124 protein-coding genes, 4 tRNA genes and 3 pseudogenes (2 of these 131 cut by a window edge) are annotated in these 108,778 nt (G+C 62.3%); 64 read left to right on the top strand and 67 right to left on the bottom strand.

Annotation, left to right across the window (positions count from 1 at the left end; genetic code table 11):
* Positions 1–148 carry the 3' portion of a hypothetical protein gene (locus tag ACLGL5_RS22510; RefSeq protein ID WP_141700926.1) on the top strand. It extends 818 nt beyond the left edge of the window, so the window shows 148 of its 966 coding nt (coding positions 819–966); the start codon falls outside the window, past its left edge; the stop codon is at positions 146–148.
* A 107-nt stretch (positions 149–255) separates the two neighbouring features.
* Here the strand turns inward: ACLGL5_RS22510 and ACLGL5_RS22505 are convergent.
* The 4 genes and pseudogenes from ACLGL5_RS22505 to ACLGL5_RS22490 form a co-directional block, all read right to left on the bottom strand.
* Positions 256–1,377 (bottom strand): annotated as a pseudogene (locus ACLGL5_RS22505) (MT-A70 family methyltransferase); the annotation flags it as partial.
* 38 nt (positions 1,378–1,415) lie between these two features.
* A complete protein-coding gene (locus tag ACLGL5_RS22500; protein ID WP_083246740.1) occupies positions 1,416–2,258 on the bottom strand; it encodes an HNH endonuclease signature motif containing protein in 843 nt (280 codons plus the stop codon).
* 126 nt (positions 2,259–2,384) lie between these two features.
* On the bottom strand, positions 2,385–2,900 hold the full coding sequence (locus tag ACLGL5_RS22495; RefSeq protein WP_069092066.1) for a hypothetical protein: 516 nt from the start codon (positions 2,898–2,900) through the stop codon (positions 2,385–2,387).
* Positions 2,897–3,091, bottom strand: a complete 195-nt coding sequence (locus ACLGL5_RS22490) for a helix-turn-helix domain-containing protein (protein ID WP_083246738.1) — start codon at positions 3,089–3,091, stop codon at positions 2,897–2,899. The genes ACLGL5_RS22495 and ACLGL5_RS22490 overlap by 4 nt, the downstream gene beginning before the upstream one ends.
* 77 nt (positions 3,092–3,168) lie before the next feature.
* On the opposite strand from ACLGL5_RS22490, the gene ACLGL5_RS22485 reads away from it, so the two are divergent.
* Positions 3,169–3,606 carry a helix-turn-helix transcriptional regulator gene (locus ACLGL5_RS22485; protein WP_494372767.1) on the top strand — a complete coding sequence of 146 codons (438 nt, stop codon included), beginning with the start codon at positions 3,169–3,171 and terminating at the stop codon, positions 3,604–3,606.
* Here the strand turns inward: ACLGL5_RS22485 and ACLGL5_RS22480 are convergent.
* Entirely contained in the window at positions 3,521–3,733 is a 213-nt protein-coding gene (locus ACLGL5_RS22480) for a hypothetical protein (protein WP_494372964.1), read from the bottom strand. The two genes, ACLGL5_RS22485 and ACLGL5_RS22480, sit on opposite strands and share 86 nt — an antisense overlap.
* Before the next feature lie 192 nt (positions 3,734–3,925).
* Here ACLGL5_RS22480 and ACLGL5_RS22475 point away from each other — a divergent pair, with 192 nt between their 5' ends.
* The 7 genes from ACLGL5_RS22475 to ACLGL5_RS22445 are packed head-to-tail and all read left to right on the top strand — an operon-like array spanning position 3,926 to position 6,726.
* On the top strand, positions 3,926–4,159 hold the full coding sequence (locus ACLGL5_RS22475; protein ID WP_069092064.1) for a hypothetical protein: 234 nt from the start codon (positions 3,926–3,928) through the stop codon (positions 4,157–4,159).
* A 5-nt stretch (positions 4,160–4,164) separates the two neighbouring features.
* Complete coding sequence (locus ACLGL5_RS22470; protein WP_069092063.1) at positions 4,165–4,410, top strand: hypothetical protein; 246 nt, start codon at positions 4,165–4,167, stop codon at positions 4,408–4,410.
* The gene (locus ACLGL5_RS22465; RefSeq protein WP_069092062.1) at positions 4,407–4,631 is read left to right on the top strand and encodes a hypothetical protein; all 225 of its coding nucleotides are present in this window, start codon (positions 4,407–4,409) and stop codon (positions 4,629–4,631) included. The genes ACLGL5_RS22470 and ACLGL5_RS22465 overlap by 4 nt, the downstream gene beginning before the upstream one ends.
* Positions 4,631–4,936 carry a hypothetical protein gene (locus ACLGL5_RS22460; protein WP_069092061.1) on the top strand — a complete coding sequence of 102 codons (306 nt, stop codon included), beginning with the start codon at positions 4,631–4,633 and terminating at the stop codon, positions 4,934–4,936. The genes ACLGL5_RS22465 and ACLGL5_RS22460 overlap by 1 nt, the downstream gene beginning before the upstream one ends.
* Positions 4,933–5,271, top strand: a complete 339-nt coding sequence (locus ACLGL5_RS22455; protein ID WP_069092060.1) for a DUF4326 domain-containing protein — start codon at positions 4,933–4,935, stop codon at positions 5,269–5,271. Before ACLGL5_RS22460 ends, ACLGL5_RS22455 begins: the two co-directional genes overlap by 4 nt.
* Before the next feature lie 29 nt (positions 5,272–5,300).
* The gene (locus ACLGL5_RS22450) at positions 5,301–5,519 is read left to right on the top strand and encodes a hypothetical protein (protein WP_069092059.1); all 219 of its coding nucleotides are present in this window, start codon (positions 5,301–5,303) and stop codon (positions 5,517–5,519) included.
* On the top strand, positions 5,512–6,726 hold the full coding sequence (locus ACLGL5_RS22445; RefSeq protein ID WP_141700925.1) for a site-specific integrase: 1,215 nt from the start codon (positions 5,512–5,514) through the stop codon (positions 6,724–6,726). The genes ACLGL5_RS22450 and ACLGL5_RS22445 overlap by 8 nt, the downstream gene beginning before the upstream one ends.
* A gap of 71 nt (positions 6,727–6,797) precedes the next feature.
* On the opposite strand, the gene ACLGL5_RS22440 is transcribed toward ACLGL5_RS22445, so the two are convergent.
* Both ACLGL5_RS22440 and ACLGL5_RS22435 read right to left on the bottom strand, forming a co-directional pair.
* Positions 6,798–6,871: transfer RNA gene (locus ACLGL5_RS22440), tRNA-Gly, on the bottom strand.
* Between the two features lie 89 nt (positions 6,872–6,960).
* Positions 6,961–7,045, bottom strand: a tRNA-Tyr gene (locus ACLGL5_RS22435).
* 203 nt (positions 7,046–7,248) lie between these two features.
* On the opposite strand from ACLGL5_RS22435, the gene ACLGL5_RS22430 reads away from it, so the two are divergent.
* Positions 7,249–8,097, top strand: a complete 849-nt coding sequence (locus ACLGL5_RS22430; protein ID WP_069092057.1) for a TrmH family RNA methyltransferase — start codon at positions 7,249–7,251, stop codon at positions 8,095–8,097.
* A 116-nt stretch (positions 8,098–8,213) separates the two neighbouring features.
* Here the strand turns inward: ACLGL5_RS22430 and ACLGL5_RS22425 are convergent.
* From ACLGL5_RS22425 to gcl, 3 genes and pseudogenes are all read right to left on the bottom strand, one after another.
* Positions 8,214–9,146 (bottom strand): annotated as a pseudogene (locus ACLGL5_RS22425) (2-hydroxy-3-oxopropionate reductase); the annotation flags it as partial.
* Between the two features lie 90 nt (positions 9,147–9,236).
* A complete protein-coding gene (gene otnI, locus ACLGL5_RS22420; protein WP_019857945.1) occupies positions 9,237–10,034 on the bottom strand; it encodes a 2-oxo-tetronate isomerase in 798 nt (265 codons plus the stop codon).
* Positions 10,035–10,044: 10 nt separating this feature from the next.
* Positions 10,045–11,826, bottom strand: a complete 1,782-nt coding sequence (gene gcl, locus ACLGL5_RS22415) for a glyoxylate carboligase (RefSeq protein ID WP_069092055.1) — start codon at positions 11,824–11,826, stop codon at positions 10,045–10,047.
* A gap of 213 nt (positions 11,827–12,039) precedes the next feature.
* Between gcl and bhcR the strand changes: the two genes are divergently transcribed.
* A complete protein-coding gene (gene bhcR / locus ACLGL5_RS22410; protein WP_027046806.1) occupies positions 12,040–12,861 on the top strand; it encodes an HTH-type transcriptional regulator BhcR in 822 nt (273 codons plus the stop codon).
* Between the two features lie 135 nt (positions 12,862–12,996).
* Complete coding sequence (locus ACLGL5_RS22405; protein WP_069092054.1) at positions 12,997–13,413, top strand: hypothetical protein; 417 nt, start codon at positions 12,997–12,999, stop codon at positions 13,411–13,413.
* A gap of 79 nt (positions 13,414–13,492) precedes the next feature.
* On the opposite strand, the gene ACLGL5_RS22400 is transcribed toward ACLGL5_RS22405, so the two are convergent.
* The 3 genes from ACLGL5_RS22400 to ACLGL5_RS22390 form a co-directional block, all read right to left on the bottom strand.
* On the bottom strand, positions 13,493–13,798 hold the full coding sequence (locus ACLGL5_RS22400; RefSeq protein WP_038652621.1) for a BA14K family protein: 306 nt from the start codon (positions 13,796–13,798) through the stop codon (positions 13,493–13,495).
* Positions 13,799–13,982: 184 nt separating this feature from the next.
* Positions 13,983–14,195, bottom strand: coding sequence for a hypothetical protein (locus tag ACLGL5_RS22395; protein WP_081296009.1), 213 nt, complete (start codon positions 14,193–14,195; stop codon positions 13,983–13,985).
* A gap of 216 nt (positions 14,196–14,411) precedes the next feature.
* Positions 14,412–14,579: a hypothetical protein gene (locus tag ACLGL5_RS22390; protein WP_019857938.1), complete on the bottom strand. Its 168-nt coding sequence runs from the start codon at positions 14,577–14,579 to the stop codon at positions 14,412–14,414.
* Positions 14,580–14,734: 155 nt separating this feature from the next.
* Here ACLGL5_RS22390 and ACLGL5_RS22385 point away from each other — a divergent pair.
* Positions 14,735–14,810, top strand: a tRNA-Thr gene (locus ACLGL5_RS22385).
* A gap of 40 nt (positions 14,811–14,850) precedes the next feature.
* Here the strand turns inward: ACLGL5_RS22385 and ACLGL5_RS22380 are convergent.
* Positions 14,851–15,465, bottom strand: coding sequence for a TetR/AcrR family transcriptional regulator (locus ACLGL5_RS22380; RefSeq protein WP_010909235.1), 615 nt, complete (start codon positions 15,463–15,465; stop codon positions 14,851–14,853).
* 91 nt (positions 15,466–15,556) lie between these two features.
* On the opposite strand from ACLGL5_RS22380, the gene ACLGL5_RS22375 reads away from it, so the two are divergent.
* From ACLGL5_RS22375 to ACLGL5_RS22355, 5 genes are read left to right on the top strand one after another with little or no spacing between them, the layout of a single operon-like run.
* Complete coding sequence (locus ACLGL5_RS22375; RefSeq protein WP_069092052.1) at positions 15,557–16,648, top strand: polyamine ABC transporter substrate-binding protein; 1,092 nt, start codon at positions 15,557–15,559, stop codon at positions 16,646–16,648.
* A gap of 13 nt (positions 16,649–16,661) precedes the next feature.
* Complete coding sequence (locus tag ACLGL5_RS22370) at positions 16,662–17,528, top strand: ABC transporter permease (RefSeq protein WP_069092051.1); 867 nt, start codon at positions 16,662–16,664, stop codon at positions 17,526–17,528.
* A 1-nt stretch (position 17,529) separates the two neighbouring features.
* Positions 17,530–18,312, top strand: a complete 783-nt coding sequence (locus tag ACLGL5_RS22365; RefSeq protein WP_069092050.1) for an ABC transporter permease — start codon at positions 17,530–17,532, stop codon at positions 18,310–18,312.
* Entirely contained in the window at positions 18,309–19,373 is a 1,065-nt protein-coding gene (locus ACLGL5_RS22360) for an ABC transporter ATP-binding protein (protein WP_038646588.1), read from the top strand. Before ACLGL5_RS22365 ends, ACLGL5_RS22360 begins: the two co-directional genes overlap by 4 nt.
* Position 19,374: 1 nt before the next feature.
* On the top strand, positions 19,375–20,136 hold the full coding sequence (locus tag ACLGL5_RS22355; RefSeq protein WP_038646586.1) for an MBL fold metallo-hydrolase: 762 nt from the start codon (positions 19,375–19,377) through the stop codon (positions 20,134–20,136).
* Positions 20,137–20,142: 6 nt separating this feature from the next.
* Here the strand turns inward: ACLGL5_RS22355 and ACLGL5_RS22350 are convergent, their stop codons facing one another.
* The 5 genes from ACLGL5_RS22350 to ACLGL5_RS22330 all read right to left on the bottom strand — a co-directional run bounded on the left by ACLGL5_RS22350 (position 20,143) and on the right by ACLGL5_RS22330 (position 25,258).
* Positions 20,143–20,868 carry a TetR/AcrR family transcriptional regulator gene (locus tag ACLGL5_RS22350; RefSeq protein ID WP_240564674.1) on the bottom strand — a complete coding sequence of 242 codons (726 nt, stop codon included), beginning with the start codon at positions 20,866–20,868 and terminating at the stop codon, positions 20,143–20,145.
* Positions 20,869–20,932: 64 nt separating this feature from the next.
* A complete protein-coding gene (locus tag ACLGL5_RS22345; protein ID WP_069092049.1) occupies positions 20,933–22,360 on the bottom strand; it encodes an amidase in 1,428 nt (475 codons plus the stop codon).
* Positions 22,361–22,456: 96 nt separating this feature from the next.
* Positions 22,457–23,491, bottom strand: a complete 1,035-nt coding sequence (locus ACLGL5_RS22340; RefSeq protein ID WP_019857931.1) for an extracellular solute-binding protein — start codon at positions 23,489–23,491, stop codon at positions 22,457–22,459.
* A 201-nt stretch (positions 23,492–23,692) separates the two neighbouring features.
* Positions 23,693–24,718 (bottom strand): NAD-dependent epimerase/dehydratase family protein, encoded by a 1,026-nt coding sequence (locus tag ACLGL5_RS22335; protein ID WP_069092048.1) that lies wholly within the window; start codon positions 24,716–24,718, stop codon positions 23,693–23,695.
* 237 nt (positions 24,719–24,955) lie between these two features.
* Complete coding sequence (locus tag ACLGL5_RS22330; RefSeq protein ID WP_019857929.1) at positions 24,956–25,258, bottom strand: hypothetical protein; 303 nt, start codon at positions 25,256–25,258, stop codon at positions 24,956–24,958.
* 214 nt (positions 25,259–25,472) lie between these two features.
* On the opposite strand from ACLGL5_RS22330, the gene ACLGL5_RS22325 reads away from it, so the two are divergent.
* Positions 25,473–26,246, top strand: coding sequence for an NAD kinase (locus tag ACLGL5_RS22325; RefSeq protein ID WP_038646582.1), 774 nt, complete (start codon positions 25,473–25,475; stop codon positions 26,244–26,246).
* A gap of 192 nt (positions 26,247–26,438) precedes the next feature.
* Positions 26,439–28,031 carry a DEAD/DEAH box helicase gene (locus ACLGL5_RS22320; RefSeq protein ID WP_038646580.1) on the top strand — a complete coding sequence of 531 codons (1,593 nt, stop codon included), beginning with the start codon at positions 26,439–26,441 and terminating at the stop codon, positions 28,029–28,031.
* A gap of 42 nt (positions 28,032–28,073) precedes the next feature.
* Here the strand turns inward: ACLGL5_RS22320 and ACLGL5_RS22315 are convergent, their stop codons facing one another.
* The 5 genes from ACLGL5_RS22315 to ACLGL5_RS22295 form a co-directional block, all read right to left on the bottom strand.
* Positions 28,074–28,745 (bottom strand): WbqC family protein, encoded by a 672-nt coding sequence (locus ACLGL5_RS22315; protein ID WP_083246734.1) that lies wholly within the window; start codon positions 28,743–28,745, stop codon positions 28,074–28,076.
* Entirely contained in the window at positions 28,745–29,683 is a 939-nt protein-coding gene (locus ACLGL5_RS22310; RefSeq protein WP_069092047.1) for a hypothetical protein, read from the bottom strand. Before ACLGL5_RS22310 ends, ACLGL5_RS22315 begins: the two co-directional genes overlap by 1 nt.
* 10 nt (positions 29,684–29,693) lie before the next feature.
* Entirely contained in the window at positions 29,694–30,644 is a 951-nt protein-coding gene (locus ACLGL5_RS22305) for a glycoside hydrolase family 32 protein (RefSeq protein ID WP_141700924.1), read from the bottom strand.
* On the bottom strand, positions 30,644–31,312 hold the full coding sequence (locus ACLGL5_RS22300; protein ID WP_064982849.1) for an acetyltransferase: 669 nt from the start codon (positions 31,310–31,312) through the stop codon (positions 30,644–30,646). Before ACLGL5_RS22300 ends, ACLGL5_RS22305 begins: the two co-directional genes overlap by 1 nt.
* A gap of 63 nt (positions 31,313–31,375) precedes the next feature.
* The gene (locus ACLGL5_RS22295; RefSeq protein ID WP_210184882.1) at positions 31,376–32,008 is read right to left on the bottom strand and encodes a class I SAM-dependent methyltransferase; all 633 of its coding nucleotides are present in this window, start codon (positions 32,006–32,008) and stop codon (positions 31,376–31,378) included.
* 111 nt (positions 32,009–32,119) lie between these two features.
* Here ACLGL5_RS22295 and ACLGL5_RS22290 point away from each other — a divergent pair, with 111 nt between their 5' ends.
* On the top strand, positions 32,120–33,790 hold the full coding sequence (locus ACLGL5_RS22290; RefSeq protein ID WP_083246731.1) for a B12-binding domain-containing radical SAM protein: 1,671 nt from the start codon (positions 32,120–32,122) through the stop codon (positions 33,788–33,790).
* Between the two features lie 8 nt (positions 33,791–33,798).
* On the opposite strand, the gene ACLGL5_RS22285 is transcribed toward ACLGL5_RS22290, so the two are convergent.
* Positions 33,799–33,978 carry a hypothetical protein gene (locus ACLGL5_RS22285; protein ID WP_223217960.1) on the bottom strand — a complete coding sequence of 60 codons (180 nt, stop codon included), beginning with the start codon at positions 33,976–33,978 and terminating at the stop codon, positions 33,799–33,801.
* On the opposite strand from ACLGL5_RS22285, the gene ACLGL5_RS22280 reads away from it, so the two are divergent.
* A complete protein-coding gene (locus ACLGL5_RS22280) occupies positions 33,892–34,914 on the top strand; it encodes a DegT/DnrJ/EryC1/StrS family aminotransferase (RefSeq protein WP_245307262.1) in 1,023 nt (340 codons plus the stop codon). The two genes, ACLGL5_RS22285 and ACLGL5_RS22280, sit on opposite strands and share 87 nt — an antisense overlap.
* Positions 34,915–34,974: 60 nt before the next feature.
* Here ACLGL5_RS22280 and ACLGL5_RS22275 read toward each other — a convergent pair.
* The 8 genes and pseudogenes from ACLGL5_RS22275 to ACLGL5_RS22240 form a co-directional block, all read right to left on the bottom strand.
* Positions 34,975–35,130 (bottom strand): annotated as a pseudogene (locus tag ACLGL5_RS22275) (OmpA family protein); the annotation flags it as partial.
* Positions 35,131–35,146: 16 nt separating this feature from the next.
* Entirely contained in the window at positions 35,147–35,755 is a 609-nt protein-coding gene (locus tag ACLGL5_RS22270; RefSeq protein ID WP_027046797.1) for a hypothetical protein, read from the bottom strand.
* 245 nt (positions 35,756–36,000) lie between these two features.
* Positions 36,001–36,651: a YiaD family glycine zipper/OmpA-like lipoprotein gene (locus tag ACLGL5_RS22265; RefSeq protein WP_010909222.1), complete on the bottom strand. Its 651-nt coding sequence runs from the start codon at positions 36,649–36,651 to the stop codon at positions 36,001–36,003.
* Between the two features lie 127 nt (positions 36,652–36,778).
* The gene (locus tag ACLGL5_RS22260; RefSeq protein ID WP_032933394.1) at positions 36,779–37,147 is read right to left on the bottom strand and encodes a GFA family protein; all 369 of its coding nucleotides are present in this window, start codon (positions 37,145–37,147) and stop codon (positions 36,779–36,781) included.
* Positions 37,148–37,255: 108 nt separating this feature from the next.
* Positions 37,256–37,633 carry a hypothetical protein gene (locus ACLGL5_RS22255; RefSeq protein ID WP_032921071.1) on the bottom strand — a complete coding sequence of 126 codons (378 nt, stop codon included), beginning with the start codon at positions 37,631–37,633 and terminating at the stop codon, positions 37,256–37,258.
* A gap of 306 nt (positions 37,634–37,939) precedes the next feature.
* A protein-coding gene (gene prfB, locus ACLGL5_RS22250; protein WP_141700923.1) for a peptide chain release factor 2 occupies positions 37,940–39,071 on the bottom strand; the annotation gives its coding sequence in 2 pieces (ribosomal slippage) (positions 37,940–39,004 and positions 39,006–39,071; 1,131 coding nt in all).
* 127 nt (positions 39,072–39,198) lie between these two features.
* Positions 39,199–41,655, bottom strand: coding sequence for a penicillin-binding protein 1A (locus ACLGL5_RS22245; RefSeq protein WP_019857912.1), 2,457 nt, complete (start codon positions 41,653–41,655; stop codon positions 39,199–39,201).
* 213 nt (positions 41,656–41,868) lie between these two features.
* Entirely contained in the window at positions 41,869–43,131 is a 1,263-nt protein-coding gene (locus ACLGL5_RS22240) for an N-acetylmuramoyl-L-alanine amidase (RefSeq protein WP_069092045.1), read from the bottom strand.
* 651 nt (positions 43,132–43,782) lie between these two features.
* On the opposite strand from ACLGL5_RS22240, the gene ACLGL5_RS22235 reads away from it, so the two are divergent.
* A complete protein-coding gene (locus tag ACLGL5_RS22235; protein ID WP_069092044.1) occupies positions 43,783–46,737 on the top strand; it encodes an Rne/Rng family ribonuclease in 2,955 nt (984 codons plus the stop codon).
* A gap of 107 nt (positions 46,738–46,844) precedes the next feature.
* Here ACLGL5_RS22235 and ACLGL5_RS22230 read toward each other — a convergent pair whose 3' ends face one another.
* Entirely contained in the window at positions 46,845–47,810 is a 966-nt protein-coding gene (locus ACLGL5_RS22230) for a glutaminase (protein ID WP_019857908.1), read from the bottom strand.
* Positions 47,811–47,815: 5 nt separating this feature from the next.
* The gene (locus ACLGL5_RS22225; protein WP_069092043.1) at positions 47,816–48,964 is read right to left on the bottom strand and encodes a pyridoxal phosphate-dependent aminotransferase; all 1,149 of its coding nucleotides are present in this window, start codon (positions 48,962–48,964) and stop codon (positions 47,816–47,818) included.
* A gap of 147 nt (positions 48,965–49,111) precedes the next feature.
* Here ACLGL5_RS22225 and ACLGL5_RS22220 point away from each other — a divergent pair, with 147 nt between their 5' ends.
* From ACLGL5_RS22220 to ACLGL5_RS22190, 7 genes are all read left to right on the top strand, one after another.
* Positions 49,112–50,503: a tetratricopeptide repeat protein gene (locus ACLGL5_RS22220; RefSeq protein ID WP_083246728.1), complete on the top strand. Its 1,392-nt coding sequence runs from the start codon at positions 49,112–49,114 to the stop codon at positions 50,501–50,503.
* A 64-nt stretch (positions 50,504–50,567) separates the two neighbouring features.
* Positions 50,568–51,368, top strand: coding sequence for a DsbA family protein (locus ACLGL5_RS22215; RefSeq protein WP_019857905.1), 801 nt, complete (start codon positions 50,568–50,570; stop codon positions 51,366–51,368).
* 145 nt (positions 51,369–51,513) lie between these two features.
* On the top strand, positions 51,514–51,948 hold the full coding sequence (gene aroQ, locus ACLGL5_RS22210) for a type II 3-dehydroquinate dehydratase (RefSeq protein WP_019857903.1): 435 nt from the start codon (positions 51,514–51,516) through the stop codon (positions 51,946–51,948).
* A gap of 26 nt (positions 51,949–51,974) precedes the next feature.
* A complete protein-coding gene (gene accB, locus ACLGL5_RS22205) occupies positions 51,975–52,433 on the top strand; it encodes an acetyl-CoA carboxylase biotin carboxyl carrier protein (protein WP_038646562.1) in 459 nt (152 codons plus the stop codon).
* A gap of 10 nt (positions 52,434–52,443) precedes the next feature.
* Positions 52,444–53,787, top strand: coding sequence for an acetyl-CoA carboxylase biotin carboxylase subunit (gene accC, locus ACLGL5_RS22200; protein ID WP_069092041.1), 1,344 nt, complete (start codon positions 52,444–52,446; stop codon positions 53,785–53,787).
* 12 nt (positions 53,788–53,799) lie between these two features.
* Entirely contained in the window at positions 53,800–54,417 is a 618-nt protein-coding gene (gene aat, locus ACLGL5_RS22195; RefSeq protein WP_038646560.1) for a leucyl/phenylalanyl-tRNA--protein transferase, read from the top strand.
* A 13-nt stretch (positions 54,418–54,430) separates the two neighbouring features.
* A complete protein-coding gene (locus ACLGL5_RS22190; RefSeq protein ID WP_019857899.1) occupies positions 54,431–54,613 on the top strand; it encodes an RNA polymerase sigma factor region1.1 domain-containing protein in 183 nt (60 codons plus the stop codon).
* Between the two features lie 24 nt (positions 54,614–54,637).
* Here the strand turns inward: ACLGL5_RS22190 and ACLGL5_RS22185 are convergent, their stop codons facing one another.
* From ACLGL5_RS22185 to ACLGL5_RS22175, 3 genes are all read right to left on the bottom strand, one after another.
* On the bottom strand, positions 54,638–55,024 hold the full coding sequence (locus tag ACLGL5_RS22185) for a hypothetical protein (protein WP_069092040.1): 387 nt from the start codon (positions 55,022–55,024) through the stop codon (positions 54,638–54,640).
* Between the two features lie 75 nt (positions 55,025–55,099).
* Complete coding sequence (locus ACLGL5_RS22180) at positions 55,100–55,696, bottom strand: DUF2155 domain-containing protein (RefSeq protein WP_019857896.1); 597 nt, start codon at positions 55,694–55,696, stop codon at positions 55,100–55,102.
* Between the two features lie 159 nt (positions 55,697–55,855).
* Positions 55,856–56,254, bottom strand: a complete 399-nt coding sequence (locus tag ACLGL5_RS22175) for an NADH:ubiquinone oxidoreductase subunit NDUFA12 (RefSeq protein WP_010909204.1) — start codon at positions 56,252–56,254, stop codon at positions 55,856–55,858.
* 229 nt (positions 56,255–56,483) lie between these two features.
* Here ACLGL5_RS22175 and panB point away from each other — a divergent pair, with 229 nt between their 5' ends.
* Together panB and panC are read left to right on the top strand one after the other, a co-directional pair.
* Entirely contained in the window at positions 56,484–57,344 is an 861-nt protein-coding gene (gene panB / locus ACLGL5_RS22170; protein WP_069092039.1) for a 3-methyl-2-oxobutanoate hydroxymethyltransferase, read from the top strand.
* Positions 57,341–58,192 (top strand): pantoate--beta-alanine ligase, encoded by an 852-nt coding sequence (panC, locus tag ACLGL5_RS22165; protein WP_064982839.1) that lies wholly within the window; start codon positions 57,341–57,343, stop codon positions 58,190–58,192. The genes panB and panC overlap by 4 nt, the downstream gene beginning before the upstream one ends.
* A gap of 89 nt (positions 58,193–58,281) precedes the next feature.
* On the opposite strand, the gene ACLGL5_RS22160 is transcribed toward panC, so the two are convergent.
* The 4 genes from ACLGL5_RS22160 to gatB form a co-directional block, all read right to left on the bottom strand.
* Positions 58,282–58,626 carry a hypothetical protein gene (locus tag ACLGL5_RS22160; protein WP_019857893.1) on the bottom strand — a complete coding sequence of 115 codons (345 nt, stop codon included), beginning with the start codon at positions 58,624–58,626 and terminating at the stop codon, positions 58,282–58,284.
* A gap of 164 nt (positions 58,627–58,790) precedes the next feature.
* Positions 58,791–59,489, bottom strand: coding sequence for an AIM24 family protein (locus ACLGL5_RS22155; RefSeq protein WP_069092038.1), 699 nt, complete (start codon positions 59,487–59,489; stop codon positions 58,791–58,793).
* 157 nt (positions 59,490–59,646) lie between these two features.
* Positions 59,647–60,138 (bottom strand): GNAT family N-acetyltransferase, encoded by a 492-nt coding sequence (locus tag ACLGL5_RS22150; RefSeq protein WP_069092037.1) that lies wholly within the window; start codon positions 60,136–60,138, stop codon positions 59,647–59,649.
* A gap of 4 nt (positions 60,139–60,142) precedes the next feature.
* Entirely contained in the window at positions 60,143–61,642 is a 1,500-nt protein-coding gene (gatB, locus tag ACLGL5_RS22145) for an Asp-tRNA(Asn)/Glu-tRNA(Gln) amidotransferase subunit GatB (protein ID WP_069092036.1), read from the bottom strand.
* A gap of 284 nt (positions 61,643–61,926) precedes the next feature.
* On the opposite strand from gatB, the gene ACLGL5_RS22140 reads away from it, so the two are divergent.
* Positions 61,927–62,184: a YjhX family toxin gene (locus tag ACLGL5_RS22140; protein ID WP_069093396.1), complete on the top strand. Its 258-nt coding sequence runs from the start codon at positions 61,927–61,929 to the stop codon at positions 62,182–62,184.
* Positions 62,185–62,232: 48 nt separating this feature from the next.
* On the opposite strand, the gene ACLGL5_RS22135 is transcribed toward ACLGL5_RS22140, so the two are convergent.
* Together ACLGL5_RS22135 and ACLGL5_RS22130 are read right to left on the bottom strand one after the other, a co-directional pair.
* Positions 62,233–62,664, bottom strand: coding sequence for a CBS domain-containing protein (locus tag ACLGL5_RS22135; protein WP_010909196.1), 432 nt, complete (start codon positions 62,662–62,664; stop codon positions 62,233–62,235).
* 88 nt (positions 62,665–62,752) lie between these two features.
* Complete coding sequence (locus ACLGL5_RS22130) at positions 62,753–63,511, bottom strand: rhomboid family intramembrane serine protease (protein WP_069092035.1); 759 nt, start codon at positions 63,509–63,511, stop codon at positions 62,753–62,755.
* Between the two features lie 389 nt (positions 63,512–63,900).
* On the opposite strand from ACLGL5_RS22130, the gene ACLGL5_RS22125 reads away from it, so the two are divergent.
* The 4 genes from ACLGL5_RS22125 (at position 63,901) to ACLGL5_RS22110 (ending at position 66,947) form a co-directional block, all read left to right on the top strand.
* Positions 63,901–64,533 carry a PAS domain-containing protein gene (locus ACLGL5_RS22125; RefSeq protein ID WP_027046791.1) on the top strand — a complete coding sequence of 211 codons (633 nt, stop codon included), beginning with the start codon at positions 63,901–63,903 and terminating at the stop codon, positions 64,531–64,533.
* Between the two features lie 119 nt (positions 64,534–64,652).
* Positions 64,653–65,270 carry a PilZ domain-containing protein gene (locus ACLGL5_RS22120; RefSeq protein WP_494372766.1) on the top strand — a complete coding sequence of 206 codons (618 nt, stop codon included), beginning with the start codon at positions 64,653–64,655 and terminating at the stop codon, positions 65,268–65,270.
* Positions 65,271–65,564: 294 nt separating this feature from the next.
* On the top strand, positions 65,565–66,173 hold the full coding sequence (locus ACLGL5_RS22115; protein ID WP_010909192.1) for a transglutaminase-like cysteine peptidase: 609 nt from the start codon (positions 65,565–65,567) through the stop codon (positions 66,171–66,173).
* A gap of 216 nt (positions 66,174–66,389) precedes the next feature.
* The gene (locus ACLGL5_RS22110; protein WP_064982831.1) at positions 66,390–66,947 is read left to right on the top strand and encodes an ankyrin repeat domain-containing protein; all 558 of its coding nucleotides are present in this window, start codon (positions 66,390–66,392) and stop codon (positions 66,945–66,947) included.
* 52 nt (positions 66,948–66,999) lie between these two features.
* Here the strand turns inward: ACLGL5_RS22110 and ACLGL5_RS22105 are convergent, their stop codons facing one another.
* Entirely contained in the window at positions 67,000–67,527 is a 528-nt protein-coding gene (locus ACLGL5_RS22105) for a gamma carbonic anhydrase family protein (RefSeq protein ID WP_019857884.1), read from the bottom strand.
* Positions 67,528–67,546: 19 nt separating this feature from the next.
* Positions 67,547–67,882, bottom strand: coding sequence for a DUF6949 family protein (locus ACLGL5_RS22100; RefSeq protein WP_069092033.1), 336 nt, complete (start codon positions 67,880–67,882; stop codon positions 67,547–67,549).
* 117 nt (positions 67,883–67,999) lie between these two features.
* Between ACLGL5_RS22100 and ACLGL5_RS22095 the strand changes: the two genes are divergently transcribed.
* A complete protein-coding gene (locus ACLGL5_RS22095; RefSeq protein ID WP_069092032.1) occupies positions 68,000–68,731 on the top strand; it encodes a hypothetical protein in 732 nt (243 codons plus the stop codon).
* A 48-nt stretch (positions 68,732–68,779) separates the two neighbouring features.
* Here ACLGL5_RS22095 and ACLGL5_RS22090 read toward each other — a convergent pair whose 3' ends face one another.
* From ACLGL5_RS22090 to ACLGL5_RS22080, 3 genes are all read right to left on the bottom strand, one after another.
* The gene (locus ACLGL5_RS22090; protein WP_019857879.1) at positions 68,780–68,983 is read right to left on the bottom strand and encodes a DUF3126 family protein; all 204 of its coding nucleotides are present in this window, start codon (positions 68,981–68,983) and stop codon (positions 68,780–68,782) included.
* Between the two features lie 153 nt (positions 68,984–69,136).
* The gene (cysE, locus tag ACLGL5_RS22085; RefSeq protein WP_038652588.1) at positions 69,137–69,985 is read right to left on the bottom strand and encodes a serine O-acetyltransferase; all 849 of its coding nucleotides are present in this window, start codon (positions 69,983–69,985) and stop codon (positions 69,137–69,139) included.
* Between the two features lie 259 nt (positions 69,986–70,244).
* Positions 70,245–70,889 (bottom strand): VOC family protein, encoded by a 645-nt coding sequence (locus ACLGL5_RS22080; RefSeq protein WP_064983528.1) that lies wholly within the window; start codon positions 70,887–70,889, stop codon positions 70,245–70,247.
* 120 nt (positions 70,890–71,009) lie between these two features.
* Here ACLGL5_RS22080 and ACLGL5_RS22075 point away from each other — a divergent pair, with 120 nt between their 5' ends.
* Positions 71,010–71,612 carry an HD domain-containing protein gene (locus ACLGL5_RS22075; RefSeq protein ID WP_083246966.1) on the top strand — a complete coding sequence of 201 codons (603 nt, stop codon included), beginning with the start codon at positions 71,010–71,012 and terminating at the stop codon, positions 71,610–71,612.
* 185 nt (positions 71,613–71,797) lie between these two features.
* On the opposite strand, the gene ACLGL5_RS22070 is transcribed toward ACLGL5_RS22075, so the two are convergent.
* The 3 genes from ACLGL5_RS22070 to ACLGL5_RS22060 are packed head-to-tail and all read right to left on the bottom strand — an operon-like array spanning position 71,798 to position 73,766.
* Complete coding sequence (locus tag ACLGL5_RS22070; RefSeq protein ID WP_038652582.1) at positions 71,798–72,565, bottom strand: alpha/beta fold hydrolase; 768 nt, start codon at positions 72,563–72,565, stop codon at positions 71,798–71,800.
* A gap of 19 nt (positions 72,566–72,584) precedes the next feature.
* Complete coding sequence (locus tag ACLGL5_RS22065; RefSeq protein ID WP_069092030.1) at positions 72,585–73,145, bottom strand: DUF192 domain-containing protein; 561 nt, start codon at positions 73,143–73,145, stop codon at positions 72,585–72,587.
* A 24-nt stretch (positions 73,146–73,169) separates the two neighbouring features.
* On the bottom strand, positions 73,170–73,766 hold the full coding sequence (locus ACLGL5_RS22060) for a cold-shock protein (RefSeq protein ID WP_032920553.1): 597 nt from the start codon (positions 73,764–73,766) through the stop codon (positions 73,170–73,172).
* Positions 73,767–73,982: 216 nt separating this feature from the next.
* Between ACLGL5_RS22060 and gloA the strand changes: the two genes are divergently transcribed.
* Positions 73,983–74,423, top strand: coding sequence for a lactoylglutathione lyase (gloA, locus tag ACLGL5_RS22055; RefSeq protein WP_010909179.1), 441 nt, complete (start codon positions 73,983–73,985; stop codon positions 74,421–74,423).
* Positions 74,424–74,555: 132 nt separating this feature from the next.
* Positions 74,556–74,852: a DUF2218 domain-containing protein gene (locus tag ACLGL5_RS22050; protein ID WP_069092029.1), complete on the top strand. Its 297-nt coding sequence runs from the start codon at positions 74,556–74,558 to the stop codon at positions 74,850–74,852.
* A gap of 51 nt (positions 74,853–74,903) precedes the next feature.
* Here the strand turns inward: ACLGL5_RS22050 and ACLGL5_RS22045 are convergent, their stop codons facing one another.
* The gene (locus tag ACLGL5_RS22045) at positions 74,904–75,461 is read right to left on the bottom strand and encodes a DUF1697 domain-containing protein (RefSeq protein ID WP_069092028.1); all 558 of its coding nucleotides are present in this window, start codon (positions 75,459–75,461) and stop codon (positions 74,904–74,906) included.
* Positions 75,458–76,714 (bottom strand): threonine ammonia-lyase IlvA, encoded by a 1,257-nt coding sequence (ilvA, locus tag ACLGL5_RS22040; RefSeq protein WP_069092027.1) that lies wholly within the window; start codon positions 76,712–76,714, stop codon positions 75,458–75,460. Before ilvA ends, ACLGL5_RS22045 begins: the two co-directional genes overlap by 4 nt.
* A 185-nt stretch (positions 76,715–76,899) precedes the next feature.
* Here ilvA and ACLGL5_RS22035 point away from each other — a divergent pair, with 185 nt between their 5' ends.
* The 3 genes from ACLGL5_RS22035 (at position 76,900) to ACLGL5_RS22025 (ending at position 80,784) form a co-directional block, all read left to right on the top strand.
* Complete coding sequence (locus ACLGL5_RS22035; protein WP_069092026.1) at positions 76,900–78,303, top strand: M24 family metallopeptidase; 1,404 nt, start codon at positions 76,900–76,902, stop codon at positions 78,301–78,303.
* 68 nt (positions 78,304–78,371) lie between these two features.
* Entirely contained in the window at positions 78,372–79,478 is a 1,107-nt protein-coding gene (locus ACLGL5_RS22030; protein WP_069092025.1) for an alpha/beta hydrolase, read from the top strand.
* A 142-nt stretch (positions 79,479–79,620) separates the two neighbouring features.
* A complete protein-coding gene (locus ACLGL5_RS22025) occupies positions 79,621–80,784 on the top strand; it encodes an alpha/beta hydrolase (protein WP_069092024.1) in 1,164 nt (387 codons plus the stop codon).
* A gap of 25 nt (positions 80,785–80,809) precedes the next feature.
* Here the strand turns inward: ACLGL5_RS22025 and ade are convergent, their stop codons facing one another.
* Together ade and ACLGL5_RS22015 are read right to left on the bottom strand one after the other, a co-directional pair.
* Positions 80,810–82,627, bottom strand: a complete 1,818-nt coding sequence (gene ade / locus ACLGL5_RS22020; RefSeq protein WP_038652576.1) for an adenine deaminase — start codon at positions 82,625–82,627, stop codon at positions 80,810–80,812.
* An 81-nt stretch (positions 82,628–82,708) separates the two neighbouring features.
* On the bottom strand, positions 82,709–83,095 hold the full coding sequence (locus tag ACLGL5_RS22015; protein ID WP_069092023.1) for a SecDF P1 head subdomain-containing protein: 387 nt from the start codon (positions 83,093–83,095) through the stop codon (positions 82,709–82,711).
* 193 nt (positions 83,096–83,288) lie between these two features.
* Here ACLGL5_RS22015 and ACLGL5_RS22010 point away from each other — a divergent pair, with 193 nt between their 5' ends.
* From ACLGL5_RS22010 to ACLGL5_RS21995, 4 genes are all read left to right on the top strand, one after another.
* Entirely contained in the window at positions 83,289–83,954 is a 666-nt protein-coding gene (locus tag ACLGL5_RS22010) for an outer membrane protein (protein WP_019857863.1), read from the top strand.
* Between the two features lie 280 nt (positions 83,955–84,234).
* A tRNA-Leu gene (locus tag ACLGL5_RS22005) sits at positions 84,235–84,320 on the top strand.
* Positions 84,321–84,661: 341 nt separating this feature from the next.
* On the top strand, positions 84,662–86,167 hold the full coding sequence (locus ACLGL5_RS22000; protein WP_069092022.1) for an HAL/PAL/TAL family ammonia-lyase: 1,506 nt from the start codon (positions 84,662–84,664) through the stop codon (positions 86,165–86,167).
* Between the two features lie 255 nt (positions 86,168–86,422).
* Positions 86,423–86,716, top strand: coding sequence for a hypothetical protein (locus tag ACLGL5_RS21995; RefSeq protein ID WP_069092021.1), 294 nt, complete (start codon positions 86,423–86,425; stop codon positions 86,714–86,716).
* Between the two features lie 44 nt (positions 86,717–86,760).
* On the opposite strand, the gene ACLGL5_RS21990 is transcribed toward ACLGL5_RS21995, so the two are convergent.
* The 4 genes from ACLGL5_RS21990 to ACLGL5_RS21975 form a co-directional block, all read right to left on the bottom strand.
* Positions 86,761–87,072, bottom strand: a complete 312-nt coding sequence (locus tag ACLGL5_RS21990) for a hypothetical protein (RefSeq protein WP_069092020.1) — start codon at positions 87,070–87,072, stop codon at positions 86,761–86,763.
* A gap of 203 nt (positions 87,073–87,275) precedes the next feature.
* Positions 87,276–87,491, bottom strand: coding sequence for a hypothetical protein (locus ACLGL5_RS21985; RefSeq protein ID WP_069092019.1), 216 nt, complete (start codon positions 87,489–87,491; stop codon positions 87,276–87,278).
* Entirely contained in the window at positions 87,488–87,709 is a 222-nt protein-coding gene (locus ACLGL5_RS21980) for a hypothetical protein (RefSeq protein ID WP_069092018.1), read from the bottom strand. The genes ACLGL5_RS21985 and ACLGL5_RS21980 overlap by 4 nt, the downstream gene beginning before the upstream one ends.
* Before the next feature lie 99 nt (positions 87,710–87,808).
* A complete protein-coding gene (locus ACLGL5_RS21975; RefSeq protein ID WP_019857853.1) occupies positions 87,809–88,387 on the bottom strand; it encodes an NUDIX domain-containing protein in 579 nt (192 codons plus the stop codon).
* A gap of 157 nt (positions 88,388–88,544) precedes the next feature.
* Here ACLGL5_RS21975 and ACLGL5_RS21970 point away from each other — a divergent pair, with 157 nt between their 5' ends.
* The 4 genes from ACLGL5_RS21970 (at position 88,545) to ACLGL5_RS21955 (ending at position 90,750) form a co-directional block, all read left to right on the top strand.
* Positions 88,545–89,648, top strand: coding sequence for an NADH:flavin oxidoreductase/NADH oxidase (locus ACLGL5_RS21970; protein WP_069092017.1), 1,104 nt, complete (start codon positions 88,545–88,547; stop codon positions 89,646–89,648).
* Between the two features lie 129 nt (positions 89,649–89,777).
* Entirely contained in the window at positions 89,778–90,095 is a 318-nt protein-coding gene (locus tag ACLGL5_RS21965; protein WP_064982808.1) for an SH3 domain-containing protein, read from the top strand.
* Between the two features lie 107 nt (positions 90,096–90,202).
* Positions 90,203–90,481: a DUF982 domain-containing protein gene (locus ACLGL5_RS21960; RefSeq protein WP_019857850.1), complete on the top strand. Its 279-nt coding sequence runs from the start codon at positions 90,203–90,205 to the stop codon at positions 90,479–90,481.
* 29 nt (positions 90,482–90,510) lie between these two features.
* Positions 90,511–90,750 carry a DUF2188 domain-containing protein gene (locus ACLGL5_RS21955; protein WP_019857848.1) on the top strand — a complete coding sequence of 80 codons (240 nt, stop codon included), beginning with the start codon at positions 90,511–90,513 and terminating at the stop codon, positions 90,748–90,750.
* 102 nt (positions 90,751–90,852) lie between these two features.
* Here the strand turns inward: ACLGL5_RS21955 and ACLGL5_RS21950 are convergent, their stop codons facing one another.
* Both ACLGL5_RS21950 and ACLGL5_RS21945 read right to left on the bottom strand, forming a co-directional pair.
* Positions 90,853–91,131 (bottom strand): hypothetical protein, encoded by a 279-nt coding sequence (locus ACLGL5_RS21950; RefSeq protein WP_038646526.1) that lies wholly within the window; start codon positions 91,129–91,131, stop codon positions 90,853–90,855.
* Positions 91,132–91,185: 54 nt separating this feature from the next.
* Entirely contained in the window at positions 91,186–92,187 is a 1,002-nt protein-coding gene (locus ACLGL5_RS21945) for an alpha/beta fold hydrolase (RefSeq protein ID WP_069092016.1), read from the bottom strand.
* Positions 92,188–92,339: 152 nt separating this feature from the next.
* Here ACLGL5_RS21945 and ACLGL5_RS21940 point away from each other — a divergent pair, with 152 nt between their 5' ends.
* From ACLGL5_RS21940 to ACLGL5_RS21905, 8 genes are all read left to right on the top strand, one after another.
* Positions 92,340–93,083, top strand: coding sequence for a competence/damage-inducible protein A (locus ACLGL5_RS21940; protein WP_038646522.1), 744 nt, complete (start codon positions 92,340–92,342; stop codon positions 93,081–93,083).
* An 82-nt stretch (positions 93,084–93,165) separates the two neighbouring features.
* Positions 93,166–93,999, top strand: coding sequence for a universal stress protein (locus ACLGL5_RS21935; protein ID WP_019857845.1), 834 nt, complete (start codon positions 93,166–93,168; stop codon positions 93,997–93,999).
* Between the two features lie 116 nt (positions 94,000–94,115).
* A complete protein-coding gene (gpt, locus tag ACLGL5_RS21930; protein WP_010909158.1) occupies positions 94,116–94,616 on the top strand; it encodes a xanthine phosphoribosyltransferase in 501 nt (166 codons plus the stop codon).
* A 210-nt stretch (positions 94,617–94,826) separates the two neighbouring features.
* Positions 94,827–95,315, top strand: a complete 489-nt coding sequence (locus ACLGL5_RS21925) for an NUDIX hydrolase (RefSeq protein WP_019857844.1) — start codon at positions 94,827–94,829, stop codon at positions 95,313–95,315.
* A 106-nt stretch (positions 95,316–95,421) separates the two neighbouring features.
* Entirely contained in the window at positions 95,422–95,733 is a 312-nt protein-coding gene (locus ACLGL5_RS21920) for a PilZ domain-containing protein (RefSeq protein WP_019857842.1), read from the top strand.
* A 673-nt stretch (positions 95,734–96,406) separates the two neighbouring features.
* Positions 96,407–100,186, top strand: a complete 3,780-nt coding sequence (locus ACLGL5_RS21915; RefSeq protein ID WP_027046781.1) for a vitamin B12-dependent ribonucleotide reductase — start codon at positions 96,407–96,409, stop codon at positions 100,184–100,186.
* 515 nt (positions 100,187–100,701) lie between these two features.
* Positions 100,702–101,112 (top strand): hypothetical protein, encoded by a 411-nt coding sequence (locus tag ACLGL5_RS21910; protein WP_210184881.1) that lies wholly within the window; start codon positions 100,702–100,704, stop codon positions 101,110–101,112.
* Positions 101,058–102,164 carry an acyltransferase family protein gene (locus tag ACLGL5_RS21905; RefSeq protein WP_245307130.1) on the top strand — a complete coding sequence of 369 codons (1,107 nt, stop codon included), beginning with the start codon at positions 101,058–101,060 and terminating at the stop codon, positions 102,162–102,164. The genes ACLGL5_RS21910 and ACLGL5_RS21905 overlap by 55 nt, the downstream gene beginning before the upstream one ends.
* Before the next feature lie 96 nt (positions 102,165–102,260).
* Here ACLGL5_RS21905 and ACLGL5_RS21900 read toward each other — a convergent pair whose 3' ends face one another.
* The 4 genes from ACLGL5_RS21900 to ACLGL5_RS21885 form a co-directional block, all read right to left on the bottom strand.
* On the bottom strand, positions 102,261–102,782 hold the full coding sequence (locus ACLGL5_RS21900) for a hypothetical protein (protein ID WP_069092014.1): 522 nt from the start codon (positions 102,780–102,782) through the stop codon (positions 102,261–102,263).
* Positions 102,783–102,825: 43 nt separating this feature from the next.
* The gene (locus ACLGL5_RS21895) at positions 102,826–103,797 is read right to left on the bottom strand and encodes a DUF3592 domain-containing protein (protein ID WP_069092013.1); all 972 of its coding nucleotides are present in this window, start codon (positions 103,795–103,797) and stop codon (positions 102,826–102,828) included.
* Between the two features lie 119 nt (positions 103,798–103,916).
* Positions 103,917–104,525: a class I SAM-dependent methyltransferase gene (locus ACLGL5_RS21890; protein ID WP_083246963.1), complete on the bottom strand. Its 609-nt coding sequence runs from the start codon at positions 104,523–104,525 to the stop codon at positions 103,917–103,919.
* Between the two features lie 41 nt (positions 104,526–104,566).
* Positions 104,567–104,734, bottom strand: coding sequence for a hypothetical protein (locus ACLGL5_RS21885; protein WP_167470452.1), 168 nt, complete (start codon positions 104,732–104,734; stop codon positions 104,567–104,569).
* 105 nt (positions 104,735–104,839) lie between these two features.
* Between ACLGL5_RS21885 and ACLGL5_RS21880 the strand changes: the two genes are divergently transcribed.
* From ACLGL5_RS21880 to ACLGL5_RS21870, 3 genes are all read left to right on the top strand, one after another.
* On the top strand, positions 104,840–105,751 hold the full coding sequence (locus ACLGL5_RS21880; protein ID WP_069092011.1) for a LysR family transcriptional regulator: 912 nt from the start codon (positions 104,840–104,842) through the stop codon (positions 105,749–105,751).
* Between the two features lie 32 nt (positions 105,752–105,783).
* Positions 105,784–106,167 carry a VOC family protein gene (locus ACLGL5_RS21875; RefSeq protein WP_069092010.1) on the top strand — a complete coding sequence of 128 codons (384 nt, stop codon included), beginning with the start codon at positions 105,784–105,786 and terminating at the stop codon, positions 106,165–106,167.
* A gap of 433 nt (positions 106,168–106,600) precedes the next feature.
* On the top strand, positions 106,601–106,789 hold the full coding sequence (locus tag ACLGL5_RS21870; RefSeq protein WP_019857832.1) for a hypothetical protein: 189 nt from the start codon (positions 106,601–106,603) through the stop codon (positions 106,787–106,789).
* A gap of 33 nt (positions 106,790–106,822) precedes the next feature.
* On the opposite strand, the gene ACLGL5_RS21865 is transcribed toward ACLGL5_RS21870, so the two are convergent.
* Complete coding sequence (locus tag ACLGL5_RS21865; protein WP_038646495.1) at positions 106,823–107,896, bottom strand: glycoside hydrolase family 25 protein; 1,074 nt, start codon at positions 107,894–107,896, stop codon at positions 106,823–106,825.
* Positions 107,897–108,135: 239 nt separating this feature from the next.
* Between ACLGL5_RS21865 and ACLGL5_RS21860 the strand changes: the two genes are divergently transcribed.
* Positions 108,136–108,778, top strand: partial view of a DUF1402 family protein gene (locus tag ACLGL5_RS21860; RefSeq protein ID WP_494372765.1) — the 5' portion only. Its footprint extends 341 nt past the window's final position; the window shows 643 of its 984 coding nt (coding positions 1–643); its start codon is at positions 108,136–108,138; the stop codon falls past the right edge of the window.

The following is a 108,778-nucleotide window of genomic DNA, read 5'->3' as shown; positions in this document are numbered from 1 at the left end:
TTCCGGCGCCACGATTGCAGACATGGGCGATTTTCCAAAGGACAAGTCCGACGAGAATTGGTTCGATCCGCAGAGACCACCCAAATACAAAGATGACTTCGCATGGGAAGAGGTCTTGCTCACTAAGCAGCCGGCTTCTCTTTTCTGATTTCAGGTTCATGCCGGCACCGCCTTGCGCACGCCCCTGCTAGCCAGATCGGCAGAGGCGGGTGTGATCACGCCATCCGCCTCTTCCCCCACGCTCGTTGCGGGAATCGATTCATAACCCCAAGCATCCCAGCCCGGGCGGGGCGAGCGGCAGAACATCTCCAGTCGCGCGATGCCGGGAAACAGTCGCTCGATCGTCTCGGCGAAGAAGTCCGGCTTGGCGGAATGCTTGCCCTTGCGCTCGCGATGCACGGTCTCCGGCTGCGAACCAGGCAACGGCGCGGCGACGTCGCCGCGGCGGCCGATCAGCAGGATCTCGTGGCGGTCGCGGCCCCAATAGCCGGTGCCTGCGACTTCCTTGTCCCATATCCAGTGATGCACATAGGTGAAGCCGAGCGCTTCAAGCACGCGCAGGCCATCGAGCAGCATCGGGTTCGTCGCCCAGAGGAACAGCACTGCGTTTTCGGTGAACGGATCGAGCTTTCGAAACAGCTCGATGATCTCGTCCGTCGTCATCGTCGGATAATGATTTTCCGCGCTTTTCTCGCGGCCCGTCACTTCCGAGCGTACGCCGAACCTCCACGGGCAATCGGCGTAACCGACCGGATACTTGCGCTTCAGCTCGCCCGGCGCCGTGGCGCGCCCCTTCGTCGCCACCAAGTCCATATGCGCCAGTCGCACCGTGTGGCGCAGCTTCTGCCTTGCGGCACGGATCTCTTTGGCCCGCGCCACGATCTGCTTTTCTTCGCGCGCCAGGACCTCGCGCTGCGCCTCGACCGCCAGGTCGGACAGCGCCTCGCCGGCGTGCACGGAAACCCTGCCGTCACGAATCGCCTCGACCAGCTCTTCTGTGCCATGGTCGCGGATGCGCTTGGCGGCGATGACGGCGCGCTGCGAGATCGATAGCCGGCGCGCGGCCTCCCGGGTCGGCAAATTTGCTGACCCGGCCGTCGCCTGGTTCATGCCGAAATCCCAGTCGACGATCTGCGCCGCCACCATGGCCCGCTGGCTTTCCGAGAGGTGCCGGCGGTGCAAGTTCAGCGACAACACGAAGCCGAGCGGATCCTCGCCGTCATAGTCGATGAAAACCGGCTCGACATCGGCGAAGCGGCAGGCCGCCAGCCGGTTGCGCCCGTCCAGAACCTGGCCGTCCAGCAGCACGATGGGATGGCGCTGGCCATAGGTGACGATGTCGTCGGCCAGTTCGCGCACCTCCTGCTCCGACAACATCGGAAACAGTTCGGCCAGCGGATGCGGGAGAAGGTCGGTCATTTCGCCACCGCCTTCCGGCGCCGGCGCTTGCGGCGCACCACGCCGTTGGCGGCGTCGCGGCGTTTCTGGTTTTCGATGTGGCTCACCATCTCCAGATGGTCGGGATTTACGCAGCGCCGGTTGTGGCACTTGTGGTCGATCTGCTTGTTGCGCGGCACATAGCCGAATTCATTGGTGAAGCTGACGATGTGCGCCGCAACCGTGCGGTCGTTCAGCTTCATGCGCGGATAGCCGCCGCCGCGACCGGTGCCGCTGTCGCCCATAGTCCAGAACCAGCATGGCGAGATATAGCCGCCGTCGCGGATGTCGACGGCGGGTGCGATGCGATCGGCAATGGCGGCGCGGCGATCCACTATTCGCCTCCCACCACCTTCAGCCCGCCGGCGGCCCCGGGCGCCGGCCAGCACCTTGCGGTACTCGGCGGCGGCGTTCTGCAGCTTGGCCAGCGCGCGGTCTATCTGGGCGCTCTCGGCGGGCGTCAGCTTGCCGTCGGCGAAGGCGATCGCACCTTCGGTCATCAGTTCGCCCATGCTCACCACCGCCTCGGCATGCGCGGTCATCACGCTGCCATTGGCGGCGACTGCCTCGACTTCCGCCACGCTGCGCCCACGCGCCTGGGTGATCGCCTCGCTCATGTCGAAGCGGCCTGTTTCTTCCTCGAGCGCGAAGATGGCGTCGAGCGGCATCAGTTCCGAACTGTCGGAATTGGCCCAGCGGCCAACAGTTGACTTGCCATACGAGCAGATCGCCGCGGCGCGCTCGATCCCGCCGGCGGCGGCAATCAGGTCGCGTTGCTTGGCCTTGATCAGGAAGTGGCGGGCATTGGCATTCGGCACCATCGTGGCCTCCTCAGACGCAAAAGGTTTCCCGCGCCGGGAAATCCCGGCGTCGTTTCCCGTGGCGGGAAAGGTTTTTTGGATTCAGTGTGCGGGCGTCACTTCATGGAGGCCCGCAAGCAGATGCACTCATGGTCCGCCGCTCCGGAATCGGTTTGCCGCCAGGCGCGCATGCGCGGGCACTTCGGCCAGTTCGTCGCCAAGATCGGCGACAGCACGGGCCAACACCCCTGCCCCGATCGTCGTGGCGTATTCAGTGAGCGCCAGCGCGACGGCGCGCTCATTAGTGCAGCGCTCATAGGCCGCGACCGCCCGCACCAGCACCATCACATGGTCGGGCAACAGGATCGCATTGTGCGAGAGCGCGCCGGCCGAAGAGGCAACAACTGCCGGCGCGCTGTCCTGACCGGCGGGATGGGGAACCGGGCAGGATTCGGTGAGGCGAGAAAAAGCCGCCGAGGCTTGGAGGTCCGAAGCCCCGGCGGCAGCAACTGCGCGGTCAGGCTCTTGGGGAACCGGCGCAGCGGGGAATTCATAATCGGCGGCGCGGACCTGGCGCGGCACGAGGTGATCGGTGAACCCGACGCCGGCAAGACGCGCGCCGCGATCGGCGAGGCAGGGAGAAGCGAGGCGCGTCTTGATCATGCAGCAGCCTCGCTGGATGGCGCGACCTGCTCAGCCATGAGGCGGTCAAGAAGCCGCTTCACAGGCCCTCTTGGCTCGGCTCCATTTTCAATTCGGGAAACCGTCGCCTGGTCGACACCAAGCTCAGCAGCAAGCTGCGCTTGGCTCCATGCGCGACTTTCACGAAATGCCTTGATTTGCTCGGCTGTCATAATGCGGCAGATCTATGCGCAACGCATAATTAAATGTCAATGCCCCGTGCATAACAATTTTCTGCAGAGTGCATAGCATGAGCACTCGAGAAGAGATCGCGCGTCGCCTTACACAGGCCCGAACCGCAACTGAGATGGACCGCAAACAAGCAGCGGCGTCTCTTGGGGTTCCCTATCAGACTTATGCAGCGCATGAGAACGGGAACCGAGAATTCGATATCCCGACGGCAATTCAGTACGGTCGGCGGTTCAAGGTCTCACTGGATTGGCTGCTGACCGGGCAAGGCCGCGGCCCTGGTGGTGCTGCCGTGGAAGCCCCCATCAAAGGTGACGTCGAGGTCCTGGCTTTCTTGCGAAGGATCGAAGGGCTTTCAGAAAACGACATCAACCTGGCATATGGCGTAATTCGCAACGCGATGGACCTGTCGGCTACGCGCGCCGAATCAGAACCATCGGCGTCTCGTGATCCACAACCACTCGCCAGTCGCCGCCGTAAATCAGAGCCATCGCGGTAGATATCTCGGCGGCCTTTCGCTTGATGGCCATTTTGGGATCTATGGGCGCACCAGCGCCGGCCGATGCCCGCAGCTCAGCTACGATTTCATCATTTCGTGATTTGTAGCGCGGCTTAGTCTTGATCATTTTCGGGCCAACCCTCCATCGCGGATAGGAACATTGTCCTCGACCGGGAGTCAAGGCGAGATAGGTCCGCTCTTATCCACACAACCGACAGATGAAACTGATAATATGCGTTGTGCATAATTCCGATTGACGAACGTCTATGCGCAACGCATAGTCCGCCCTGTTGTCATCTATTCAGAGCGGAGAATTCTAATGATCACTTTCCAGCAACCGCACATTGGCTCGCTGTCGACGTCCCCCGCGATAATCACCCAAAGCATCGTCGAGCGCATGGCCGACACAATGCTGGAAATGGGCATGAACGGCACGGCGGTTACCGCCGACAGCCTGGCCGAGCATTCGAACTTCACCCGCGCGCAGATCGAGGAGCACGGCCCCGAGGCCGCAGACCTCGCCAAGTCGCGCGCCGTCCGCCATGAAGCCTGACGGCCATGAAAACCATCGCCGAAAGCCTGATCGCCGAGGCCGCGAAGTCGCGCGAGGCCGAGGCATGGGTGTCGCGCCAGATCCTCACCGGCCGCAGGCCGTCCGAGATCCTGGCCGACCTTCGCCGCGCGGCCAACCCTTCCCGCATCATCGCCGCTGTCGGGGGTGACGGCCCGGCCGGGCTCACCTTCGCTTGCGTGGTGATGTTCGCGCTGCCATTCGCCCTGCTCGGCTGGGTGCTGCCGTCATGACCGCGCGTCTCGACCAGGTACCGCGCAGTCTGGAGCAGATGACCGTGCCGCCAGGCGGACGAACGCAGCTCATCTGCAAGCGCTGGCCCGACTGCCTGTGTGGCGATGACTGCATTGACCTCGCCCCGGCGGAATCGCCGATGGCGCGCCGGATCCTCAACGGCCTGATGCTCGCTGTCGCTGCGATCGGAGCCGGGCTGGTTTATGTGGGGTTGCATTGATGGCTGAACTTCGCGATTTCGATCCCACCGACGATGCCGATGCCGTGGCCGACATGGCGCGGCGCGAGGTCGCCAAGGCCGCGCTTCGTGTGGTGAAGTCTCGCCGCTACCACAAGGCCAATCCGCGCGACCAGTTCGAGGGTATGATGCACGGCATCATGACTGGCGCACTCGGCACGATCGTGATGACGACGATCCCCGGCAGCGAATCCGAGGTCCGGGCCATCCTGCTCAAACACCTTCCTTACTATTTCGATCGTGCGCTTGAGATCGGCGGACGCCAGGCCCTGGGTGAGTTCCAGTGAGGGAGCCGCAACGCATCCAGCTGTCACGCCGCAAGGGCTGGCGCATGCCCGACAACACGGTGACCGTGGCGAGGCCCGGCCCGTGGGGCAATCCGTTCGTCGTCGGCAAGCATGGTGACGCCACCTACTGCGTCGACCTCTACAAGGCGCTACTAGCGGGTCTTATACGGGTCGGGCGCGATCCCGACGTCGCATCTCTGGAGCGCACCCGCCAGTTCGTCGCCGACAACGCTAGCGAACTCACCGGCAAGAACCTCGCCTGCTGGTGCAAGCCAGGCGCGCCCTGTCACGCCGACGTTCTGCTCAAACTCGCCAACCGCGAGGCCAAGTCGTGAAGCCAGACGACCGATTCGCGCCACGGTTCATGACCGACCAGGAGCTGCGGCGATGGTTCGGCCTGTCTGAACGCGCGCTCGATCGGCTGCGCGCGACGCGGTTCTTCCCGCCGCGCGACGCGTTGGTGAACAAGACCGATCGCCGATCGGTGGAAGTTTTCTTTGACCGTCGCGCCGGTTTGGACTCACATCCACGCATCGGCGGCACTCCCGCCGCCGTGGATGGAGAGGAAAACTTCGGTGACTGAACAGAGAAAGGACCGGCCGGGTTACAAATACCGGCCAAGGGCTGACGGCAGTCGCGCCCATTATTGGGTGCCGCAGCGCGCCTGCAAAACTGCGCCAAGCGCGCTGGAGCCACGCCCGATCACGGATGACCTCATCGCGGACATGATGGCGGAACATCCGGATCTGACCACGGCCGACGATGCCATCGCCAAGCTGTGCCGGAGATGGACGGACGAACTGCTGGCCGATCTCGACGATCGCGGCAGCAAGACCGACTATGACGGCACTGTAGGCTCCGCTGTCATGATTTACCGCACGCACCTGCAATCGCCTTACAAGGCGCTGAAGCACGCTACCCGGATCCGTGACTACGACCCATCGCTGAAACTGATCCGCGACACGGTCGGCAAGCGACGCATCGCCAACCTCGTCGGCTCCGACTTCCGCCGCTGGTTCGAGCAGTGGGGCACCAAGGGCCGCGCCAGGCGCGCGCACGGCGCAATTCGCAAGCTGCGCTCAGTTTTGTCCTTCGGCACCACCGAACGGCTGGCTGGGTGCGCCCAGGCGCGCGAGATCCTGTCCCTGATGGAATTTGCAACTCCGGAGCCCCGGCGCGTCAAGATGGAGTACCGCCATGCGTTGGCGATCTGCGCCATGGCGATCCGCCGCAATCGGCCTTCGATCGCGCTGACGCAGGCATTGCAGTGGGACACGGCGTTACGCCGCATCCACATCATCGGCGAATGGCTGCCCCTCGAGGCAGGCGACGCCGGTGGCATCGTGCGCGGCAACACCAAGTGGCGCGGGCTCACGGTCGCCGACATTTCCGCCGACCAGGTGCTGACCGTGCCAATCACCGCGAGGAACAAGGCGGCGACCGAGCATGATCTCGGCAAATGCCCATTGGTGCAGATGGTGCTGAAGCGCATCACCATGCCGGCTTTCGGACCGTTGATCGTGTCGGAGACCACCGGCCTGCCTTATCGGGAAAACTATTATGCCACCGACTGGCGCGAGATCGCCACGGCGGCGAGGGTTCCTGAGAACATCTGGTCGATGGACACCCGCGCCGGCGCAATCTCCGAAGCCGAGATCGCAACCGACCTGGAATCGGCCCGCAAGATGGCCGGCCATACCACGTCGAAGACGACGCAAGGCTACGTTCGCAATGGCGATCTCGACAACAACCGCAAGGTTGCTGACGCCAGGGCGAAGCTTAGGCAGTGACACGCCCGTGACACGCGTGACACGGCGCATTTCAAAAGAAGTGATTTTGATAGCGATTTCAAAGAGATATCTGGAGCGGGTAGCGGGAATCGAACCCGCATATTCAGCTTGGAAGGCTGCTGCTCTACCACTGAGCTATACCCGCGCCTTGCACTGAAGTATCGGATTCACCCGAAAAGCGCCATGCACTTTTCGGCCCGATGCTTTTCTCGTACAGGGCTTCCGGGCCGGCAGTGGTGGAGAGGGTTGGATTCGAACCAACGTAGGCTAAGCCAACGGATTTACAGTCCGTCCCCTTTAACCACTCGGGCACCTCTCCAGTCTGCCGCCGGAGCCATGCAACGAGGCATTCCTGCCGATCCCGGAGCCCGAGTTGGATATCTTCTCCGAAATCAGCGAAGCGCCTTATGGCGGCAAGGCCAGTGGGTGTCAACCGCACTGGGAAGGGTTTTTCGATGTTGTTCGCCGGCTGCGGCGACGGGCCATATCCTTGGCCACGCGAGACGGCTATAGAAGCCGGCCATGAGCAACAAGACCAATACCCCCAAAGACACCCATTACGCCAAGCTGCGCCGCGCGCACCGCGACGAGAAGAGCGGCGGCGCGCCGGCATTCCGGCCGCGCCAGCCCGTGCCGCCCGGCGAGAACGCCGCCGACGGCCTGGTGCGACTTTATGGCCTGCACACGGTGCGGGCGGCGCTCGACAATCCGCGCCGCAAGATTCGCAAAATGCTGGTGACCCGCAACGCGGCCGAGCGCCTTGAGATAGACGATCTCGCCGCCCTGCCCTTCAAGGCGGAGCTGGTCGAACCCAGGGACATCGACAAGATCACCGGTTCGGACGCCGTGCACCAGGGCGTGCTGATCGAGGCGGAGCCGCTGAAGCCCAAGCGCCTCGACGCACTCGGCGACACAAGGCTGGTGCTGGTGCTCGACCAGGTCACCGATCCGCACAATGTCGGCGCCATCCTGCGCTCGGCGGTCGCCTTCGGCGCCGGCGCGCTGATCACCACGGCCCGCCACAGTCCCCAGGAATCGGGCGTGCTGGCGAAATCCGCCTCCGGCGCGCTGGAGCATATCGACCAGATCGAGGTGAAGAACCTCGCCGACGCGCTCGGGCAGTTGCACGAAGCCGGCTTCCAGACCATCGGGCTTGATTCGGACGGGCCGGCGGAACTCGAAACCAGCTTTGCCGGCGACAGGATCGCGCTGGTGCTCGGTGCCGAAGGCAAGGGCCTGCGCCAGAAGACGCGCGAGACGGTGACGACGCTGGCGCGGCTCGACATGCCCGGCGCCGTCCGTTCACTCAACGTGTCGAATGCCGCGGCGGTGAGCCTTTATGCTGCACGGGCGTTCTTGAAGCGCGGCTGAGAGCCGGAAGCGCTCTACCAAGAAACAAGAAACGGGTTCCAGCGACAGCGGGGGAACCCGTTCTTGTGCAGGACAAGAGGTGGCGGCTTGGGAACGTTGCGCCGCCCTCTCCCGGCCTATGCTGCTTTGCCCTTCACGTCGGTCAATTTGCCACCGACCTCAAAATTGGCCATCCGCTCCAGTGCCCTGACCAGCGCCGAGTGATCTTCCTTGGCGCCGCCATTGGCCGCACACGAGTTGAACAGCTGCTGCGTGGTCGAGGTGTTGGGCAGCGCCACGCCGAGCGCCTTGGCGCCCTCCAGTGCCAGGTTGAGATCCTTCTGGTGCAGTTCGATGCGGAAACCGGGCGCGAAGGTGCGCTTGACCATGCGCTCGCCATGCACTTCGAGGATGCGTGACGCCGCCAGCCCGCCCATCAGCGCCTGCCTGACCTTGGCTGGGTCGGCGCCGGCTTTCGATGCAAAAACAAGCGCTTCGGCGACGGCTTCAATGGTCAACGCGACGACGATCTGATTTGCCACTTTGGTGGTCTGGCCGACGCCATTGGGCCCGACCAGAGTGATGTTCTTGCCCATCTTCTCGAAGACGGGTTTGGCGCGTTCGAAGGTCTTTTCCTCGCCGCCGACCATGATGGTCAGCGACGCCGCCTTGGCGCCGACCTCGCCGCCGGAAACCGGCGCGTCGAGATAGTCGCAGCCCAGCTCGTTTATCTTTCCGGCGAAAACCTTGGTCTCGATCGGCGAAATCGAACTCATGTCGATGACCAGCTTGCCTTTGGTCAGGCCGGACGCGACGCCATTGTCGCCGAACAGCACATCGGCCACCTGCGGGGTGTCGGGCACCATGGTGATGATGATGTCGGCGGCCTTGGCCACGGCGGCATGGCCGGAGACTGCTTTCAGGCCCTTGGCGACGAGATTGGCAGGCGGCTTCGAGCGATGGTCGCTGGCGATGACCTTGTAGCCAGCATCCAGCAGATGCCCCGCCATCGGCGCGCCCATGATGCCGAGGCCGATGAAGCCTATGGTTTCCATTGTGGTTCTCCTGAAAGTCTTGCTCGAACTCGTCGAAGGTCGGCGCTGCCCCTCATCCGCCTGCCGGCACCTTCTCCCCGTATAGTGAAGGGGAGAAGGAAGCTCTTAGGCCGCCGCGCTGCCTTGCCTGGTCAGGTCCCGAAACCAACCCAGGCCTGCCTCGGTGCCGGCCTTCGGCTTGTATTCGGCACCGATCCAGCCGGAATAGCCGATGCGGTCGATGTGGTCGTAGAGGAAAGGATAGTTGATCTCGCCCGTACCCGGCTCGTGACGGCCGGGATTGTCCGCAAGCTGGATATGCGCGATGCGGCTAAGGTTGGCCTCGATTTTACGGGCGAGATCCCCCTCCATGATCTGCATGTGATAGATGTCGTATTGCAGGAACAGGTTTTTCGAGCCGACGCGGTCGATCAGCGCCAGCGCCTGGTCGGAGTAGTTGAGGAAGAAGCCTGGAATGTCGCGGGTGTTGATCGGCTCGATCAAAAGCCGGATGCCAGCCTGCTCCAGCTTCTCCGCCGCGAAGGCGAGGTTTTCGGCGAAAACATCCTCGAGCACCTTGCGGTCGACGCCGGCGGGTGCAATGCCGGCCAGGCAATTGACCTGGGGGCAGCCGAGCGCCTGCGCGTAGGTGATCGCCTTGGCGATGCCCTGGCGGAATTCCGGCACGCGGTCCGGCAACACGGCGATGCCGCGCTCGCCCTTGCCCCAGTCGCCGGCCGGCAGGTTGAACAGCACCTGCGCCAGGCCGTTCTTCTTCAGCCTGGCGGCCACCACCTCCGGCGCATGGTCGTAAGGGCCGATATATTCGACGCCCTTGAAGCCCGCGCGGGCGGCGGCGTCAAAGCGATCGAGGAAATCATGCTCGCCAAAGAGCATCGACAGATTGGCTGAAAAACGCGGCATTCTTTTTCTCCTAATCCAGCATCACGATCGCGGTCGGCGCATCCTCATGGCTTTCGGCAAGGTCCTCGAATTCGGTGATCTTGTGGATCTCGGTGCCCATCGAGATGTTGGTGACGCGCTCGAGGATGAATTCAAGCACGACCGGAACCCGGTGCTCCTTCATCAGCCGCTGCGCCTCTTTGAAGGCGGCGGCAAACTCCTCGGGCTTGCGCACCCGGACCGCCTTGCAGCCCATGGCTTCGGCGACGGCGACATGGTCGACGCCATAGCCGGCCTCGGGATCGCCCGATCGGTTGACGTTCTCGAAGGCGAGGCTGACCTCATAATCCATCGAGAATCCGCGCTGCGCCTGGCGGATCAGGCCGAGATAGGCGTTGTTCACGACGACATGGATGTAGGGCAGTCTGTGCTGTGCGCCGACGGCCAGTTCCTCGATCATGAACTGGAAATCATAGTCGCCCGACAGCGCCACGATGGTGCGGTCGGGATCGGCGGCGCGCACGCCAAGGGCTGCCGGCAAGGTCCAGCCGAGCGGGCCGGCCTGGCCGCAATTGATCCAGTTGCGCGGCTTGTAGACATGCAGGAACTGCGCGCCGGCGATCTGCGACAGGCCGATCGTGGTGACATAGGTGACATCGCGGCCGAACGCCTTGTTCATCTCCTCGTAGACGCGCTGCGGCTTCAGCGGCACCTGGTCGAAATGCGTCTTGCGCTTCATCGTCTTCTTGCGGGCCTGGCATTCCTTGGCCCAGCCCGACCAGTCGCGCAGCTTTCCGGCCGTCTTCCACTCGGTGGCGACGTCGAGCAGCATTTTCAGCGCCGCGCCAGCATCGGAGACGACGCCGAGGTCCGGCGCGAAGACACGGCCGATCTGCGTGGGCTCGATGTCGACATGGATGAACTTCTTGCCCTTGGTGTAGACGTCCACAGAACCAGTGTGACGGTTGGCCCAGCGATTGCCGATGCCGAAGACGAAATCGGCCTCCAGCATCGTGGCGTTGCCGTAGCGATGCGAGGTCTGCAGCCCGCACATGCCGGCCATCAGCCGGTGGTCGTCGGGGATCGCGCCCCAGCCCATCAGTGTCGGGATGACCGGAACGCCTGATATCTCCGCGAATTCGATCAGCAGGTCGGATGCATCGGCATTGATGATGCCGCCGCCGGCGACGATCAATGGCTTGTCAGCCGCGTTGAGCATCGCCAGTGCCTTTTCGGCCTGGGCGCGCGTCATAGCCGGCTTGAATGGCGCCAGCGGCTCATAGGCATCGATGTCGAACTCGATCTCGGCCAATTGAACGTCGACCGGCAGGTCGATCAGCACCGGGCCGGGGCGCGACGAGCGCATGAGATGAAACGCCTTCTGCAGCGCCATGGGCACGAGATAGGGCTCCATGACGGTGACCGCCCATTTGGCGACCGGTGCGGCGATGGCGGCGATGTCGACGGCCTGGAAATCCTCCTTGTTGAGCCGCGCACGCGGCGCCTGGCCGGTGATGCACAGGATGGGGATGGAATCGGCTGATGCCGAGTAAAGCCCGGTGATCATGTCGGTGCCAGCCGGACCCGAAGTGCCGATGCAGAGCCCGATATTGCCCGCCTTGGCGCGGGTGAAGCCTTCTGCCATGTGCGAGGCGCCCTCGACGTGGCGGGCCAGCACGTGGCGGATGGTGCCCCTCGCCTTCAAAGCCGAATAGAGCGGATTGATCGCCGCGCCCGGCACACCGAAGGCGCAGGAGATGCCTTCCTTTTCGAGAACGAGAACCGCCGCATCGACAGCGCGCATCCTGGTCATTTTCCGGCCCTCCACTTGGGTTGTCATTGTTGGATGGCCGAGAATGTCAGCAAGCCGGCTATTTTTCAATTTTTTCAGAATATTTTTTCATTTCTAGAAAACGGCGACTATTTGCTGATTTTATTGGATTTTCGGTTTTTCAGGAACTTGCCGCCTCGCCGCAGTGAAAAACTTTTTCATTGCACGTTTGGAGAAATCGGCGAAACTGGCGCGATGGAAACTACCGAAAAACGCCAGCGCGGCCGGCCGCGCGCTTTCAACGGGCCAGCAGAAACCAGTTCCGTGCAATCGCTGGACCGGGCCTTGCGCATCCTGGCCATTGTGGCGGAGGGCAGCGGCCTGTCGCTGAGCGAGATATCGGCGCAGAGCGGCCTTGCCGCCTCCACCGCCTACCGCATGCTGACGACGCTTGAAAACCACGGCATGGTCGAGTTTGACACATCAGACCAGCTGTGGTCGATCGGCGTCGAGACCTACCGCATGGGCGCGGCCTTCCTGCGCCGCCGCAAGCTGGTCGACCGCGCCCGCATCGTCATGCAGGAGCTGATGGAGAGAACCGGCGAGACCGCCAATCTCGGCGTCGCCGAGGATGATTGCGTGGTGTTCGTCAGCCAGGTCGAGACGCACCAGGCGATCCGCGCCTTCTTCCGCCCGGGCACGCGCAGCCCCTTTCACGCCTCCGGCATCGGCAAGGCGGTGCTGGCGCATCTCGAGCCGGAGCGCGTCGGGACCATTCTGCGCAAGGCCGGCCTGCAGCGCTTCACCGACAGGACGCTCTCCGAGATCCCTGCCCTCGCCCACGATCTGGCTGTCATCAAGCAGCGCGGCTGGTCGGTCGATGACGAAGAACGGCACCCCGGCATGCGCTGTGTGGCGGCCGCCATCTTCAACGAGTTCGGCGAGCCGATCGGCGGCGTCTCCGTATCGGGGCCGACCGTGCGGGTGACGCCGGAGCGGCTGGCCGAGATCGGGCCGATGGTGCGCAGTGCCGCGGCCGAGGTGACCCGGATGATCGGCGGCGCGCAAGTCGGCTGATCAGCCTGCCCCGGGAAGCGCGCTCCTGGTCGCAATATCGAAGAAATCGAGCCGTATGGCCATGCCGACACCGCAAGCGCCGGCGGCATGGGCACTCTCTTGCCGTGGCGTTCGAATGCATGCGAAAGGGCGCGGATGAGGAAAACGGTTCAGCTTCTGCTTGTCGCTTCGCTTTGCGGATGCGTGGCGACGACACCTCGACCCGATGCCGGCGACCAGCGTGTCGATCCGATTCCGTTCTCGCTCGCGCTCGAGGAGATCGTCATCACCGGTATTCGTCAGCACTTGCCGGATCCAGCTTCGGCCAGGCTCGGAAGGACGCTTGCCGGGGAGCGGACACTGAACGGCCGCAAGGAGATCGTGGTCTGCGGCTTCGTCAGCAGCAAGACTGCGGCTGGCGGCCCTGGCGGCGACCAAGCCTTCACCGCCAGGATCTACCCGGATTCGGCAAGCAGCTTCGAGCTTGTCGCTATGGGCGGCGCTTCGGAAACGAGGCGCCTCGTCGATAGCACCTGCCGCGCAGCCGGGTTGCCGATTTCCGATTCCGCCTGAAAACGCAACTGTAAGTATTTGTGAAACAACGAAAAGGGGCTCGCGCGAGCCCCTTTTTCTGTTGTTGAGCGGTCTCCTCTCAGAGCCGGCAATAGTGGCTGTAGCCGTCGCGGCCGATGTAGGTGTCGGAGTCCGGATCGTAGCTGGAGTAACGATCGAAGCAGCGGCGGACGTGCCAGGAACCACCGTCTTCGTCGACATAGACGGTACGCGGCGGCTGCTGGGCAAGCAGGCTGCCAAGGACGAACCCGCCGACGCCGGCGGCGATGCCGATGCCGAGGTCGTGGTGATGCGAATGAGCCGCCGAAGGCTGAACGGTGCCGACCAGCGCGGTGGCGGCGACGGTGGTGGCGATGAGGCCGGAAACGAGAGTGCGCTTGAACATGATGATCTCCTTGCTTCGTTGACCGAGGCGATCCATCCGCCTCTTGATCATCTGTCGTTGCGGCAACGAAAAAGGTTCGAAGCTTTTTTGATCTTTTTTGGAGGTGCTGTCGGTTCCTGACTGTGGCCCACGGAGAATGCAAAAGGGCGGCCGAGGCCGCCCCCAAACGCAACAGGCCGCGGCATCAGAAGATGACAACGACCCCGCCATGATGACGATGGTGGTGATGATGCCGGTGATGATGGTGGTGGTACCACCAGTAGTCGCCATAGTCGTCGTCATAGTAATGATGGTGATGATGCATACCGTGAGCCGACGACGTCTGAACCGTGGCGGCCAGCGCGCCTGTGGCAACGAACACGGCGACGAGAGCGGAAGTGAGCATGCGCTTGAACATGATGATCTCCTGGATCCTTGACCGAGACGACCCTTCGCCTCTGGAGATCAGTCGGCGCGAGGTGGGAAAAGGTTCGAAAGGGGTGGGGAGATTTTTTGGCGGGTGGGGGAAGAGTGAGTAGTGAGTAGTGAGTAGTGGGTAGTGGGTAGTGGGTATACAGGGGCTTGGCCCACTGTTGACTACTCCCTACTGACTATTCCCTACTCACTCCCTCGTTCACCCCATCCCCGTGACATGCCGAAGCCAGAACGCCAGCGCAATGAAACCGATGATCGTGGTCACGCCGGTCCAGTCGACATTGGCCTTCTTGATGTCGCCGATGAGCTTCACCAGCAGCATCCAAGCGATGACGACGAGGGGGAGAATGATGACAAGCCTGATCATGCGACACTCCAGTCCGAAGCGATTGCACCTTCTTGATATGTAGGAAGCGCGCTCGCGGATTTCAGCATGGCGTCCACGGCGTCATCCACCGCCGGGGTAACCGAAAACGGAGTTTTGTCTTTACTGGCGCACGAAATATGCTACCGGAGCGCCGTGCCCTTGTAGCTCAGCTGGTAGAGCAGCGGTTTTGTAAACCGAAGGTCGGCGGTTCGATCCCGTCCGGGGGCACCAGTCTCGCCGGACGGTTTGGTTGCCAGTATGAGGCTACCAATCACACCCCTATCGCCGCCACCAATATCCGGTTCTGCCTTCGTATCGCCGCGCGCAGTTCCGGGATCCTGGCCTCGTCGCGCTTCACGAATTCGATGAACATCATGTTCATGTTGTTGAAGATCAGTTCGCCGAGCGCTGCCCCGTCTATGTCCTGGCGCACCAGGCCGATCTCCTGCAGCCGCGCGATCAGTGCGCGGATCTGTTCGGTGAGCGAGCGGTCGAGCGCGGTGTAGGCCTGGCCGAACGGGCTGTCGGGTAGTTGCGTCGAGATCGCCATGGCCTGGCGCCACATCTCCTTGCTGAGATAATGCAGCGAGTGCTCGATATAGATGCCGATCAGCGTGTCCAGCGCATCGCCGACATTGGCCGGCGGCCTGGCGACGACGCCGCGCCCGGCATTGAGCACCTCGTTGACCTCAAGCGAAACGATGGCGCCGAGGATGTCGCCCTTGTTCTCATAGTAATTGTAGATCGTGCCGATCGACACTTCCGCCTGCGCGGCGATCGCCTCGATCTTGGCGCCCTCGTAGCCGGCCTCGCGGAAAAGTGCCGCCGCCGCCTCGATGATGCGCCTGTGCCGGTCCGCCTTTTGCCTTGCCCGCAATCCGCTCATAGCAGCCTCTTGCCACAAAAACAGAATTGACTCAATTTTAGAATTGGTTCAATTTTTTACAAGAAGCCACAAAGGCAAGGGAGAACACTCGATGTCCGTCAAATCCGAATCCGGGAATCCGCTTTCCGTCCTGAAGCGCCATCTGCACGCCGCCTGCGCCGCCACGGCCCTGCTGCTTGGCGTGGGCAGCCTCGCTCAGGCCGCCGATCTCAACGCGCTGATCTGGTGCGACCATTCCGATCCGGCGCTGCTGCAGCCTTTCGAAGAGGCCAACAACGTCAAGGTCAACGTCAAGGAGTTCGAAGGCACCGGCGCTGGTCTCGCCATCGTCGAACAGTCGCAGCCCGGCGACTGGGACGTGATGGTGATCGATAGCATCGACGTGCCGCGCGGCGTCGAAAAGGGCCTGTTCGAGCCGTTGCCCGAGGACAAGCTGCCCTTCGCCGACCTCTTCCCGCAGGTGAGGATGGACGGCTCCACCGTGGTCGGCGGCAAGCGCTACGGCATCACCGAAAAGTTCGGCTACAACACGATCGGCTTCAACAAGACCAAGGTCGACCCGGCGGACATGCAGTCCCTGGCGTCGCTGACCAGCGACAAATACAAGGGCAAGGTCGCCATCTACGACTATTACCTGCCGGTCATCGGCATGGCGGCACTGGCCATCGGCAAGAAGACGGCCGAGCTGACCGAAGCCGACCTGCCCGCGCTCAAGGAAGAGCTGCTCAAGATGAAGGCCAACGCCAAGCTGGTCGGCGAGGTCACCGCCAGCCAGACGGCGCTTGCCACCGGCGAGGTCGACATACTGGTCGGCGGCGGCGAATGGGTGACGGCAGGGTTGGCCAAGGAGAACCCCGCGCTCGATTTCTCCATCCCCAAGGAGGGTGCGGTGCTGTGGTCGCAGTCGCTGGCCATGTTCAAGGATTCCAAGAACAAGGACATGGCGCTGAAATTCATCCAGTACATTATGAGTCCCGAAGGCCAGGCGCGCCTTGCCACCTCGTCCTGCTATTGGGGCATGCCGGCGAACACCAAGGCGGCGCTGACCGACGACCAGAAAAAGGTCCTGCGCTTCGATGAGCAGCCAGGCTTCCTCGCCCGTGCGCAAGCCTATCCGGCGCCGAACGGCGATCTCGACAAGAAGATGCAGGATATGTGGACCGAAATGCTGCAGGCGAAATGAGCTGATACCGTTCGTGAGCTCAACCGGAAACAGCGGGCGCGCCCTGCCCGGGACGGGCCGCGCCCTTCCCTGGGCGCTGGTTACGCCTGCCCTCGGCTGGACGCTGCTGTTCTTCGTGCTGCCCTTCGTCGCCATGGGGTTTTCCAGCCTCACGGCGCATGAAGGCGGCGGCTTCACGCTTTCCAATTACAGCCAGTTCTTCACCAACCCATCCTACTGGCAGGCGATGGTGAACTCGCTGGAGGTGACGGCGATCGTCACCTTGCTCTCTGTGCTGCTCGCCTATCCCTTTGCCTGGATCCTCGCCGAACAGGTGCCGGAACGCTGGCAACGGCTGGCGCTGATGCTGGCCGTGCTGCCGTTCTGGACGTCCTATGTCGTGCGCTCCTATTCCTGGCTGCTGGTGCTGGCGCAGAACGGCGTCATCAACCGCGCGCTCACCGGTTCGGGCTTGATCACCGAGCCGCTGCAGCTCGCCAACACGCGGCTGGCCACCGTCACCGGCTTCGTGCACTTCTTCGTCATGCTGCTGACGCTGACCATCTTCGCCAACCTCAAGCAGCTCAGTCCGAGCTACCGCAAGGCGGCCGCCGATCTCGGCGCCGGGCCGGTGCGCACCTTCCTGCATGTCATCCTGCCGCTGACCTTGCCGGGCATCATGGTCGGCGCCTTCCTCACCTTCGTGCTGTGCATCGGCGACTACATCACGCCGCAGATCCTGGGGGGCAACAACGAGCTCTTGATGCCGCAGCTGGTGATGATGCAGATCGGCCGGCGCGGCGATTTTCCGCTGGCCTCGGCGCTGTCGATCATCCTGATGGCGGTGGTCACCATCGCCTATCTCGCCTGCGCGCGCTGGCTGAAGATCGAGCGGGCCTGAGATGCGTCAGGTGGTCCGCGTCGCGTCTTGGCTCTATGCGCTTGCTGTCTACGGCTTCATCTTCCTGCCGGTGGTGGTGCTGGTGCTGTTCTCGCTGCAAGCGACCTCGTTTCCGATCCCGCCCTTCACCGGCCCCTCGCTGCGCTGGTATGAGGCCGTGCTGTCCGATGTCAGGCTGACCTCGGCGCTGGTCAATTCTCTGCTGGTGGCGTCGATCTCCTCGGCCGCCGCCGTCACGCTCGGCTTTCTCTCCGCCTGGGGTTTCGCGCGCTTCGTGCTGCCCGGGTCCGGCCTGCTGCGCGGGCTGATCACGCTGCCGCTGACGGTCAGCTATCTCATCATCGGCATGGGCCTGCTGGTGCTTTTCAACTGGGCTGGTGTTCCGAAATCGCTGCTTGCCGCCGGCATCGGCCATGTCGTGATCAACCTGCCGCTATGCTTTGCCATCATCTACAGCCAGATGGGCGATCATCAGATCAACATCGAGCGCGCGGCGCGCGATCTTGGCGCGCCGGAATGGAAGGTGCTGCTCTTGATCACCGTGCCGGTGATGGCGCCCGCCATCTTCGCAGGCTTCTTCCTGTCGATGACCTTCTCCTGGGACGAGTTCGTGATCTCCTTCCTGCTGACCCGCTTCGACACCACGCTGCCGGTGGAGATCTGGAATCTGCTGCGCTCGGGCCTCAATCCCAAGACCAACGCCGTCGGTTCGCTGGTCTTCGCCGTTTCCATCGTGCTGGTCGTGCTGTTCGAACTGACATTGTTGCGCCGGAGAAAGACATGACCGCGCCTCTGGTCGATATCCGCGCGGTCTCGCACCGTTTCGGGCAGCTGGCCGTGCTAAAAGATGTCTCGCTGCGGATCGAGCCCGGCAGCTACACCATCCTGCTTGGGCCGTCGGGCTCGGGCAAGACGACGCTGTTGTCCATCCTGGGCGGCTTCGTCACGCCCAGCGAAGGCAAGGTGTTCATCCGCGGCGAGGACTGCACCGCGGTGCCGCCGGCCAGGCGCCCGACGACGACTGTGTTCCAGGACTATGCGCTGTTTCCGCATATGAGCGTCGGCGGCAATGTCGGCTTCGGGTTGCGCATGCAGGGCGTCGACGGCGCGACACGCGCCGCAAAGGCGCGCGAGGCGCTGGCGCTGGTGGGGCTGGCCTCCGCCTTCGACAAGAAGCCGCACCAGCTCTCCGGCGGGCAAAGGCAGCGCGTGGCGCTGGCGCGGGCGCTGGTCATCGAGCCGGCGGTGCTGCTGCTGGACGAGCCGCTCGGTGCGCTCGATCTGAAACTGCGCCGGCAGATGCAGGACGAGTTGAAGGCGATCCAGAAACGCGTCGGCACCGCCTTCGTCCATGTCACGCACGATCAGGAAGAAGCGATGGCACTGGCCGACCATTGCGTGGTGATGAATGACGGCCGCATCGAGGACGAAGGACCGCCCGAGCGCGTCTATGCCAGGCCGGCGACACGTTTTTCGGCGACCTTCATGGGCGAAAGCACGATCCTTGCCGGCAAGGTGGCGGAAGCCGGGGACAGGACAAGCACCGTCTCGACGCCGGCCGGCCCGGTTTTGGTGCGCGGCGCTTTGCCTGTGGGTTCGGCCGTCGCATTGGCCATCCGGCCGGAGCATCTCATGCTCGGCGGGACCGCCGGCACCGCAAGCCTCGGCATGGCGAAAGTGAACGATGTCGTCTTCCAGGGCAGTTTCAAACGCGTGCTTGCCGTCTCCGTCGAAGACGCCTCGCTGCAATTCATCGCCAAGCTGCCGGCAACAGCCACCGTCCAATCCGGCGACACGCTTGCCGTTTCGTGCGATACCGACCAGATCATCGTTTTGGCGGACTGAAATGGGATCCCTTCCGGTCATCGGCGCACCAGAATGGTACGAGACCATCCGCATGGCCGACGGCGTCACGCTGATCCACGAGCCGTGGATCAAGCCGTTCTTCCGCTGCAACATCTGGCATGTGCGCGGCCGCGACCGTGACCTTCTGTTCGACACCGGCCTCGGCCATTTCAGCCTGCGCACACATGTGCCGCTGGTGAGCGAGCGCAAGCTGACCTGCGTCGCCAGCCATACGCATTTCGACCATATTGGCTGCCATCACGAATTTCCCGACCGCTGCGTGCACCGAGCCGAAGCAAAAATCCTCGCCGATCCGCGCAACGAGTGGACGGTGGCTGACCGCTATGCGACCGACGATATGTTCGACGGATTGCCGCAAGGCTGGGAGTCGTCCCGTTACCGGATCCTGCCCGCCCCGGCTGACCGCCTGCTCGGCCATGGCGATGTCATCGATCTCGGCGACCGCGCCTTCGAGGTGATCCACACACCGGGCCATTCACCCGGCGGCATCGCACTCTACGAGAAGAAGACCGGCATGCTGTTGTCCGGCGACATCATCTATGACGGCCCGCTGATCGACGACGTCTACCATTCGGATATGTCGGACTATGTCGAGACACTGCTCGCCATGCGCGATCTCGACGTCTCGGTCGTGCATGGCGGCCATTTCCCGAGTTTCGGCAAGGTGCGCTACCGCCAGCTGATCGACGAGTACCTGGCGCAGAAACGCCAGGCCGGCTGCCACCTGCGGCAGCGCCCCTGAGAACAGCTACGGCATCAATTCAAAATGCCGCGGAAATGCCTGATGCAGCAGGAGCAGCATGGTCTTGCGCAGCACATTGGTGTCGCGGCTCGAAGGGTTCAGATGGTCCCAGTACCATGCGCCGTGAACCAGATAATTCAGGCTCTCCGACAAGGTGTTGATGTCGACACCGGTATACCCTGCGCCGCGCGAAATCTCGATCAGCAGTTCGCGCGCTTCGGCGGTGTAGGCGAGATCGCTCGGCAGGCCGATCTCGTTGTAGATCTGCATGCTCTTGCGGTCGCTTGAGAACACGACAAAGACCGACACCCATTTGGGATGCTGCCGGGCGAAACGCTGCGCACAATCGACGGCGCCCAGCAGCCTTTCGACCGGCGACAGGCCGGGCGCCCGCACCAGGCTGATCCACAGCGCGTCATACTGATCGCTGAGATACTGAAGCACGGCGCGGAACAGGTTTTCCTTGCTGCGGAAATGAAAGACGACCAGCGCATTGGACGAGCCGACATGTTCGGCGATACGCTGCATGGTGAGGCTTGCCAGGCCCTCCTCCGCGATGAGATCGATCGTGGCGTCGATGATGCGCTGTACGCTGGCTTCGCCGCGCTCGCGTCGGCGGTCCTTGGGCGGCGCGGCATCGTTTGCCGCGCCCTTGGTCGTCGCGAGCTTGCGTTTCTCCGGCTTTGCGATTGCCTTGCGTTGCGCCATTTTCGTCAGGCCTTTCGGACCCACGGCGGAATATCCCGCCGCACAGATTGCCTTGCCATGTGCCACGCCGGCTGATCCCGAAAATCGCTCAGAGCGACGGGCGTGTCCCGGTGTTCCCATACCATTGCCCCCGAGCCGTTTCATAGGCCAGTCCGGCCCGGAAGACATCGGCGTCGCTATAGGTGCGGCCGACGATCTGGATGCCTGTCGGCACGCCGCTGGCGGCGCGGCCCGACGGTATGGAGAGAACCGGGCAACGGCTCAGCATGTTGAACGGCGTCGTCATCACCCAGCCCAGCGAAGGGTTCACCTCCCTGCCGTTGATCTCCACCCTGTCCCTGGTCTGGTCGAACTCCGCCGGTACCGCGGGCAGCGCGTTTGTCGGGCAGATCAGCACATTATAGGTCTCCAGCAGCGGGCCGAGCGTCTGGTACATCCTGGCCGCCACGTCCAGTGTCGCGACGAAGTCGGTGGCCTTGGACTTTTGCCCGTCCTCGGCAAAGCGCCGGGCATAGCTGGTCATGTCGCTGGCGTGCTCCGCAAGCAGTTGCGACAGCGACGCGCCGAACAGGTGCTCGAGATAGGCCATTCCGGCCTTGAGCACCCCGCTGTCCCAGCCAAGATCGACTTCCTCGACCGTGGCGCCGAGCGAGCGGAACACATCGCAGGTGGCGAGCGTGTTCGTGCGCACGTCGGGGTCGACCTCGAAGGAGCCGAGATCCATCGAAAAGGCAATCTTCCAGCCTTTGATCGGCTTGTAGTCGAGCGGCAGGCGCAGCTTGGGACGCAGCGTGGCGATGTCGAGCGGGCTTGGTCCCGCCATGACGTTCTGCAGCAGGATGGCATCCCTGACGTTTCGCGCCAGCGGCCCGGTGTGGCAGTAGAAATCGAGGTTGAAGGGCGGCTCGTCGGGATTGCGGCCGTAAGGCGGCTTGTAGCCGACGAGACCGCAGGCCGAGGCCGGAATGCGGATCGATCCGGCAATATCCGAACCGGTGGCGATCGATGATGTTCCCGAAGCGAGCGTTGCCGCAGCACCACCCGACGAACCGCCCGGCGTAAAATCGCGATTCCATGGATTGCGGGTGACGCCCCACCGCTTCGACCAGGTGTAGCCCGCGCAGCTGAATTCCGGCGTCGCCGTGCGGGCATGCACGATGCCGCCGGCCTTCATGATGCGCTCGTTCATTGTCGAGGTGTGGCCGCTTACGGCATCCCTGGACAGCAGCGAGCCGTGCGAGGTCGGCTTGCCCTTGATGTAGCTCTCATCCTTGATGCCGATCGGCAGGCCTTCCAGCGCGCCGGTCCTGGCGCCCCTGGCGTATTTCGCCTCGGCCCTGGCGGCCAGCTTCATCGCCTCTTCGAAATGCGTGAAGGTAAAGCAGTTGATCGACGATCTGGTGGCTTCGGCGCGGCGAATGGTGGCCTGCATCAATTCGACGGGCGAGAGTTTCTTCGCCTTGAACAGCCGCAGCGCCTCATGGGCCGGCATGTAGCAGAGGTCGAGATCGGACATTGGAAGTCTCCTGCGACCGCGAGACCGCACCTGGCATGGAGGGTGCCGGACCGCACACTGCGGCCCGGTGACTGTGGTTGGGTTGGTCCGGCGACGCTATTTCTGGAGGTCGGTCCAGATCTTCGTATAGAGCGCCTGCACATCCGATGGACAGGCCGGCATGAACTGGCCCTTGGCGGCAAATTCAGCCGGAACGTCCACTTCCGGCGCCGTCTTCATGTCGTCCGGCATGAAAGCCTCGGAGCCCTTGATGCCGTTGGCGTAGCGGGCGAAAGCCGAGATCATCGCGGCATTCTTCGGATCCATGATGAAATTCTGGAACAGCTTGGCGTTCTCGACATTCTTGGCGTCCTTGAGCACGGCGACATTGTCCATCCAGATCGGAAAACCTTCCTTGGGATAGCCGTAGACGATCTTGTCGTTCTGCAGCCGCTGGCGCAGCGAAATGCCGTTCCAGTTGACGCCGGCGGCAATGTCGCCCCTGCCCAGGCCGTCGACGGCCGCGTAGTCGAGCGAGAGCCATTTCGCCTTGGCCTCGACCAGCTTGTCGTGCACCTTCTTCAGTACCTGCATGTCGTTGGTGCAATATTTGCCGCCCTCATAGGCGATGGCGAGGAACATGATGTCCCCCATTTCGGGCACGACATTGATCTTGCCGACAAGCTCCGGCGGCGGGTCGAGGAAAATCGCCGAGGTGTTCGGGTCGCCGGAATACACCGACTTGTTCACCGAAATGCCTGTCGTGCCCCACTGCCACGGAACAGTGTATTTGCGGCCCGGATCGAAGGGAACGTCGACCCATCGCGGATCGACATTCTTGAAATTCTCCATCTTGTTGGGTTCGGTCTCCAGGAGCAGGCCTTCGCTGATCCAGACCGGCACGACGCTGGCCGACGGCACGACGATGTCATAGCCGGACGCACCCTGGCGAACCTTGGCCAATGCGGTGTCGTTGGAATCATAGTCGGTGACGGTGACCTTGACCTTGTAGGTCTCCTCGAACTTCTTGATGAGGTCAGGGCTGGTGTAGTTGCCCCAATTGTAGATGTTGAGTTCGCCATCGGCGCGGGCAACGCCGGTTGCGGCGAGCAGCGACAGCCCGACGGCCGCCGCGGTCAGTTTCCAGTTCATGCTAGTGCTCCCATTGTTGGGACCGGCCGCGTCGCCGCCTCGGTCCGTCTCCTGCTGATGAACAAGCCTGGCTGTGCCCTTCGGCCCAAGGCGGGCCGGCTGGCTGTCAAAATATTCCCCTTTTCGCGGCCATTCACCGGCGGAATGCCAGCTGGCCGACTTGGTCGTCTGCGTTACGATTATTTATAACTAACTATACAGTCAATATCTTTTCGCGGACATTGCCGCGGCTGGCCCAGTTGTCCTGGACAGCGCAGCAACGCTTGCCGCCGATCTGTCCTCAGTCACAATCCGTCGCCGGTACCACTCGAAGGTGCGCCGGATCCCTTCCTGATAGCCGGTCGTCGCCTCCCATCCGGGAAGAACCTGCCTTACCAGGGTCAAGTCCGGGCAGCGGTTTGTCGGATCCTGCGGAATTGGCGCACGGTGTTCGATGCGGCTGCCTGGAACAAGCGAGCAGACGAATTTCGCGATACCGAGAACCGAGACCTCGCGATTGTTGCCGATGTTCAGGGGTCCTCGGTATGCGATGCTGTCGCGCCAAAAGAAACGTTCCAGGCCATCGACGATATCGTCCACATACCCCCAACTGCGCGATTGGGAGCCGTCGCCATGGACGGTCAGGATTCCCGTGGTCAGGGCTTGGCAGACAAAATTCGAAACGGCGCGGCCGTCATCGATGCGCGTTCGCGGCCCATAGGTGTTGAACAGCCTGACGACGCGCACATCGAGCCCGCTGACGCGTTGCTCTTCGAAAAGCAGCGCCTCGGTGCAGCGCTTGCTCTCGTCATAGGAGGCCCGTGGCCCGGTGCAGTCCACGGATCCCCGGTAGCTCTCCGGTTGCGGCGACATCAGGGGATCGCCATAGACTTCCGAGGTCGAGGCGAAGCAGAAGCGACCGCCGGGCCTGAGCAGCGACAGAAGATTGAGCGCGCCGCCTATATTGGCTTTGATCGTGCGCGCCGGCTCGCGCATGTACCATACGGGCGAAGCCGGTGACGCCAGATGGATGATCTCATCGAAATGCTGGCTGGTCGTGAAGCTTTCGGCATCGGCAATCCGCAAGCTGAGCCGCGGGTCCGAGACATGGGCAATGTTGTCGCGCGATCCGGTCCACAGATTGTCGACGATGACCAGCGTTTCCAGATCCTCACGCAGCAGCAGACGATCGACAAGATGGGAGCCGAGAAAGCCGCAGCCACCAGAAACCAACACGCTGTGCGGCATGCGCGCTCCCCTTCAGAAACACGGCCGGTCAACGCGCCGCAACGCTTGTTTCCCAAAACGACGGGAACAGGATCCTATCCGGATAGGACACGCCTTCTACCAGTGCTTTCGTCGATGCCGCAATTGCAACGATCAAACTTCCGCCAGCCAGGGCTCCGGTCGCCCAAGCATGAAACTGTCGCTCGGGATCGGCCGAGCGTCGGCGGTATCTACAGACGAATGGCGTATTCCGGCGACCTACAGTGCCCGTTGCGGGCAAGGCATTCCGGCGGCATCGCCGCAGCGCGACGCTGTCGGCAGCGGTCTCATGCTCATATTTTCCGACTGGCGCACAAGCTCGGCGAAGACCAGGGCGAAGCTACCCAGCATGACAAAGACGATGATCAGGCGTGCTACCGGCAATATGTCGGCCTCGTCTGGCTGGTGCGTGTCCCCGGAGGAGGCATGCGCACAAAACAAAACTGCCGCAACGTCCTTTTGGCATCCCAAAGGATACAGCGGTGCTGCGGGCGCCCCCACGCCATTCATGCCGGCTAACATGATCGTTCCGCCTTTACGAGACTTTAAGCCCCGCCTTAACCATCACATTCGCTCGTGCCCTGTCATGAAGCGCGATCCGCAGGTTCGGCCGATGCCCGCGCGGCATGCCTAGCGTGCCGGCACAACGGCTCTCTTTGCAGACCTGCCCACCCCGTGCTACCCCGGCGCGGATGCGGCCAGACTGCCGCCGCCAATCGGTCGCGATCGGGGAGCCATGAGCACAGCCGCCAACAGCATCGCCTTCGTCTCGTCCGACACAGCAGACGCCAAGGCGGCGCTGGAAAGTCTGTCGGCGCGCTATGGCCAGTGTTCGGTCGCCGAGGCCGCGGTTGTGGTGGCCCTGGGCGGCGACGGCTTCCTGCTGCAGACCTTGCGCGACACGATGGGAACGGGAAAGAAGGTCTACGGCATGAACCGTGGCACCATCGGGTTCCTGATGAATGAGTACCGTTCCGGAGGGCTCACCGAGCGCATCGCGGCCGCGGTCGCCGAAACCATCCGGCCGCTGGAAATGCTGGCCGTCACCTCGGAAGGCGAAACCGTCTCGGCGCTGGCGATCAACGAGGTTGCGCTGTGGCGCCAATCCTACCAGACGGCCAAGATCCGCATCAGCGTCGATGACCAAATACGGCTCGAGGAACTCAGCTGCGATGGCGTCATGATCGCGACGCCGGCCGGATCCACCGCCTACAATCTTTCAGCGCATGGCCCGATTCTGCCGCTCGACGCGCCGCTCCTGGCACTGACGCCGGTCAGCCCGTTTCGCCCGCGCCGCTGGCGTGGCGCATTGCTCTCCAACAAGGCGACCGTGCGCTTCGATATTCTGGAGCCGGAAAAGCGGCCGGTAAACGCCGCGGCGGACCATACGGAGGTCAAGGCGGTGACCTCGGTAACGGTGCGGGAGTCGCCGGCGGCGACGGCAACCTTGCTGTTCGACCCCAATCACTCCTGGAACGAGCGCATCCTTGCTGAGCAGTTCCGTTACTGAGCCGACACAGAGACAAGCGGCCGGATTAAGCATCGCGATTAAGGTTACAGCTTCACAATCGCGCCAATCCCGCCCGTTTCTGTTGACAAATCGCGGACTTGCGCCTAATCGCAATGCCAATCTTGCAAGCGCGTGGCGCTTGCCGCGACGAATAACGTTGCGCCTCCCCGAACCAGCCAAAGACAACAACACTTGTCCTCAGACACCACGATCGCTCAAGAAGCGTTGACCTTTTCAGACCTCGGCCTGTCGCCGAAGGTGCTTTCCGCAGTTACCGATGCCGGCTACACGCAGCCGACACCGATCCAGGCCGGTGCCATCCCGCACGCCTTGCTCGGCAAGGACGTGCTGGGCATAGCCCAGACCGGCACCGGCAAGACAGCCTCCTTCGTGCTGCCGATGCTGACCCGGCTGGAAAAGGGCCGCGCCCGCGCCCGCATGCCGCGTACGCTGATTCTCGAACCGACGCGCGAGCTTGCCGCGCAGGTCGAGGAAAACTTCGTCAAATACGGCAAGAACCACAAGCTCAACATCGCGCTTCTGATCGGCGGCGTGTCGTTCGACGAGCAGGACAAGAAGCTGGAGCGCGGCGCCGACGTGCTGATCGCGACGCCTGGCCGCCTGCTCGACCATCGCGAGCGCGGCAAGCTTCTGCTCAACGGCGTCGAGATCCTCGTCATCGACGAGGCCGACCGGATGCTCGACATGGGCTTCATTCCCGATATCGAGCGCATTTGCGAGATGATCCCGTTCACCCGGCAGACGCTGTTCTTCTCGGCAACAATGCCGCCGGAAATCACCAAGCTGACCGAAAAGTTTCTGCACGCGCCGGTGCGCGTCGAAGTTTCGAAGGCCGCGTCGGCCGCCACTAACATCATCCAGCGGCTGGTCAAATCAGGATCGAAGCCTTGGGACAAGCGCGAGACGTTGCGCAACCTCATCAAGGCCGAAGACGCTGAGTTGAAGAACGCCATCATCTTCTGCAACCGCAAGGTCGAAGTGTCGGAGCTGTTCCGCTCGCTGCTGAAGCATGATTTCGATGCCGGCGCCCTGCATGGCGACATGGACCAGCGCGCCCGCATGCAGATGTTGGCCAATTTCCGTGATGGCAAGCTGCGCTACCTCGTGGCATCGGACGTCGCCGCGCGCGGCCTCGACATCCCCGATGTCAGCCATGTCTTCAACTACGATGTGCCGATCCATGCCGAGGACTATGTCCACCGCATCGGCCGTACCGGCCGTGCCGGTCGCTCCGGCAAGTCCTTCACCATCGCGACGAAGTCCGACACCAAATACATCGACGCCATCGAGCGGCTGATCGGCAACAAGATCGAATGGCATGACGGTGACCTGTCGACGGTCGTGGCCAGCGAAGGCGGTGAGGACGATGCTCCGCGCCGTGGCAAAGGCGCGCCGCGTCGCGCCGGCCGCAAGGACGACGATCGCAAGGACAGAGGCGAGCGCAAGAAGGGCGGCGAACGCCGTGCCAGACACACCGGGGAAGACGCCTCGACCGTGGTTGCACAGCAAGAACAGCCCGATGTGGCTGCGACGGCCGTCGCCGATATCGGCGAGCGGCGCGCACGCAAGGAGGCGATCCGTTCGGAAAACACCGAACGCAAATCCTCCGATCGCAACGAACAGCGGGCACCGGAACGCGGTGACACCAGGCCGCAGCGAGACAACAGTCGTCCTGCCCGCCATCGCCACCAGGAAGACAACGACACCACCGTTGGCTTCGGCGACGACATGCCGGCCTTCATGCGCATCGTCGCCAAGGTCTGACTGGGCCAAGCTTGAAATAGCCGCCAAGTGATCGGCAAACGATCACTTGGCCAATTGGCACGTCTTTCGGATATCATCGCGAAGATCGGCAAGGCCGTTGCCTAACAAGGCAGGCAAGATGTGCGGGAACCTTCCTGCATAGGGCACGAGAAATCGAAGATCTATACCTGCCTGCTGAAAGGCATCGCGTGAATAAAGGCTACGTCCGCCTGGAGCATTGATGTAGCGCTGGCCGCCAAGTGCCTGAACGATGGCGATCACGCGGGCTTGTGCACGCAAGGCAGGATCGATGCCGAGGCGGGAGCTGCGTACGACATCCGGTCTGAGCTGAAGCGCATCGGCCGTTAGCCGAAGACCCTCCTCGAGAAAATCTGTCACGTCGCCAAGGGCCCCGGTCAGGTGGCCGTTGATCTGCTCTGCCGCTGGCGTCCGCGCTTGGCCTGGCAGGCCGAAGACAGCCAGCCGCTTGTCCAAGGTGGTTCGGGCATCGTTCGCCCAGCGCAGGTCCTTTATCAGCGCGTCGAAAGGCATCGGCGCAACCGGCAATGTCAGCCAGTGTCCCGGCGTCATTTCGCAGCGGTGCACCCTTCCCCGGCGCGCGAACTGAACATCGTCGAAAACAACGAAGATGTCGCTCGCGGCCATCAGGCGGAAATAACCCGCATAGGGGAAGAAGTATGGCTGCATGACAGCAATGGTGAGCTTGCCCGTCACTATGTTCCCCCTTCGCCATAGAAGAGGCGAGGCAGACTTCGAACGTGCTGCTGGAAGGCTCGCAGAACCGGAGATGCGAATGACATGTTGCAGAAAGCGTCGAATTCATCGCGCTTGCACAGGAAGCTGTGACGGTCGAACTGCTCGCGGCGAAGATAATGCAGCACCCTGATATCAGCCGCGTCGTGCAGCCCGTGCGCCAGCATCTCGTCCGAGTTCGGGCAATTGTACTCCGGCCCAAGCGGCAAAGGATCGGCTCCAACCGTCAGGATCGCCAATGACAGCGCGATCTGGGCAGAAAAGAAAATGGAGGGCGTATCCTTCAAATAGTCCAATACGCGCGCCGTCAGCGGGCGGATCAATGGCTGAATAGCGGTGAATGCCATCTTGTTGAAGGCGACGAAACCATAGTTGAAATACGCTGGGCAGCCACCGAACGCTTCATCTGGCGACTGGGAATATCGGAAGTTCAGGGGCGTGTCGCCGAAGCCGAATGCCCCGAGAAGTCGGCGCCACGCGGCGTCATTTTCCGCGCCATTTCTCGAGAATGGCGAGAAATGCGCCGGCAGCCCGGCCACGGTAGGACGATCGGCGTCGCGCATGCTTTGCAGAAGGCCGTTGATTGGCCGCATCAGGCAGGCATCGGCATCGACAAGGATGATGACATCGCCGCTTGGCGGTTCGGCATAGCGGTCGAAGCCCGAGGAAAAGCCCCGATCGCTGACAGCGTGAGGCACGGGACGCCACGTCACCGGGTAGGCCGATGACCATCGATTGACGGCACTGATTTCACTGAAGTCGGCATGCCCCCCGACGGAGACCAAAATGGGGGCGGTGGCATAGGCGCCGCCGAGACTGGCCAGCGACAAAGCAGCCAGTTTGACGTTTGAAAAAAACTCCTGTTCGGGCAGGATCGGGATGCGAAATTCGAAAGTCATTCGAGCCTGCTCAAGTCAAATCGCGAGTTGCCCAGCCGATGCCGGCCTCGCCAAACCCGTTGCCATTGTAGAACATCACGTCGCCGGAGGGGCGCTGCATGATGCAGCAATAGGCCTGCATCGAGCTGTCGAATTCGCCGGCGGCCGGCGGATTGCTGAAAATCACAGGCTCGGCTCCACCGACGGTTCCGTTCCGGGTGTCCATGCGACGAGAAAACAGTCGGTAAGCTTCTTTGCCGCCAGCGCGAAAGTCCCGCCCGCGCCGGCTATACCACAGGCGCATGCCGCCAGCCTCATTCGTCATCCAGGGGCGCGTCTGGCTGATACCGTCACCAAGGTCGTCAGCGGGGACGGCGATCGATTCCGCTTCCCACACGATGGCGTCTAATGAATCACAGCTGCGCAGGACATATTCAGGCTCCCAAACGCCGTTTACCTGCGCCCAGCCGGTGCCGCTCACATACCACATGCGATAGCCGTACTTGGTCTTTCCGACGAAGGGCGTCGACACGAAATACGGATCTGCCGGACCAATGCCCCGGACCGGACCGGCGAATGCCTTCTTGAAACTCAGCCCGTCATCGCTGATGGCGAGCCCGATGGCGATCTGGAAGCTGACATCGTTGCGTGGATAAACACCCGAATAATAGAGGTGCACGCGCCCACCGATCATCAGCGCACAAGACGGCCCCAGCCCGGTGCTATCGAAGCTCCCTGGCGGGCCCCACTCCAGGAGTGGATCGAGATGCTCGTCCAACACACGCATGCCGTCTTGCGGGTCGACGTCGACGGCCAGAATGGATGACAGGTTGTCGCTGTTGCGTCCTGCGAAATAGATACGCCAAAGCCGAGGCGAAAGGGCGAGAACCGTTGGGGACTGTGCGTGACTGCGCCACCACCCTCCCGCCTTTACCGACACCAGCAATCCCCGCCGGGTCCATTTCCTCTGATGGTCGGGCATCAGCGGAACTTCATCGACTTGATGCGGGCGCTGGAATAGGGCTTCGGCAGATCCGAGGGATGACGAACCACACTGTTGGGCGGCACATCGCGCCGGATCATGCAACGAGACTCAATGTAGCTTCCCGCGCCGATCGTGATGCCGTTGTCGACGCCGACCTGGCCGCCGATCAGGCTGCACGTACCGATACGGACGCCGCTCGCCAAGCCCACCTGCGACGACACGAAGCAGAAGTCCTCGAGGATGGAGTGATGACCCACATGGCTGCCGCTCCACATGATGATGCCCTCGCCGAGGCGAACAAACGGCTGCAGCGTGCAGTTTTCCAGAATGAAGCAGTTGTCGCCAACCGTCTCCGCCATATTGTGGGTCGAGGGATGGATAAAGCGCGCAAAGCCGTATCCACGCTCCCTGCCCTCCGCGTGCCTATTCCTGCGGAACTCGTTGAGATTCTGGTAGCTGAGCGGACCGAGCAGCTTGACGGCATCAGGCGGGAAGCGCTCCTCAAGCCTTTCCCAGGCGACCACGGGAAGGCCCTTGAACTCGGGTTGCGTGAGGAAGGCTTCGTCGACAGTGAACCCAACGACACGATCCTCGCCGAATCTGTCGAGATAGGCCTTGGCAACTTCGGCGAGCTGCCCTGCCCCAAAAATGACCACATCCGCCATGCCGCCCCCGTGCGCCCTTGCCTTGCATCCCTGGTCTGCTCGTCATCACCGTGGATTGTCCGGCTATGCGGCAGCCTTGTAGACGTAAACAGTGTATTCGTAGAGCCCGTAGTCGGCGCGAATGACGTGATGGCGCGACAATTGACCGACGACAAAGCGGCTGATCTGGTCATAGGCCACGTGAAAGAGATCCTCTCGCTCCCAGTCGACGTGTTTGGACATCAAGTTGAAGGCCATTCCCTTGCGTGCATACGGGAACATTTTTGCCAGCAATCCAGTCATGGCATCGAACATCGTCTCGTAGGCGATGCCGCAGCGCTCGGTGAAGACACCGTTCATGACGATGTAGTCGGCCTCGGGCACAGCTGCCCCGTCCTGCATCACGTCCAGGCAGTCAAACGCCACGCCGGGATACTTGCGCCGGCACAGGTCAACAAACCGCGCCGACAGATCGAGCCCCCGGTAGCGCACCTTGCGATCAGTCTGGCGCAGATAGTCGAGGAAATGACCAGCGCCGCAGCCGAAGTCGAGCAGGTCGACTGAGCCGCGCTCACGCATCACCTCTGCCATCACGCGATAACGCGTCGCTGCCCCTTCGGCATCGGGCCAGTCAACTCCTTTAAATGTGTCTCCGTGTCGCGCAAAACACGCCTCATAATGCGCAACAAGCGCGCTGTACGGATTTATATCAGTCAATTGTAATATCTCATGGAATTGCCCTATACGTTCGACATGGCCCTGTATATCACGCCATCAACGACATGAAACGCTGCGCCCCAGTACCTCTGGTCAGATCGGCCCAACACGATGCACAGTTCGCACATCCCTTCGCCGCGCCGGCTTCGGGTTTGTCTCATCAATCCGCGCTTCCACCCTTCCATCTGGACCCGTGATGAAGTCCTTTCCATTTTACCAGGCAGCAAGCGCAGTTGGATCGTGACAGGCTCGTTGCCAGCGCTGGCGGCCCTTGCTCCGGAGCATTGCGATGTCGTCCTGGTCGACGAGAACGTCGAGGACATCGATTTCGAGCAGCTTGGCGACTTCGACATCGTTGGCGTGACCGGCATGATCGTGCAGCGCGACCGCATGTTCGAGATCCTGGATAGGCTGCGTGATCTTCCGGTCACCGCGGTGGTCGGTGGCCCCTACGTTTCAGTGGCTGAATCGGAGTTCGTCGATCGCTGCGACGTGCGTTTCATCGGCGAAGCCGAGGAGACATGGCCGCGATTCCTTACGGCTTTCGCGCAAGACGGGGTGGTGCAACGGCGTTACGAGCAAGACGCCAAAACCAACATGGAGACCGTGCCGACGCCGCGATATGACCTGCTGAAACCCGGACGCTATATGGTAGCATCGCTGCAGTTTTCGCGCGGATGTCCATTCATGTGCGAATTCTGCGACATCATCACCATTTTCGGTCGCCGCCCGCGTCTCAAGTTACCCGCGCAGATGGTCCTCGAATTCGAGGCGATCGTGAAAGCCGGATTCAGCACCTGCTTCCTGGTCGACGACAATTTTATCGGCAACAAGGCCAAGGCCAAGGAGTTGCTGCGCGTGCTGATCGATTGGCAGCGGGCCAACAACTATCCATTGATCTTCTCCACCGAGGCCAGCATCAATCTGGGCGACGATGAGGAAATGCTCGACCTGATGCGGATGGCCAATTTCCGCCAGGTCTTTGTCGGAATCGAATCGCCTCGCGCCTCGTCATTGGCCGAAACCAGGAAGGTTCAAAACGTTCGCGGCGACTCCATGCTTGAGAAGCTGCAGCGCATCCGCGACAAGGGGCTGGTGATCCACGCCGGCTTCATCGTCGGGTTCGACGCCGACGACGAAGCGATCTTCGACGAGCAGTTTGAATTCATTCAGCAAAGCGGCATCGCGCTGGTGTCGGTCGCCGTCCTGTGTCCAATTCCAACGACGCCACTTTACGATCGGCTGAAGACCGAAGGTCGGCTGGATCTCAGCGACCCACATGTCAGCTTTCATCCCAAGAACATGACGCGCGAAGTCCTCAAGGCCGGCTACGACAGGCTGGTGCGGCGCCTGTACCAGCCGGATGCCTATTTCGATCGCCTGGTGAATGGCTACGTGGGGTCGCCAGGGTTCCGCCGCAGCCGGGCGTCCCAGGCGGCCCTGGCTGGAAGAAAACATTCCAGCCTTAGCCGGCTCGCTGAGTTGGCCGGTGCGGCTCTGATGGCTGCACGCCTTGCTCGAACCATCATTGCCAAGCGAGAGGAGATGTCGCTTGGCAGCGCGTATGTGAGGCACTGGCGCCGTAACCGTCGCCTCTGTGGCCAGGAAGCTATATCCTTTGCCAGCTTCGTATTTCTATGCGCCGATCATTGGCATTTCTATACCGTCTCGCAAAACTCAACCCGGTTCCAGATCGGCAGCAGCCGGCCCGAAACCTTGCGGCCATTGCCGGCCAATGAAGATTTATACCTCAGGATTGCCGACGGCCGTAAAGCTTCATGACAAGCAAATTATGGGATGCCGATCCCGATCCGACGCCTGATGTCCCGGTCGCGCGCCCGCGCCTGCCAACAGCGGACGACATTCTGCCCTATCTGCGCGAGATCGACGCGAACCGCTGGTACAGCAACAACGGTCCGCTGAATCAGCGCTTCCAGGAAGGTCTCAGGGCTCGCATCGCCGTGGGTCATGTCGTGTGCCTGGCAAACGCAACGCTGGGGTTGGTCCTGGCGCTGATGGCGCAGAAACCGGCAAAGGGCAGTCTCTGCATGATGCCGTCCTGGACCTTCGCCGCCAGCGCGCACGCGGCGGTCCTCGCAGGGCTCGTTCCCTGGCTTGTCGACGTCGACCTCGACACCCAGCAATTGTTGCCAGAGGCGGCGATACAACTCCTCAGGCAGGCTCCTGGCAAGGTCGGTGCCGTCATGCCGGTTATGCCGTTCGGCGGCCCGATGGATGCCGCGAACTGGGACCGGTTCAAGAGCGATACCGGTCTTGCCGTGGCAATTGACGCGGCCGCGGCCTTCGACTCGCTGACGCCATCGCGGGTTCCGGCAGTCGTCAGCCTGCATGCCACCAAGGCACTCGGCGTTGGCGAAGGCTGCTTCATTGCGTCCGACGACGGTGCTCTGATCGACGAAATTGTGAAGAAGGCCAATTTTGGTTTTGCAAATTCGCGCGAGGCGGCATCGCCGGCGTTGAATGGCAAGCTCAGTGAGTATGGCGCGGCCGTCGGCCTCGCCGCACTGGACGGTTGGACACTTACACGTGCCGCCTACCAGCGTGTTGCCAGAGGCTATTGCCGCTCGCTTGCTTCGACTTCCGGGGTGAACGTGCAGGATGGATTTGGCGAACGCTGGATATCCTCCACCGTTACCGTTGGCCTGCCGTCGGATTCGATGGAAACGGCACTCAATGTGCTGACGCAAGCCCGAATTGGTGTCCGTCGATGGTGGGGCGGCGGCCTGCATCGGCACACAGCCTTCGAACATTTTCCCAAAGTACCGCTGCCGGTCACCGAGACGCTTGTTGCGACTCAACTGGGCCTGCCTTGCTGGACAGATCTTTCGGATGAAGCAATCTCGCGTATCTGCTCCATTCTCACCGACGCGATGACAGCGGGCTGACGCAATATCTTAAGTGGGCTCACAACACAAAAACGGCCCCACGCGAGGGGCCGTTTTGTGGCCGGACAGATAGTTGGCGACCGCCAGCGCATGGCGCTGCGACAGATCGAAATTGTGCTGGTCGCTGTTGTTCGAATCGGCATGGCCGAACACGTCGACGGTCGTCCGGCGGAACTTCTTCAGGACCGACGCAACGGAATTCAGCGCCGACATGTATTGGCTTGGCCGGCCGCTACATCGGCCCAGGCATCATCTTGGTCGGCTTCTCCAGCATCGGAAAATCGGCCTTGCTGCATTTCACGTTCGGGTTCGTCGGACTGAACATGCCGTTCGGATTGTCCCTGAACAGCCAGGCGTGAAGATCGTAGTGGACGAACTCCCTCGGGATGAGCGGATAGTGTCCTTCCATCGGACCCATGAATTTCTGGCCAAACAGTGTGGGGACTTCCTTGACGTTCGGTGTCAACGGCACCAGCCACTCCACGCCGACCAACTTCAGGCCTTTCTTGGTCGGCTCGTAGATCAGCACGTTGGGCTTCATCGGGTCGAGCTTCTGGCCGACGCTTGGGACGTTGACGAAATGGACGCCCATGGCGCCTTTCGGGTAATCCATCGAGCCCGGTATCTTTTCCCCACTGTAGAAGACGCAGCCGACCGTCGACAGATAGAGGTCGCGGACAGCTGCGGTATAGTCTTCATACTTGGCCAATGATTTCTTCAAGGCTTCGATGTCGGCCTTGTTGGCGTCCTCGGCCTGAGCCGTGGCGAGCCCCAACCACAGACCCGCAATACTGGTCAAAGCGAGGACGCCGCAGCGCCCGAGGCAGGTTGTTCTTGTCATGCATTCCTCCCAGACATTTCATCTGGCCGTGCAAGACCGAGGCGGGAAAATGCTTGTTACGCGGCCAGTTGTACCGCCTCATCCCCTCTGGAACAGCGATGATGCTATTCCTTTCCGTGACTGTAGGAAAGCAGTTATTTAGCTGTTGCTAATTCTTAAGCGCGACAGCTGCAGGGTGCGATGGCCGCTCAAACAAAAACGGCCCCGCATTGGGGCCGTTTTCACATTCGTTGCGGTACAGATCGTCAGGTGAGCGGCGACAATTGGATCTCGACGCGACGGTTCTGCTCGCGGCCGGCGGCCGTCGCGTTGGATGCGATCGGCCGCGTCTTGCCGAAGCCGGTGACGGCGAAGCGGCGCTGATCGACGCCCTGACCGGACAGATAGTTGGCAACCGCCAGTGCGCGGCGCTGCGACAGATCGAAATTGTGCTGGTCGCCGCCGGTCGAATCGGTATGACCGAAAACATCGACCGTGGTCTGCTTGAATTTCTTCAGCACCAGCGCAACCGAGTTCAGCACCGGATAGAAGCCTGGCTTCACCGCATCCTGATCGACATTGAAGGTGATGTCCGACGGCATATTGAGGATGATCTGGTCACCACTGCGAGTGACGCTGACACCGGTACCCTCGAGCTGCCGGCGCAGTTCAGCTTCGTTCTGATCCATGGTGGCGCCGATGGCGCCGCCGGCCAGCGCACCGATGCCGGCGCCGATCAGCGCGTTGCGGCGGTCATTGCCGCCGGCAAGCAGACCGAGGCTGGCACCTGCCAGGGCACCGAGACCAGCACCTGCGGCCGTGTTGGAAATCTTCTGGTCGCCCGTATACGGATCCGTGGTGGTGCAGGCGCTCACGAGCAAGGCCGTCGCCACGGCGACGAGCACGGTCTTCTTCATAGATGGTCCCTCTCCAAGTCGCGCCTTTTTCGACGGCGCCAAATCAGCCCTTCGCGCGACTTGTACCATGAATTGCGGCGAAAAGCGGAACGGGAAAAGCACCCGCGACGGCTTTTCCGGGGATCAGTTACCAGAGATTCTTGCCGTCAATGACCACCACTTCCACCTTGTCGAGATTGAAGTCGTCGAACAGCCGCGAGTTGACGCTGATCTTCGGATTGTCGAAATCCGGCTCGCCGGTCGACCAATCCGGCGTCTCGGTGAACGTGCCGCAGCCGCAGTTGGCGCAAAAACCATGTTTCACGGTTTTCGAGCCCCACTCATAGAAGGAGACGTTTTTCAGAGGCGTGATGAGCTTGAACTGCGAGGGGGTATAATAGGCCCAGAGCGAGCCACGTTTCGAGCAGAACGAGCAGGTGCATTGCGTCACCGTTTCCGGTGCCTCTGAAACCTCGAATGTCGTCGCCTTGCAGTGACAGCTTCCCTTGATGGTCATCAACATCACCTCTCCATTGTCCGCCGCCCATGCGGCAGGGCACCATAAAGAAGCGATCCTGACAACTGTCTGTCAGCAGGCTCTACCCCTGAACAGCAGGCCGCGAACTCAGTAGGACGATGGCGGCACGAACAGGCAGATCGTCTTGCCGGCATCAAGCCCGGCCTCATGCGCGCACCAATGGTATTCGCCGTCCGGCGAATTCTTGATGCGCCTGTCGCTGTAGGCCAGCACCTCCCCGGTGTCCTTGATTACATAGCCTTCCGGACGCTCGCTGATCGAGGTCTGCGACACCTCGTGGCAGTCGTAATTCGCGCAGCAAGCGAACGGATAACTCCAGCCTTGCGGCTTGGCCGCGGTCGGCTTGGCGTCGTGCGCCATGGCCGACGCCGACAGGAGCGCGATCACACACGCCGCGCAAAGGGGAAGGACAAGCTGGCCAACCGACGGAACGGCGATCGCCGATCTGGAACTGGCAGCAAACATGGCAACGCTCCTTTCAAACGAGGTTTCAAGCGTTTCGCTTGCCCGTTCCCGGAACGTGTCTTCCCAGCGGCCAATCGTCAGCAGATATGCCGCGACCGGCCATAAATGCTTTTGTCTCCTCCTGCCGCAAATGGTGAGCCGAAATGTGAGTCGGTGCAAGAAATTGCTGCGTGGAGGCTGCGCCCGTTGCTGGCCGCCCAAGGCCGCAAACGTGCCCTCCATGACCACGGCAGGTTGCCGTGAGCAATGGACCGCTTGGTCCCCAAGAAAGTGCGAGCGGGTGCTATGGTCTAGTGGCGGACGGTGCTAGTCCAGATCCGCCACGGCCTCGCCTGCGCCGCCTTCGATGCGTTGCGACAGCGAGGCTTCCATGAAATCGTCGAGGTCGCCATCGAGCACGCTCGACGGGCTGGTGCTTTCGACGCCGGTGCGCAGATCCTTGACCAGCTGGTAGGGCTGCAGCACGTAGGAACGGATCTGGTGGCCCCAGCCGATGTCGCTCTTCGAGGCTTCCGTGGCGTTGGCGATGGCCTCACGCTTCTTCAGCTCTTCCTCGTAGAGGCGCGAGCGCAGCATCTCCCAGGCCTTCGCTTTGTTCTTGTGCTGCGAACGCTCGGCTTGGCAGGCGACCGCGATGCCGGTGGCGATATGGGTGATGCGCACGGCCGAATCGGTGGTGTTGACGTGCTGGCCGCCGGAACCCGACGAGCGATAGGTGTCGATGCGTACGTCGGATTCGGAAACATCGATCTCGATCGTGTCGTCGATAACGGGATAAACCCAGACGCTGGCGAAGGAGGTATGCCGGCGCGCATTGCTGTCATAGGGCGAAATGCGCACCAGGCGATGGACACCGGATTCGGTCTTCATCCAGCCATAGGCATTGTGGCCCTTGATCAGCAATGTGGCGGACTTGATGCCGGCCTCTTCGCCGTCATGCACTTCCAGCACCTCGACCTTGAAGCGGCGGCGTTCGGCCCAGCGCGTGTACATGCGCAAGAGCATCGAGGCCCAGTCCTGGCTTTCAGTGCCGCCGGCGCCAGCATGGATTTCGAGATAGGTGTCGTTGGCGTCGGCTTCACCCGACAGCAGCGTTTCGACCTGGCGGGCCTTGGCCTCGCCCTGCATCGAACGGATCGCCGCTTCGGCCTCGGCGATGACGCCTTCGTCACCCTCTTCCTCGCCGAGCTCGATCAGGCCGATATTGTCTTCCAGCGCCTGGGTCAGGCCCTTGACCGCCGCAATGCCTTCCTCGAGGCCCTGGCGCTCGCGCATCAGCTTCTGCGCTTCCAGCGGTTCGTTCCAGAGGCTGGCGTCCTCGGCCCGCACATTGAGGTATTCAAGCCGCTTTATGGCCTGGTCCCAGTCAAAGATGCCTCCTCAGCAGGGTGATCGCCTGCCTGATCTCGTCGACAATATTCTGCGTTTCCGCGCGCATGGCCTGGTATTTTGTCCTGTTGCTGAAGTGACACTTCGGTCGGCGCGATACATAGGGACGGCGCCGCCATGTGTAAAGCGAAATGGGCCGGCCCCAAGGCCAGCCCAGCGATCCGCATCCGGCCCCGTCAGTAGAGCCCGCCGCCGCCGTCCTGGATGGCCTGGTTGGCCTGCGGCGACAGTGCGCCGCCCGACGCGTTGGAGCCGTCGGCGCCCATTCCGATCACCCAATAGCTGTCGGCGGGACCGGTGCCCGGCTTGAAGGCCTCGATGATGGTGCCGGGATCGCCCGACGCGGCACGCATGCCGGTCTTGCGATTGATCGCGATCAGATTCATGCCCTCCGGAACCTTGAAGTCGACATTGGGCGTGCCGTCCAGCGCCACGCGCATGAAATCCTTGAAGATCGGAGCGGCGAGACCACCACCGGTGGCGCCATGGCCAAGGCCGCGCGGCGTGTCGTAGCCCATGTATAGGCCGACCACGAGGTTCGGCGTGAAACCGATGAACCAGGCGTCCTTTTCGTCGTTGGTGGTGCCGGTCTTGCCGGCAATGTGGCGGCCGAGTTCGCCGATAGTGGCGCCGGTGCCGCGCTGGACCACGCCTTCCATCATCGAGGTGATCTGGTAAGCGGTCATCGGATCGAGCACCTGCTCGGAATTGTCGACCAGTTCCGGCTCCGGCTGGTTCTTCCATTCGCTCGCGTTGCAGCCTTCGCAGCCACGCTCATCCTGCTTGAATACTGTCTTGCCGTAGCGGTCCTGGATGCGGTCAATGAGCGAGGGTTTGATCGACTTGCCGCCATTGGCCATGATCGAATAGGCCGAAACCATGCGCATGACGGTGGTCTCGCCGGAGCCCAGCGCCATCGGCAGATACGGCGCCAAATGATCGTAGACGCCGAAGCGCTCGGCATATTCGACGACCAGCTTCATACCCATGTCGTTGGCAAGCCGCACTGTCATCAAATTGCGCGACTTCTCGATGCCGGAGCGCAGGGTTGCCGGCCCGGCGACGGTGCCGTCATAGTTCTTGGGCGTCCAGGTCGTGTTGCCGCTCTGTATGGTGATCGGTCCGTCCATGATCACCGAGGCCGGCGTATAGCCATTGTCGAGCGCCGCCGAATAGACGATCGGCTTGAACGAGGAGCCCGGCTGACGCATCGCCTGGGTGGCACGGTTGAATTCGGACTGCGCATAGGAGAAACCGCCGACCATGGCCAGCACACGGCCGGTGTGCGGATCCATGGCGATCAGGCCGCCTTCCACCTCGGGAACCTGGCGCAGGCTGTAGGTGTTGTCGGAGCCTTCGTTCTTCTGCACGAAGATGACGTCGCCGGGCTTGAGCACGTCGGCCGGCGACTTGGCCTTGACCGTCTTGCCGTCGACCATATGGCGCATGGCAAAGCCCATGTCGTCCTTGCTGACGGTGCCTTCGACGCGTTCCTTGACGATGTCGCCCGACGCCTGGCGCGCGGGCTGCAGGCCAATCGAGAGGCCTGATGCGGAGGAGTCGAGCACGACGGCCAGCGACCATTCAGGGACGTCTTCCAATCCCTTGACGGCGCCCAGCGGGACGCCCCAGTCGCCGGACACGTCGATTGACGTCACCGGCCCGCGATAGCCACGCAGCGTATCGTACTTGATCAAGCCGTTCTGCATCGCCTTGCGGGCGATGAGCTGGACTTTCGGATCAAGCGTGGTGCGGACGGACAGGCCGCCTTCGTAGAGCGCGTTCTCGCCGTAACGGGCGATGATCTGGCGGCGCACCTCTTCGGTGAAGTATTCGCCGGCGAACAGATAGGTGCCGGTACGGCGCGGCGTCACGCCGAGCGGCTCGGCCTTGGCCTTGTTGCCTTCCTCACGCGTGACGTAGCCATTTTCGACCATCTGGTCGATGACCCAGTTGCGGCGCTCGATCGCGCGATCGGCATGCTTGAAGGGATGGTAGTTGTTGGGGCCTTTCGGCAGCGACGCCAGGTAGGCGGCCTCGGCCACGGTCAGTTCGTTCACCGACTTGTCGAAATAGGTAAGCGCCGCGCCGGCGACACCATAGGCGCCGAAACCGAAGAAGATTTCGTTGAGGTAGAGCTCGAGGATACGATCCTTGGGATAGGCCTGCTCGATGCGGAAGGCCAGGATCATTTCCTTGATCTTGCGCTCGTAGGTCTGGTCCGCGGTCAACAGGAAGTTCTTGGCCACCTGCTGGGTGATCGTCGAAGCGCCGACCTGGCGCCTGCCCGACCCGAAATTCTGCAAGTTGACGATGATGGCGCGGCCAAGGCCGGTCACGTCGATGCCGGGGTGGTTGTAGAAGTTCTTGTCTTCCGCCGACAGGAAGGCCGCCTTGACGCGATCCGGGATAGCCTGGATCGGCAAATACAAGCGCCGCTCGCGCGCGTATTCGGCCATCAGCGAGCCATCCGAGGCGTGGATGCGCGTGGTCACCGGCGGCTCGTATTTGGCCAGCACCTCGTAGTCGGGCAGATCCTTCGACAGATGGCTGATGTAAATGGCAACGCCCGCCGCGACCAGAAGGGCCAGCGTCGTGCCGATGCCGAAGAAATAGCCAATGAGACGAATCATACCCGCTCCAGTCCTTGGTTCGGGAATTTCCTAAACGAAGCCGCCTTCCACGCAAGCTTTCGAGCCGGTCCCAATCCGTATTCGAAAACCCATGTCGCCACCATGTGGACAAAATACGGCAAGGCCTGATTTCGTGACCGCCCGCTGCAAATAAAGGCACCGGGTGTTGTCATCCAGCAACGCCGCCTCTGGTTGCAGGCGCCGCAAGGCATGTCAACCTCCGGTTCCAGCCCCGGCCTTGGCGGACGCGAACAGCGCAACGGCGTTGGTGATGCTTTGTGCGGCCTTGCCGCGCCATTCCGCGTTAAGCAGTTGCGCCTCGTCCTTGGCATTCGAGAGATAGCCGAGTTCGACCAGCACGGATGGCACGTCCGGCGCTTTCAATACTTTGAAGCCCGCGGAACGCTGCGGATTGTTGATGAGACCGACGCTGGTCGAAAGCTGGCCGACCAACGTGTGTGCGAAACTCATCGAGAAGGTGTGTGTCTCACGGCGGATCAGGTCGATCAGGATATCGGTCACTTCCTTGTTATCGTCCTTGATGACCATACCGGCGAACTGATCGGAGAGATTTTCTCGGTCGGCGAGCGCCTGCGCCTCGGGATCCGACGCCTTGTCGGAGACGGTATAGACCGTGGCGCCGCGGATGCCCTTGACGCTGATCGTGTCGGCATGGATCGAAATCAGCAGATCGGCCTCATGTTGGCGGGCAATGCGCACGCGGTCGTCCAGACGCAGATATTCATCGGTGTCGCGGGTCATGAAGACATCATATTTGCCGATGGCCGCGAGCTTGTCGCGCAGTTCCGTGGCGAAGGCCAGCGTGACGTTCTTCTCGATGGTGCCGTTCAGACCCTCGGCGCCGCCGTCGACGCCGCCATGGCCGGGATCGATGACGACGGTGAAGCGGTGGCCGGGATTGGAGACCGGCCCGGTGCCAACCCGCCCGCCCTTGTCGGTCGAAACCGTCGAGCCGGTGGTCAGTGCCTGGTTGGCAAGGGCGGCGTCGAACTCCCGTTCGGAGGCCGCCGACATGTCGACGGCAATGCGGTAGCCGGTTCCGTCCTCATTCTTGAGCACATCCAGCTTGTCGACGGCGAACGGCCCCTTGCCGGTAAGGATCAGCCGCGAGACACCGTCGCCGAGTGCGCCCAGGCGCACGCCCTTGACCAGGCCGCGTGGCTTCAAATCCTTGGCGTCGATGGCCAGCCTGGTATTCGCCAGGTCGATGACCAGACGATTGGGTCCGCGCAGCAGGAACCATTTGATATCAGGCTCGCGATCGAAGTCCATGACGATGCGCATCTTGGTGGCATCGCCCGCCATCTTGTAGCCCTTTGCCACCAGCGGCGCATCGGCGGCGTCGGCAACGGAAAAAAAGGCCTGGGAAATCACCACCAGCAGCGACAGACATAGAGCGGCAAGAATCCGGCCGCCAACACGACATCCCTTGCCTGTGAAGTCTGCCAGTCCCATCTCTCTTCCAGTCGCTCCCGGTTTGGCGCCAGGCGCCCGCTCGTTTCGTCGAAGTGCCGGTTAGGCCGCGAACTCGATTAACGATTGGTATCCAGAGAAGGTTAACCAAGCCTTTTCACGCAAGGATTGGACCCCAGGCTTACGTTACGGAACTGCTTTTTGCCGGCATCGGAAATCGGGGTTGCCTTCCAACCCGCCAAATCATAAAAGCGATAGTGGATCACTGCAATCCTGGAACCGCCCTCCTCCGCAGCTTCCTGCTACAGGGTCAGATGAAAGGCGGCTCCTTTCGCTTCACGCGAAAAGGCTTCAGGTGATTGCGACGAATTTCGCAGGTGTGCTCCCGTGGCGGGGGAATCACCTGCGTGAGGAAAACGGCCGGGTTTGTCCCCGTGCCGGCTCTGTATGAGCAAACAAGCTGGTCCGGTTTCCGGGCTTTGGTTCAAAAGGTTCCGCTGGTGACGATGGCTTCAAGCGCAATCATGGAAAGGTCCGCATCAAACCGCGCCAGTATGGCAGCGGGCGGCACCGCCATGACACGCAGGCACCGTCCGGCGGACATTCAATTATCCGGCACCCACTCTCCAGACACACAGCAGCGGGCTTTGCCCCGCCAGCTGCGGCTGACGGCTGCCGGGGGGAAACGAAATAATGCCCAACAAAATGCTGATAGACGCCTCCCACCCGGAGGAAACACGCGTTGTCGTCGTACGCGGTAACCGTATCGAAGAATTCGACTTTGAATCCCAGGACAAGAAGCAGCTCAAAGGAAATATCTACCTCGCCCGCGTAACGCGCGTCGAACCCTCCCTTCAGGCAGCCTTTGTCGAATATGGCGGCAACCGTCACGGTTTTCTCGCCTTCAGTGAAATACACCCCGACTACTACCAGATCCCGGTGGCCGACCGTCAGGCACTGCTGCGCGCCGAAGCGCAGGAGGCCGAGGACGAAGAGGACGAGGATGGTGACGGCGATGACCGCCAGAGCCGCGATCGCGGTCGGCGCGGACGCCGGCGCGGCGGCAAGAGCCGCGAGCGCGGTGAGCACAAGCGCGATACCGGCGAGGCAGGCGAAGGCTCCGGCGAGCCAAGCGAAGGCAACGACAGCGGCGACATCGTTGTCGAGGAGATTTCACACACCTCCGAGATCATCGAACACGCAGCCGATACATCGGAACATTCCGAGCCCTCGGGGCATGCCGATACATCAGGCCATGATGAAGGTTCCACCGATCAGGACGAAACCGAAACCCGCGAGGGTGGTCCGACATCGATCGCCGCCGCGGTCGAAGGCGATGTGATTTCCGAACCTGTCTCGCAGACGGAACAGGCCACTGAAACCACATCCAGCGACAATGATCGTGGCATGTTGGAGGAAGTACAGTCCTCGCATCCCGATGATCACGAGGTCGAATCGGTCGGCGCCGAGGACGCTCTGGAAGAAGTGCGCAACCGTCGCAAACCGGTGCGCCGCCAGTACAAGATCCAGGAAGTGATCAAGCGCCGGCAGATCCTGCTGGTTCAGGTCGTCAAAGAAGAGCGCGGCAACAAGGGCGCCGCACTCACCACCTATCTGTCGCTTGCCGGCCGCTATTCGGTGCTGATGCCGAACACGGCGCGCGGCGGCGGCATTTCGCGCAAGATCACCAGCGCGGTCGATCGCAAGCGCCTGAAGGAGGTCGTTGCCGATCTCGAAGTGCCGCAAGGCATGGGCGTCATACTGCGCACGGCCGGCGAGAGCCGTACCAAGGCCGAGATCAAGCGCGATTATGAATATCTGATGCGGCTGTGGGAAAACGTGCGCAATCTCACGCTCCAGTCCACCGCCCCTGCCCTCGTCTATGAGGAAGGCAGCCTGATCAAGCGTTCGGTGCGCGACCTCTATAACAAGGATATCGACGAGATCCTTGTCTCCGGCGAGGAAGGCTACCGCGAAGCCAAGGACTTCATGCGCATGCTGATGCCGAGCCACGCCAAGGTGGTTCAGCCGTTCCGCGACACGACGCCGATCTTCGTGCGCAACGGCATCGAGGCGCAGCTCGACCGCATGCTGCAGCCGCAGGTGACGCTGAAGAGCGGCGGCTACATCATCATCAACCAGACCGAGGCGCTGGTCGCTATCGACGTCAATTCGGGCCGCTCCACCAAGGAGCACTCGATCGAGGACACCGCGCTCCACACCAATCTGGAAGCGGCCGAAGAAGTTGCCCGTCAGCTCAGGCTGCGCGATCTCGCCGGCCTGATCGTCATCGACTTCATCGACATGGAGGAGAACCGCAACAACCGCTCCGTCGAGAAGCGGCTGAAGGATCACCTCAAGAACGACCGTGCGCGCATCCAGGTCGGCCGAATCTCGCATTTCGGCCTAATGGAGATGTCACGCCAGCGCATCCGCGCCAGCGTGCTGGAATCGACCATGAAGCCCTGCCCGCATTGCGGCGGCACCGGCCATGTCAGGTCCGATTCGTCGGTGGCGCTGATGGTGGTGCGGGCGATCGAGGAATTCCTGCTCAAGGATTCGCGCAGCCACATCACCGTGCGCACGCCGGCGGCAACCGCGCTCTACGTGCTCAACCACAAGCGCGGCACGCTGGTGGAACTGGAAAGCCGCTTCGGCCTGACCATCACCATCGAGGCCGACGATACGGTTGGCGCGCAGCACTACGCGATCTTCCGCGGCGCGCTGGCCGAGAAGCCCGAGGGTTTCGTCGAGGTCCGCAGCCTGCCGGCCTATGTCGAGCCTGAGGAGCCCGAGGACGAGATTGCCGTCGTCGAGGAAGACGATGAGGTCGTGGTCCAGGCCGAGCAGCCACGCCAGCAGCCGCAGCAGAACCAGCAGCCGCGGCCTGCCGGCAGCGAAGATGGCGAAGGCCGAGACCGCAAGCGTCGCAAGCGCCGCAGACGTCGCGGCGGCAGGGATCGCGACCGCGAGCATGGCGCTCCGGCGGACGGCTCATCCATCTCCACTCAGGCCGGCGATTTCGCCGGCGCGGCAGACGCGGCAGGCGACGATGACGGCGTACAGGACGACGCCGCCCCGATCGCTGCCAGCGCTTCCGACGAGGCGGTGCAGGCCGCGGATGACGGCCAGGGCAAGAAGCGCCGGCGCGGCAAGCGCGGCGGCAAGCGCAACCGTCGCGAAGACGGTGAAGGCGAGAGCGAGGCAAGCGCCGGCGAGGCGACCGAGGCTTCGGAAGCCGATGCTTCCGAAAGCGAGCCTGCCTCGATCGAACCGGTGGCTGTTGCCGCGGTGACGGAAGAACCGGTGGCCGCGGCGGGCGAAGAGGTGCCAAGCACCGAGAAGCCCAAGAAGCCGCGTCGCGCAGCCAAGCCGAAGAAGGCAGCCGCCGAAGCGGTCGCTGAAACCGCTGTTGTCGAAGCGGCCGCAGAAGCGCCAGTCGAGCCTCCGGTGGCGGCTGCTGAGGAGGCGGTGGTTGCACCCGTTGCGCAAGAGTCTTCGAAGGCCCGGCCGTCACGACGCAAGCCGGCGGCCATCGACGCGCCCGTGGTGCCGGTGGTGTCCTCGACCGTCGCCGATGAGCCGGAAGCCAAGACCGAAGAAAAGCCGAAGCGCGCCGGCTGGTGGCAGCGGAAGGGCTTTTTCTAAGCATTTCAACTGGTTGAAGTGACTTTCTAATAAAAGAATCCCACGCCGATCGAAAGACGGCGCGGGATTTTTCACATTGCGCGTTCCAACAGGTGGCGAAGCGCTGGCTAAGGCGCGAAGATCGACCAGTTCATCATCCTGGCCAGCTTTTCCAGCGCGATCGAACCCAGCTTGGAATTGCCGTTGGCGTTGAGGCCGGGCGACCACACCGCAAGCGACGCCACACCCGGCACAATGCCCAATATGCCGCCGCCGACGCCACTTTTGCCGGGTATGCCGACACGGAAGGCGAAATCGCCGGAGCCGTCATAGTGGCCGCAAGTCAGCATCATGGCGCCGATGCGCCGTGCCCGCTCCGCCGACACCACGGAATGGCCTGTCGCCGGGTTCTTGCCGCCATTGGCGAGGAAGCGGCCGGCCATCGCCAATTGCCGGCAACTCATGGCTATGGCGCAATGGTGGAAATAGACGCCCAGTGCCAGTTCCGGAGCATGATGAAGATTGCCGAAGGATTTCATGTAGTTGGCGAGCGCGAAGTTGCGATAGCCGGTGGCACGTTCGGACGCCGCGACCTCACGGTCGATGATGATGGTCTCGTCGTCGGCGAGAAACTGGATGAAGCGCAGGATCTCGCCGATCGCCTCGCGCGGCTGATGGCCGGCAAGCAGGATATCGGAAATGACGATGGCGCCTGCATTGATGAACGGATTGCGCGGGATGCCGTTCTCGTGCTCGAGCTGGACGATCGAGTTGAATGGATTGCCGGACGGCTCGCGCCCGACCCTTTTCCACAGCGCGTCGCCGACATTGCCAAGCGCCAGCGTCAGGGTGAACACCTTGGAGATGCTCTGGATCGAAAATGCCTGGTCGGCATCGCCCGCCATCAGCACGCGGCCGTCATTGGTGACGGCGGCAATGCCGAATTTCCTCGGGTCGACCTTGCCCAATTGAGGAATGTAGGTGGCGACATCGCCGCGATCGGTGCGTTCGGCCATTTCGGCGGCGACTTCGGCCAAAGCCTGATCAAGTTTGGGGGCCTGATCAAATTTGGGGGCCTGTTCGAGTTCCGGCATCGGGGCTACCTCAACCAGCGTTCGATGCGCGCCATCGCCTCGACCATGTCGTCGTGGCTGCCGGCATAGGAAAACCGCATCGTGCGATGTCCGGCCTGGGTGTCGAAGTCGCGGCCGGGCGTCGCCGCGACATGCGCCTCGGCCAGCATCTTGCGCGCGAAGGCCATGCTGTCATTGCTGTGGCGGGTGACATCGCAAAACGCATAGAAGGCGCCGTCCATGGGCGCGGCCAGCGGGAAGCCGAGTTCCGGCAAGCGTTTCATCAGCAGTTCACGGTTCCAGGCATAGCGGCCCTTGATCGCTTCCAGCTCTTCGGTCGCGGCAAAGGCTTCGATAGCCCCGATCTGCGACAGTTCGGGAGGCGAAATGTAGAGGCTCTGGGCGATGCGTTCGACCGGCCGCACGAGCGCTTCCGGCAACACCATCCAGCCGATGCGCCAGCCGGTCATGCAATAGTATTTCGAGAAGGAATTGATCACCGTGACGCTGTTGCCGAAGGCAAGTGCGGTGGTGTCAGGCGCGCCATAGGCCAACCGGTGGTAGATCTCGTCGGAAATGACGGCGATGCCCAGTGTCTCCGCCGTGTCGACCAGCGCCGACAGTTCGTCGGCCGGTATGATCGCACCGGTCGGGTTGGCGGGGCTCGCGAAAAGCGCACCTTTCAGAGGTTTCTCGCGATGCGCGGCCTCCAGATGACCGGCATGCAGATAGGCTGCGTCGCCAAGTTCGATCTCGACCACATCGATGCCGAGTGCCGCCATGATATTGCGATAGGCGGGATAGCCGGGTGCCGCGATGGCAACGCGATCGCCCGGATCGAACATCGCCAGGAAGGCGAGATTGAAGGCCGCCGACGAACCCGTGGTCACCGCGATCCGGGCGGGCTCGACTTCGAGCCGATAGTGATCCGCGTAATGCGCGGCGATCGCCTTGCGCAGGCCGGCCAGCCCCAGTGTGTCGGTGTAGCCGATGCGGCCGACCTGCAAGGCTTCGGCCGCGGCGGCGCGAACCCGCGCGGGCGCCGGGTCGGACGGCTGGCCGACCGCCATGGAGATCACCGGCACGCCTTGCGCCTTCAGTCTGTTGGCTTCGGCCAGCACATCCATGGCGTGGAATGGCTCGACATTGCCACGACGTGAGAGCGAAACGACCATTTTATCCCTATCCCGACGGTTTGGCGCACCACGCCCCCGAATACATGCGCCGCACAAATGCCCGATTGATGTGAGGATCACAAGTTGAGGAAGTTTTCCGGTGCCGACTTTTCATCTTTCGCCCGCTCGTCTACCAGTGGACACGTCATGTTGAGCCGACCCAGATCGACGATTGCCAGGATTGCGCGTGTTTTCACGACGCTTTCGCTTGGCCTTGCCGTTGGCGTGGCAAGTTCGGTCACCGCCTTCGCTCAGAGCGTTCCGGTGGTGCGAGATGCCGAGATCGAGGCTTTGGTGCGCGACTATGCGCGGCCGATCTTCAAGGCGGCAGGGCTGGCGAATGACGGCATCGACATCGTCCTGGTCAATGATTCCAGCTTCAACGCTTTCGTCACCGGGCGACGGCTGTTCATCAACACCGGCGCGCTGATGACGGCGGAAACACCCAACGAGATCATCGGTGTCATCGCGCACGAGGCCGGCCATATCGCCGGCGGCCACCAGCAGAAACTGCGTGACCAGCTCGAGCGCGCCAAGACGATGGCCATCATTGCGACCTTGCTTGGCGCGGGCGCGATGGTCGCTGGCGCGACCACCAACAGCCGCGGCCTTGCCGGCGCCGGCATGGGCGTGGCCGCCGGTGGCGGCGAGATGGCACAGCGCAGCATCCTCGCCTACCAGCGCACCGAGGAGATAACGGCCGACCGCTCCGCCATCACCTATCTCAACGCCACCGGCCAGTCCGGCATGGGCATGCTGAAGACGTTCCGGCGCTTCCAGACCGCGCTGTCGCTGTCGGGTGCGCAAGTCGATCCCTATCGGATCAGCCATCCGATGCCGCAGGAGCGCATCGCCAATCTCGAAGTGCTGGTGAAGCAGAGCCCCAATGTCGACAAGCCCGACCCGCCGGCCTTGCAGCAGCGCCATGACATGATGCGGGTGAAGATCGCCGTCTACATGGAAGGCCAGGCCACCGCCGCGCGGCTCATGCAAAAGATGAGAGGCAGCCTCGCCGGGCAGTATGGCGACGCCCAATCGACCTACCTCTACGGCGACATCGCCGGCGCACTCGCCAAGACCAATGCCCTGATCAAGGCGCAGCCGAAGAATGCCTATTTCCAGGAGTTGCGCGGCGACATCCTGATGAAGGCCAACAAGCCCAAGGACGCGGCGGAAGCCTACGCCAAGGCGGTCAGCCTCGATCAGGCGCGGTCCGGCTTGCTGCCTGTCTCGCTCGGCCAGGCGCTGATGGCGGTCGGCACGCCTGACTCGCTGAAAAAAGCCGTCGTGCAGATCAACAATGGCCTGGGACGCGACAAGGAAAATTCCGCCGGCTATCGCTACCTGGCGCAGGCTTATGGCGAGCTGGGTGACATACCGGGCGCCGAGCTTGCCACCGCGGAAGGTCATTTCTATTCCGGTAACTACAAGGATGCGAAGATCTTCGCCATGCGGGCGCAGCAGCAGATGAAGCGCGGCGAGCCGCGCTGGATACGCGCCCAGGACATCATAAACTACAAATCGTCAAACAAGATCTAGTGAACCTTCCGGTCACGCACTGCGACACAGCCGGACCAGGAAACAGGCAAAAGGAACGAGAACGATGAAAAAGGCACTGCTGCTGGGCACCACGGGGGTCGCTGTCGTCCTTGCCATGCTGGCTTTCGGTTTCGTGGCCGGCAGCCCACAGATGGCCAAGGCCGGTACGGCGCAGCCTGTCCAGACGATCGCCGATACCAAGATCGACCGTGCCGAGGTCGAGGGGATCATCCGTGACTATCTCCTGAAGAACCCCGAGGTGCTGCTCGAAGTGCAGGACGCGCTCGAGGCCAAGCAGAAGGAAGAGCAGCGCATCGCCTCGCTCGGCGTCATCAAGGGCGCCAAGGACCAGATCTTCAACTCCGCCTTCGACGGCGTCGTCGGCAATCCGAACGGAAAGGTGACGATCGTCGAGTTCTACGATTACAATTGCGGCTTCTGCAAACGCGCCATCGAGGACATGCGGGCGCTGACCAAATCCGATCCGGATCTGCGCTTCGTGCTCAAGGAATTCCCGATCCTCGGCCCGGATTCGCAGAAAGCGAGCGTCGTTTCGATGGCGTTCCACCTGATGATGCCGGAGAAGTACGGCGAGTTCCACAATGCGCTGCTCGGCGGCCAGGGACGCGCCACCGAGGCGGCCGCGATCAAGGTCGCGCTTTCGCTGGGCGCCGACGAGGCGACGCTGCGCGAGAAGATGAAGGATGCTTCGATCCCCGAGGCGTTCTCCAAGACCTACGATCTTGCCAACAAGCTGGCGATCACCGGAACGCCGTCCTACGTCGTCGGCAACGAGGTCGTGTTCGGGGCTCTCGGGCAGGACGTGTTGGCGGAAAAGATAAAGGCGGCGAAAGCCGCGCTTTGATCGGCCCGCGGTTTTCTTCACGGGCGCATTTCTGCCTGTTGTGGACAGTGAAAGAACGCACTTGCGCTCTTTTCGCGGACGACTATGCCCGGTATAGAGGCCCAGCGCGCCGGTTTGATACCGGCGCGGGAAAAGGTCGGTTTTTTTGAAAACGGTTTTCGTGCTGAACGGTCCCAATCTCAACGCGCTCGGCAAGCGCGAGCCGGGCATCTATGGCGGCAAGACGCTTGCCGCGATCGCCGACGACTGCAAGCAGGCCGGCGCGTCGCTCGGGCTCGAGATCGATTTCCGCCAGTCGAACCATGAGGGTGACCTTGTCGACTGGATCCAGGAAGCCGGCGACAAGGCTGCCGGCATCGTCATCAATCCAGGCGCCTACAGCCACACCTCGATCGCCATCCATGACGCCATCCGTTCGGTCGCACCGCTGCCGGTCGCCGAAGTTCACCTTTCCAACATCCATGCGCGGGAATCATTCCGCCACGTCTCCATGGTCGCGCCGGTCGCCGTCGGCATGATCTGTGGCTTTGGGCCGCTCGGCTACACGCTGGCGCTACAGGCGCTGGCCGCACGCCTATGACCGGCCAACAAACAGAAGGCTCGAAAATGTCGATAAAGAAGACCGGTGTTGACCAGCAACTGATCCGCGATCTGGCGGGCATACTGAACGACACCAACCTGACCGAGATCGAGGTTGAACTGGGCGACCTGAAGGTGCGCGTGTCGCGGCAGGCCCCTGCCGTCCATGCGATCGCGGCGCCCCAGCCCAGCTATGCGCCGGCAGCAGCCCAGCCCGCGGTCGCGGCCGGCCCGGCCACGGTCGACGTGTCGAAGAACGCGGTGGCCTCGCCAATGGTCGGCACCGCCTATCTGGCGCCGTCGCCCGACGCCAAGCCGTTCATCGAGGTCGGCCAGACGGTCAAGGAAGGCCAGACGCTGCTGATCATCGAGGCGATGAAGACGATGAACCAGATCCCCTCGCCGCGCGCCGGCACGGTAACGGCGATCCTGTTCGAGGATGCCACGCCGGTCGAATACGGCATGCCGCTCGTCGTGATCGAGTAGAGCGGGCCGGATGTTCCAGAAGATCCTCATCGCCAATCGCGGCGAAATCGCGCTTCGGGTGCTGCGCGCCTGCAAGGAACTCGGCATCCAGACGGTGGTGGTGCATTCGACCGCCGACGCCGACGCCATGCATGTGCGGCTTGCCGACGAGAGCGTCTGCATTGGCCCGCCGCCATCCCGCGACAGCTATCTCAACATCCATCAGATCGTCGCGGCCTGCGAGATCACCGGCGCCGACGCGGTACATCCGGGTTATGGCTTCCTGTCCGAGAACGCCAAGTTCGCCGACATACTGGCCGCGCACAACATCACCTTTATCGGCCCGACCGGCGACCATATCCGCGTCATGGGCGACAAGATCGAGGCCAAGCGCACCGCCAAGCGCCTCGGCATCCCGGTCGTGCCCGGGTCCGACGGCGCGGTGACCGAGGAGAAGGAAGCCAAGCGAATTGCCGCCGAAATCGGCTATCCTGTGATCATCAAGGCCTCCGCCGGCGGCGGCGGACGCGGCATGAAGGTCGCGCACACCGAGGCCGACCTCGAGGTCGCTCTGCAGACGGCGCGCTCGGAAGCAGGCGCCGCTTTCGGCGACGACGCCGTCTACATCGAGAAGTATCTGCAGAAGCCGCGCCATATCGAAGTGCAGGTGTTCGGCGACGGCTTTGGCCGCGGCGTGCATTTCGGCGAGCGCGACTGTTCGCTGCAACGGCGCCACCAGAAAGTCTGGGAAGAGGCCAATTCGCCGGCGCTCAACGCCGAGGAACGGTCCCGCATCGGCGGCATCTGCGCCAAGGCCATTGCCGATCTCGGCTATTCCGGCGCCGGCACGATCGAGTTCCTCTACGAGAATGGCGAGTTCTATTTCATCGAGATGAACACACGCCTGCAGGTTGAACATCCGGTGACGGAAGCAATCACCGGCATCGATCTCGTGCATGAGCAGATCCGCGTCGCTTCCGGCGGCGGCCTTTCCGTCAGGCAGGAAGACATCAAGTTCAATGGCCACGCCATCGAATGCCGCATCAATGCCGAGGATCCGCGCACCTTCACCCCCTCGCCCGGCACCATCACGCATTTCCACACGCCAGGCGGTCTCGGCATTCGTGTCGATTCCGGCGTCTATTCCGGCTACAAGATCCCGCCCTATTACGACAGCCTGATCGGCAAGCTGATCGTGCATGGGCGCAACCGCGTCGAATGCATGATGCGGCTGCGCCGGGCGCTGGATGAATTCGTCGTCGACGGTATCAAGACGACGTTGCCGCTGTTTCGCGATCTGGTCGGCAATGCCGACATCGCCAATGGCGACTATGACATCCACTGGCTGGAAAAATACCTGGCCAAGGAAGAGTAGTCCGGGGACGCGATGACCCGTCCTTACGCGCCCGGCTATCGCATTCCCACCGACCTTCTGCTCAAGGCCTACGCTTCGGGCGTCTTCCCGATGGCCGAAAGCGCCAGCGACCCAGAAGTGTTCTGGGTGCGGCCGGAGACGCGCGGCATCATCCCGCTCGACGGGTTCCACACGCCCAAAAGCCTGAGGAAGACGATCCGCAAAAACCTGTTCGACATCCGTTTCGACTTCGATTTCGAAGCGACGATCGACGGCTGTGCCGAAAAGCGCGAGGAGCGGCGATCGACCTGGATCAACGCGCCGATCCGCGAGGCCTATGTGCAGTTGCACCGCATGGGCCATTGCCATTCGGTCGAGGCCTGGCGCGGGGACCAGTTGGTCGGCGGTCTCTACGGCGTGTCGCTTGGACGGGTTTTCTTCGGCGAAAGCATGTTTTCCAAGGAGACGGATGCGTCGAAGATCTGCCTCGTGCATCTGGTCGAGCGCTTGAAGGCACGCGGCTTCGCTCTACTTGATACGCAATTCACCACCGAGCACCTCAAGCGCTTCGGGGCTGTCGACGTGCCACGCGGCAAGTATGAGAGAATGCTCGCCGATGCGTTGAAGGGCGAGGCGATCTTCTTTCCGTGACTGGGGAGCTTCGATGTCGAGCGAAAACCACCTTCGAGCGGATATGCGGCCAATTGTTCAAGCGCTGATCGAAAATGGCAGAGACGTCACAATGGGTCAGCTCAACCAACTGCTTCCCAAGCGCGAATTCAGTTCAGCCGAGATCGAAGACATAATGGCTGCTCTCTCCGAGCATGGAATACACATCACCGAGTGAACTATCCATCGGACCACCAGAGGATCAGCTCTTCGCTGCAGTCTCCAGCGGCGTCTGCGAATGGAACATCATCTTCCAGCCGTTGACGCGATGGACATAGCCGGTGCTGACCAGCGCGGCGTAGGGTTCGCCGTTCTCGCGTGTCGCATGCGCCTCGTAGGTCAGCATGACGATGTCGCTGCCAGGCTCGATTATTCCCTTGAGCTCGATATTGAGATCGCGCCAGCGGTTGGGTTTGGTCGCGGTCTTGGCCAAGTCGGCATTGTCCATGGCCTTCGCCATTCGCGGAAAGGCCACCAGGCATTCCGTATCGGCATTGGCGGCGTAATAGGCCGCATCGCCGGTCCAGAACCCTTTTTCAAGTTCCAGCAGTTCTTTTTTGCTGGCCGTGATTCGCTTGCTGTCCGACATCGAAATATCCTCCGGGCGCATCGATGCGCGGTCGTCTGTGGTCCAACGCATGGTGGCCACGACGGTTCCCAGGGATTAGTTGGTGCCTGACGTATCCGGTTCGGCGGGATCGGACTGTTCCGCATCCGGGCTGGCCGCAGGCTTGGCGGCGGCTGGTTCGGTCGCGGCCGGCTTCGAAGCGTCAGCCTTGGTGGTATCGGCCTTGGTGGCATCTGGCGCCGGCACATCGGACTTCTGTTTGCATTCCTTCAGCCAGACGTCATAGACGGCATGCTCGACAGCGTTGAGGCCCGGGCTTTCGGCGAACATCCAGCCGGTGAAGATGCGGCGGATCTTGCGGTCGAGCGTGATCTCGTCGACCTCGACGAAGGAATCGGTCTTCGGCTCCTCGTTCTGCGGCCGGGAATAGCAGACGCGCGGCGTCACCTGCAAAGCGCCGAACTGCACGGTCTCATCGATGTAGACGTCGAAGGTGATGATGCGGCCGGTGATCTTGTCGATGCCGGCGAACTCGGCGACCGGATTGGTGATGCGATCCGATCCCGCGGGCGCGGCCGGTGCGGGAGCGGCGGGTGTCGCCGGTGCGGGCGAAGCCGCAAAGGCCGCGGTGCTGACGACGAGGCCGGCGGCTAGCGTCAGACCGCCCGTCGATATCCGATTGAAAAAGCTCATATAGGGGTACCGGTGGTTCGCGCCCGGGTGATTCCGTCGATCGCCAAGGCTAGTCGCCGTTTTCTGATCAGCAAGCAGCTAAACACCAATTGTGGCGATAAAGGACCGGCCTACACTTCGTGCTGAGACAAAGTCGGGGCGTCGTACAAGCCGGGGGCGTTACGACCCGGGCGTCCAAGCGTCGTAGTCACCGGTAACCTGCGGGCGATGCTGATTGGTCAGCACCGAGCCCTTCGGGCGGTAGGCCGCCGGCGTGCCGGTCAGATTGGGCTGATGCGGCTTCTGCCAGTCGCGCGGCTTGTAGTCCTCGCTGGCCGGAGCGAGATCGACGCGGTGGTGGATCCAGCCATGCCAGCCGGGCGGTATGGCCGAAGCTTCCGAATAGTTCCGGTAGATGACCCAGCGGCGCGTGCGACCTTCCGAATCGATGCCACCTTCGTAATAGACATTGCCGACCTCGTCCTGGCCGACCCTCTTGCCGTACCGCCAGGTGTGCAGACGTGTTCCCAGCGTCTGGCTGTTCCACCAGGTGAAAAACTGCGTCAGGAAAGTCTTCATCTCAGAGCCCTTTGCGCTGGCGGCGCCTGTTTCCTGCTTATGGCGTCAGGCCTTCGGGAAGGCAAGGGTTTTGCCACGGGGAGCGCGCAAATGGCGCGCCGGGGTACCGACACAGGCCTTTGATCCCGAGAGGCACAGGATGTGCGCTTGCCAAGCCTTTCGGCTCTTTCTAAAGCTCAGCGCGCCCATGCGGATATCCAATCCAGCCATGGGCCGAGGGAGGTGACGATTGGCCACGAAACTGCCGACCACCGACATTCGCATCGGCACCGAGCTGATTCGTCGCCGCAAGGGCGGCATCCCGTTGGTCTGCCTGACCGCCTACACCTATCCAGTCGCCCGCCTGCTCGACCCGCATGTCGACCTGCTTCTGGTCGGCGACAGCGTCGCCATGGTCCTGCATGGTCACGAGACGACGCTCGGCGCCTCGCTGGAGATGATGATCGCGCATGGGCAAGCGGTGATGCGCGGCTCGGCCAGGGCCTGCGTGGTCGTCGACATGCCGGCCGGCAGCTACGAGGATTCGGCGGCACAGGCCGTGGCCTGCGCGCAGCGCATCGTTGACGAGACCGGCTGCCAAGCGGTGAAGCTTGAAGGTGGCGTCGACATGGCCGGGCAGATTGCGGCAATCGTCGCCGCCGGCATTCCGGTCATGGGTCATATCGGCCTGCTGCCGCAATCGGTGGAGAAGGATGGCGGCTACAAGATCAAGGGCCGCACGGACGAGACTGTCGTGGCGCTTATGGCGGACGCGCGTGCCGTCGAAAAGGCCGGCGCGTTCTCCGTGGTCATCGAAGGCACCATCGAGGCGGTCGCCGCCGACATCACACGCCGCATCGCCATTCCAACCATCGGCATCGGCGCCAGCGGCGACTGCGATGGCCAGATCCTGGTCATCGACGACATGGTCGGGCTGACCGTCGATCGCGTGCCGAAATTCGTCAAGGAATATGCCGACCTGCGCGGCGTGATCGCGAACGCCGCCGAGCGCTACGCAGCGGAGGTGCGAGACCGGACTTTCCCCGGCCCTGGCCATGTCTTTTCGGGTTCAAAAGCCTCTTCGGACTTAAACGGCGGGGACGAATCATGAGCCGTCCCGAGGTCGTCGACAGCGTCGCTGCACTTCGCGCGCAGGTCAGTGACTGGCGGCGCGACGGCCTGCGCGTCGCCATGGTGCCAACCATGGGCGCGCTGCATGAGGGTCATCTCTCCCTGATCAGGATCGCCAGGGAAAAAGCCGAGCGCTGCGTGGTGTCGATCTTCGTCAACCCGGCGCAGTTCGCGCCGAGCGAGGATCTCGACAAGTACCCGCGCCAGCTCGCCCGCGACCTCGACCTGCTGGCGACGGTCAAGGCCGATCTCGCCTTCACGCCGACGGTCGGCGCGATGTATCCCGCCGGCTTTGCCACCAGGATCTCGGTCGGCGGCCCGTCCGCCGGGCTCGAATCGGACTTCCGCCCCACCTTCTTCGAGGGCGTCGCCACCGTGGTGGCCAAGCTTTTTCTGCAGGCGACGCCTGACTGTGCGGTCTTTGGCGAGAAGGATTACCAGCAGCTTTGCGTCGTCAGACAGCTCTGCCGCGACCTCGACCTTCCCGTCGAGATCATCGGCGCCCCGACCATACGCGACGCGCATGGCCTGGCCATGTCATCACGCAACGCCTATCTCGACGAGGCTGAACTCGCTGTCGCTCGCCAGCTCAACGCGATCCTGCGCAGGGCGGCAGCCGCACTGGCGGCCGGCACGCACCAGGACGACGCAACCGGAGAAGCCGGCCGAGCCCTTATCGCTGCCGGCTTCCAGAAGATCGACTATGTCGAGGCCCGCGAAAGCCTGACGCTTGCGCCCTGGCGCCGCGACCACGCCGGGCGTGTGCTTGCCGCGGCCTGGCTTGGCAAGACGCGGCTCATCGACAATGTGGAAGTTCCCACCGTCTAGGTGACAATGCGGCGGTTTGCCGCCGCGCTAACTCTTTGTTTTGACGCAATTCCGGACGGAAAACCGCTCACACTTTTCCTGGAATTGCGCTAGCTCTCGCTCTTTCGTCCGCCGGTCCTGACGAGCAGTTGTCCCGCCACGATGCCAGCCACTCCGGCAAAGGCCTTCACAAGGGCATCGATGAGACGTGCGTGACGGCTGGGATCGATGATCTGAAGCAATTCCAGTATGCCTGCGGTCGCAACCACGAAGATCACGGCTTGATACAGGCGATTGGGGAAGCCGAGTGCCACGGCGAGGCCAAGCAACACATAAGCCAAGGCGCGCTCAACATTCGCATCGGCTATGTGCGGTCGCACCTGGATCGGCGACAAGGTTGCAAAAACGATGATGGCGAGCAGCGCCAGGGCTACAATGCGCGACAGTTTGGTCATGTCCCTGAATATCCGTCGTCATCCGGCGCAGCAAATGCGACAATGACGCATGCCCGAATGGACCGATAGGGACTTCGCCGCCGATGCGGAGTCCCGTCGGTTATGCCGCGCCGGCTGGTACGACTGCGGCGGTTCGCCAGCGCTGATCCATATCCTCCTCGAGCCTATTCCTCGGTCGGCATATGCAGATACATCGACTGAATGCCGACCCGACCCGGACCGGTGAAGCGGTTGACGATGAAATTCATATTGGCGCCGAAGAAGCCGCTCGAAAGGCGGTCGATCTTGGTTTCCATCCTGACGGAGGCATCCTTGAACAGCCAGCCGCCCGGCTCGATGTCGATGGTCTCGCCGGCGGCAAGCGTCTTTTCGAAGACATTGCCGTAGCCATGCAGCCAGACGATGCCATCGCCGCCATCGCCGCGAAAGCGGTCGATGAAGAAGCCGCTCTGGCCGAACAGCATCGTCGCCAGGCCGCGCACACGCTCGAATGTGTAGTCGACATTGCCGGTGGCGGCGAGAAACTGGTGTTCGCGCACCTGGATCTCCTCGCCACGCCTGAGATGGATTGGCACGATGTGGCCGGGTCCATCACGGCTGAAGGCGATGATGCCCGCTCCCGACGCCTCGGTGACGAAGATCTGCATGCCGGCCATCATGCGCTTCAGGGCGCCTTTCAGCGATTTCAGGCCGATGGTGATGGTCGAGTTCTTCCACAACAGGATGTGATGCTCGAAATAGACCGGCATTTGCGTCACATCGACCGAAAGCACGGGCACCAGTTCGCCCGCTATGTGGTAGGTGACGCCACCAAAAGTTTCTTGCGACACCTGCGTCGGCATCAGTTCCGGCAAGCTTGGCATGATTTCCCCCAGCGCTACCCGGCGTGCCGGTCCATTCCGGCTTCCGCGCGGTCAGCGCCTGCAGCTTTGGTGCGGGGCTATCAGGCCGTCAAACGAAAACGGGCGCATGCGGCGCCGCTCGCGCGAAGGTGATCAAGAGAGGTCGACTTCGAAGGAATCAGCCGGCAAGAGGCCTGATGTAGACCAGTGTCGGCTCGCCGGAGGCACCCGCGTGCTCGCCGGCATCGCCGGATCGCACGAAGCCGTTGGCTTCGTAGAAGGCGATGGCGCGGGCGTTCTGCGCCTCCACTTCCAGGCGGATGGCGCGGGCTTCCGGAAAACTCTCGATGATCTCGTCCAGCAACATGCCGCCGATGCCCCTGTCCTGCAGGGCTGGAAGCACGTAGAGCTGTTTCAGGACAACTTCTTCTCCGCTACCAATGCCCTCGGCAAAGGCCACGCCGCCAATACGCTTGCCGTCATCGGCGACGAGGAACTCGCTGTTCGGCTTGCTCAGCCGCGCCTTCAACGAGGCGATCGAGTGCCACGCATCGGTGATTTCGGTGACCTTGGCAGCGCCATAGAGCGCGTCATAGGTCGCGTGCCAGGTTTCAACCAACAGTGCGCGGATGGCAGCGAGATCGCGTTCGCCTGCGGTGCGGACGAACATGGCCTTACTCGATGCCGAGCTTGGCCTTGACGAGGTCGTTGACCGCCTGCGGGTTGGCCTTGCCGCCCGTCGCCTTCATCACCTGGCCGACGAACCAGCCGGCCATGGTCGGCTTGGCGCGCGCCTGTTCCACCTTGTCGGGATTGGCCGCGATCACCTCGTCGACCGCCTTCTCGATGGCGCCGGTGTCCGTGACCTGTTTCATACCACGGCTTTCGACCAGCTGGCGCGGGTCGCCGCCTTCATTCCAGACGATCTCGAACAGGTCCTTGGCGATCTTGCCCGAAATGGTGCCGTCCTTGATCAGGTCGATGATCGCGCCGAGCTGATCGGGCGAAACCGGCGCATTTTCAATGTCCTTGCCCACCTTGTTCAACTGGCCGAGCAGATCGTTGATGACCCAGTTTGCGGCGAGCTTGCCGTCACGGCCGGCGGCCACCTTCTCGAAATAATCGGCGACCGACTTTTCCGACACCAGGATCGAAGCGTCGTAGGTCGAGAGGCCAAGCGCGGAGATGAGCCGCGCCTTCTTGTCGTCGGGCAGTTCCGGCAGCCCTTTGGCCAAAGCATCGACATAGGCCTTATCGAATTCCAGCGGCAGCAGATCGGGATCGGGGAAATAGCGGTAATCGTGCGCTTCTTCCTTCGAGCGCATCGAGCGCGTCTCGCCCTTGACGGCATCGTACAGGCGCGTTTCCTGATCGATCTTGCCGCCGTCCTCGAGAATGGCGATCTGGCGGCGCGCCTCGAAGTCGATGGCCTGGCCGATGAAGCGGATCGAGTTCATGTTCTTGATCTCGCAGCGGGTGCCGAACTCGCCACCGGGCCGGCGTACCGAGACGTTGACGTCGGCGCGCAGCGAGCCTTCATCCATATTGCCGTCGCAGGTGCCGAGATAGCGCATTATGGTGCGCAGCTTGGTGACATAGGCCTTGGCCTCATCGCCGGAACGCAGGTCAGGCTTGGAGACGATCTCCATCAGAGCCACGCCGGAGCGGTTGAGGTCGACATAGGACATGGTCGGATGCTGATCGTGCATCGACTTGCCGGCATCCTGTTCCAGATGCAGCCGCTCGATGCCGACCTCGATGTCCTCGAATTCGCCCTGGCGGTCGGGGCCGACTGACACGATCACCGTGCCCTCGCCGACGATCGGCTGCTTGAACTGCGAGATCTGGTAGCCCTGCGGCAGGTCGGGATAAAAGTAGTTCTTCCGGTCGAAAACCGACTTGTGGTTGATCTGCGCCTTCAGCCCGAGACCGGTACGGATCGCCTGTTTGACGCACTCCTCGTTGATGACAGGCAGCATGCCGGGCATTGCCGCATCGACCAGGCTGACATTGGCGTTGGGGGCCGCACCGAAAGCGGTCGAAGCGCCGGAAAACAATTTTGCTTCCGAGATGACCTGCGCGTGCACTTCGAGACCGATGATGATTTCCCAGTCACCGGTGGCGCCGGGGATCAGGCGTTTTGCGTCGGGCGTGCGGGTATCGATCAGAGACATGGGGGGCCTGCAAATTGAAAACTGCGGAATATGCAAAAATGCATATTTTGATGTGCATTCTCGCTAGTGCAAACCGCCAAAAGAGACAAGCGCAAAGCCGCAGGCTGGCCTTTTCAGCCGCTTTCGCCTATAGGACGCCCATCCCAATGGAGAGTGGATGTCCACTTACGCTCAGTCCCGGTAAGGCCCTGACCTCGTAGCGAGGCAGGGCAAGAAGACCTGAAACCCCGTGCCGCGAAGCTTTGCAGCGGCGGCTGTTTTCGTTTTCCCGGGAATTTCTCCTCATGGATATTTCGCGCACTGAACAGCGCATCCTGCACCTGCTTGCGCAGGGCGGACGCATTGAAATCGAAAAGAACCAGAAGAAACGGATCGCCTCCGTCAAATGCCTGACCCGCGATGGCTGGCACTATCCGGGCGTCGATGTCGACCTGTTTCGAAAGCTGAAACGCAAGAAGGCGGTTTCGTCGTCGGGTGGCGGCCCTTACCGCATCACCAGGCACGGCCTCGAACTCGTCCGCTCCGAACTCGACAATCGATAGGCTACGGTTCCGCCGGCTGGGTTTCCGGCCGGCGGTTCCTTTCACCGCTCAGGCGGTGGCGATGTAGGCCCTGATCTCGTCCGCCTCGCGCTCGACATCCTCGATGCGGCGCTTGACTACGTCGCCGATGGAGACGATGCCATCGAGCAGGCCGTCCTTTTCCACCGGCAGATGGCGGAAACGGCCCCTGGTCATGATCTCCATCACCTCGTTGACGGTGTGGTTCTCGTTGCAGATCTTCACCTTCGGCGTCATTGCCGAACGCACGGCGATATCGAGCGCGGCGGCACCTTCCTTGGCGACAACCCGCACGATGTCGCGCTCCGACAGGATGCCGACAATCTTGTGATCGCCATTGGTGATGACCAGCGCGCCGATCTTGTGTTCGGCCAGGATGCGGATGGCTTCGCTGAGCTTTTCGTTCGGCCCGAGCGTCAACACGTCGTGGCCCTTCTTTTCCAGAATTGCCTTAACCGTCATGGCGTCCTCCTCTGCTTCGCCTGCCGGTTCCCTGCCCAGACCGGCTTTCACGTAAGAGTGAACATCGTGCGCCGTGATCGGTTGCATTTCAAGTGCGGTGGTCGGTGCTCTCCCATTCCGGCGGCTGCCATCGCCGATCGAACCAGCGCAAGCCGAAGAAGCCGGCGACGAAGCCGCCAATATGCGCCTCCCAGGCGATCTGCCCATCTGCTCCAGGCGCAAAACCGAGCAGGCCGGTGGCGAGGTTGATGATCATCCACACGGCAAGGAAAATCACGACACCGCGCGAACGCAAGACAGTCGCGATCGGCAGCACAGGGCCGGCGAAGGCCGCCGTGCCGGCAGAGCGGTCGGTGCGGAAACCGAAACGCGCCGCAGCACCCATCATGCCCGATATGGCGCCGGAGGCGCCGACCAGCGGTGCCTCGCCATAGGGGTGCATGGCCCAGAACAGCGCGACGGAAGCCAGCCCGGTGACGGCGAAGAACAGAGCGAACCGGAGCCCGCCGAGGCGATTGGCCAACGGCGAACCAAACGCGGCGAGCCAGACCATGTTGATGGCGATATGGGCAAAGCCCCCATGCATGAAGGCATAGGTGAAGGGACGCGTGAACAGGAACCAGTCGAAGCCGTATTGCCCGGTATAGAGGACGGGAATGAAGGCTCCATCGTAGAGCAGCGTCATCTGCTGCGCGTCGTTCAGCACATATTGCTGCAGCAGGAAGACGGCCGCGCAAATGCCGATCACCGCCAGCACGATCGGCGGCAGGTTGAACACCGGTTCGCGCGCGGGCGGCGGCAGGCTTTCGGCCGGCTCGGCCTCGGTTGGATTTTGCTGTTCGCTCATCTGCAATCGCACTCGGTGCTGTTCGATCTGGCGAGCATCTAGATCACGGCCATTGGAACCGCAAACGGCGAATCGCCCCAGTGCGAATCAAAAAAGAAGCCGTCCAAGGTTTCCCCTGAACGGCCGGTCGAGCCCCCTGCTCCCCTAAAACTCTTGACTGAAGTGCTGCCGATCGTCGCGAAACGACCGCTTCTGGAGTGGTTTTGATGTGCCACAGGGCCTGCTCGGGAGCAACGTAAACCAGTTGTTAACCTTAACGCCCCCGACCCGTGAACAAGTGTTAACGACGCTGGCACGCTTCCTGCTCCGCAACGCATGTAGGTCATCGGAGGGCGCCCTTCTGTTCACCGATGGGACATCAGACGACAGAATGCGCGGAGCAGCATACCATGAACCAAAACGGATCGATCACGCTGTTCCATTATTGGAACCGCCTGCGTGACGGACGCCCCGCTCCGAAGCGTTCGGAAGTCGAGCCGGCCGATATCAAGTCGCTTTTGGCCGACACGTTCATCCTGGAAAGAGACACGCGCGGCCAACCCATCTTCCGCCTAGCCGGCACCAGGCTCTGCGCCTGTTATGGCCGCGAACTCAAGGGGTTCTCCTTCCCGTCGCTGTGGCGCGAGAAGGATCAGCGTCTGGTCTCACGGCTGATTCACGGGGTTTTCGACCAGAAATCGGTGGTGCTGATCAATTTCGAGGGCTTCAGTCGCAATGGCCGCTCCAACAAGTTCGAATTGCTTGCCTTGCCGCTCGACGGCGGCATCGAGAACCCGCGCTGCCTTGGCGTGATCAGTGCCGCGGAGAAGCCGTTCTGGCTGGGCGCCGACCCAATCACGGACGCAATGATCGATTCGATTCGTGTCATCGATCCGGAGAAAGAGATGCTCAACAACCGGCCGGCGATCGACGTTCCCTCGCTTGTTCCAGCCGAACTGGAGGCGCCCGATACGATCTCGGCGCTTGGCCGGGCGCGCCGCATCCGCCATCTCGTCGTCTTCGACGGCGGGCGCGACGAATAGTTGATGATCGCACGGTCTCGCAGGCTCGTTTTTCCCCTTTGTTAACCCGCTTTGTTGTACTTCTGTGATGAAGTCCCTCGCATTGACGCGCGGGAATGCCAAACGGGGTGTAGGCAGTCATGAGGTCAGCGGCGGTCGACTACGCGCCGTCCCAAGCTGAAAGGCGTAACTTTCAGCGCGTCCGGGTCAAGATATACAGGCAATTCATGCTGGAAGACCGCACCGAGCATCCTTGCCAGGTTGTCGACATGTCGCCCGGCAATGTCGCGTTCCGCACCGATCGCATCGGCATGCCCGGTGAAAAGGTGATCGCCTATATCGACCATATCGGCCGCATCGAAGGCGTCGTTACGCGCACGCTGCAGGACGGCTTCGCCATGACGGTGATCGCGTCCGACCGCAAGAAGGACAAGCTGGCGGCGCAACTGACCTGGCTTGCCAACAAACACGAACTCGACCTGCCGGAAGACCGCCGCCACGAGCGCGTCGCGCCGCGCAACCCGACCAGCGTGCTGCAGCTCACCGATGGCCGCCAATACCAGTGCCGGATCATCGACCTGTCGCTGTCGGGCGCCGCGATCGAGATCGACGTGAAGCCGGCGATAGGCGTCCAGGTCATGCTCGGCACCATGCGCGGCCAGATCGTTCGTCATTTCGAGGATGGCGTCGCCATCGAATTCGCCGTCATCCAGCGCCCTGAGACGCTCGATTCCGAATTCAACACGCCACGCGCCTGACCGGGTCCAACGGACGCTGCAAGCAAACCGGCCCTGCGTGGCCGGTTTTTTGTTTCCGGGCGACAGCGATTTGTCCCTTCGCAAGTGGCCGGATTGTCTTCCGACAGGCAGGCTGCCATTCGAGGCGCCGGGCATGAGCTTCGATGCCAGCCCAGGCAATCCAAACAATTCAATACTCAAATGATTCAAATTTTATGTTTATTCTATTGGCGTTTTACTTAAAGTCTGCTTCGCGCTTTTGCGTCAAATAAATCCAGTCGTGGCAATGTCTCCTTCGAACGGGGAGACTAGAAAATGAAAAAAACGAGGGGCAAGCTGTTGCTTATGGCAATGGCGATGCAGCTTTCCGCTTGGGGATCAGCATATGCCGCGGGACCGGCCTATATGCACACTGGCGGCCGTACCACACAGCCTGTCGGCCACTATGAATTCTGCCAGCGCATCCCTGGCGAATGCAACGAGAAGACGCCCAAGGGCGCGCCGGTCGACCTGAGCCGCAAGCTCTGGGCGACGATCGTCAACATCAACAATTCGGTCAACACCCGCGTCAAGCCGCGCACCGACATGGAAAACTACGGCGTCGAGGAGTACTGGGCCTATCCCGACAATGGCTATGGCGATTGCGAGGACTATGCGCTGGAGAAGCGCCGCGAACTGATGGACGCGGGCGTGCCGGCGGGCGATCTCCTGATGACGGTTGCGCGCCAGCCGAATGGCGACGGCCACGCCGTGCTGACCGTGCGCACCAGCCTCGGCGAGTTCATCCTCGACAATCTGGAAACCAAGGTGCTGTCCTGGACGGACACCGACTACACCTATCTCAAGCGTCAATCGACGGAGAATTCCGGCGTTTGGGTGACGATCAACGACGGCCGCTCCGACGCGGTCGCCAGCGTCCGCTAGGACGTGACGAGAAACCCGGTCGAGTCCCCACCCTCCCCGTCCCCAACGACCGGGTCTAAGGAGCCGGCCCCGTCCCCGGGCCGGCTCCGCCATTTCTGGCGATGCTCGAAACCCAATCAGGGTTGGGCAGGCGCATCCGACTATCCACCGCCTCCTTTGCACGGACAGCGGATCGAGGCATCATAGGCTGTTGGTTTCGTCCTCTGGATCACGGCGATGCTGGAAATCCCGGAAGATCGATGCGAGCGTCATCGTCTGTTCAAGGCGATCGACGATGCCTTCAAGGCCGGTGACTTCGATGGCCTTGGCAAAGCGCTGGGCGGTTCGCCCCGCTGGTTTGACGAACGTATGCCGTTCGAATTCGGCCTCGGACATCCTTTGGAATACGCGATCTATTGGAGCCCGGTCGGCTTCATCTCGACGTTGCTGGATGCAGGCTCGGATCCGAATTACGGGGATCACGGTGGGTTTCCGGCAATCATTGCCGCGCTGTCCACCGACCGGGCCGACCGACTGGAAATCATCCAGATGTTGATCGAGGCTGGCGCCGATCCCAATATGCGGGGCGTGAACGACTGGACGCCTCTTCACTATTCGGTGGCTATCCGCAGCGCCGAAGCGATCCGTCTGCTTTTGGCTGCTGGCGCCGACCCTACTCTCGCAACCCGCATCGATGACTATACGACAGCCATCGAGGAAGCCGACAATGCCGGCTTTGAAGCCGGCGCTTCATTGCTGCGTGATGCCATGGCAAGGCGCGGCTCTAATAGATAATGGCTCGGCCCACGATAGAACCGTCGGCGACCGGGATCGGCCGAAACTGGCCTCAAACCTTCTTCAGCCCTGCCTTGAAGCGCTTGCCATTGGCGACGTAGTGTGCGGCCGAGCCGCGCAGCCTGGCGACGGCTGCGTCGTCCAGCACCCTGATCGCCTTGGCCGGCGAGCCGACGATCAACGAATTGTCCGGAAATTCCTTGCCTTCGGTGACCAGCGCGCCGGCGCCGACGAGCGAATTCTTGCCGATCCTGGCGCCGTTCAGCACGATGGCGCCCATGCCGATCAGGCTGTTGTCGCCGATCGTGCAGCCATGCAGCATGGCCCGGTGGCCAATCGTGCAGCCCTCGCCGATGGTCAGCGGAAAGCTGGGATCGGTGTGCATGACCGTGTGTTCCTGCACATTGGTGTCGGCGCCGATAGTGATCGGCTCATTGTCTCCGCGAATGACGACGCCGAACCAGAAACCGGCATTGCGGCCGACGCGCACGTCGCCAATCAGCGTCGCATCGGGCGCGATCCAGTTTGTGTCAGCATCCGCGAAGCTGGGCTGCGTTCCGTCGATCGCATAAAGCGGCATTGTCGGCCTCCGAATCGTCTCAGACGCCGGACCCTAAGAGACCGATCGTCCATGAGGCAATGGCAAGCACGACGATGCCCAGCGCCAGGGACCAGGCAATCGCCGTGCAGCCGCATGACAGGAGCGCCATCGTCGAAATGCGCTTCTCGCGGCGGGCATCGAGGACGTCGTTGACCAGCATGAACGGCCCGGCGCCAGCGGTGGCCGCCAGCGAGCGCAGCACATGGGCGGGCGACACATAGGGCTCAGTGAAGGCGACCTTGCGGCCCGACACCAGCTCCATCGTCGAGCCCGTCAGCCCGCACACCGTCAGCCCGACGACAAAAGCAAACAGGAAGAGTTCCATCTGAGCCATCTTAACCTTCCATTTACCATGAAATCGCACAGTCGTTTCAGGAAGGCTGCAAGAGCCGTGCCGCGCGATATGTGCCGCCGAGGGACACTGGGAATGGCGGCTGGGATGAGGACCGAGATGAAGCAGGCAGCGACCGCCGACGGCCCTGAACTCACCGTGGTCGATTCCATGCTGATGAAGCGGGTGTTCTATGCCTTCGCCGCACTTGCCTTGCTGTCGGTCGCGATAAGCCTTGGCGGCAAATGGTTCGGCCATAGCATCGCCATGGCCGGATATACCGACGACACGACGGTGCGCCGGGTGGTGATCGGCAACAATGTGATTTCCGTGCCGGCCAATTTCATCCGTTTCGACCAGGCCCGGCGCGACGGCATCGCTTCGCGTCTCGACCTTTATCTGCGCTATCCCCAGATGGACGGTTACAGCGAGGCGGCCCGCGACGATTTCAACCACTCGGAAGCCAATGGGAAGATCATCTTCCTGTCCTTCGAACAGCAGATGATGTCGCGCGACATGAGCGGCCGGTTCGCGCCGATCTACAGCGCGCTGATCGTCCAGCCCGGCGTTCCAGGACCGGGCGGCACGACGGTCTACGGTTTCAACGAGAAATCAGGCTATCTGAACGAGGTGCTGGTGGTCGGCAAGCGCGGGGGAAAGGACCCTTTCGTGGCCCGCTGCCTGAGCGGGCCGAGTGCCGGTCAATCACTGGCGCCGTGCGAACGGGACGTCCATGTCGGTGACGATCTCAGCCTCACCTACCGCTTTCCCAAGGAATTCCTTGGCGACTGGCAGGCACTCGACGCGGCGATGACGGCTGAGGCCGGGCGAATGCTGAAGAGCGGACATTGAGAGACAATGGCAGGCCGCTCCTGGCGCGGCCTGCCATTTGATGCGGGCTCAACCCAGATCGATGTCGAGGATCGCCATCGAGAAATTGTAGTCGCCGTCGTCCTCGTCCTTGAAGACGATGCCGAGGAACTCGTCACCGACATAGACTTCGGCGGAATCTTCCTTGCGCGGCCGTGCCTTGACCTCAAGCTTGGGGTTCTGGAAGACGCGCTTGAAATAGGCGTCCAGCTTTCTGATTTCGTCCGGCTTCAACAGTCTTCTCCGATCATCGGGCTTGCTGGTTTGAAGGGCGCTTCTGGCACGTCGACAATGGCGATGTAAAGGCAAGCCGGCCGTATTGCACCGGAAGCGGCAGCGCCGCCGGACAAAATCGCAATCGCGCCGGACGGCGCGCCGGCGCGGAAATCAGATGTCGAAGCTGATCACCTGGTCCATCGATTGCGACGGCAGGAGCTGGTCCATCTGGCGCGAAGGCTGGTCGCAGCCGGTCTCGCCGACCACGCGGGCCGGCACGCCGGCAACCGTCTTGTTGTGCGGAACGGGCGACAGCACCACCGATCCGGCGGCGACCTTGGAGCAATGGCCGATCTCGATATTGCCGAGAATCTTGGCGCCGGCACCGATCAGCACGCCACGGCGGATCTTGGGATGGCGGTCGCCGCCGGCCTTGCCGGTGCCGCCCAGCGTCACGCCGTGCAGGATCGACACATCGTCCTCGATGACCGCGGTCTCGCCGACGACGAGGCCGGTGGCGTGATCGATGAAGATACCCTTGCCGATGCGGGCGGCCGGATTGATGTCGGTCTGGAAGACCGAGGACGAGCGGCTCTGCAGATAGAGCGCGAAATCCTTGCGACCCTGGCTCCACAGCCAATGTGCCAGCCTATGGGTCTGAATGGCGTGAAAGCCCTTGAAATAGAGCACAGGCATGATGAAACGGTCGCAAGCGGGGTCGCGGTCGTAATAGGCCTGGATGTCGACACGCACGGTGGTCGGCCATTCCTTGTCGTCAGCCAGCATGGTCTTGAAGGTCTGGCGGATGAGATCGGAGCCGATATCCTGATGGGCAAGCCGCTCGGCGATCCGGTGGATGACGGCCTCTTCCAGGCTCTCCTGGTTGAGGATCGTCGAATAGAGGAAGGCAGCGAGCAGGGGGTCGCGGTTGACGGCGTCCATCGCTTCGTCGCGGATCGAACGCCAGATCGGATCGACCGGCTGCAACGCGCTATGGCGGGAAATGCTGATGCTGTTCATCGACGTCTCGTCCTGCGTCCTGCTGGCTTGCCTGTTGTCCGGCCGCACATATAGGCCAGATCATAGCACGATTGAACTCAATTTTCCTTAGTGCTGTGTCAAATGGATTTGGTTCGCAGGAATTCAAGCGGCCATGGAAAACGAACCCTTGATCGCCGTGCTGCTGGAGGCGGCCTGCCGCACCCACTGCCGGAACGATCTGATGGCGGGCTCAAGGCCGGCGCGGCGCCAATGACGCCGCGCTGCGATGGATCTCATTTCAAGTCGGCAGCGAGGTGCCAGCCTGTTCGGCCACCATGTATTCGGCATACCAGTCGGGCCAGTTCACATCATACTGTCCGCCGGTCCGTTTCTCGTGTTCGCCATGTGCCGCCGCCGCACGGCGCAGCGCCGCGGCAAGCTCGCCCGACGACGTGAATATCGTGTCGCTGGCATCCACGCGTCCAGGCAGTCGCTGGGTGATTTCCTGCAGTATGAAGCTGTTGCCGTCCGGATCGGCAAACGTGACATAGGATGAATAGCTGCGCCCCTCCGGATGCCGGCCACTGATCGCCGGCTGCCCAGGCCCCGTGCGGTGGAACACCTCGCTCGCCTCGATGCCGCGTGCCACGAGTTCGGCATGCGCCGCCTCGATATCGGACACCACGAGATAAAGTCCCTTCGCCGAGCCCGGCGCGGCCGATGTCAGCCCTTTGCCGAAATGGATCGAGCACGGCGACCCGGGAGGCGTAAACTGCACGACGCGAAACGCATCGCCGACGACGAAGTCCGCATCGAGCCGCCAACCCAGGCCGCTGTAGAAGCGCTTGGACCGATCGGCATCCGCAACGGCGATGATGACGGCCTCCAGCTTCATGTCGATCGTCCCCGGTCTGGGGTTCTCGCTGCCTGGCGTATTGGTCATGTCGGCCTCCTGGGTCGGGTATTCCGGGAATGGCAGCATTCCCCAGAGCTCCGGCCTATGCAAGGTTCGGAGTGACTGGCTCGAAGAGGCTGAGATCGATTAACTGGACGGATGACGAACATGGAAGACCAGCCCCTGGTCGACAAACCGCTGAAACAGGAACTCGCGGCGCTCTACCGCGCCGAAAGCCGTCACTATCACAACCTTGCCCATATCGAGGCGATGCTGGCGCTGGCCGGCGATTATCGAGCGCTGCTCGGTGATCCCCAGGCCGTCGAAGCGGCGATCTGGTTCCACGACGCCATCTATGACAGCAAGGCCAAGGACAATGAGGCCAGAAGTGCCGCGCTTGCCGCGCAAAAGCTCGCGGGCCGCACCGACGCGGAGCGCCTGGACCGCATCGGCGCAATGATCCTGGCCACGGCTGCGCACCAATTGCCCCAGTTCGACGATGCGAAGGCCACGCGCGACGCCAGTCTTTTCCTCGACATGGATCTGTCGATCCTGGGCGCCGTGCCTGACGTGTTCGACGCCTATGAACGCGCGGTGCGCCGCGAATATGACTGGGTGGAGGAGCCGATGTGGCGTGCCGGGCGGGGTGCCGTGCTGAAGGATTTCCTTGCCCGCCCGCGCATTTTCCTCACCGAGGAATTTCGCCGGCGCTTCGAGCCGCAGGCCAGGCTGAACATGGCGCGGTCGCTGGCGGCCCTCGCTACAGGCTAGCGGGGATCAGGTAAAGGCGCCTATGGTCGACGCCATTGCCGCGAGGATGGCCAGCCGCCGCCACCGACAGCCCGTTGAGAACGATCCCCAGCACTCCAAGGACGCGATTGTCGCTCGAGCGACGCGCCGGGCATGGCGGCCGTGCTTCTTCCCCATTGTACCGCTATTGCTCCCCGGCGGACCGCTCAAAGCGGATATTCGGCATAAAACTCCAGAACGCGTTGCTTGAAGGTCTTGTCCCCGACCGCCAGCATATGATCCCTGCCCCCGATGTGGAAAGCTCTGGCGTTCGGCATCAGGGCGGCGAGTTCGTCCGGCGAGCCGCCAATGTCGTCCGTGGTGCCGACCGCGACCAGCGTCGGCTGGGCGATGCGGGCAATATCATCCTCGCTGAGCAGCTCCCGCGATGTGGCGATGCAGGCGGCAAGCGCCCGGCGATCGCTGCGGGTCTGGTCGGCGAAGGCGCGGAAAGAGCGGCCGCGCGGATGGCTGGTCGCCGCCGGATCGTCGGCAAGCAGGGCCGCGGCAATCGGATCCCAATCGCCGACGCCGTCGATCATGCCGATGCCGAGGCCGCCAAAGACCAGCGTCGCCACCTTGTGCGGATCGGACAGAGCCAGAAACGCCGCGATGCGAGCACCCATCGAATAGCCCATGACATGGGCCCGTTCGATGCCGAGATGGTCGAGCAAGGCGGCGGCATCCGAGGCCATTTTCGCTGGCGTATAGTCGGCCTCGTCATAGCTCTTCGATGACGAGCCATGGCCGCGATTGTCGAAGGCGATGGCGCGATACCCGGCATCGTTGAGCGTCTTGAACCAGCCGGGCGACACCCAGTTGACGTAGTGGCTCGAGGCGAAGCCGTGGATCATGAGCACGGGATCGCCCTGCCCCGATGCCGGCTGGCGGTCGAGGAAGGCAAGATCGAACCCGTCATGAGAGAAGAACTGCATCGGCTGCCCCACCTCGCGTTCAGCCGCCGCCGTTGGGTGCATCGCCATTGTCCGGCGGTGGCATGCCGGGTCCGGATACGGTGCCGACTGCCGGGTGGCGCAACAGGTCGCCATACCCGATGCCGTATTTGGCGGCGGTGCCGGCCTTGAGCTCGAGCACGAAGCGCACAGGCACGCCAGGTGAAATGATGGCCTGGGATTGCGGTTCGCCATGCTTGACGGCGCGGATCTTGCCATCCTGGCCGACAAAGATCAGGTCAAGCGGCATTGGCGTGTTTTGCATCCAGAAACTGACCTGCTGCTGTATCTCGAAGACGAACAGCATGCCGTGATCGTCCGCCATGTCCTGGCGAAACATCAGGCCGGCCTCGCGCTCCAAATCGGTGTCGGCGATTTCGATGGAAAAAGAGCGATTCCCATCTTTCGTCACCACGACCAGCGGCGTCGGGTCGACCGGAAGGATCATCGCCCGGCCGTCTGCCGAGGTCGGCCGTTCCGAATAGAAGAAAGCACCTGCGGCCACGATCACGACCGCAATGGCGCAAAACACGCCCGCCGTCAGCCAGTTCCTGCGAGTCATCCAAGATCCTCGGCCGAAATCGTCCTAGTGCGAAACCGGCAAGGTGCCCATATCGGGGTGAATTTCGGCGGCCATAAGGCCTTTGTCACCGCGGCCGAAACGGACGAGCACGACCTGGCCCGGCCGAAGCTCGGTGATGCCGTAGCGGCGCAAGGTCTCCATGTGGACGAAAATGTCCTCGGTGCCTTCGCCGCGCGTCAGGAAGCCAAAGCCCTTGGTGCGGTTGAACCATTTTACCAAAGCGCGTTCGAGCCCGCTCTCCGGCGTCACCGCCACATGGGTGCGCTGTTCCTGCATTTCCGCGGGATGGACGGCGGTGGTGACATCCATGGAAAGCACACGAAAGGCCTGCAGACCGCGATCGCCCTGCTTGACAAGGCAAACCACGCGCGCGCCTTCCAAGGCAGTCTGGAAACCGTCCCGCCGAAGACATGTCACATGGAGGAGGATATCGCCCGAGACACCGTCATCGGGTAGGATGAACCCGTAACCCTTGGCCACATCGAACCACTTGATGGCGCCGGCAATTTCGGTCAGGTCGGCGGCGTCGCCGCCTTCGTCGCGCTTCAAGGCGTCGCCAAGGGTTCCGGCCCGCCCCGTCAAAGAGGCCTTTTCCCCCATAAGAATGCCCCCTTTTTTCAAGAACACCGCAACTGATTCTTGACACCAGATTAACACCGCGGCTTCCGGTGTGTGCAAGACCTTCCCTGCCTTTTTTCACGGTTCATTGCGGGAATACCGGATTTGTTCTTTGCCGGCATCGCCAAGCGCAGGAGATTGCCCTTTCACCGGGGCGACCCTATGTTGCGCCGCACCCCAACAGATCGAGGAAAACTCATGCGCTATCTGCACACCATGGTCCGCGTCGCCGATGTCGATGCCTCGCTCGATTTCTACTGCAACAAGCTCGGGCTGAAGGAGGTCCGCCGCTACGAAAACGAGCAGGGCCGCTTCACGCTGATCTTCCTCGCCGCCTCCGAAGACGAGCAGAGCGGCATCAACGACAAGGCGCCGCTGATCGAACTCACCTACAACTGGGATCCGGAAGACTACAAGGGCGGGCGCAATTTCGGCCACCTCGCCTACGAGGTCGATGACATCTACGCCACCTGCCAGCATCTGATGGACAACGGCGTCACCATCAACCGGCCGCCGCGCGATGGCAACATGGCCTTCATCAGGTCGCCGGACGGCATCTCCATCGAGCTTCTGCAGAAGGGCCCCGCGAAAGCCAAGGCTGAACCTTGGGCTTCGATGGCCAACACCGGAAGCTGGTAGCAATCACGCCATCTTGAAGCGAGGCGGCCGGGGTAAAAGCCGGCCGCCTTTGCCGTTTCGCACCACGCCACCTATCTGACCGGTCATCACGCCTGGCCGGCAGGCCAGCGCCCAGACCAGGAGAAGTCATTCATGCCATCCAGCCATGCCGACGTTGCCACTGAGCACGCCAGCCGCTACCTGCAGCAGCTGTGCAAGCACTGGGCACACAAATTCCCCGTCGAGTTCAACCCGACCCAAGGCACTATCGACCTGACGTCGCTCGGCCGCACCGTCATGGATGCGGACGCGGCAGGGCTGCACATTGTGGTATCAACCAACGAAGCGGGATCGCTCGACCGCCTGGAGAGTGTCGTGGCCGACCACATCAAGCGCTTTGCCTTCCGCGAAGAACTGAACTTCGACTGGAAGCCGGCGACGGCAGCGTAGGTGTTTGTTCGAGCATGACCGTTTCCGAAAACCGGCACCCACTTTTCGGGGTCATGCTTTCCCGCCGGCCCGGCCGGCCATCTCCTGCAGCGCCAGCACCGAGCGCCAGTTGCGCGCGGTGCCCGGCACCTTCAGAACGCGCGGAATGAGGTTGGCGAAGACTGACTTGCCGAGCCCGTCCGACGCGCTGAGGTAAAGTACGTCTCCCTTGACTTCGAAGCGTTCGGGGCCTGTGCATTTTTCAGCCAGCCGCGCCACCTCTTCGACGGTCGGCTCACGCTCCAGCGCATAGGCGTGGAGCTTGGTGTGGTCGGCGGCCGCTTCCGGATAAGGATTTTCGCTCACCAGCCGTTCCAACCAGGAGACATCCCGCACCATGATCCGGGAACGAAAACCCCATTTCTTCTCGAAGGCCGCTTCGATCTGTTTGGTCAGCGCGGCGGCGTCGCCTTTGCCGGCCCGGAACACGACGTTGCCGCTCTGCACATAGGTGGCGACGCCGGAAAAGCCGAGATCCTCGAAGAAGGACCGCAGTTCCGCCATCTTGACGATGCGGTTGCCGCCGACATTGATGCCGGAAAACAGGGCGATGAAGACCTTCGCGCTCATATGATGAAGCCTGCCAATGTCTCGTTGTCGGTGATGTCCTGATACTGGACGCCCTCCGCCTCGAAATTTGCCTTCAGCAGGTCGAAATTGCGGCGGTCCTTGGTTTCGATGCCGATCAGCACCGAGCCGAAATTGCGCGCCGACTTCTTCAGATACTCGAAGCGGGCGATGTCGTCGTCCGGTCCCAGCATTTCGAGGAAGTCGCGCAGCGCGCCCGGCCGCTGCGGGAAGCGGATGATGAAGTATTTCTTCAGGCCTTCGAAGCGCAGGGCCCGTTCCTTGACATCCGGCAGCCGCTCGAAATCGAAATTGCCGCCCGAAACCACGGCGACAATGGTCTTGCCGCGGATCTCCTTCCTGGAAAAATCCTTCAACGCGTCGATGGCCAATGCGCCGGCGGGCTCAAGCACGACGCCTTCGACATTGAGCATCTCGATCATGGTCGCGCAGAGCCGGTTTTCCGGGACCAGCCGCACCGTGTCGGCCGCGAATTCCTTGAGATACCGCAAGGGTTCACGGCCGATCTCGGCCACCGCCGCGCCGTCGACGAAGTTGTCGACCTTGGCGAGCTTCAGCCGTTTTCCCGCTGCAAGGCTGTCATGCAGGCTCGGTGCGCCGGCCGGCTCGCAAAAGACGAAACGGGCCTCCCGGCCCTGGTCGGCGAAATAATGCGTCACGCCGGCGGCGAGCCCGCCACCGCCGACCGGCAGCATGACGATGTCGGGCATGCGCGCGCCAGGCAGCTGGTCCGCGATCTCATAGGCGACCGTTGCCTGGCCCTCGATAATGTCCTTGTGGTCGAAAGGCGGCACCATGTGGGCGCCTGAGCTTTCGGTGAATTCGAAGGCGGCGCGATAGCAGTCGTCGAAAAAGTCGCCGACCAGCCTGATCTCGACGAAATCGCCGCCAAACAGCCTGGTCTTGTCGATCTTTTGCTGCGGCGTCGTGACCGGCATGAACACCACGCCCTTTTTGCCGAAATGGCGGCAGACGAAGGCAAACCCCTGGGCATGGTTGCCGGCCGACGCGCAGACGAACAGTTCGGCCTGGTTACCGGCGGCAAGCGCCTTGCGGAAGAAGTTGAAGGCGCCACGGATCTTGTAGGAGCGCACCGGGCTCAGATCCTCGCGCTTCAGCAGCACCCGCGCGCCGGTCTTCTTCGACAGGTAGTCGTTTTCCTGCAGCGGCGTTTCCGGAAAGATCTGGCGGATCGCGGCGGCCGCGACGGCGACGCGGGAGGAAAAACTGCTCATTGGAAAGCCACCTTGTGCCGCATGTTTCGTACAGACCTGCCATCGATCCGGCCGCACAGCTTCTGTCTGTCGCGGCCGATCCTGCCTATTGCATATCCGGACCCGCAACGCCATTGTCCGGCCCTTCATGCCAATGCGCAAAGGGCATTCGCAGAATCCTTGCAAGCACTTGGGGGCGTTTGTTCATGCCTGTCGCATCGGTTGGTCTGAAATCCATGTCGCTGCCCGAATTCGGCGAACCGACGGTGATGCCGTTGGTTGCACGAAACACCTATGGAGCGCGCATCGAAGCGCTGATTGCGCGCGGCGCCAAGTCCGGTTTCAATGCCTTCGCGATCTATGGCGACCGCGAACACGCAGCCAATGTTGCCTATCTCTCAGGCTACGATCCGCGTTTCGAGGAGACATTGCTGGTCATCGTTCCCGGCAGCCAGCCAAGGCTTCTCGTTGGCAATGAGGGCTGGGGCTATGCCGAAATCTGCGATGGGCCCTACGAGCGCGTGCTCTACCAGACCTTCTCGCTGCCGGCGCAGCCGCGCGACCGCTCGGATGCGCTGCCTGACATCCTTGCCGGCTGCGGCCTGAAGCCCGGCCACAGGATCGGCGCCATCGGCTGGAAGCCTTTTGGCGCCGGCGATGCCGGTTTCGATGAGACGACGCTCGACCTGCCCTCCTTCGTTGCCGATACGCTGCGCACGCTTGTCGGCAACAAGGGCGCAGTTGTGAATGCCGCCAATCTGCTGATGAACCCGACCGACGGCCTGCGCGCCCTCAACGAGGCCGATCAGTTGGCCAGCTTTGAATTTGCCGCGACCTTCACCTCGCAAGGGCTGCGCAATGTCCTGCAAGCCATCGAGCCCGGCATGACCGAACTGCAGGCGGCGCGGCTGATGGGCATGAACGGCCTGCCGCATGGTTGCCATCCCATGTTGTCGGCGGGAAAGCGCGCCGCCTATGGCTTGCCCAGCCCCCGCCTCGACATCATCCGGCGTGGTGATCCGATCACCATGGCCTATGGCATCCAGGGCGCGCTCAACGCCCGCGCCGGTTTTTTGGCCGAGGATGCGTCAGAGTTGCCACCCGCCATCCGCGACTACGTCGAAAAGCTCGTCGCGCCCTATTTCGCCGCGGTTGTCGACTGGTACGAGGCGATCGGTATCGGCACGACCGGTGGCGCTCTGTGGAAAGCGGTGGATGATCGCATCGGCGACCCGTTCTTTGGCGTATCCCTCAATCCCGGCCATCTCGTCCATATCGACGAGTGGATGCATTCGCCGGTGTTTTCCGGCTCAGACATCAAGTTGCGATCCGGCATGGCGTTGCAGGTCGACATCATCCCGGCAACCGGCAGCGACTATTTCACCACCAACATGGAGGATGGCATCGCACTCGCCGACGAGGCACTGCGCGAGGAGATCGCAGCGCGCTATCCCGAAACCTGGAGCCGTATTGAAGCGCGCCGCGCCTTCATGGCGGATGTGCTTGGCATCCGCCTCAGGCCGGAGGTGCTGCCCTTCTCAAACATTCCGGCATTCCTTCCGCCATTTTGGCTTTCGCGCAACAGTGCGATGGCTGTAACCAGCCGCTGACCACATTTCGACTGGACACGACTTAGTTCTGCCGCACTCTCCCTGTCCGGGAGGTGCAGCGGGGGTAGATGGGCCTTTTGGCCGGAGTGGAAATTTCAGACGTGCCTTTGAAGAAGATCGTTACTGTTTGTCTCGCCTTGCTCGTCGCCGGCTGCGCCGGCCCGCAAACGCAGGAATTGCTTGGCAGCGCCATCGTCGCCGCGCCGGTGACGGAAATCGCCGGCAACCACTCGATCTTCATCGCCACGACACGCAAGAAGTCTGACGATCCCAACCAGGTTTTCGACGGCGAGCGCTCGGCGACGCTGAATTATGCGCGCGTCAACGTCACCGTTCCGGGCATCCACACGACCGGTCAGATCGAACGGCGCTCCCGCGGCAAGTCGGATGATCCGGCCAAATATTTCATGGCTTCCGAGGTTGTCGGCTACGACACGCAGCCGAAATTCTCCAGTGCGCTCAACGCCGATATCGCGGCGCGCGGCGGCCGCGTCATGGTCTTCGTGCACGGCTACAACACCGGCTTCGACGATGCGGTCTACCGTCTCACCCAGATCGTCCACGATTCCGGCTATCCCGGCACGCCGGTGCTGTTTTCCTGGGCATCGGGCGCCAAGACCACCGACTATGTCTATGACAAGGAAAGTGCCAGCGCCGCCCGCGACCAGCTCGAAGTGACTTTGCGCATGCTGGAGCAGTCCGGCGCGCGTCGGATCGACATTGTCGCGCATTCGATGGGAACCTGGGTGACCATGGAAACCCTGCGCCAGATGGCCATCAGCGGCGACCGTGACCTTGGCGGCAAGCTCGGCGACGTGGTGCTCGCGTCGCCGGACATCGATGTCGACGTGTTCAAGAGCCAGATGCGCCGCTATGGCAAGCCCGACAAGCCGTTCATCCTGTTGTTGTCCGACGACGACCGCGCGCTGAGGCTTTCCGGCCTGATCGCCGGTTCACGGCCACGCGTTGGCGATTACAAGGATGCCGCCGATCTTGCCTCCTACGGCGTCACGGTGGTCGATCTCTCCAAGGTCAAGGGCAGCGACAGCTTCAATCATACGAAATTCGCCGACAATCCGGCCTTGGTGAAGATGATCGGCCAGCGACTGCGCGAAGATGACGGCTTTGCCAGCGACAGGGACGTGACCGACCGCATCAGCCTGCTCGGGCAGTAAATGCAGCGCCGCGAATTTCGCCGTGCCTGTTCACCATTCACGAGGTGTCAGGCCACTTTGAACTGGACCGCGCCGGTCTCTGGCTCTATCGGAATAGCGGTGACGTCATGCTTTTGACGTCCCCCTCTACGGGAGCCGGCGCTTGAGCTTGCGCTTGAACAGTTTCGTCGTGGCGTTGGCGCTCGCCCTTGCCGGCTGTGCTGGCCAGAACACGCATGATCTGCTCAACAAGACGACCGTCTCGGCGCCAGCCTCCGACATCGCGGCCACGCACGAGATTTTCGTCGCCACCACCCGCCAGCAGGCGACCAAGGATCCGCGGCAGGTGTTTGACGGCGATCGCTCATTGACCACCAGCTACGCCCGTGTCGACGTCACCGTGCCGAAGGTCCACCAGGTCGGTGCCATCGAGCGGGCCAAGGGCTCGGCCAACTCGAACCCGGCAAAGCAATTCACCGCCACCAATGTCGTCCACTACGGCGATGCTCCGCAATTTGCCAAGGCGGTCGGCGCCGACATTGCCATGCGCGGCGATCGGGCACTGGTGTTCGTGCACGGCTTCAACAATGGCTTCGACGACGGCATCTACCGGCTGACGCAGATCGCTCACGACACGAAATATCCCGGCACGCCGGTGCTGTTCTCCTGGGCTTCGAGCGCCAAGACGACGGGCTATATCTACGACAAGGACAGCGCCAACGCCGCGCGTGACGATCTCGAGGCGACGCTCAGAATGCTCGCCAAGACGCGGGTCAAGAGCATCGACATCATCGCCCATTCAATGGGAACCTGGTTGACGATGGAGGCTCTGCGCCAGCTCGCCATCACCGGCGACCGCGATCTCGGCGGCAAGCTCGGCTATGTCGTCCTGGCTTCGCCCGACATCGATGTCGACGTATTCAAAAAGCAGATGATGCGATACGGCAAGCCGGACAAGCCGTTTGCCGTGCTGCTTTCAAGCGATGACCGGGCGCTCAAATTGTCTTCACTTATCTCCGGCGACAAGCCGCGTGTCGGTGACTATGGCAATGCCGCCGATCTCGCCAGCTACGGCGTGTCCGTAGTCGACCTGACCAAGATCAAGGGCGGCGACGGTGGCCTCAACCATGCGAAATTCGCCGACAATCCGATCCTAGTGCAGTTGCTCGGCGACCGCCTGCGCACCCCCGCCGGCCTGGCCTCGGACGAACCCGATCCGGCGCAGCTCAACAATATCGGCCAGGGCCTCGGCAAGGCCGTTGGTTCGGTCGCCGAGGTCGTCATCACCACGCCGTTCAAGGTGCTGACCATCGTCACCGGCGGGTGAGCGAGTCACCCGCGTCGGGTTTCGCCTAGACGAACAGGTCGACCTTCTGGAAAGTCGTCACGTCGATCAGCCCGACGTCTGAAATCCTCAGCTCCGGAATGACCACCAGGGCCAGCAGCGAGTGCTGCATGTAGGCGTTGTTCAGGGAACAACCCATCTTGCGCATCGCCTCGGTCAGTTTCTCGGCCTTGGCGGCGACGATCTCGGCGCGCTCGTCCGACATCAGGCCCGCGATCGGCATTTCCACCAGTGCCAATTCCTTGCCCTTGGAGAACAGCACGACGCCGCCGCCGACTTGGCCCAGTCGATTGACCGCCAGCGCCATGTCCTGCTTGTTGGTGCCGACGCAGATGATGTGGTGGGCGTCATGCGCAACGCTCGAGGCCATGGCGCAATCGCCCATATAGCCGAAGCCGGAGACGAAAGCGTTGGTGACACCGCCCGTGCCCCGGTGCCGCTCGACCAGCGCGATCTGGCAGACGTCGTTGCGGCGGTCCATGGCGACCAGACCGTCCTCGACCGGCAGATCGGCCTCCAGAGCCCGCGTCGGTGCCTGGTTCTCGATAACGCCGATGACTCGCACCCGCACCTCGTTGGCGCCCTTGGGAGCCGTGATGTCGAAATCGCCAGCCCTGAGCTTCTTGCCCAACTTGACGGTGTTCTTCGCCGTCTTCGGGTAATCATAGGCCGGAATGTCGATGTCGAGCTTGCCGCCCTTGGCCAGCCTGACGCCGCGCGCATAAACCTCATCGATGGTCATTGCGGCGAGGTCGGAGACAATCAGCAGGTCGGCCAACCGTCCCGGCGCGATCGAACCGATTTCGCGTTCCAGCCTGAAATGCTGGGCAGTGTTGATCGTCGCCATCTGGATCGCCGTCACCGGCTTCAGCCCCTGTTGGATGGCGTGGCGCACCACCCGGTCCATGTGGCCTTCATGCACCAGCGTGCCGGAATGGCTGTCGTCGGTGCACAGGATGAAGTTGCGCGGATCGATGCCGCTTTCGGTCACCGCCTTGATCTGCGAGGCGACGTCGTACCAGGCCGAGCCCAGCCGCAGCATCGCCTTCATGCCCTGGCGGACGCGGGCGATGGCATCCTCGGCGCGCGTGCCTTCGTGATCATCCTCGGGTCCGCCGGCGACATAGCCGTGGAACGGCAAGCCAAGGTCGCGCGAGGCATAGTGGCCGCCAACCGTCTTGCCCGCACGAACCGTCGCGGCGATCTCGCCGGACATGACAGGATCATTGGCGGCGACGCCTGGAAAATTCATCACTTCGCCGAGCCCGATGATGTTTTCCCAGGTCATGGCCTCGGCAACATCGGCGACCGTCAGCTCGGCGCCGGCATGTTCCAGCCCCGGTGCCGACGGCACGCAGGACGGCATCTGCACATGCACGTTGATGGGCATCGCCACCGCCTCGTCATGCATCAGCCGCACGCCCGGCAAGCCCAGCACATTGGCGATCTCGTGCGGATCGATGAACATCGAGGTGGTGCCGTGCGGGATGACGGCACGGCAGAACTCGGTCACCGTCACCATGCCGCTCTCGACATGCATGTGCGCGTCGCAGAGGCCAGGCACCAGATAGCGCCCGCCGGCATCGACCACCTTGGTGCCCTGGCCGATAGCGTGGCTGGCATTCGGCCCGCAATAGGCGAAGCGGCCGCCGGCAATGGCGATGTCGGTGCCGGCAATGATCTCGCCGGAGTGAACGTTTACCCAGCGGCCGTTGCGGATAACGAGATCGGCGGGCTTGCGGCCCATGGCGACGTCGACCAGATGCGTCGCCATCTCGGTCCAGGGCTTGGGTTTCGTCGCATGCGCCGCCGGCTTCTTTGCCATGAAGGGACTCCTGTTTGCGCGACTGTGCCAAGCCTGCCTGGTTTTGACCAGCGCCAAACAGCGGACAGACCCGTCCAGCCTTCACAATGGCTGTTCAGCCTTTACCTCGACCGTGACTTTCGGACCGCCCGCCGAAATCCGTTCCGCCAGGCGCTGGAGTTCGCCCGGGGCGAAGCTGCCGCTGAGCATCACCTCGCCGCCGAGGATGGGTTCGACCAGGCGCGGCGACGCCACCACGGCACCGTCGACGCTGAGGTCGACCACCTTCCCGACATTCGCCCTGGTGAAGTCGGCGAACGCCTTCGCGCTGTCCGGTGTCATCTTCAGGTTGAGCGCCCTCTGTCCCGACGCTTGATCGGATACGACCGCTGCCGTGGCGATGGCGAGCGCCAATGGCTCGGCCACAGCGAGGCCGCAGGCTAGCAGCACCATGGCTGTTCCAGCGATGAGACGAACCAGGCTGTTCATCAGGATTTTTTCCCCGCAAGACGGCCATTTTGCACTCGAACATCCCTCGGGCAATGCCTAGCTGTTCTCGGCTGGCAGGCCGTGCTTCTGCAAGCGACACACGGCCGCATCCAGAAACAGGATTCCGTTTTGTCGTAAATCGGTCTAGCCTGGCCGCCAAGATTTCTTCCGACTCTTCATCCGGGGAGTTCGAATGTATCGCCTTGTCGTCGCAAGTGCCGGTCTTCTTGCCGTCCTGTCGATGCCGGCTTTCGCGGCCGACCCGACGGTCGATGTGCCGATGACCGCGCCCGGCTTCGACTGGACCGGATATTATGCCGGCCTGCAGGCGGGCTACGGCTGGGGCCGGTCGGACATCTCAGGAACGGAAGGCGAGCCATTTTCCGTCTCGCCCGACATAAATGGCGGTTTTGTCGGCGGGCACGTCGCCGGGCTATGGCAGTTCGACCAGGCGGTGATCGGCGCCGAGGCCGACCTCAACTATTCCTCGGTCAACGGCACGGCGGAAGCGGAACCCGGAAACAATTTCGGCACCGACATCAAATGGTTCGGATCGGTCAACGCCAAGGCCGGATATGCGATGGATCGTGTGCTGGTCTACGGCATAGGCGGCATTGCCTTCGCCGGGATCGAAACCTCGCAATCGGCAGGCTCCGCCTTCTCCGAGACACGCCCGAATGTCGGCTGGACCCTGGGCGCCGGCGTCGACTACGCGCTGACCGACAAGTTCGTCGTCGGCGCCCAGTATCGCTACTACGATTTCGGCTCCGAGCACTATGACGGGTCCAGCGACTTCGTCGGCCGCGACCAGGATACGAAGCTTAACACCGTGGGCATCAATCTCAGCTACAAGTTCTGAGCCTCGCCGGCATCGATCGGCGAGCGACAGCTGTGACGTGATCAGCAAAGTCGATGAGGGGCGGCCGGCGCCCCCAGTGGGCGGGGGAATGGGTTGGGCCTGGTAGACGCCGGCCTCGGCGGATCAAGTCCGCCTTGCAAACACCCTACGCATTGCGAGCGCCGCGCTAAATTCCGCGATCACACCAGTATCACTGCGCCCACTCCTCTGGGGTGTGTGTTCAGGATGGCCAAGAACACGACTTGACGGCCTGTGCCTGGCATCTGAAAAGGGCTGATCTGCGGACGTGGCGGAATTGGTAGACGCAAGGGACTTAAAATCCCTCGATCTCTGATCGTGCGGGTTCGATCCCCGCCGTCCGCACCACCCTTCATCGTCGAGCTTCGGTGGCAGGCCACCCAAAGCTCGGCTCCGTCAAAAACGCACGCACGGGCTGGCCGCCGCATATGCCGCGTGAGCTGCTGATCCGATAAGTCTTCGACGTCATCCTCGAAGTGATTTCAAAAGGGGGCGCCGGATTTTCAGCGCCGGATCGCAGGCGGCATGTCTTTTATGGCCAACGACGTCGCTACAGTCGCATCAGCCGGCAATTCCATCGCCATTATGCCCGCGGTTGGGCGGTACGGTGCCGAAGCAGCGGTTCTCACGCCGCCTTTCGAGCGGGCCAGCAGCCGCCTGCGCATTCGCAAAGCTATTCGGAACGACCAATGACAATAACCATAGATAGAAACGCCAGCTGGCGCGACATCGCACGCGTGAGCGAAGGCGAATCCCTGGCGCTTAGCCAGGCAGCGTGGGAGAGGATCGCTTTTGCGAACCAGATCGTAGAGGCCATCGTCGAAAAAGGGATCCGCGCCTACGGCGTCAATACCGGGGTCGGCGCCTTGGCAAGCAAGATCGTGGCGCCTGCCCTGCAAAAGAAATTGTCGCGCAATATCATTCGCAGTCACGCCTGCGGCGTCGGCGACCTCGTGCCGAGACGCGGCGTGCGCGCCATCATTGCTGCTCAAGTGGCAAATTTCGCGCATGGCCATTCGGGCGTTGGCCCTACGATCGTTCGCAATCTGCTCACCTTTATCGAGCGCGACTGCGTTCCCGACGTGCCGTCCCGGGGATCGGCAGGGTATTTGACGCACAACGCGCATGTAGCACTGGTCCTGATCGGCGAAGGCAGTGCAACCGTGGCAGGCCGCTCTATGAGCGGGCTCGCGGCCCTGGCTGAAATGGGTCTGGAACCATTGGAGCTTGGCGCCAAGGAGGGCTTGAGCCTCGTCAACGGAACCGCATGCGCAACCGGCCTGATAAGCATCGCCGTGCTGCGCGCGGAGCGTTTGTTGGGATGGGCTGACGCGGCGGCTGCTTTAACTCTTGAAGCCGCAGGCGCGCAAATGCCGGCTTTTGGCGAGGCAATCCTGGAGATGAGGCCCTCACCCGGCATTCAGGACGTGGGCAAATCGCTGCGTGGCTGGCTTCATGGCAGCGAACTTATCGCGCTGGCTCATGGCAGTCGCACGCAGGACGCACTCAGTCTTCGCGCCGTGCCGCATGTTCATGGCGCCGCCCGGGAGGTGCTGGACCGGTCCGCCGAGCTTGTCGACCGCGAACTGGCAGCCGTCACCGACAATCCCGCGGTATTCGGGTCTCCGAACGATCCTCAGGTCGTTTCAGAGGCGCATGCGGTAGCGCCCGCTCTCGGGCAGGCCGCTGACGGCCTGACCATCGCCTTGGCTCAGGTGGCTGGAATGAGCGAGCGTCGCATCGATCGTCTCGTCAATCCGCTTGTCAACAATTTGCCGGCCTTCCTTGCCGATGAGGACGGAGCCAATTCCGGCTTCATGATCGCGCAATACACGGCCACATCGCTCAGCAACGTCAACCGGCGTCTGGCCGCCCCGGCGGCGACCGACGGCGGCGTCACATCCGGCCTGCAAGAGGATTTTCTGGCTCATCCAACCGTCGCAGCCAACAAGCTGCTGGCGGTTATCGACAACGCCGAATACATTCTGGCGATCGAGCTCATGGCGGCCGCGCAGGCCCATGATTTTCTGGCCGTGCGCGGTGCGCGTGCGCCTGGTACCGACACCATCTATCGAATGGTCCGGGACAATATCGCGCACTATTCCGACGATCGGCCTCTGTCCCGGGACATGGAAGCCTTGCGCAACTTCATCCGCGAAATGGACGTGCCGGCCTGTCCGCGGCACAGTTCGTAAGGCAAATGCTCGGCCAGCTTCGAGAGGCTAGGCCTTCATCGGGTTCAGCTTCAGATGCTGGATTTGGCATCGACGATGCAGTCGTCGGCTATGCCGGCCGGCTCGTCGAGCGGCATTGTCCAGGACCTCGATGTCCTCGCCCTCTTCCGGGGCAACCGTATCGAGAACGGCCATTCGCATTCGTTTTTTAGCAAAGGCGAAACAAAGGATGCATTTCCGCGTTGAGGGTCGTCAAAACGCGGGAGATCTTTGAAAATGGATCCGGCAACTGCGGCAGTGATGGTTTTGCTCCAGTGCAGCCCGGTTGAGGGTTCTGTCTGCAAACCCGTCGATATGGCGCCGACCATGTATGCGTCGCTCGACTTATGCATGACTTCGCTGAAGGACAGGCTGGCAAGCGCTCCGAACGGCGAGACCGTTGGCCGGTGTCGCCTCGTCGATGCGACCGTCACAGATGGCTTGCCGGTCGGCTATACAAGGGTTTTTGTGACTCGTGGGCGGGGCGACGACGCCATCACCAGCAGCTACGTCGTACAGCGCCAGCGTTAGCCGCCTCGTTCCCGCTGCCCCACGGTGGCGTTCTCCCCTGTTTGCTAGATGCGCGTAGCGCCACTCTCTCGGCCGCCAGAATGTGGCACCGGTGGTGGCTGATCGGCGCTTCGCTCATGGTCTGGCCCAGAACCTACCTCGATGATTCCGACCAGCGCGCGAACAAACTCAACCATATCGTTCGCCGTGATGGCTGCCCTGTCGGGATCTTGCCCAATGTGCTCGGCGGCCGCACAACATGACAGACGGATGTGATCGTAGTGGGAATCCCTTTCATCCTCCGGCAACATCGCCAGTTTCATGGCCCGGCGATAAATCAGCCGCAGCAACTGTTCGAGAGCGGCTCCGACACTCATGCGTTTTACTCCGCATTGGTCTAGCGTTCCGGCGCTCAGGGCGCATGTCGGAACGTCGATGGGCGGTATTTCCGCCCCTGTGCCCAAAGGTTGCGTTATAGCCATTAATATATCGTATATTGCTAATATACGATGCCCGAAGCGTTTTTGGTATCGACGATGTCGTAACGACCCAGCCTGACGCCGACGGCGTGAGGCGAAGCCTAGCCAGGACGGCGCGGACCGAGCGACCCTGTACGAGCTGGTTCATCGAAAGCGATTGCTTCGGCCAACTTGGTCAGCATTCGCTCGACTTTCTCGGCCGCGGCATCGGTGCGCTTGATACCCTGGATAATTCGCTGTGTCAGAAGCGCGAACCTGGCAGCGCGATACACCTCACCGCCTCTCGCGGTTTCGTGGTGAAATGCCGCGATCATCATTGGGAGCCACCAAAAATAATTGGCGGATCAATCTTTGTCAGGCGCTCCCTGGCCTCGACCAGCTGCCGCTGCGCGGTCCTGATCCGGCTGCAAAGCGCGATATTGATCCCGACGCCGCAGTCCTCGTCCAGCATTTCTTCCGCGCGTTCCAGAGCGAGTTCCGCTCGATTGACGCGCTGTCTGGCCTTGTCCAGTTCCATATTGAAAAGCTCAACCATTGTTCCGCTTCCGTTGCGGTCCCTTCGAGAGTTAAACCGCCGCTGACCCCTTTGGTTCCGTGATGCGAGGGATGGAGCCAACTCATGCCGGAATGTCGGTCAAGCCTTCATCGGGTTCAGCTTCAGATGCTGGATCAGGATAATCGTCTTGGCATCGACGATGCGGCCGTCGGCGATGCCGGCCAGCGCTTCGTCGAGCGGCATTTCCAAGACCTCGATGTCCTCGCCCTCCTCCGGCGCGCCGCCGCCGGCGGAGATGCGGTCGGCGGGCGAATAGCGTGCAACGAAGAACCACAGCCGCTCGGTCACGCTGCCCGGGCTCATATAAGGCGAAAACAACCGCTCTACGTCCTTCAGCCGGTAGCCGAGTTCTTCCTCCGCCTCCTTGCGGATGGCGGTCTCGGGGTCGTTTTCGTCGAGCAGCCCGGCACAGGCCTCGATCAGCGGTTCGCGGTGGCCGGTGACATAGGCGGGATAGCGGAACTGGCGCACCAGAAGCACCGTCGAACGCTGTGGGTCGTAGGGCAGGATCACCGCGCCGTCGCCGCGATCATAGGTCTGGCGAACCTGCGTCTCCCACTGCCCGTCGCGCCGGCGATAGTCGAGCACGGTCTTTTTCAGCACCGCCCAGTCGTCGGAAAGAACCTCTTCCGAACGGATACGAATACGATCTTCCATTGGATACCTCGGTATTTGGCGCCGGGCGCAGGCGTAGCCGCGAACCGACGCCTGCGCAATTGGGGCAGCGATTGGTCCAGCGTTTCACTCTCTCGTGTGTGGTATGCAAGATATCCGTCGCCTAAATAACGCCTTCCCTCTCCCCGGAGCCCTCTTCATGACCGCATCGCTTTTCCAGCCGATTACCCTCGACGGTGTCACCTTCCCCAACCGCATCGCCGTGGCGCCGATGTGCCAGTATTCCGCCGAGGATGGGTCAGCCAGCGACTGGCATCTTTACCACTGGATGAACCTGGCCATGTCCGGCGCCGGCATGGTCACGGTGGAGATGACCGATGTCGAGCGCCGCGGGCGCATCACCCATGGTTGCCTCGGGCTTTACTCCGACGACAACGAGGCCGCCGCGCGCCGCACTCTGGATGCGGCACGACGCGTCGCCGCGCCGGGCACGAAATTCGGCACGCAGCTTGCGCATGCCGGCCGCAAGGCCTCGAACCGCAAACCCTGGGAGGGCGGCGGGCCACTGCAGCCGAACGAAGACGCCTGGCAAACCGTCTCGGCCTCGGCCATAGCCTACGACACCGGCTGGAATGTGCCACGCGCGCTCGATGAGGAAGAGATCCTGCAGCTCATCGAGCGGTTCGCCCGAGCCGCCAGGCGGGCCGAACGCGCCGGCTTCGACTTCATCGAACTGCACGCAGCGCATGGCTACCTGATCTTCCAGTTCCTGTCGCCGCTGTCCAACCAGCGCACCGACCGCTGGGGCGGCTCGCTGGAAAACCGGATGCGTCTTGTCGTCGAAATCGCCAGGGCGGTGAAGAAGGCGGTGCCGAAGCTGATGCTCGGCGCGCGGCTGTCGGTGAAGGACTGGGTCGACGGCGGCTTCGACGTCGAGGATGCGATCGAGGTGGCGAAGGCCCTGAAGGACGAGGGTATCGCCTATCTCTGTTGCTCCAGCGGCGGCAATTCGCCGTTGCAGAAATTGCCCACCGGTCCCGGCTATCAGGTGCATCTGGCGGAAGCCGTGCGCAAGGGCGCCGGCATTCCGACCCGCGCGGTTGGCCTGATCGACAATCCCCAGCAGGCCGAGGCTGTTATCGCCGAAGGCCGTGCCGACATGGTGGCGCTGGCGCGCGCCTTCCTCGCCGATCCGCGCTGGGGCTGGCGCGCGGCCGCCACATTCAAGGAAAAGATCCATCCGGCGCCGCAGCTCGCCCGCTCGGTAACGACGATGGAGCACTGGATGAAGGCTGCGGGCTGAACCGGCCCGCCCTCCTGACACAGGCGCGATCCCGCCCAGCCCGTTTTGCCACAGCCCGCTTCAATTCTGGCGGCAAACTGTTACGCTGGGTGAGGCTGCGGCGGGCGCGGCCGGGCTTGGGAGGAGATCATGTCGTTCAGGGCATTCTTGCCGGCTGCGATGCTTGTGACTGTCGCCGGCCTTTGGCTCGGCGCATCGACGCCGAGCGTGGCGCAATATTGCGAGGGGACGGTGCACGGCCTGTCTGGCCGCTACAATCTGGCGACCGGCAGCGGCTTTCTCGCCGTGCGGACACGGCCCAACTCGTCATCGCGGATGATCGGCCAGCTGTTCAATGGAGACCACGTCGAGATTTTCGACCGGCGCGGCAACTGGTACAAGGTCGAAATCGGCGGGACCACCGGCTGGGCGAACGCACGCTGGCTGCGCAACGACTGCGGCTACTGAGTACGCCGAAACATCACCCAAAAAGCGCGCCGCGAAACGAGACGCGACTTTTGGGCGCAGGTTCCGGGCCACTTTTGCAACCAAATTGGCTGCTTTGCGTTGCGGCCATGATGGACAACAAACCTTTTGAAACGCCGGTCGTGGTCGAACTCGGCCATGTCGGTAAATATCGCCATATCCGCAGCACCCAGGAAGCGGCGGAGTGCCTCATGACGGTCTGGCCACTCAATCGCGGCCCGCGTCATCGTGATGCCCTCGACACTTGCCTCAAAGTGCTGGAAGGTTATCGTTCGACAGCGGAAGCGCGACGGGCACTGATCGAGGCCGCCAGGGAATCGGAAGTGCTGGTGCCCGACGACCGGCTATCCGACGACCGGCTGCATTGAGCAGGCGGACCTTTCAACCGGAGGTTTTTATGGCGAAGCTGACTTACAAGATCGTCGAGCATGACGGCGGCTGGGCCTACAAGGTCGGTTCGACCTTCTCGGAGACATTTCCGACCCATCAGGATGCGTTGCGCGCCGCCGAGATCGCCTCGGCCGAGCAGCAGGTGGCGGGCGCGACGGACGGCATCCAGTATGAGGATGCCGACGGCAAATGGCACGAGGAACTGGCCGACGGTCGGGATCGGCCGCAGACCGAGGTTTCCGACTAGTCTCTCCTCAGAAGACAATTTTCCGGCAGGAACAGGCAGGGCGCCGACCGCGGACGTCTGGAGAGACGACGTCCCACGGTCAGCGGCTGCCCAGCGGCTGAATTATTTGCCGCAATAGTGATCGTTGACGTTCAATCCAGCATTGGCATCAGGACCAGCTGTATTGGAGGCACAAGGTCCGGCAGGCCCCGAATTGCCAAGGCTGTCCAGCCCTGAGCGGTCGCCATTGATGCTCCCGGTCGTGTTCTGGTCGACACCGGAAGACTGTTCGTTGCCGAACCAGTTGTGATGGTTGGAATATGTGCCTTCCGATGGCTGGGCCATCGCCGATGTGGCGAGACCGATCGTCAGAACCGATGCTGCGATAAATTTCCTGTACATTGCATTACTCCGTGTCTTGGTCGCCTTGGGTGCGACACGGGGTAAACCCGGCAGTCAGCCGAATGGTTCATTGAAATTGTCGTGAGGCTGTGGTGATGGAAACGCGCGGGCGGCAATCCGCTCGATGAAGCCAATCACACGCTTGGGCTCGACGAATTGCGGCATATGGCCGACGCCGTCGACGGGTTCGAAGTCAAGCCCTGCGATCTTGCCTTGCATCGGCTCGCCATGGATACGGATGTCGATGACGCGGTCGGCGGTTCCGAAGAGGATGCCGGCAGGCATGACAAGCTCGCCATAGCGCTGTTCGATGCGGCCGAGATCCTGTTCGACGGCCACGACATCGGCTGATGTTGCCTGGAAATGGACTGGCCGCAGCCCGAGCCAGCCGCCGCCGTCGACCATGTAGTCCGCGGGAAAGACCTGCGGCGCGAAGATGAATTCCATTGTCGGCCGCGCATAGCGCAGGCTCAGCGGTATCGCCACGGTATAGGCCATGATCCAGCGCCGCAGGCGAGAGGGGATATAGAGCAGGTCAAATCCTTGCCGCCCCCTGGTTTCCAGATGCGTCAGCGGCGCCAGCAAGGCGATGCCCGAAATTGCCTCGGGATGTTCCACGGCCAGGGTCAATGTGACGGCGCCACCCAGCGAGTGGCCCACCACCAACGGCCTTTCCAGCTCCAATTTTTCGATGAAGCGGCGCACCAGGGCCGCCTGTTCAGGCAAGCGGCCGGTGGCACCGTTCGCGCGCGTCGAATAGCCTGATCCCGGACGATCGAGCGCGATCAGCCGATAGCCTGGGCCGAAATGTCCGAACAGCGTGTGCCGGAAGTGTTGGAGTTGCGCGCCAAGCCCATGCAGGAAAACGATCGGCCGCCCCTCGCCCACATCGACATAGTGGATGCGGTTGCCGTCGATCTCGATGAATTTTCCGACCGGCGGCACCAGCCTTTGCGCCTTCGCCGCGATCCATAGCGTCGCCAGCACCAGGCAGGCGATCCCCAGGACCGCCAGCAGGAACAGCAGGGCCAGCCACGACAGGATCGATATCGGCATTGTTCACCCGGACCAGAACCCGTTTGAGCTTACCTGCATCCGGTCATGCTGTAACCTCGCATCGTCCAGGCACGGATGTTCACCGCCGAGGTGGCATTGCCGATAGCCACGCGCCGCGCTATTTCAAGCGACCCGTCCTGCCGGAGCCCTCCATGACCGAAATCGTTACCGCCGCCATGCTCGTCATCGGCGATGAGATTCTCTCCGGCCGCACCAAGGACAAGAACATCGGCCACCTCGCCGACATCATGACGGCCGTCGGCATCGACCTCAAGGAAGTGCGCATCGTTCCCGACGAGGAAGACGAGATCGTCGCGGCGGTGAATGCCGTGCGTGCGCGCTACACCTATGTGTTCACCACCGGCGGCATCGGCCCGACCCATGACGACATCACCGCCGATTCGATTGCCAAGGCGTTCGGCGTGCCCTGCGAATACGATGCCAAGGCCTATGCGCTGCTGGAGGCAAGCTATGCGGCGCGCGGTATCGAATACACCGAGGCACGCAAGCGCATGGCGCGGATGCCGCGCGGCGCCGACCATATCGATAACCCGGTGTCGGTAGCGCCCGGCTTTCGCATCGGCAACGTCCACGTCATGGCCGGCGTGCCCTCGATCTTCCAGGCCATGCTCGACAACGTCGTGCCGACGCTGAAGACCGGCACGAAGATGCTGTCGGCGACGGTGCACTGTCCGTTCGGCGAAGGCCTTGTCGGCGGGCCGTTGGGTGAGATCCAGAAAGCGCACCCGGATACGATCATCGGCTCCTATCCAAAGTATGGCGACGGCAAGTTCTGGACCGAACTGGTCGTTCGCGCCCGCAGCCAGGAGGTCCTCGACGCCGCGCGTGCCGATGTCGAGGCAATGGTGGCGGGTTTCGCCGCCAAGGCGAGTTGAACCGGTTCTGGCCGGAACAAAGCGTGGCGCGCCGGCGTTGCTTTCACGCGAGTTCAAACACTCGCCAGATTGAGGGATCACCATGCGCTTCAAGACCATCGTTGCCATTCTGCAGAACGAGCAGGACGCCGAGCGCGTGCTCGACTGCGCCATTCCGCTCGCCAACCGCTACGAGAGCCATCTGATCGGCATCCACGCCGAGGCGCTTCCGGTGCCCTACACGTCGGCGACCGGCTTTCCCGATACCGAGTTCCTGCAGGTCTCGGCCGACATGAGCCGGGAGCGGGCCGACAAGCTGCAGGCCGTCTTCCTCAGGCGCATCGAGGATTCCGGCCTCTCCTTCGAGTGGCGCAGCCTGGAGAGCTTCTCAGGCGACAGCGCGTTGACCGGCATTTCAAGCGTGCGCGCCGCCGATCTTATCATTGCCGCCCAGCGCGAAACCGGCGGCGATCCGAGCGCCGATGTCGACACGCTGGTCTATGACGCCGGCCGGCCGGTGCTGGTGGTGCCGAGTGCCGGTCCGCTGGTCACCACGTTCAAACGTGTCCTGCTCGCTTGGAACGGCAGCAAGGAGGCCGCCCGCGCCGCCTTCGACGCCCTGCCCTTCATCATCGAGGCCGAGAAGACCGACATATTGGTCATCGATCCGCCCGATACGTTCGACGAAAGCCCAGAGGCCGCCGGCGCCGAAATCGCGTCGGCGCTGTCACGCCACGGCGCCAATGTCAGCGTCTCGGTGCAGAAATCGGGCGGCACCTCGGTCGACGACATGATCCAGAACAGGGTCGCCGAGACCGGCGCCGATCTGCTGGTGCTTGGCGCCTACAGCCACTCCTGGCTGCGCCAGCTGCTGTTCGGCGGAGTGACGCGCACGGTGCTGCGCACGGGACAGGTAGCGGCCTTCCTGTCGCGATAAGTCCACAGCCATCGCTGCCAGCCGCCCTTGCCAAGGCCGAGGCTTTCCAGTTAATTCCGCGCGCATTCCCCTGTTTTTGTGCACGCGGTCTTCGCGTGCTGCGGAGTGCGCGAAAAATGTCTCTTCCCGAAAAAGCCTTCCCGGTCTCCTGGGACCAGTTCCATCGTGACGCCCGCGCGCTTTCCTGGCGGCTTTCCGGCGCCAACAAGGGGCAATGGAAGGCGATCGTCTGCATCACGCGCGGCGGGCTGGTTCCGGCGGCGATCATCGCGCGCGAGCTCGGCATCCGCGTCATCGAGACAGTCTGCGTCGCCTCCTACCACGACTACACCAGCCAGGGGCAGTTGCAGGTGCTGAAGGAGATTACGCCGGCACTGCTCGCCGACGACGGCGCCGGCGTGTTGATCATCGACGACCTGACCGACACCGGCAAGACCGCCGGCATCGTGCGCGCAATGATGCCCAAGGCGCATTTCGCCACCGTCTACGCCAAGCCGAAGGGCCGGCCGCTGGTCGATACTTTCGTCACCGAGGTCAGCCAGGATACCTGGATCTATTTCCCCTGGGACATGGGCTTCACCTACCAGAAGCCGATCGCCGACGACCACGCCGGCTGATTCGCGACACGCGCTTTTTCCAACTAAGCCGCCACCGACGACAATATTTGCTTCCGTGGGCGGCCTCCCCGGGACAGGATATCCTGTGAAATCGACCTCTATTGGCGGGAATCGGCTAGGCTGATCAAAGTTTTTACTTTTATTGGTCAGAATTAGCCGTAAGATTCGTAAGGCGGCAAACGATTCTGGAGGCTGGGGCTAGCTTCTCCGATGTTGACAAGGCCAACGACGCACAACCATCTGGCCGAAAGGGTCCGGCGACTCTTCGGCACCGCGCCGTGCCGTCTGCAGGTTGCCGCGCTGCCCTGGCGCGATACCGGGAATGGCGTCGAGATCATGCTGATCACCAGCCGCGACACGGGCCGCTGGGTGTTGCCGAAGGGCTGGCCGGAAGCCAAGGAGCCGCTCTGCGAGGCGGCGGCGCGAGAGGCCGGCGAGGAAGCCGGATTGCGCGGAACCGTCTCGCATCTCGAAGCCGGCCGCTACTTCTATGCCAAGGTTCTGGCTTCGGGTGAAGAAGTGCCCTGCGAGGTGCTGGTGTTTCCGCTGCACGTCGACAAGATCGCCGACCGCTGGAAGGAAAAGCACTCCCGCACCCGCAAGTGGGTCAATTCCAGCGAAGCCGTGCGTATGATCAATGAGCCGGACCTTTGCCAGATCATCGCCTATTTCTGCGCCGACCCGCACAGATTCTCCTAGGTGACCTCGGCATTCTCCAGGGCAGATTCACAACCCTGTGATGTGTCGAGCATGAAAGGTTTGCTAATCCTTATTCGCTAAGAATCGCCCTATCTGGCGTTTGATTATGGCGAATCCTGTAGACCCACTTCAGCAACATACCGGCGAGCCCGAGCGCGAGCACCGTCCACGCGTGCTCAAGGGTGGAACCGTCATCACCGGGATTCAAAACTCGGAAATCGCCGTGATGCTGCGCAACCAGCATGCGGGCGGCGCCGAATTGAAAATACCGCTCGAGGCGCGGGTGCCCGATCGTTTCCTGCTTTATGTGCCGCTCGACGGCGTCGCCTATCGCTGCGAGGTCCGCTGGCGCCGCAACGACCGGGTCGGCGTACAATTCACTGGCACCGAGCCGAAGCCGAAGCTGCATTACGGCTGATATCTGGCATATCGGCCCGACAGGGCTTTCGAGGCCGACCAGATTTGCTCACGACGGACGCCTCCCGGCGGTCAAAGGCCGCAGATCCGCCCGTCGAAACGGCAATCGCGGCGGCGCAGTTCTATCCCCGTTATCCACATGTGTGACACACAAGATGTTGGGGTCACAAAAGCTACGCAAACGAATCCTTGACGGCGCAAAACGAGTCGCCTTTTATAGGCCATGTGCTCCTGTTGAGAGCGCGACCGGAAAGTTCTGAGCCCGGTCTTTTTCCCGGATTATGTGCGTTTTTGCCCGCATTTCCGCCCGTTTACGAGGCCGGCGGAAGCGTTGGGGTTGTGGGGTGGTGGGGCGACGAAAGGGAGAATTGTCGGACTGGAATAAATTGTCTGTTAATACTATATTTAGTGTTTGCAGGTAGGTTCGACACTAGATAGTGTGAATTTCCCTCGAGTGAGGGAATTGAAAAAATCAGATTTGAGGGACCCGCGGGGTTCGCCGGCGCGTTGTGACAGAGGCTTCACGAGAAGCCCAGGCTGCAAATGCTGGGGGAGATCGCGGAATGGAGAGCCGGCCGTTTTCGAACGCCGGCAGACGGCGGACATGCGCGTTTCGCATCAGGGGGAGAAATCCCTGGGGAAAAGCGCTATATATAGACAAAAGGACCGGACCAATGCGCATCGAGCGTCGCTTCACCAAGCAAGGGCAATCGGCTTATGCGGAGATCGAATTCCGCAAGGCGCTTTCCGAGATCAAGAATCCGGATGGCTCGGTGGTGTTCCGCCTCGACAACATCGATGTCCCGGCGCAGTTCTCCCAGGTCGCCGCCGATATCCTGGCGCAGAAATATTTCCGCAAGGCCGGCGTGCCCGCGCGGCTGAAGAAGGTCGAGGAGAACGACGTCCCCTCCTTCCTGTGGCGCTCCGTCGCCGACGAAGCTGAACTGGCCAAGCTGCCGGAAGCCGAGCGCTACGGTTCCGAGATCGACGCCCGCCAGGTCTTCGACCGTCTGGCCGGCACCTGGACCTATTGGGGCTGGAAGGGCGGCTACTTCAAGTCGGAGGAAGACGCGCGGGCTTTCCGCGACGAGCTCGCCTATATGCTGGCCACTCAGCGTGTCGCGCCGAATTCGCCGCAATGGTTCAACACTGGGTTGCACTGGGCATACGGCATTGACGGTCCGAGCCAGGGCCACTTCTATGTCGACCCCTTCACCGGCAAGCTGACCAAGTCGAAGTCCTCCTACGAACACCCGCAGCCGCATGCCTGCTTCATCCAGGGCGTGCAGGACGACCTCGTCAACGAGGGCGGCATCATGGATTTGTGGGTGCGCGAGGCGCGCCTGTTCAAATATGGCTCGGGCACCGGTTCGAACTTCTCGCTGCTGCGCGGCGAAGGCGAAAAGCTGTCGGGCGGCGGCCGCTCGTCCGGCCTGATGAGCTTCCTCAAGATCGGCGACCGCGCCGCGGGCGCCATCAAGTCGGGCGGCACGACGCGCCGCGCGGCGAAAATGGTCATCGTCGACGCCGACCACCCCGATATCGAGGAATTCATCGACTGGAAGGTCAATGAAGAGCAGAAGGTCGCCTCGCTGGTGACCGGCTCCAAGATCGTCAAGAAGCATCTCGAAGCCATCATGAAGGCCTGCGTCAATTGCGAAGGCAATGGCGAGGACTGCTTCGATCCGGCCATCAACACGGCGCTGAAGCGCGAGATCAAGGCAGCCAAGAAGTCGGCGGTGCCGGAGAATTACATCTACCGCGTCATCCAGTTCGCCAAGCAGGGCTACACCTCGATGTCGTTCAAGACCTACGACACCGACTGGGATTCGGATGCCTACCTGACGGTTTCGGGCCAGAACTCCAACAATTCGGTGTCGCTGAAGGACAATTTCCTGCGCGCCGTCGAGGACGATGCCGACTGGCACCTGACGGCCCGCAAGGACGGCAAGGTCTTGAAGACGCTGAAGGCCAGGGACCTGTGGGAAAAGATCGGCTACGCCGCCTGGGCGTCGGCGGATCCGGGTCTGCATTTCAACACGACGATGAACGACTGGCACACCTGCGCTTCGGCCGGTGCGATCCGGGCCTCCAACCCGTGCTCGGAATACATGTTCCTCGACGACACGGCCTGCAACCTCGCCTCGATCAACCTGCTGCCCTACCGCAACGCCGACGGCACGATCGATATCGCCGCCTACGAGCATACCGTGCGTCTGTGGACCATCGTGCTCGAAATCTCGGTGATGATGGCGCAGTTCCCGTCGAAGGAGATCGCCAAGCTCTCCTACGAATACCGCACGCTCGGCCTCGGCTACGCCAATATTGGCGGCCTGCTGATGACCTCGGGCATTCCCTATGATTCCGACGAGGGCCGCGCCATCTGCGCCGCGCTCACCGCGATCATGACTGGTGTCGCCTACTCCACCTCGGCGGAAATGGCCTCCGAACTCGGCGCCTTCCCCGATTATGACCGCAACGCCCAGAACATGCTGCGCGTCATGCGCAACCATCGCCGCGCCGCCTATGGCGACAAGGATGGCTATGAGAAGCTCGCCGTCAACCCGGTGCCGCTGGTCGCTTCCGACCTCAAGCAGCAGGCGCTTGCCGAGCATGCGAAAGCCGCCTGGGACCGCGCCATCGAGCTCGGCGAGGAGCACGGCTACCGCAATGCGCAGGCGACCGTGATCGCGCCGACCGGCACGATCGGCCTTGTCATGGATTGCGACACCACCGGCATCGAGCCCGATTTCGCGCTGGTGAAGTTCAAGAAGCTCGCCGGCGGCGGCTACTTCAAGATCATCAACCGCGCCGTGCCGGAAGCGCTGCGCACGCTCGGCTATTCCGAGAGCCAGATCGCCGAGATCGAGGCCTATGCGGTCGGCCACGGCAATCTCAACCAGGCGCCCGGCATCAACCCCGGCTCGCTCAAGGCCAAGGGTTTCAGCGACGACAAGATCGCCGCGCTCAATGCGGCGCTGAAGTCGGCCTTCGACATCAAGTTCGTCTTCAACCAGTGGACGCTCGGCGCCGACTGGGTGAAGGAGACTTTTGGGTTCACCGACGAGCAGCTCAACGACTTTTCGTTCGAGATGCTGCCGGCGATGGGCTTCTCCAGGAAGGACATCGAGGCCGCCAACATCCATGTCTGCGGTGCCATGACGCTGGAAGGCGCACCCTTCCTCAAAGCCGAACACCTCGCCGTGTTCGACTGCGCCAGCCCCTGCGGCAAGATCGGCAAGCGCTCGCTTTCGATCAACAGCCACATCCAGATGATGGCGGCCGCACAGCCCTTCATCTCGGGCGCCATCTCCAAGACCATCAACATGCCCAACGATGCGACGGTGGAAGACGCCAAGGGCGCCTACATGCTGTCGTGGAAGCTGGCGCTGAAGGCCAACGCGCTCTACCGCGACGGCTCGAAGCTGTCGCAGCCGCTGAACGCCTCGCTGCTCGCCGATGGCGAGGAGGATGAGGACGAAGCCGTCGAGCAGTTGATCCAGGCTCCGGCCGCAGCGCGCGCGGCGCAGATCACCGAGCGGATCGTCGAGCGCATCATCGAGCGCGTGTCGCGCGAGCAGGAAAAGCTGCCTGGCCGCCGCAAGGGTTACACGCAGAAGGCTAAGATCGGTGGCAACACCATCTTCCTGCGCACCGGCGAATATGATGATGGCCGCCTCGGCGAGATCTTCATCGACATGAACAAGGAAGGCGCCACGCTGCGTGGCCTGCTCAACAACTTCGCCATCGCGATTTCGCTCGGCCTGCAATACGGCGTGCCGCTCGACGAATATGTGCACGCCTTCACCTTCACCAAGTTCGAGCCGGCCGGCATGGTCATCGGCAACGATGCCATCAAGAGTGCGACGTCGATCCTCGACTATGTGTTCCGCGAACTGGCTATCTCCTATCTCGGCCGCAACGACCTCGCCCATGTCGACCAGTCGGATTTTTCCAACACCGCGCTCGGCCGCGGCATCAGCGAAGGCAAGACCGACGCCGTTTCCAAGGGTCTGACTCGCGGTTCGCCGGTGAAGCTGGTGTCGAGGGCAATCGGCAACGAGCCGAAGGGCTTTGCCGGCGGCTCGACAGGCACCCCTGCCCGCTCGGCGCCGACCGCCTTCTCCGGCTCCAACGTGCTGGCGCTGAAGCCGGCCAGCGACGAGGCGGTCGCCTACAAGCGCGACTATGAGGAGCGGGCCAAGGAACTGGCCGAGGACATCGCCTTCGAGGAAGCGGTTTCGGAGACTTCGGATGCCACGGCGGCGCTGTTCACCGACGCGGCAGCGAACGAAGCGGCCGAGGCGAAGAAACTCGCCGCCGACCGCCGCGCCAAGTCACTGCTGCAGGGCTACACCGGCAATTCCTGCTCCGAATGCCAGAATTTCACGATGGTGCGGAACGGGACCTGCGAGAAGTGCGACACGTGCGGCGCCACGAGCGGGTGCAGCTGAGAATTTGAAGCGCGCCCTGACTGACTGACGACGCGTCACTGTATCTCGCTCGACGTCAAGGTAAACTGCTCATTCGACACACGAAGTTTGCTCACCCTCGTTTTTGAGAGGTGAGCAAACGGAAAAAGGCAGGAGGCCTGGATCAATGTCGGGGCCTCCTGGTTCACGTCTAGGCTAAAGCCGGGGGTGAGCGCTCGGAACCAGCCGGAGGCGTCGCACTGGCAATGGGCAATCCCTTTGCCAGTGATTGTTCGACCGCTCTTGAGCTGGTGCGTGACGACTTTGGTACAGGGGCGCCCATCGCGCGGGTGTTCATGCCTGGGTACGTATTCGTGGCCTTATGCGGACCGCAATTGAATCTCTTGACCATGACAGGGAACAAGAGGGCGGCCGCTGGGACGATGATGGTGGGCGCGGCTATTGCGTCATCGGCTGCGTTATCGGGATACAGATCTACGGCCCATTGGGTGCCGCGATAGGGCTCGCGCTTTGCTCCGGTTGTATGGAACGTTGCAATGGCGGTCTACATCCGAAAGCGGCTGAAGACCTTGCCTGGGCTGGTCTATGCGTTGTTGACATTGTTGAACATGCGCGCGGTCAAGAGCCGGCACGGTATTGGTTCTTACCCTGCCCCTGATCGGCTTCAAGTGGTCACGGTGATATCGTCACGCGCATTTTATTCTGAGAGCGTTGTGAACCTTCAGTCCCGTTCTGGCGGGGCCGAACTCATGCAAACGCACGATGATTTAGCCCGAAGCGACAAGCACTATCGATACGCGCTCGATAGACCTCTCTCTGTGACGCTGAAGCCTTGGGACCAGGCTTTTGGTCAGGGTCAAAGGGTCCTGTATGGCGAAGAGGGGCAATGGAAATGGTTGGCAACACCAACTCATCGCGCCTGGCATCACTCGACCTTCTGCGATTGATCGCAGCCTTGGCGGTTGTGTGCTTTCACTACCTTTATCGGGGGCCGATTACCGGAGATATCGACGCTGGATATCCTGCGGCTGCCCCGTTTGCTATCTATGGCTATCTCGGTGTCAGCCTGTTTTTCCTGATCAGCGGTTTTGTCATCACGTGGTCGGCTGAGGGGCGAAAGTGGCAGGATTTCGCCGTCGCGCGCTTCGTGCGGCTCTATCCTGGATTTCTGCTCTGCATGACATTGACGTTTGTCGCTCTCTCAATCGCCAACAACCCTAGATTTCCGACGAGTTTTTCGACCTATGTCGCCAATCTTTCCATGTTCGCCCGCGCATTCGGCAGGCCGTCCATGGATGGTGTCTACTGGTCGATCATGCTCGAGATCGTATTCTATGGCTGGGTTGCGGCGCTTATTTTTGCGGGTGCCTTCCAGCGTTGGAAGTTGGCGATCGTTGCCATCTGGCTCGTGATTTCGGCAGGAAATGAGTTCTTCTTCGGGAACACGGCGATACGAATTTTGCTTATCACAAGCTACGCGCCTTTTTTTGCCGTCGGTATTTTGGCTCAACAGGTCGTCGCAAAAGGTCGTTCGCCGGCGGCGCTCATCCTTCTTGTCGCAGCCTTCCTGTTGTCGTGCCAGACGATCACATTCAATCAGGGCTGGATGCAGGAGCATTACGGAATGGCCATTCCCTATCCCGCTCTCTTGGTCGCCAATGGATTTGTCTTTGGGATTTTCGCAGGCGCACTCCTGATCCGCTCCCTTGTGGCCCCTTCGAAAACCGTTCTGATGCTCGGCGGATTGACTTACCCACTTTATCTTTTGCACCAGTACATAGGTTATCTCTCTCTCAACGCACTGGCCCCATTAATCGGCAAGAACGCTGCGTTCTTTGTCGTTTTGCTCGCGGTGCTCCTTGCTTCCTTCTTGATCTGGCGTTTTGTCGAAACGCCGCTACGCAAGCCGCTTATCCGCGGTTTGACGTCCGCCATCGATCACATCGCATCAGCTGGATCCGCGTACGCCAGAAAGAACCGCCCAGTGGCGCGGACCTAGCGTAACCTCCGGGGGCGGGCCAGGAGGTGGGTCGGCAGCGGCAGGAGCACTGGTCTAGGCGCCTGCACGCAACGCGACCTGATCGATCTCACGGCGCTAGTCGCCGCTGCATCCTGTCAGAGTGAAGGCATCCCAGGCCGAGCCATCCGGATTGGCGTTGGCGAAATCGGCCCATTCGGTGAAAGCCACACCGAAATCGGGCAACAGCAGCCCTTTCGGCGCCGGTGTCGCTTCGCGCGAATTCAACTGTTCGGCCCCGCCGCCGGTGAAGGCATAGACCTGACCGTCCCATATCCTGCACAGTCCGCTGCCATCCTGCAGGCCCGCTTCGCGATCGTCGTCGGTGCAGGCGTGGCGGATGGTGCCGAGCGGAAAGGAATTCTTGCCGTTGGTCCAGGTGATGTCGGCCGGCAGGTTTTTGTCGGTGTTGGGCACGCTCAGCGAGAACACCTGCGCCGTCAGCGCCGACGGCTCATTGTCCAGTGGCCGGAATTGCAGGACAGCGCCCGAGCGCGGCTCGCGGTAGGTGGCGTGGCTCAGCAGGCATTCCTTGGCATTCGCCATCTGGATCGGGCCGAGCAGGCCCAGGAAAACGAAAGCCAGTTTGCGAAGGATCACAGGATATCTCCGGGAAAGCGTTGTGGAAGCCAAAAGCCTGTCCTCACACCAGCCCGACCAGAAAGGCAGCGCCGCCGAGAAATCCTGCCGCACAGACCCACAGCAGCCAGAGCCCGCGCACCCGGCATTCGAGCACCGCCGAGCCAGGATTGGCGGGGTCATAATGCACGTCGACCTTGCTGCCCTCGACATAGTTTCGCGCCTGACCGCCGACGAGGCCGGGCAGCGAAGCCGTGACCGTGGCGCCGAAGGTGACGCGGTCGGCGCTGTAGCGCTGGCCGGCGACGCCATAGCTGTAGACGATGCGGGATTTGAAGACGGTGCGCCAGCGTCGATAGCTGCTATAGTTTCGCAGCGCCTGCAGACCTGAGGACTCAATGCGGCCGGGGGCGACCGGCCATTTTGCCGCCTGCTCGGCAAGCGATTTCTGGGCGAAGCCCATGCGTAGCGCGAACAGGCCCATGAACAGCAACAATGCCGCGGCACCGAGATTCTGCGGCTTGGCTAGATGTGGCCGGATCGCCTCGAGCACGCCGCCGATGGAAAACACCAGAACCGCCGTGCCGATCACCAACCCGGCCGAAAGCTGGAACATGAACTTGAAGGCGCCGTCCGGCATGGTGCGCTCGATCACGGCCTTGCTCGGATCGGCCGGATTGTAAAAGACGGTCACCTCCGCGCCGCGGGGAAACTGCGCAAGGGTTTCGCGGACCTCGAAGTTCCCCAAATTCTCCTTCACGCTGTAGCGCGAGCTTTGAAATTTCTTGCCGCCGACCTTGTATTCGAAGGTGATGGCCGGAAAATTCCGCATCTCCGTGGTATCGGTGCTGTCCGAACCAGAGCCCGAGCTTCTGACCTCACGCGCCTCGACGCGCGACGAGATGATCTTTCCCGGCGTTGGCAACCAGCGGCTGAGCGCCTGCACCTCTCGCCATTTCACGAAGGTGATGAGCGACAGCATGCCGGAGACCGCGCAGGCAAATCCGACAAGCAGAAATTTGAGTTCCAGCTCCACCCTGATCCCCCCGGAGTGCAGGAACAGGCACTAGACAGCACGTTGGCGACAATGTCTCGTTTATTCGCAAAGTCGAGATGAGGGGTCGGGCGTAACGCGCGCCTTCCTTCCCCCAAGCGTCATGCCGGCTTCACAGCCAGGAAGGTGTTCCATTCCTCGCTGTTGCGGCCCACGTTGAAATCGTCCCTGAGAAGCACCAGCCCGGCGGCTTCGAGACGGGCCGCGAAGTCGTCCCTGCGCCACAAGACCGTATGATAGTTGCCGGATGTCTCGCCATCGCCATTGCGCATCGATACGAGCAAGGCGCCGCCTGGCCGCAGCGACCGGGCTATCTTGGCAAGCACCTGGTCGGTCTGATCGCGCGGCACATGGATCAGGACGGCGAGCGCCAGGACGGCGTCATAGGGGCCGCCGAGATCGTCGGTGAGGAGATCGAGAAGCTCACCATGCTTGCCACGCGCGGCCTGCAGCTCGAGAAACCGTTTTGTCGCGTCGGTGCGCCGAACCTTGACGCCCAGGCCCTCCAGAAAGTCCGCATCGTAGCCCGCTCCGGACCCGACTTCCAGAACCCGGCCTGACGTGCCGGCGATCGCCACAAGGCGCTTCAGCGATGCCTGCTCTCTCTCGTTGGGAACATGCCGCACGATGGCATCGTAGCGATCCGCATAATCCTCATAGGCGCTGATCGTTTGACGGCTCTTCGCCAGAGCCTGCGACAACACATCCATCTTGCCCTCCCTTGCATCCATGTGAGTCAAAAAAAGCTCCTTCAGCGAAGGGTGCCGGGAGGCACGTGTCCGTCGAGGACGCCGATGTCGCGCAGGAAATGATCCGACAGCGAACGCTGGTCAAGCAGGCCGCGCCTGCGGGACCTGAACGGCACGGTGAAGAGCTCAAGCATCGGACGACGAAGCGTGCTGTAGAGGGTGGTGGTCATTGCCGTGGTCCTTTCGGGTTCGGGTTGATGACCAGATCATGCCTGGTCGCGGCCTTGGATTCCAATCGAACGTCGCGTACCATGCATCAGGAGGATTGATGCATCATGAGTTGGGAGCTACCACCACTAGGGGCTATCAGGGTGTTTGAAGCCGCCGCGCGGCTGGGCAGCTTCACCAAGGCGGCCGAAGAGCTCGGCATGACCCAGTCGGCGGCCAGCTATCAGATCAAGGTTCTGGAGGAGCGCGCCGGAACGCCGCTTTTCATAAGAAAAACAAGGCAGATCGCCTTGACCGCGGCCGGACAGCAGCTGGCGCCGCATGCATCGGGCGCGTTCTCGGCCCTGGCCGATGCTTGGGTCGCCACCAAGGGCGGAGCGACCGGCGTGCTGTCGGTGACGACCATGGGGACATTTGCATCGAACTGGCTGGCCGTCTGGCTTGGAACATTCCAACTGATGCATCCGGACCTCGCCGTGAAGGTTGATACATCGTCCCGGCTGGTCGATTTCGGGCGCGAGGCCATGGATATCGGGATCCGGACCGGCACCGGCAAATGGCCCGGCCTGACCGCCCACTATCTGTTCAAGGCGGACTACACGCCCATGCTCAGTCCAAAACTGGCCGAGAGCGTCGGCGGCATCCGCCACCCCGAGGATCTCTACAAGGTGGCGCTGTGCGGCCCCAACGATCCCTGGTGGAAAATCTGGTTCGAAGCAGCCGGCGTGCCCTTCGATCCTGCTCGGGTCATCCCCGGTCCGGCGCTTGGCGGGCAGGCCTATGACGCCATGGCTGCACTGACTGATAAGGGCGCTGCAATCCTCACGCAAAACCTCTACAGCGCGCTGTTGGCCAAGGGGCAGTTGATGAAGCCTTTTGACATCGTCGGGTCCGACGGCGACGGCTATTGGCTGGTTCACCTGGAAAGCCGCCGCAACGTCCCGAAGATCAAGGTGTTCAGGGATTGGGTGCTGGCCCAGACCGCGGACATTCGAGAACAGGAAGCGCGCCAGACATAGGCCTACGGGGTTCACTCGCAACAGAGGACCAGATGATCGATCACATAACCATCGAAGTGGCTGACCTGGAGAAGAGCAAGCTCTTCTACGAACGCGCTTTCGTGCCCCTGGGCTATCGCCTGTCCTTCGGCAAGGAGGGCGTGTTCTGGGCCTTCGATGTTGGCAATGGCTGCCTGTTCGAGATCCAGCGAACCGGCGAGGCGCCGCCGCTCACCCATCTGCATGTTGCCTTCCGCGTCGGCAGCAAGGCAGAAGTCGATGGGTTCCACCAGTCGGCGCTGGCAGCCGGCGCCCAAGACAATGGCGCGCCCGGCCCGCGTCCCGATTATGCGGAGAATTACTACGCCTGCTTCGTGCTCGACCCCGATGGCTACAACATCGAGGCAATGATCAACGAGCCCGCGGCTTCCTCCTAGGGCGCCGCAGCCCCGATAGAGCCGAGGATGACGAAGGGACGACAATACATCTCGCCCCGCCAGCCGCCGCCTCGGCCACAGTCGCCCCCTGTTGCGCACGGCGCCGGCATCGGCCGATCGGTTGATCCAGATCAACGCGGACGCATCGCCCGTGCTGTCTCCTTGCTCCTTGGCTATCATCCCAGGGAGAACGAACGTGTCGACTTACGACCTCATGGTTATCGCCGCAGTCCTGTTCAGCTTCGCATCATTTTCCGCGGTTCTGGCTTTTGCCACCTTCGACGAATCGCGTCGCCGTCGTCCAAAATAAGGCAGTCGGACCGGTTGGATGGGCGGTCGGGCGACCATTCACACGACGAAGTGATATAGGTGCAATTTGACGGCGGATCGGATCGAATGAGAACGTCTGGAAGATAACAACCGGAAAGCGGTCATGAGCGACGAAAACGAGGACGACACCGACATCGTCAACCAGCTCGCCTACGTCAGAGCCGATCCCACCCAGCACGATACGATTACGCTTCTCACCATGATCGATGCTGCGATTGCCGAGATCATGGCGCTGCGGAGAAAGCTGCGGCTGAGCGAGGAAAGGAATGACGGGAGCAATCAGCTCCAATAGACGGCAGGACCGGAACGAATGGCGACGCGAACCCTAATCCGCGTCGGCCATCATCTGACGGCCGCCGCCGCCGGCCCAGGCGCGCCATTGCCGCTCGTCGCCATGGAAGACGTTGAGGTCGATGCGGCCGGTCACACCGTGCGACAGGCCGGATCCGGAATACTGCCAGAAGAGCCATTTGCGGCCGGGATAGACTTTTGACGGGTGCCGCGCCACCGCGCGCAGCCAGAACGGGTAGTCGAGGAAAGCGCCCTGGAGGTTGTCGCGATAGAAATCGGGGGAGGTATAGATGATCGGGCGCTGACCGTAGTGGCGTTCAAGCTTGTCCATGAACACCTGCATCTTCTCCAGCACCTTTTCCCGTGATGGGCGCCGCTTGCAGCTGGAATCGCCATTCCATTCGACGTCGATCACCGGCGGGAGCGCGCCATCGACCTTCGGCACGTTGCGGATGAACCAGTCGGCCTGCTCGCCGGCGGTGCGGCACCAGTAGAAGAAATGATAGGCGCCGCGCTTCAGCCCGGCGGCATCGGCATTGCGCCAGTTCCTCATGAACATCGGATCGAGATGGTCGCCGCCGTCGGTCGCCTTGATGTAGGCGAAGTTGGCGCCCTGGGTGCGCAGCTTCTCCCAGTTCACGTCGCCTTGCCAGCGCGACACGTCGACCCCGTGCACGGCAAGGTGCCGGGGCGAGGCCCGGCCGAAATTGATCGGCTTGGCATCGCGAAAACCGTAGCGCGTGACCGGCCCGGCAAGCATCGCCGGTGCAGCGCGCGACAAGAGTTTCGGCGGCGACACCAAGGCCGCGGGTTCAATGGGCGGATCGACATTGTCCGGCAGTTCGGGCGCCGAAAGCGCCACGGTTTCTTCCTCCGCCAGTCCAAAGGGCCGATCAGGACCGTCCTCGGGCGCGGTCTCGGCCAGCTTGCGCGCATTGCCGGCTTTACTCACCGGAACGGATCCGATCGGTGCGCTTGGCCGCACCACCGAACTGGTGGTCTCATTCGAGGGCTTCTGCACGTCGAGCGCGTCCATGCCCGATGTCGAAGAGCAGCCGGCGAGGCACAGCGATGCGATCACGAAACTGATGGCGCCTGATAACCGCATCTGGACCTGTACTCAAAACACAACAGACCGAAGGCAACGGCCGACGGACAACCGGGCCAGTTATGAACGAGAAATTACCAATAAAGTTTGAATCAAGTTTTTTACCATGACTGTGACCCGTTTCAGACATTCGCCGTCGACGCCGCCGGCCCAGCCTTGACAGTGCCATGATGTGGCTGTTGAGACGGAAGGCGGTGTTTGCCGCAGGCATTTTCCACGATTTTTACAAAAGGCGCCCAATGATTGCGTTGCAGCGGCTTCTCCTGGTCCCCCTGCTCGCGGCCCTCTCCTGCGGCGGCGCCCTGCTGGCCGAGGCTGCGCATGCCAGCCCGCTGATCGTCGTTCCCCCTGGCAATCGCTCCGAGACGCAGCCGCCGATCCCGGATGCATCGGCGACGCGAACCCGCGCCTTCAAGACCACCTATGCGGAAAAATACGAGAAGATCGTCGCGCTGCTGAAGCGCGAGAAGAAGCTGGTGGCGCATATCAAGCAGGTCGCGGCGGGCTACGATATCGACCCTATCCATATCGTCGGCGCGCTGGTCGGCGAACACACCTACAATGTGACGGCCGTCGGCTCGGTCCAGACCTACTATGTGAAGGCGCTGTCCTATTCCGGCCTCGACTTTGCGTTCCGCTACAAGGGCGTGCCGGTGCAGACCTTTGTCCAGCGGCCGGAATTCGCGGCCTGCGCCGAGGCGAAAGACAGTGCCTCCCTGTGGAACTGCCGCGACAAAGTGTGGGTCGACCATTTCCGCGGCAAGACGGTCGACGGCGTCACTTATGACGCGATGACCTTCCAGCAGGCCTTCTTCCAGCCCTTCTTCGCCGGCCAGACATTCGGCCTCGGCCAGATCAGCCCGCTGACCGCGCTCGAGGTGA

The organism is Mesorhizobium sp. U510, from assembly GCF_059180695.1.
This window is presented reverse-complemented; position numbering and strand designations above follow the sequence as displayed.

Coding starts and splice junctions, on each gene's coding strand:
- ACLGL5_RS22500 (WP_083246740.1), bottom strand. CDS start 2,258: ATGGTGCCGAATGCCAATGCCCGCCACTTCCTGATCAAGGCCAAGCAA.
- ACLGL5_RS22495 (WP_069092066.1), bottom strand. CDS start 2,900: ATGATCAAGACGCGCCTCGCTTCTCCCTGCCTCGCCGATCGCGGCGCG.
- ACLGL5_RS22490 (WP_083246738.1), bottom strand. CDS start 3,091: ATGACAGCCGAGCAAATCAAGGCATTTCGTGAAAGTCGCGCATGGAGC.
- ACLGL5_RS22485 (WP_494372767.1), top strand. CDS start 3,169: ATGAGCACTCGAGAAGAGATCGCGCGTCGCCTTACACAGGCCCGAACC.
- ACLGL5_RS22480 (WP_494372964.1), bottom strand. CDS start 3,733: ATGATCAAGACTAAGCCGCGCTACAAATCACGAAATGATGAAATCGTA.
- ACLGL5_RS22475 (WP_069092064.1), top strand. CDS start 3,926: ATGATCACTTTCCAGCAACCGCACATTGGCTCGCTGTCGACGTCCCCC.
- ACLGL5_RS22470 (WP_069092063.1), top strand. CDS start 4,165: ATGAAAACCATCGCCGAAAGCCTGATCGCCGAGGCCGCGAAGTCGCGC.
- ACLGL5_RS22465 (WP_069092062.1), top strand. CDS start 4,407: ATGACCGCGCGTCTCGACCAGGTACCGCGCAGTCTGGAGCAGATGACC.
- ACLGL5_RS22460 (WP_069092061.1), top strand. CDS start 4,631: ATGGCTGAACTTCGCGATTTCGATCCCACCGACGATGCCGATGCCGTG.
- ACLGL5_RS22450 (WP_069092059.1), top strand. CDS start 5,301: ATGACCGACCAGGAGCTGCGGCGATGGTTCGGCCTGTCTGAACGCGCG.
- ACLGL5_RS22430 (WP_069092057.1), top strand. CDS start 7,249: ATGAGCAACAAGACCAATACCCCCAAAGACACCCATTACGCCAAGCTG.
- otnI (WP_019857945.1), bottom strand. CDS start 10,034: ATGCCGCGTTTTTCAGCCAATCTGTCGATGCTCTTTGGCGAGCATGAT.
- gcl (WP_069092055.1), bottom strand. CDS start 11,826: ATGACCAGGATGCGCGCTGTCGATGCGGCGGTTCTCGTTCTCGAAAAG.
- bhcR (WP_027046806.1), top strand. CDS start 12,040: ATGGAAACTACCGAAAAACGCCAGCGCGGCCGGCCGCGCGCTTTCAAC.
- ACLGL5_RS22405 (WP_069092054.1), top strand. CDS start 12,997: ATGAGGAAAACGGTTCAGCTTCTGCTTGTCGCTTCGCTTTGCGGATGC.
- ACLGL5_RS22400 (WP_038652621.1), bottom strand. CDS start 13,798: ATGTTCAAGCGCACTCTCGTTTCCGGCCTCATCGCCACCACCGTCGCC.
- ACLGL5_RS22395 (WP_081296009.1), bottom strand. CDS start 14,195: ATGTTCAAGCGCATGCTCACTTCCGCTCTCGTCGCCGTGTTCGTTGCC.
- ACLGL5_RS22390 (WP_019857938.1), bottom strand. CDS start 14,579: ATGATCAGGCTTGTCATCATTCTCCCCCTCGTCGTCATCGCTTGGATG.
- ACLGL5_RS22380 (WP_010909235.1), bottom strand. CDS start 15,465: ATGAGCGGATTGCGGGCAAGGCAAAAGGCGGACCGGCACAGGCGCATC.
- ACLGL5_RS22375 (WP_069092052.1), top strand. CDS start 15,557: ATGTCCGTCAAATCCGAATCCGGGAATCCGCTTTCCGTCCTGAAGCGC.
- ACLGL5_RS22365 (WP_069092050.1), top strand. CDS start 17,530: ATGCGTCAGGTGGTCCGCGTCGCGTCTTGGCTCTATGCGCTTGCTGTC.
- ACLGL5_RS22360 (WP_038646588.1), top strand. CDS start 18,309: ATGACCGCGCCTCTGGTCGATATCCGCGCGGTCTCGCACCGTTTCGGG.
- ACLGL5_RS22355 (WP_038646586.1), top strand. CDS start 19,375: ATGGGATCCCTTCCGGTCATCGGCGCACCAGAATGGTACGAGACCATC.
- ACLGL5_RS22345 (WP_069092049.1), bottom strand. CDS start 22,360: ATGTCCGATCTCGACCTCTGCTACATGCCGGCCCATGAGGCGCTGCGG.
- ACLGL5_RS22340 (WP_019857931.1), bottom strand. CDS start 23,491: ATGAACTGGAAACTGACCGCGGCGGCCGTCGGGCTGTCGCTGCTCGCC.
- ACLGL5_RS22335 (WP_069092048.1), bottom strand. CDS start 24,718: ATGCCGCACAGCGTGTTGGTTTCTGGTGGCTGCGGCTTTCTCGGCTCC.
- ACLGL5_RS22330 (WP_019857929.1), bottom strand. CDS start 25,258: ATGTTAGCCGGCATGAATGGCGTGGGGGCGCCCGCAGCACCGCTGTAT.
- ACLGL5_RS22325 (WP_038646582.1), top strand. CDS start 25,473: ATGAGCACAGCCGCCAACAGCATCGCCTTCGTCTCGTCCGACACAGCA.
- ACLGL5_RS22310 (WP_069092047.1), bottom strand. CDS start 29,683: ATGACTTTCGAATTTCGCATCCCGATCCTGCCCGAACAGGAGTTTTTT.
- ACLGL5_RS22305 (WP_141700924.1), bottom strand. CDS start 30,644: ATGCCCGACCATCAGAGGAAATGGACCCGGCGGGGATTGCTGGTGTCG.
- ACLGL5_RS22300 (WP_064982849.1), bottom strand. CDS start 31,312: ATGGCGGATGTGGTCATTTTTGGGGCAGGGCAGCTCGCCGAAGTTGCC.
- ACLGL5_RS22290 (WP_083246731.1), top strand. CDS start 32,120: ATGCACAGTTCGCACATCCCTTCGCCGCGCCGGCTTCGGGTTTGTCTC.
- ACLGL5_RS22285 (WP_223217960.1), bottom strand. CDS start 33,978: ATGACCCACGGCGATGCGAGCCCTGAGACCTTCCTGGAAGCGCTGATT.
- ACLGL5_RS22270 (WP_027046797.1), bottom strand. CDS start 35,755: ATGACAAGAACAACCTGCCTCGGGCGCTGCGGCGTCCTCGCTTTGACC.
- ACLGL5_RS22265 (WP_010909222.1), bottom strand. CDS start 36,651: ATGAAGAAGACCGTGCTCGTCGCCGTGGCGACGGCCTTGCTCGTGAGC.
- ACLGL5_RS22260 (WP_032933394.1), bottom strand. CDS start 37,147: ATGACCATCAAGGGAAGCTGTCACTGCAAGGCGACGACATTCGAGGTT.
- ACLGL5_RS22255 (WP_032921071.1), bottom strand. CDS start 37,633: ATGTTTGCTGCCAGTTCCAGATCGGCGATCGCCGTTCCGTCGGTTGGC.
- ACLGL5_RS22245 (WP_019857912.1), bottom strand. CDS start 41,655: ATGATTCGTCTCATTGGCTATTTCTTCGGCATCGGCACGACGCTGGCC.
- ACLGL5_RS22240 (WP_069092045.1), bottom strand. CDS start 43,131: ATGGGACTGGCAGACTTCACAGGCAAGGGATGTCGTGTTGGCGGCCGG.
- ACLGL5_RS22235 (WP_069092044.1), top strand. CDS start 43,783: ATGCCCAACAAAATGCTGATAGACGCCTCCCACCCGGAGGAAACACGC.
- ACLGL5_RS22230 (WP_019857908.1), bottom strand. CDS start 47,810: ATGCCGGAACTCGAACAGGCCCCCAAATTTGATCAGGCCCCCAAACTT.
- ACLGL5_RS22225 (WP_069092043.1), bottom strand. CDS start 48,964: ATGGTCGTTTCGCTCTCACGTCGTGGCAATGTCGAGCCATTCCACGCC.
- ACLGL5_RS22220 (WP_083246728.1), top strand. CDS start 49,112: ATGTTGAGCCGACCCAGATCGACGATTGCCAGGATTGCGCGTGTTTTC.
- ACLGL5_RS22215 (WP_019857905.1), top strand. CDS start 50,568: ATGAAAAAGGCACTGCTGCTGGGCACCACGGGGGTCGCTGTCGTCCTT.
- accB (WP_038646562.1), top strand. CDS start 51,975: ATGTCGATAAAGAAGACCGGTGTTGACCAGCAACTGATCCGCGATCTG.
- accC (WP_069092041.1), top strand. CDS start 52,444: ATGTTCCAGAAGATCCTCATCGCCAATCGCGGCGAAATCGCGCTTCGG.
- aat (WP_038646560.1), top strand. CDS start 53,800: ATGACCCGTCCTTACGCGCCCGGCTATCGCATTCCCACCGACCTTCTG.
- ACLGL5_RS22190 (WP_019857899.1), top strand. CDS start 54,431: ATGTCGAGCGAAAACCACCTTCGAGCGGATATGCGGCCAATTGTTCAA.
- ACLGL5_RS22185 (WP_069092040.1), bottom strand. CDS start 55,024: ATGTCGGACAGCAAGCGAATCACGGCCAGCAAAAAAGAACTGCTGGAA.
- ACLGL5_RS22180 (WP_019857896.1), bottom strand. CDS start 55,696: ATGAGCTTTTTCAATCGGATATCGACGGGCGGTCTGACGCTAGCCGCC.
- ACLGL5_RS22175 (WP_010909204.1), bottom strand. CDS start 56,254: ATGAAGACTTTCCTGACGCAGTTTTTCACCTGGTGGAACAGCCAGACG.
- panC (WP_064982839.1), top strand. CDS start 57,341: ATGAGCCGTCCCGAGGTCGTCGACAGCGTCGCTGCACTTCGCGCGCAG.
- ACLGL5_RS22160 (WP_019857893.1), bottom strand. CDS start 58,626: ATGACCAAACTGTCGCGCATTGTAGCCCTGGCGCTGCTCGCCATCATC.
- ACLGL5_RS22155 (WP_069092038.1), bottom strand. CDS start 59,489: ATGCCAAGCTTGCCGGAACTGATGCCGACGCAGGTGTCGCAAGAAACT.
- ACLGL5_RS22150 (WP_069092037.1), bottom strand. CDS start 60,138: ATGTTCGTCCGCACCGCAGGCGAACGCGATCTCGCTGCCATCCGCGCA.
- gatB (WP_069092036.1), bottom strand. CDS start 61,642: ATGTCTCTGATCGATACCCGCACGCCCGACGCAAAACGCCTGATCCCC.
- ACLGL5_RS22140 (WP_069093396.1), top strand. CDS start 61,927: ATGGATATTTCGCGCACTGAACAGCGCATCCTGCACCTGCTTGCGCAG.
- ACLGL5_RS22135 (WP_010909196.1), bottom strand. CDS start 62,664: ATGACGGTTAAGGCAATTCTGGAAAAGAAGGGCCACGACGTGTTGACG.
- ACLGL5_RS22130 (WP_069092035.1), bottom strand. CDS start 63,511: ATGAGCGAACAGCAAAATCCAACCGAGGCCGAGCCGGCCGAAAGCCTG.
- ACLGL5_RS22125 (WP_027046791.1), top strand. CDS start 63,901: ATGAACCAAAACGGATCGATCACGCTGTTCCATTATTGGAACCGCCTG.
- ACLGL5_RS22120 (WP_494372766.1), top strand. CDS start 64,653: ATGAGGTCAGCGGCGGTCGACTACGCGCCGTCCCAAGCTGAAAGGCGT.
- ACLGL5_RS22115 (WP_010909192.1), top strand. CDS start 65,565: ATGAAAAAAACGAGGGGCAAGCTGTTGCTTATGGCAATGGCGATGCAG.
- ACLGL5_RS22110 (WP_064982831.1), top strand. CDS start 66,390: ATGCTGGAAATCCCGGAAGATCGATGCGAGCGTCATCGTCTGTTCAAG.
- ACLGL5_RS22105 (WP_019857884.1), bottom strand. CDS start 67,527: ATGCCGCTTTATGCGATCGACGGAACGCAGCCCAGCTTCGCGGATGCT.
- ACLGL5_RS22100 (WP_069092033.1), bottom strand. CDS start 67,882: ATGGCTCAGATGGAACTCTTCCTGTTTGCTTTTGTCGTCGGGCTGACG.
- ACLGL5_RS22095 (WP_069092032.1), top strand. CDS start 68,000: ATGAAGCAGGCAGCGACCGCCGACGGCCCTGAACTCACCGTGGTCGAT.
- cysE (WP_038652588.1), bottom strand. CDS start 69,985: ATGAACAGCATCAGCATTTCCCGCCATAGCGCGTTGCAGCCGGTCGAT.
- ACLGL5_RS22080 (WP_064983528.1), bottom strand. CDS start 70,889: ATGACCAATACGCCAGGCAGCGAGAACCCCAGACCGGGGACGATCGAC.
- ACLGL5_RS22075 (WP_083246966.1), top strand. CDS start 71,010: ATGGAAGACCAGCCCCTGGTCGACAAACCGCTGAAACAGGAACTCGCG.
- ACLGL5_RS22070 (WP_038652582.1), bottom strand. CDS start 72,565: ATGCAGTTCTTCTCTCATGACGGGTTCGATCTTGCCTTCCTCGACCGC.
- ACLGL5_RS22065 (WP_069092030.1), bottom strand. CDS start 73,145: ATGACTCGCAGGAACTGGCTGACGGCGGGCGTGTTTTGCGCCATTGCG.
- ACLGL5_RS22060 (WP_032920553.1), bottom strand. CDS start 73,766: ATGGGGGAAAAGGCCTCTTTGACGGGGCGGGCCGGAACCCTTGGCGAC.
- gloA (WP_010909179.1), top strand. CDS start 73,983: ATGCGCTATCTGCACACCATGGTCCGCGTCGCCGATGTCGATGCCTCG.
- ACLGL5_RS22050 (WP_069092029.1), top strand. CDS start 74,556: ATGCCATCCAGCCATGCCGACGTTGCCACTGAGCACGCCAGCCGCTAC.
- ACLGL5_RS22045 (WP_069092028.1), bottom strand. CDS start 75,461: ATGAGCGCGAAGGTCTTCATCGCCCTGTTTTCCGGCATCAATGTCGGC.
- ilvA (WP_069092027.1), bottom strand. CDS start 76,714: ATGAGCAGTTTTTCCTCCCGCGTCGCCGTCGCGGCCGCCGCGATCCGC.
- ACLGL5_RS22035 (WP_069092026.1), top strand. CDS start 76,900: ATGCCTGTCGCATCGGTTGGTCTGAAATCCATGTCGCTGCCCGAATTC.
- ACLGL5_RS22030 (WP_069092025.1), top strand. CDS start 78,372: ATGGGCCTTTTGGCCGGAGTGGAAATTTCAGACGTGCCTTTGAAGAAG.
- ade (WP_038652576.1), bottom strand. CDS start 82,627: ATGGCAAAGAAGCCGGCGGCGCATGCGACGAAACCCAAGCCCTGGACC.
- ACLGL5_RS22015 (WP_069092023.1), bottom strand. CDS start 83,095: ATGAACAGCCTGGTTCGTCTCATCGCTGGAACAGCCATGGTGCTGCTA.
- ACLGL5_RS22010 (WP_019857863.1), top strand. CDS start 83,289: ATGTATCGCCTTGTCGTCGCAAGTGCCGGTCTTCTTGCCGTCCTGTCG.
- ACLGL5_RS22000 (WP_069092022.1), top strand. CDS start 84,662: ATGACAATAACCATAGATAGAAACGCCAGCTGGCGCGACATCGCACGC.
- ACLGL5_RS21995 (WP_069092021.1), top strand. CDS start 86,423: ATGGATCCGGCAACTGCGGCAGTGATGGTTTTGCTCCAGTGCAGCCCG.
- ACLGL5_RS21990 (WP_069092020.1), bottom strand. CDS start 87,072: ATGAGTGTCGGAGCCGCTCTCGAACAGTTGCTGCGGCTGATTTATCGC.
- ACLGL5_RS21985 (WP_069092019.1), bottom strand. CDS start 87,491: ATGATGATCGCGGCATTTCACCACGAAACCGCGAGAGGCGGTGAGGTG.
- ACLGL5_RS21980 (WP_069092018.1), bottom strand. CDS start 87,709: ATGGTTGAGCTTTTCAATATGGAACTGGACAAGGCCAGACAGCGCGTC.
- ACLGL5_RS21975 (WP_019857853.1), bottom strand. CDS start 88,387: ATGGAAGATCGTATTCGTATCCGTTCGGAAGAGGTTCTTTCCGACGAC.
- ACLGL5_RS21970 (WP_069092017.1), top strand. CDS start 88,545: ATGACCGCATCGCTTTTCCAGCCGATTACCCTCGACGGTGTCACCTTC.
- ACLGL5_RS21965 (WP_064982808.1), top strand. CDS start 89,778: ATGTCGTTCAGGGCATTCTTGCCGGCTGCGATGCTTGTGACTGTCGCC.
- ACLGL5_RS21960 (WP_019857850.1), top strand. CDS start 90,203: ATGATGGACAACAAACCTTTTGAAACGCCGGTCGTGGTCGAACTCGGC.
- ACLGL5_RS21955 (WP_019857848.1), top strand. CDS start 90,511: ATGGCGAAGCTGACTTACAAGATCGTCGAGCATGACGGCGGCTGGGCC.
- ACLGL5_RS21950 (WP_038646526.1), bottom strand. CDS start 91,131: ATGTACAGGAAATTTATCGCAGCATCGGTTCTGACGATCGGTCTCGCC.
- ACLGL5_RS21945 (WP_069092016.1), bottom strand. CDS start 92,187: ATGCCGATATCGATCCTGTCGTGGCTGGCCCTGCTGTTCCTGCTGGCG.
- ACLGL5_RS21940 (WP_038646522.1), top strand. CDS start 92,340: ATGACCGAAATCGTTACCGCCGCCATGCTCGTCATCGGCGATGAGATT.
- ACLGL5_RS21935 (WP_019857845.1), top strand. CDS start 93,166: ATGCGCTTCAAGACCATCGTTGCCATTCTGCAGAACGAGCAGGACGCC.
- gpt (WP_010909158.1), top strand. CDS start 94,116: ATGTCTCTTCCCGAAAAAGCCTTCCCGGTCTCCTGGGACCAGTTCCAT.
- ACLGL5_RS21925 (WP_019857844.1), top strand. CDS start 94,827: ATGTTGACAAGGCCAACGACGCACAACCATCTGGCCGAAAGGGTCCGG.
- ACLGL5_RS21920 (WP_019857842.1), top strand. CDS start 95,422: ATGGCGAATCCTGTAGACCCACTTCAGCAACATACCGGCGAGCCCGAG.
- ACLGL5_RS21915 (WP_027046781.1), top strand. CDS start 96,407: ATGCGCATCGAGCGTCGCTTCACCAAGCAAGGGCAATCGGCTTATGCG.
- ACLGL5_RS21910 (WP_210184881.1), top strand. CDS start 100,702: ATGGCGGTCTACATCCGAAAGCGGCTGAAGACCTTGCCTGGGCTGGTC.
- ACLGL5_RS21905 (WP_245307130.1), top strand. CDS start 101,058: ATGGTTGGCAACACCAACTCATCGCGCCTGGCATCACTCGACCTTCTG.
- ACLGL5_RS21890 (WP_083246963.1), bottom strand. CDS start 104,525: ATGGATGTGTTGTCGCAGGCTCTGGCGAAGAGCCGTCAAACGATCAGC.
- ACLGL5_RS21885 (WP_167470452.1), bottom strand. CDS start 104,734: ATGACCACCACCCTCTACAGCACGCTTCGTCGTCCGATGCTTGAGCTC.
- ACLGL5_RS21880 (WP_069092011.1), top strand. CDS start 104,840: ATGAGTTGGGAGCTACCACCACTAGGGGCTATCAGGGTGTTTGAAGCC.
- ACLGL5_RS21875 (WP_069092010.1), top strand. CDS start 105,784: ATGATCGATCACATAACCATCGAAGTGGCTGACCTGGAGAAGAGCAAG.
- ACLGL5_RS21870 (WP_019857832.1), top strand. CDS start 106,601: ATGAGCGACGAAAACGAGGACGACACCGACATCGTCAACCAGCTCGCC.
- ACLGL5_RS21865 (WP_038646495.1), bottom strand. CDS start 107,896: ATGCGGTTATCAGGCGCCATCAGTTTCGTGATCGCATCGCTGTGCCTC.